Annotated in this window: 76 protein-coding genes, 2 rRNA genes, 1 other RNA gene, 1 riboswitch and 1 other annotated feature (2 of these 81 cut by a window edge); of the genes, 17 read left to right on the top strand and 62 right to left on the bottom strand. The window is 38.9% G+C overall.

The features are described 5' to 3' along the window. From EM4838_RS02575 to EM4838_RS02560, 4 genes are all read right to left on the bottom strand, one after another. Positions 1-886, bottom strand: a 23S ribosomal RNA gene (locus EM4838_RS02575) (it extends 2029 nt beyond the left edge of the window). Positions 887-1116: 230 nt separating this feature from the next. Then, positions 1117-2677, bottom strand: a 16S ribosomal RNA gene (locus EM4838_RS02570). The 16S and 23S rRNA genes sit together here, the layout of an rRNA operon. A gap of 859 nt (positions 2678-3536) precedes the next feature. After that, positions 3537-3899: a hypothetical protein gene (locus EM4838_RS02565; protein ID WP_019724011.1), complete on the bottom strand. Its 363-nt coding sequence runs from the start codon at positions 3897-3899 to the stop codon at positions 3537-3539. Positions 3900-3970: 71 nt separating this feature from the next. Next, positions 3971-4351, bottom strand: coding sequence for a CvfD/Ygs/GSP13 family RNA-binding post-transcriptional regulator (locus EM4838_RS02560; protein ID WP_071868052.1), 381 nt, complete (start codon positions 4349-4351; stop codon positions 3971-3973). Positions 4352-4441: 90 nt separating this feature from the next. On the opposite strand from EM4838_RS02560, the gene EM4838_RS02555 reads away from it, so the two are divergent. Further along, positions 4442-5608 carry a MalY/PatB family protein gene (locus tag EM4838_RS02555; protein WP_071868053.1) on the top strand — a complete coding sequence of 389 codons (1167 nt, stop codon included), beginning with the start codon at positions 4442-4444 and terminating at the stop codon, positions 5606-5608. Between the two features lie 144 nt (positions 5609-5752). Here the strand turns inward: EM4838_RS02555 and EM4838_RS02550 are convergent, their stop codons facing one another. Both EM4838_RS02550 and EM4838_RS02545 read right to left on the bottom strand, forming a co-directional pair. Beyond that, positions 5753-6337, bottom strand: coding sequence for a peptidylprolyl isomerase (locus EM4838_RS02550; RefSeq protein WP_034690848.1), 585 nt, complete (start codon positions 6335-6337; stop codon positions 5753-5755). A gap of 50 nt (positions 6338-6387) precedes the next feature. After that, positions 6388-7500: an SLC13 family permease gene (locus tag EM4838_RS02545; protein ID WP_071868054.1), complete on the bottom strand. Its 1113-nt coding sequence runs from the start codon at positions 7498-7500 to the stop codon at positions 6388-6390. 189 nt (positions 7501-7689) lie between these two features. Here EM4838_RS02545 and EM4838_RS02540 point away from each other — a divergent pair, with 189 nt between their 5' ends. Next, a complete protein-coding gene (locus tag EM4838_RS02540; RefSeq protein WP_071868055.1) occupies positions 7690-8688 on the top strand; it encodes an NAD(P)/FAD-dependent oxidoreductase in 999 nt (332 codons plus the stop codon). Positions 8689-8780: 92 nt separating this feature from the next. Then, positions 8781-9290: a phosphatidylglycerophosphatase A family protein gene (locus tag EM4838_RS02535; RefSeq protein WP_010736099.1), complete on the top strand. Its 510-nt coding sequence runs from the start codon at positions 8781-8783 to the stop codon at positions 9288-9290. 106 nt (positions 9291-9396) lie between these two features. On the opposite strand, the gene EM4838_RS02530 is transcribed toward EM4838_RS02535, so the two are convergent. From EM4838_RS02530 to tadA, 6 genes are all read right to left on the bottom strand, one after another. Next, positions 9397-10044 (bottom strand): TIGR01906 family membrane protein, encoded by a 648-nt coding sequence (locus EM4838_RS02530; protein WP_071868056.1) that lies wholly within the window; start codon positions 10042-10044, stop codon positions 9397-9399. Positions 10045-10048: 4 nt separating this feature from the next. Further along, positions 10049-10813 (bottom strand): TIGR01457 family HAD-type hydrolase, encoded by a 765-nt coding sequence (locus EM4838_RS02525; RefSeq protein ID WP_071868057.1) that lies wholly within the window; start codon positions 10811-10813, stop codon positions 10049-10051. Positions 10814-10817: 4 nt separating this feature from the next. Then, the gene (locus EM4838_RS02520; RefSeq protein ID WP_071868058.1) at positions 10818-11501 is read right to left on the bottom strand and encodes a YutD family protein; all 684 of its coding nucleotides are present in this window, start codon (positions 11499-11501) and stop codon (positions 10818-10820) included. Positions 11502-11512: 11 nt separating this feature from the next. Further along, positions 11513-12919: a bifunctional metallophosphatase/5'-nucleotidase gene (locus EM4838_RS02515; protein WP_071868061.1), complete on the bottom strand. Its 1407-nt coding sequence runs from the start codon at positions 12917-12919 to the stop codon at positions 11513-11515. Between the two features lie 157 nt (positions 12920-13076). Beyond that, positions 13077-13163, bottom strand: an RNA gene (gene ffs / locus EM4838_RS02510) — signal recognition particle sRNA small type. 39 nt (positions 13164-13202) lie between these two features. Next, entirely contained in the window at positions 13203-13697 is a 495-nt protein-coding gene (tadA, locus tag EM4838_RS02505) for a tRNA adenosine(34) deaminase TadA (RefSeq protein ID WP_071868059.1), read from the bottom strand. A 131-nt stretch (positions 13698-13828) separates the two neighbouring features. Here tadA and EM4838_RS02500 point away from each other — a divergent pair, with 131 nt between their 5' ends. After that, a complete protein-coding gene (locus EM4838_RS02500; protein ID WP_071868060.1) occupies positions 13829-14680 on the top strand; it encodes a helix-turn-helix domain-containing protein in 852 nt (283 codons plus the stop codon). A gap of 71 nt (positions 14681-14751) precedes the next feature. Here EM4838_RS02500 and EM4838_RS02495 read toward each other — a convergent pair whose 3' ends face one another. The 4 genes from EM4838_RS02495 to EM4838_RS02480 form a co-directional block, all read right to left on the bottom strand. Next, the gene (locus EM4838_RS02495) at positions 14752-15087 is read right to left on the bottom strand and encodes a hypothetical protein (protein ID WP_019723191.1); all 336 of its coding nucleotides are present in this window, start codon (positions 15085-15087) and stop codon (positions 14752-14754) included. A gap of 350 nt (positions 15088-15437) precedes the next feature. Further along, positions 15438-16586 carry an IS200/IS605 family element RNA-guided endonuclease TnpB gene (gene tnpB / locus EM4838_RS02490; protein ID WP_077152109.1) on the bottom strand — a complete coding sequence of 383 codons (1149 nt, stop codon included), beginning with the start codon at positions 16584-16586 and terminating at the stop codon, positions 15438-15440. 16 nt (positions 16587-16602) lie between these two features. Next, on the bottom strand, positions 16603-17007 hold the full coding sequence (tnpA, locus tag EM4838_RS02485) for an IS200/IS605 family transposase (RefSeq protein WP_019724606.1): 405 nt from the start codon (positions 17005-17007) through the stop codon (positions 16603-16605). A 238-nt stretch (positions 17008-17245) separates the two neighbouring features. Beyond that, on the bottom strand, positions 17246-17791 hold the full coding sequence (locus EM4838_RS02480; protein WP_019723190.1) for a hypothetical protein: 546 nt from the start codon (positions 17789-17791) through the stop codon (positions 17246-17248). 468 nt (positions 17792-18259) lie between these two features. Here EM4838_RS02480 and EM4838_RS02475 point away from each other — a divergent pair, with 468 nt between their 5' ends. Further along, positions 18260-19735, top strand: a complete 1476-nt coding sequence (locus tag EM4838_RS02475; RefSeq protein WP_071866609.1) for a helix-turn-helix domain-containing protein — start codon at positions 18260-18262, stop codon at positions 19733-19735. A gap of 125 nt (positions 19736-19860) precedes the next feature. Here EM4838_RS02475 and EM4838_RS02470 read toward each other — a convergent pair whose 3' ends face one another. The 7 genes from EM4838_RS02470 to EM4838_RS02440 form a co-directional block, all read right to left on the bottom strand. After that, positions 19861-20565 (bottom strand): zinc metallopeptidase, encoded by a 705-nt coding sequence (locus EM4838_RS02470; protein ID WP_071866610.1) that lies wholly within the window; start codon positions 20563-20565, stop codon positions 19861-19863. A gap of 77 nt (positions 20566-20642) precedes the next feature. After that, positions 20643-20975: a zinc ribbon domain-containing protein YjdM gene (locus EM4838_RS02465; protein ID WP_034688843.1), complete on the bottom strand. Its 333-nt coding sequence runs from the start codon at positions 20973-20975 to the stop codon at positions 20643-20645. Between the two features lie 300 nt (positions 20976-21275). Beyond that, a complete protein-coding gene (locus EM4838_RS02460; protein ID WP_071866611.1) occupies positions 21276-22226 on the bottom strand; it encodes a DHH family phosphoesterase in 951 nt (316 codons plus the stop codon). Positions 22227-22241: 15 nt separating this feature from the next. Next, positions 22242-23573: a DRTGG domain-containing protein gene (locus EM4838_RS02455; protein ID WP_071866612.1), complete on the bottom strand. Its 1332-nt coding sequence runs from the start codon at positions 23571-23573 to the stop codon at positions 22242-22244. A gap of 9 nt (positions 23574-23582) precedes the next feature. After that, positions 23583-24263: a metal-dependent hydrolase gene (locus EM4838_RS02450; protein ID WP_071866613.1), complete on the bottom strand. Its 681-nt coding sequence runs from the start codon at positions 24261-24263 to the stop codon at positions 23583-23585. A gap of 435 nt (positions 24264-24698) precedes the next feature. Further along, entirely contained in the window at positions 24699-25049 is a 351-nt protein-coding gene (locus EM4838_RS02445) for a PTS sugar transporter subunit IIB (protein WP_071866691.1), read from the bottom strand. A 114-nt stretch (positions 25050-25163) separates the two neighbouring features. Then, on the bottom strand, positions 25164-26843 hold the full coding sequence (locus tag EM4838_RS02440; RefSeq protein WP_071866614.1) for a ribonuclease J: 1680 nt from the start codon (positions 26841-26843) through the stop codon (positions 25164-25166). Positions 26844-27314: 471 nt separating this feature from the next. On the opposite strand from EM4838_RS02440, the gene EM4838_RS02435 reads away from it, so the two are divergent. Next, positions 27315-28844, top strand: coding sequence for an ABC transporter permease (locus tag EM4838_RS02435; RefSeq protein WP_071866615.1), 1530 nt, complete (start codon positions 27315-27317; stop codon positions 28842-28844). 12 nt (positions 28845-28856) lie between these two features. Beyond that, entirely contained in the window at positions 28857-29522 is a 666-nt protein-coding gene (locus EM4838_RS02430) for an ABC transporter ATP-binding protein (protein ID WP_071866616.1), read from the top strand. A gap of 61 nt (positions 29523-29583) precedes the next feature. Here the strand turns inward: EM4838_RS02430 and EM4838_RS02425 are convergent, their stop codons facing one another. From EM4838_RS02425 to EM4838_RS02370, 12 genes are all read right to left on the bottom strand, one after another. After that, positions 29584-29805, bottom strand: a complete 222-nt coding sequence (locus tag EM4838_RS02425; protein WP_065096154.1) for a CsbD family protein — start codon at positions 29803-29805, stop codon at positions 29584-29586. A gap of 90 nt (positions 29806-29895) precedes the next feature. Continuing rightward, the gene (iadA, locus tag EM4838_RS02420; RefSeq protein ID WP_071866617.1) at positions 29896-31089 is read right to left on the bottom strand and encodes a beta-aspartyl-peptidase; all 1194 of its coding nucleotides are present in this window, start codon (positions 31087-31089) and stop codon (positions 29896-29898) included. Between the two features lie 213 nt (positions 31090-31302). After that, positions 31303-33042: a putative basic amino acid antiporter YfcC gene (gene yfcC, locus EM4838_RS02415; RefSeq protein WP_071866618.1), complete on the bottom strand. Its 1740-nt coding sequence runs from the start codon at positions 33040-33042 to the stop codon at positions 31303-31305. A 522-nt stretch (positions 33043-33564) separates the two neighbouring features. Then, a complete protein-coding gene (locus EM4838_RS02410) occupies positions 33565-34170 on the bottom strand; it encodes an SIS domain-containing protein (RefSeq protein WP_071866619.1) in 606 nt (201 codons plus the stop codon). A gap of 509 nt (positions 34171-34679) precedes the next feature. Continuing rightward, entirely contained in the window at positions 34680-35054 is a 375-nt protein-coding gene (locus EM4838_RS02405; protein WP_071866620.1) for a hypothetical protein, read from the bottom strand. A gap of 63 nt (positions 35055-35117) precedes the next feature. Then, positions 35118-35999, bottom strand: coding sequence for a UTP--glucose-1-phosphate uridylyltransferase GalU (gene galU, locus EM4838_RS02400; RefSeq protein WP_071866621.1), 882 nt, complete (start codon positions 35997-35999; stop codon positions 35118-35120). Between the two features lie 30 nt (positions 36000-36029). Further along, on the bottom strand, positions 36030-37043 hold the full coding sequence (locus EM4838_RS02395; RefSeq protein ID WP_071866622.1) for an NAD(P)H-dependent glycerol-3-phosphate dehydrogenase: 1014 nt from the start codon (positions 37041-37043) through the stop codon (positions 36030-36032). A gap of 543 nt (positions 37044-37586) precedes the next feature. Further along, on the bottom strand, positions 37587-39065 hold the full coding sequence (locus EM4838_RS02390) for a helix-turn-helix domain-containing protein (RefSeq protein WP_071866623.1): 1479 nt from the start codon (positions 39063-39065) through the stop codon (positions 37587-37589). A 163-nt stretch (positions 39066-39228) separates the two neighbouring features. Then, entirely contained in the window at positions 39229-40278 is a 1050-nt protein-coding gene (locus EM4838_RS02385) for a WxLIP family cell surface protein (RefSeq protein ID WP_071866624.1), read from the bottom strand. A 30-nt stretch (positions 40279-40308) separates the two neighbouring features. Then, positions 40309-40938: a WxL domain-containing protein gene (locus tag EM4838_RS02380; RefSeq protein ID WP_071866625.1), complete on the bottom strand. Its 630-nt coding sequence runs from the start codon at positions 40936-40938 to the stop codon at positions 40309-40311. Between the two features lie 262 nt (positions 40939-41200). Next, positions 41201-43240, bottom strand: a complete 2040-nt coding sequence (locus EM4838_RS02375; RefSeq protein ID WP_071866626.1) for a pectate lyase-like adhesive domain-containing protein — start codon at positions 43238-43240, stop codon at positions 41201-41203. A 568-nt stretch (positions 43241-43808) separates the two neighbouring features. After that, positions 43809-45545, bottom strand: a complete 1737-nt coding sequence (locus EM4838_RS02370; RefSeq protein WP_071866627.1) for a fibronectin type III domain-containing protein — start codon at positions 45543-45545, stop codon at positions 43809-43811. Between the two features lie 211 nt (positions 45546-45756). Between EM4838_RS02370 and EM4838_RS02365 the strand changes: the two genes are divergently transcribed. The 4 genes from EM4838_RS02365 to EM4838_RS02350 all read left to right on the top strand — a co-directional run bounded on the left by EM4838_RS02365 (position 45757) and on the right by EM4838_RS02350 (position 51604). After that, positions 45757-46698: a helix-turn-helix domain-containing protein gene (locus tag EM4838_RS02365; RefSeq protein ID WP_071866628.1), complete on the top strand. Its 942-nt coding sequence runs from the start codon at positions 45757-45759 to the stop codon at positions 46696-46698. 373 nt (positions 46699-47071) lie between these two features. Further along, a complete protein-coding gene (locus EM4838_RS02360; RefSeq protein ID WP_071866629.1) occupies positions 47072-47713 on the top strand; it encodes a lytic polysaccharide monooxygenase auxiliary activity family 9 protein in 642 nt (213 codons plus the stop codon). A 398-nt stretch (positions 47714-48111) separates the two neighbouring features. After that, positions 48112-49827: an ABC transporter ATP-binding protein gene (locus tag EM4838_RS02355; RefSeq protein ID WP_071866630.1), complete on the top strand. Its 1716-nt coding sequence runs from the start codon at positions 48112-48114 to the stop codon at positions 49825-49827. 1 nt (position 49828) lies between these two features. Beyond that, the gene (locus EM4838_RS02350; protein WP_071866631.1) at positions 49829-51604 is read left to right on the top strand and encodes an ABC transporter ATP-binding protein; all 1776 of its coding nucleotides are present in this window, start codon (positions 49829-49831) and stop codon (positions 51602-51604) included. 77 nt (positions 51605-51681) lie between these two features. Here EM4838_RS02350 and EM4838_RS02345 read toward each other — a convergent pair whose 3' ends face one another. From EM4838_RS02345 to EM4838_RS02330, 4 genes are all read right to left on the bottom strand, one after another. Further along, entirely contained in the window at positions 51682-52215 is a 534-nt protein-coding gene (locus EM4838_RS02345; protein ID WP_071866632.1) for a folate family ECF transporter S component, read from the bottom strand. 36 nt (positions 52216-52251) lie between these two features. Then, positions 52252-52349: riboswitch (THF riboswitch) on the bottom strand. Positions 52350-52502: 153 nt separating this feature from the next. Continuing rightward, entirely contained in the window at positions 52503-52934 is a 432-nt protein-coding gene (gene mgsA, locus EM4838_RS02340) for a methylglyoxal synthase (RefSeq protein ID WP_071866633.1), read from the bottom strand. A 63-nt stretch (positions 52935-52997) separates the two neighbouring features. Continuing rightward, positions 52998-53324 (bottom strand): type II toxin-antitoxin system PemK/MazF family toxin, encoded by a 327-nt coding sequence (locus EM4838_RS02335; protein ID WP_071866634.1) that lies wholly within the window; start codon positions 53322-53324, stop codon positions 52998-53000. Then, positions 53325-53558 (bottom strand): AbrB/MazE/SpoVT family DNA-binding domain-containing protein, encoded by a 234-nt coding sequence (locus EM4838_RS02330; protein ID WP_066026200.1) that lies wholly within the window; start codon positions 53556-53558, stop codon positions 53325-53327. It lies immediately after the preceding gene. Between the two features lie 567 nt (positions 53559-54125). Between EM4838_RS02330 and EM4838_RS02320 the strand changes: the two genes are divergently transcribed. After that, positions 54126-55235 carry an ABC transporter ATP-binding protein gene (locus EM4838_RS02320; RefSeq protein ID WP_010736134.1) on the top strand — a complete coding sequence of 370 codons (1110 nt, stop codon included), beginning with the start codon at positions 54126-54128 and terminating at the stop codon, positions 55233-55235. A gap of 93 nt (positions 55236-55328) precedes the next feature. On the opposite strand, the gene EM4838_RS02315 is transcribed toward EM4838_RS02320, so the two are convergent. From EM4838_RS02315 to EM4838_RS02295, 5 genes are all read right to left on the bottom strand, one after another. Further along, entirely contained in the window at positions 55329-55955 is a 627-nt protein-coding gene (locus tag EM4838_RS02315; RefSeq protein ID WP_019722490.1) for a hypothetical protein, read from the bottom strand. A gap of 251 nt (positions 55956-56206) precedes the next feature. Beyond that, positions 56207-57091 carry a 16S rRNA (adenine(1518)-N(6)/adenine(1519)-N(6))-dimethyltransferase RsmA gene (gene rsmA, locus EM4838_RS02310; RefSeq protein ID WP_071866635.1) on the bottom strand — a complete coding sequence of 295 codons (885 nt, stop codon included), beginning with the start codon at positions 57089-57091 and terminating at the stop codon, positions 56207-56209. Beyond that, complete coding sequence (gene rnmV, locus EM4838_RS02305) at positions 57084-57653, bottom strand: ribonuclease M5 (RefSeq protein ID WP_071866636.1); 570 nt, start codon at positions 57651-57653, stop codon at positions 57084-57086. Before rnmV ends, rsmA begins: the two co-directional genes overlap by 8 nt. Then, positions 57646-58422 carry a TatD family hydrolase gene (locus EM4838_RS02300; protein WP_071866637.1) on the bottom strand — a complete coding sequence of 259 codons (777 nt, stop codon included), beginning with the start codon at positions 58420-58422 and terminating at the stop codon, positions 57646-57648. Before EM4838_RS02300 ends, rnmV begins: the two co-directional genes overlap by 8 nt. 136 nt (positions 58423-58558) lie before the next feature. After that, complete coding sequence (locus EM4838_RS02295; protein ID WP_071866638.1) at positions 58559-59881, bottom strand: APC family permease; 1323 nt, start codon at positions 59879-59881, stop codon at positions 58559-58561. A 168-nt stretch (positions 59882-60049) separates the two neighbouring features. Between EM4838_RS02295 and EM4838_RS02290 the strand changes: the two genes are divergently transcribed. Beyond that, positions 60050-60643, top strand: coding sequence for a hypothetical protein (locus EM4838_RS02290; protein ID WP_019722494.1), 594 nt, complete (start codon positions 60050-60052; stop codon positions 60641-60643). A gap of 40 nt (positions 60644-60683) precedes the next feature. On the opposite strand, the gene EM4838_RS02285 is transcribed toward EM4838_RS02290, so the two are convergent. Both EM4838_RS02285 and metG read right to left on the bottom strand, forming a co-directional pair. Next, positions 60684-61445, bottom strand: coding sequence for a Fic family protein (locus EM4838_RS02285; RefSeq protein WP_071866639.1), 762 nt, complete (start codon positions 61443-61445; stop codon positions 60684-60686). Positions 61446-61784: 339 nt separating this feature from the next. Further along, a complete protein-coding gene (gene metG, locus EM4838_RS02280; protein WP_010736142.1) occupies positions 61785-63794 on the bottom strand; it encodes a methionine--tRNA ligase in 2010 nt (669 codons plus the stop codon). 277 nt (positions 63795-64071) lie between these two features. Here metG and EM4838_RS17100 point away from each other — a divergent pair, with 277 nt between their 5' ends. Both EM4838_RS17100 and EM4838_RS02270 read left to right on the top strand, forming a co-directional pair. Continuing rightward, entirely contained in the window at positions 64072-64350 is a 279-nt protein-coding gene (locus EM4838_RS17100) for a hypothetical protein (protein WP_010736143.1), read from the top strand. 91 nt (positions 64351-64441) lie between these two features. Further along, complete coding sequence (locus EM4838_RS02270; RefSeq protein ID WP_010736144.1) at positions 64442-65263, top strand: NUDIX domain-containing protein; 822 nt, start codon at positions 64442-64444, stop codon at positions 65261-65263. A 142-nt stretch (positions 65264-65405) separates the two neighbouring features. Here EM4838_RS02270 and EM4838_RS02265 read toward each other — a convergent pair whose 3' ends face one another. From EM4838_RS02265 to opp3b, 5 genes are read right to left on the bottom strand one after another with little or no spacing between them, the layout of a single operon-like run. Beyond that, the gene (locus EM4838_RS02265; protein WP_071866640.1) at positions 65406-66413 is read right to left on the bottom strand and encodes an RNA-guided endonuclease TnpB family protein; all 1008 of its coding nucleotides are present in this window, start codon (positions 66411-66413) and stop codon (positions 65406-65408) included. Between the two features lie 12 nt (positions 66414-66425). Then, on the bottom strand, positions 66426-67379 hold the full coding sequence (locus EM4838_RS02260; RefSeq protein WP_071866641.1) for an ABC transporter ATP-binding protein: 954 nt from the start codon (positions 67377-67379) through the stop codon (positions 66426-66428). Beyond that, on the bottom strand, positions 67354-68436 hold the full coding sequence (locus EM4838_RS02255; protein WP_019722498.1) for an ABC transporter ATP-binding protein: 1083 nt from the start codon (positions 68434-68436) through the stop codon (positions 67354-67356). Before EM4838_RS02255 ends, EM4838_RS02260 begins: the two co-directional genes overlap by 26 nt. Positions 68437-68441: 5 nt before the next feature. After that, entirely contained in the window at positions 68442-69485 is a 1044-nt protein-coding gene (locus EM4838_RS02250) for an ABC transporter permease (RefSeq protein ID WP_019722499.1), read from the bottom strand. Further along, the gene (opp3b, locus tag EM4838_RS02245; RefSeq protein WP_019722500.1) at positions 69486-70427 is read right to left on the bottom strand and encodes an oligopeptide ABC transporter permease; all 942 of its coding nucleotides are present in this window, start codon (positions 70425-70427) and stop codon (positions 69486-69488) included. Positions 70428-70507: 80 nt separating this feature from the next. On the opposite strand from opp3b, the gene EM4838_RS02240 reads away from it, so the two are divergent. After that, complete coding sequence (locus EM4838_RS02240) at positions 70508-70852, top strand: DUF3899 domain-containing protein (protein ID WP_071866642.1); 345 nt, start codon at positions 70508-70510, stop codon at positions 70850-70852. 92 nt (positions 70853-70944) lie between these two features. Here EM4838_RS02240 and EM4838_RS02235 read toward each other — a convergent pair whose 3' ends face one another. The 10 genes from EM4838_RS02235 to EM4838_RS02185 all read right to left on the bottom strand — a co-directional run bounded on the left by EM4838_RS02235 (position 70945) and on the right by EM4838_RS02185 (position 82548). Then, entirely contained in the window at positions 70945-72612 is a 1668-nt protein-coding gene (locus EM4838_RS02235) for a peptide ABC transporter substrate-binding protein (protein WP_010736156.1), read from the bottom strand. Positions 72613-72945: 333 nt separating this feature from the next. Then, complete coding sequence (aac(6'), locus tag EM4838_RS02230) at positions 72946-73488, bottom strand: aminoglycoside N-acetyltransferase AAC(6')-Ii (RefSeq protein WP_071866643.1); 543 nt, start codon at positions 73486-73488, stop codon at positions 72946-72948. Positions 73489-73573: 85 nt separating this feature from the next. Beyond that, positions 73574-74647, bottom strand: coding sequence for a dual-specificity RNA methyltransferase RlmN (gene rlmN, locus EM4838_RS02225; protein WP_010736158.1), 1074 nt, complete (start codon positions 74645-74647; stop codon positions 73574-73576). Positions 74648-74767: 120 nt separating this feature from the next. After that, positions 74768-75181, bottom strand: a complete 414-nt coding sequence (locus EM4838_RS02220; RefSeq protein WP_071866644.1) for a hypothetical protein — start codon at positions 75179-75181, stop codon at positions 74768-74770. Between the two features lie 15 nt (positions 75182-75196). Further along, entirely contained in the window at positions 75197-75607 is a 411-nt protein-coding gene (locus tag EM4838_RS02215) for a ribonuclease G (RefSeq protein ID WP_081367422.1), read from the bottom strand. A 551-nt stretch (positions 75608-76158) separates the two neighbouring features. After that, entirely contained in the window at positions 76159-78597 is a 2439-nt protein-coding gene (locus EM4838_RS02205) for a DNA translocase FtsK (protein WP_071866646.1), read from the bottom strand. 174 nt (positions 78598-78771) lie between these two features. Next, positions 78772-80214 (bottom strand): glycoside hydrolase family 1 protein, encoded by a 1443-nt coding sequence (locus tag EM4838_RS02200; RefSeq protein ID WP_065096128.1) that lies wholly within the window; start codon positions 80212-80214, stop codon positions 78772-78774. Between the two features lie 205 nt (positions 80215-80419). Then, positions 80420-81232: an amino acid ABC transporter substrate-binding protein gene (locus EM4838_RS02195; protein WP_071866647.1), complete on the bottom strand. Its 813-nt coding sequence runs from the start codon at positions 81230-81232 to the stop codon at positions 80420-80422. Between the two features lie 18 nt (positions 81233-81250). Further along, positions 81251-81886 (bottom strand): amino acid ABC transporter ATP-binding protein, encoded by a 636-nt coding sequence (locus tag EM4838_RS02190; RefSeq protein WP_010736165.1) that lies wholly within the window; start codon positions 81884-81886, stop codon positions 81251-81253. 20 nt (positions 81887-81906) lie between these two features. Beyond that, a complete protein-coding gene (locus EM4838_RS02185) occupies positions 81907-82548 on the bottom strand; it encodes an amino acid ABC transporter permease (protein WP_071866648.1) in 642 nt (213 codons plus the stop codon). Positions 82549-82639: 91 nt separating this feature from the next. After that, positions 82640-82870, bottom strand: a binding site (T-box leader). Positions 82871-82962: 92 nt separating this feature from the next. Between EM4838_RS02185 and EM4838_RS02175 the strand changes: the two genes are divergently transcribed. Next, a complete protein-coding gene (locus EM4838_RS02175; RefSeq protein ID WP_071866649.1) occupies positions 82963-83448 on the top strand; it encodes a YbaK/EbsC family protein in 486 nt (161 codons plus the stop codon). 1 nt (position 83449) lies between these two features. Here the strand turns inward: EM4838_RS02175 and EM4838_RS02170 are convergent, their stop codons facing one another. Beyond that, positions 83450-84314, bottom strand: the 3' end of a protein-coding gene (locus tag EM4838_RS02170; protein ID WP_071866650.1) for a DNA topoisomerase III. Its footprint extends 1211 nt past the window's final position; 865 of the gene's 2076 nt are visible here — the last part of the coding sequence; the start codon falls outside the window, past its right edge — the gene reads right to left on this strand; the stop codon is at positions 83450-83452.

Genomic DNA, 84314 nt, shown 5'->3' with positions numbered 1-84314 from the left:
CAATTCCGAGGCTAGCCCTAAAGCTATTTCGGAGAGAACCAGCTATCTCCAAGTTCGTTTGGAATTTCTCCGCTACCCACACCTCATCCCCGCACTTTTCAACGTACGTGGGTTCGGTCCTCCAGTGCGTTTTACCGCACCTTCAACCTGGACATGGGTAGATCACATGGTTTCGGGTCTACGACTACATACTCAAACGCCCTATTCAGACTCGCTTTCGCTACGGCTCCGTCTCTTCAACTTAACCTCGCATGCAATCGTAACTCGCCGGTTCATTCTACAAAAGGCACGCCATCACCCATTAACGGGCTTTGACTTGTTGTAGGCACACGGTTTCAGGTTCTATTTCACTCCCCTTCCGGGGTGCTTTTCACCTTTCCCTCACGGTACTGGTTCACTATCGGTCACTAGGGAGTATTTAGCCTTGGGAGATGGTCCTCCCGGATTCCGACGGAATTCCTCGTGTTCCGCCGTACTCAGGATCCTCCTAGGTGCCTTCCAAATTTCATCTACGGGGCTTTCACCCTCTTTGACTGACTTTTCCAAGTCATTCGACTATCTGAAAGAACTACCATATCGGAGTCCTACAACCCCAATGAGCAAGCTCATTGGTTTGGGCTTTTCCCGTTTCGCTCGCCGCTACTCAGGGAATCGAATTTTCTTTCTCTTCCTGCAGGTACTTAGATGTTTCAGTTCTCTGCGTCTACCTCGTATACGCTATGTATTCACGTATACGTAACATCCTATAAAAGATGCTGGGTTCCCCCATTCGGAAATCTCTGGATCATAGCTTACGTACAGCTCCCCAAAGCATATCGGTGTTAGTCCCGTCCTTCATCGGCTCCTAGTGCCAAGGCATCCACCGTGCGCCCTTATTCACTTAACCTTATCAACCTTACGGTTGGGTTTTGATCTTTCTTCTAGCGATAGAAGTCCAATCAAGAAAAATAAGCAATTGAACTTATTAAAAAACTCATTCAACGCGGTGTTCTCGGTTTGTATTACTTACATTTTTACTTCAATATCCAGTTTTCAATGAACAAAATTTTGAGAGTAGACCTCTCAAAACTGAACAAAGTATCGACAAACGTGTGTAGTCTCCGTAATATTCCTTAGAAAGGAGGTGATCCAGCCGCACCTTCCGATACGGCTACCTTGTTACGACTTCACCCCAATCATCTATCCCACCTTAGGCGGCTGGCTCCAAAAAGGTTACCTCACCGACTTCGGGTGTTACAAACTCTCGTGGTGTGACGGGCGGTGTGTACAAGGCCCGGGAACGTATTCACCGCGGCGTGCTGATCCGCGATTACTAGCGATTCCGGCTTCATGTAGGCGAGTTGCAGCCTACAATCCGAACTGAGAGAAGCTTTAAGAGATTAGCTTAGCCTCGCGACTTCGCGACTCGTTGTACTTCCCATTGTAGCACGTGTGTAGCCCAGGTCATAAGGGGCATGATGATTTGACGTCATCCCCACCTTCCTCCGGTTTGTCACCGGCAGTCTTGCTAGAGTGCCCAACTAAATGATGGCAACTAACAATAAGGGTTGCGCTCGTTGCGGGACTTAACCCAACATCTCACGACACGAGCTGACGACAACCATGCACCACCTGTCACTTTGCCCCCGAAGGGGAAGCTCTATCTCTAGAGTGGTCAAAGGATGTCAAGACCTGGTAAGGTTCTTCGCGTTGCTTCGAATTAAACCACATGCTCCACCGCTTGTGCGGGCCCCCGTCAATTCCTTTGAGTTTCAACCTTGCGGTCGTACTCCCCAGGCGGAGTGCTTAATGCGTTAGCTGCAGCACTGAAGGGCGGAAACCCTCCAACACTTAGCACTCATCGTTTACGGCGTGGACTACCAGGGTATCTAATCCTGTTTGCTCCCCACGCTTTCGAGCCTCAGCGTCAGTTACAGACCAGAGAGCCGCCTTCGCCACTGGTGTTCCTCCATATATCTACGCATTTCACCGCTACACATGGAATTCCACTCTCCTCTTCTGCACTCAAGTCTCCCAGTTTCCAATGACCCTCCCCGGTTGAGCCGGGGGCTTTCACATCAGACTTAAGAAACCGCCTGCGCTCGCTTTACGCCCAATAAATCCGGACAACGCTTGCCACCTACGTATTACCGCGGCTGCTGGCACGTAGTTAGCCGTGGCTTTCTGGTTAGATACCGTCAAGGGGTGAACAGTTACTCTCACCCTTGTTCTTCTCTAACAACAGAGTTTTACGATCCGAAAACCTTCTTCACTCACGCGGCGTTGCTCGGTCAGACTTTCGTCCATTGCCGAAGATTCCCTACTGCTGCCTCCCGTAGGAGTTTGGGCCGTGTCTCAGTCCCAATGTGGCCGATCACCCTCTCAGGTCGGCTATGCATCGTGGCCTTGGTGAGCCGTTACCTCACCAACTAGCTAATGCACCGCGGGTCCATCCATCAGCGGCACCGTAAAGCGCCTTTCAAAACGAAACCATGCGGTTTCGATTGTTATACGGTATTAGCACCTGTTTCCAAGTGTTATCCCCTTCTGATGGGCAGGTTACCCACGTGTTACTCACCCGTTCGCCACTCCTCTTTTCCCGGTGGAGCAAGCTCCGGTGGGAAAAGAGGCGTTCGACTTGCATGTATTAGGCACGCCGCCAGCGTTCGTCCTGAGCCAGGATCAAACTCTCATAATATGCTAGTTCCTCACAGCGAAAGCTGATGTGGAACTGTAGTTCGAAATTTACTTTCGAACATCATAATAGTTCATTTGTTAAGCTCAATTGTTTGCTAGCATATTGCTTGCTTGTTAAAAATGTTTGTTGTCTTGAATTGAATCAAGACGCCCTACACATTTGGTTTGTCTTACTTTGTTCAGTTTTCAAAGGTCTACGTGATAAATGAAACACAACTGTCTCAACTTATCGTTTGTGATTGCCGTAGCAACTTTTATATCTTAGCAAACTCTCGAATGATTGTCAACTATTTTTTAAAAGTTTTTCGAACTCGTTTTTCACGAGGTCGTTTTAGCAACTCACTTATCATAACTCGTTGTTTGTTATTTGTCAACACTTTATTTCGCTTTAAATTCTTACGTATAAGCATTTAATAAGGCGAGGAAATAATTCAACTCCGTTATATTAACATGGTTTTATCTAGTGGTCAATAGTTTTTTCGATGTTTTTCTGAATATTTTCAAAAGAACTTATTTTCGAATCAACGTTGTCTAATTTACCATGCTAACCACCTAGCGTCAATACTTATTTTTAAGTAGAAAAAAGACAAGGTTTCCAATTATTTTACGATCATTCGGATTATCCATGCATTTAATTGTTTATTTTATAAAATAAGTGAAAATTCAATTGAATCCTGAACATTCTCTTCTACTTTCCTTTCAAATAGACAAAAAAAGAAGTTTGAAAGATATTCAAACTTCTCTGAAAGTTTTGCTTGGCTCCAAAAATGATCTCCTATTTTATTCGTCGATTCTCAAGCAGTCAACGATACACCTACGAACGGCATCCATTTCTCTTTGGTAGAGGTACTTGAATCAATTTAAAAAATTGGTACACCATCTACTTCATAAATCCCTAGTACCGTACGCATTTGTCCTGGATCTTCCCAATGATAACCTTCGCCTAACTGTTCTTGTTGATTTTTTTGTTCCGTTTCAAAAACAAAAAGTGGAACATTTTCTTGATTGATATGGGTGTTCGTCAACTCCATCAAGTTGATTTTACTCACATCAATATGAACGATTTCTTTTAAGAAACTAAGTATGTTTGCTAAACCAGTCTTATCATTTGAGTGGTCTGCGCATGCGAACTCTAATTTATTCTCTCTTGAATGAACTAAAAATTTTTTAGATCCATCCTCCAAATGCAACATAATTGTACCAGCGACTCTTTTGTTTGCCAAAATTTCCACCTCGATCAACTTGTTTATGGCTTACAAGAGAATTTTAGCATATTTTCAGAAAAAATACACTTTTATTTCCTTGATTCTTTTTTATCTAATTGGATCAATGCTTCCTTGATCCATATAGGTAACTGTTTTTCAATCGTTGCAAACCCGATTTTTTTATTTTTATTAGTGAAGTATCGTTTTCTTCGGTATGGGATCGATGGTACTTTCTTTTCTAAGGTACGTAACGACAGACTGATTTTATTCGAATACTCATCAATATCAATGATTTGTACAGTCACCGGTTGCCCCACCTTCAATAATGTATGAATACTTTTCGTATAACCAGATTGCACTTCTGATACGTGGATCAACCCTTGTGTCTCTTCATCTAATGAAACGAACGCTCCATATGGTTGTATTCCAGTAATTTTCCCTTTGATTATTTCGCCTATTTTATAAGTCATATACTTCCCTCTCTTCGCATTTATCATTATACTGTAAATATTAAAAAAAAAGAAGTTCTGTTCTTGCATGTAGATATGGAGGTCTTATAGATGGAACAATTTGATGAAATAGTTTCAAGACTAAACACAGATAGCGTAAAATGGGATGCCATCTCACAAACTTATCGTAGGAATGATCTTTTACCTTTATGGGTAGCGGATATGGATTTTCCTGCACCTCATGGAGTAACAACAGCTTTTCAAAACTATCTGCAAAAAGGCATTTTTGGTTATTCAACCGTACCGGACAGTCTCTACCGATCAGTGATCGACTGGGAAGAAAGGCGCCATCATGTGACCCTAACTAAAGACCACATCCTTTTCACTAGTGGGGTCTTAGCTAGTCTCTCATTGGCGATTCAAGCATTTACAGCTCCAGGTGATGCAGTGTTGATTCATGATCCAGTTTATCCGCCATTTGGTGCAATTGTTGAAAGTAATGAGCGTCAATTGATTCGCAGTCCTTTAAATAAAACAGCCGATCATTTTGAAATGGACCTTCAAGATATGGAAGAAAAAATCGTCTCAAACAAGATAAAAGCAATGATTCTATGTAATCCGCATAATCCAGGTGGTCGTGTTTGGACCAAAGAAGAGCTCAAACAGTTAAGTGAACTCTGCTTAACATACGACGTCTTCTTATTTAGTGATGAGATCCATCAAGATATCGTCTTTTCCGGACATGACTTCACCTCGATGCAAACAATTGATCCTGCTCTTTCTCGATTATTGATCACATTCACTTCAGCAACTAAGACATTTAATCTAGCTGCAATAAAAAATTCAATGGTCTTCATTAAAGATCATGATTTAAAAAGTCGCTTTACGAAACAATTAGAAAAAAATCAACATCAAGGAATCAATACTTTCGGACTGCTAGGCACTCAAGCGGCTTACGAAACTGGTGAGGAATGGTTAAATGAGTTATTAGTTTATCTGGAAGAAAATGTCCTAGAAGTCATTACCTTCTTTACTAAGCATCTCCCTGATGTCAAAGTGATGAAACCAGAAGGAACGTACCTTATATGGCTTGATTTTTCTGCCTATACGGACGATGACCGGCTACTTGAAAAGAAGCTGATTGAAAAAGGCAGAGTCGTCTTGAATCCTGGGATCAGTTTTGGACCAAGCGGTCATTGCCATATGCGTTTGAATGTCGCTTGTCCAAGATCAGTATTAAAAGAAGGGCTTTTACGTATCCAACGTGCTTTCAGTTAGAAAATGAAAGAAGTCATTGGACAAAAAATGTTAGTCTTTCCTACTTTGTTACCATCCAAACCAAAAAAGCACCGAACAGCAAAAGTATTTTCTGCTTTTGCTGTTCGGTGCTTTTTAAGAGCTTAGTATGTTTAAAATTTTACTTTATTCAGAAATCTCAATCGTTTCGATCACTACATCATGTACTGGACGATCTTGTGGTCCACGTTGCGCATTTGCGATATCATCGACTGTATCCATTCCTTCAAGTACATGGCCAAACACTGTATGACGGAAATCAAGCCATGGTGTTCCACCATTTTTATACGCTTCAATGATTTCGTTAGGGAATCCTGCTCCTTCTAACTGACTAAGCATGTTTTCTGGCACATTTGTGTTGTTGACGATAAAGAACTGGCTGCCATTTGTATTTGGACCAGAGTTAGCCATTGATAGTGCGCCACGTAGATTGAACAATTCGCGGCTGAACTCATCTTCAAAACTTTCTCCGTAAATGCTTTCGCCTCCCATGCCTGTACCGGTTGGGTCGCCTCCTTGAATCATGAAATCAGGGATCACACGATGAAAAATCACACCATCATAGTACCCTTTTTTTGCTAATTCAACAAAGTTTTGGACTGTTTTAGGTGCTAACTCAGGAAATAGTTTTACTGTAATATCTCCGCGGTTCGTTTTTATAAGAGCTTTAGGCCCCTTTTCATTCATAAGATCAAGTTGTGGAAATGCCATTTTTTCTTCCTCCTAAAAAATTCTGTCTTCTTGTGTAATCATAACATATTCTATTGATATACGGTAAAGATGAGCCACAAGAAAATCAAAAAAACGATGTTGTAGAATGCAAAGACGAATAAATACTTTTTTCTCCATTCCGGATATTGCTTGATGACTAATTTGTAAGAGATCAAACTTGCCATTGAAGCAATCAATGTCCCTAATCCTCCCAAGTTCGTCCCAATGATCAAACCCTTGATATTTTCTGTATAACTTGATAATAGGAGCGCCGCAGGAACATTACTAATCAATTGACTTGCAAAAATGCTTGCACTAACTTCATGATGCGCCACACTTTTTTCAAAAAAGGCTTGGACAACATCTACTTGTTTGATATTCCCGATAAATATAAAAAGAAAAACAAACGTAAATAATAAGGAGTAATCGATTTGTTTAAAGAGGCGACGATTATTGCCTAGGATACTGACACTCACTAAGACCAATACGACATAATGAGGGATGATACCACTTACAGCTAGAAGGCATGTTAAAAATAGACCAAAATAAAAAATGAGTTGTGTTCGCTTTAACATTATCTCTTCTGTATTCGCCAGATCGATGGTATTATTTTTGATTCTTCCATAGATCAACATCACCAATAATATGGCAGCAGCTAGTGTATATGGAAGCATCAACTGTAAAAATTCGAGCAGTTTTAATTGTGACTGTGCGAATAAATAAAGATTTTGTGGATTACCGATCGGAGTGAACATACTTCCTAGATTACCCGCAATCGTCATCAAAGTTATGACGAGAGGAATCAATGTTCGCATGCCGATCCTTTCTACTATCAATAGACCAAATGGTACAAAGATGATCAGTGCCACATCATTCGTAATCAGCATACTACTGATAAACGTGAGAAACACTAAAATCAAAATGATCCCTCTCGTATTTTTTGTCTGGGTGATCAAATAATTGCCTAGATAATCGAAAAACTGTTGTTGCCGTATCCCTTCTACAATCAGCATCAAACAAAAAAGAAGAATCAATGTGTGAAAATCGATATAAGAAAAATAATTGAAGTTTGGCGGGATGATGAACATGGTACCTATTGCTAATAGAAAAGACAGCGTCAATACTCCGTCTTCTTTTGCATTGCTTGTTATTCTTTTAATCATAAAATTCTACCTCTTAGATTCAAACACTTCGTACTAGTAAAATAACTCTTTTTAGTTAATATTGAAAGTAAATAAACTATATGTTAGATCACTCCTTATATTTTAGTAACTGCTCGTTCCATCATTAAACTATTTGAGAAGAATTCTCAATTAAATTCTGTTATAGTGTCACCAAGGGAGGAATTTCAAATGGAAATTTACGATATTACAATTATTGGCGCAGGGCCGGTTGGCATGTTTGCAGCTTTTTATGCTGGTATGCGCCAAGCGAAAACCAATATTATTGATAGTTTGCCTCAACTTGGCGGACAGTTAACTACCTTATACCCTGAAAAATATATTTATGACATTCCTGGTTATCCAGCAATCAAAGCGGTTGATCTTGTTAATAATTTAAAGAAACAATTGACCACTTTTAATCATACATTTCATTTAAATGAAGAAGTTCTCTCACTTTCCAGAGAAGACGAGATCATCGAGATCACTACTACGAAAGGTATCCATTATTCAAAAGCTGTGATTCTGACGCTAGGAAGTGGTTCTTTCCAACCAAGAAAGCTGAATTTAGAACATGCTGACCTATACGAAAACCACGGGTTAGATTATTTCGTGAACGACTTGATGAAATATGCAGGAAAGAAAGTTGCCATTGCTGGCGGTGGGGATTCAGCAATCGACTGGGCACTGATGCTTGAACCTATTGCGAGCGAAGTTTATTTGATTCATCGTCGAGACGCATTTAGGGCTCATGAACATAGCGTAAATCAGTTGAATCAATCCTCTGTAAATGTATTAACGCCTTATTTGATTGAGCGTTTATCTGGTTCAAATGGAGAGTTGTCAGACATTCGTCTAAAAAAAGCTAAGACGGATGAAACGATTGATCTCATGGTTGATTCATTGATCGTCAATTATGGGTTCACTTCTAACTTAGAGCATTTGTCTTCTTGGGGACTTGAAAGTTCCAGAAATGCGATCACCGTCCACTCTGATATGTCAACTTCAATTCCTGGTGTTTATGCTGCTGGCGACATTTGTAGCTATGAAGGAAAAGTGAAATTGATTGCCACGGGATTCGGAGAGGCACCGACTGCTGTCAATAACGCGTTACATTTCATCAATCCAAAAGAACGTACGCAGCCTGGTCATAGTACAAGTCTTTATGATAAAACATTTGGACCAAAATAACTCAGCTGCTTTTTTATAGAAGAAATGATTCTTGCTTTTTGTACGTACTACGTTACCATTATAGATAGAAAGAAGAGACGGAGGAATCAAAAATGGTCATAAAAACAGAAACCTTAGAAGAAAAAGCGCGAGATCTCCTAAAAGAACGTGGGGTAACAATCGAGGATATCGCTGAATTAGTCATGTTTTTACAAAAAGACTATATCTCAGATTTAAGCTTGGAGGATTGTGCGGAAAGTATTAACGCAGTCTTGACAAAGCGTGAAGTCCATAACGCGATCATTACTGGCATCCAATTAGATATCTTGGCAGAACAAAAACAATTGATGAGCCCTCTTCAGCATATCATTGAAGATGATGAAGGATTATACGGAATAGATGAAATTTTAGCCTTGTCGATCGTCAACGTTTATGGAACGATTGGCTTTACCAATTATGGCTATATTGATAAAGTAAAACCTGGGATCTTGAAAAAGTTAAATAGTCACGATGGCAAAAATGTCCATACATTTTTAGATGATATCGTGGGAGCAATTGCCGCTTCTGCCGCAAGCCGTTTAGCCCACCAAGAACCGGAAAAACGGAGCCGTTTGACACAATAATCAAATAAAAATAAAAAATCATCCATAAAAATCGCAAAAGGATTTTTATGGATGATTTTTTGCTATATCCGAAAAAGCAATCAACGCGCTACCCGAAAGTGATTGTTTAATTGTTCCCCTTTTTCAATTCTCTTTTGCCAACAAGAACCATCAAAGCGAAAAATAATTCGATAAGCACAAAAAACAGAATGAAACAATGCATGAAGTATTGCTCAGGTAACACATTGATGATTGGATCAGTCTGAGGATCAAACAGCCAGTCATCATTATTGAAAAATGTTTCGTGAAAAAGAATAAAAAAACGATCAAAGCCAATCAACATGAAAAAGCCAAAAACAAATGGCAAGACCATGCCGATTTGAAAAGGACGGATCAGCCGCCACAAACGTTGGTCTCTTTTCAATTGACGAAGGAACAAACCGCTTGGGATCAATGTTAGTAGCAACACCCCATAATTAAGCATGAATAATAACTTGACTTCATAAAAATGATGTAAGCCACTCGCTGACATTGGAAAGTCAGGAAGTGCCAACACTTGCTCAAAAGGATTATTCAGATACCTCATCAATTGATCATAATTTTGGAGTAATGTTGGTTGATCCACGGTGGTGTAATCCAAGATACCTAGATGTCCGATATCAAATACATAAAGTGGACGAAAATTGATCGTTATTGCAATTGCTAAAGTGAGCAACGTCAGGAACAAACTAACCATCCCCGCATACTCCACCCATTGCCATCGTTTATTTTTCATTGTTTTAGAAACTCCATTCATCTAACGATTGCAAGACGAAGGTTGCTGGTGTTGGTAGTTGTGGGATGTCTTCTTCTTTCGTAAAACCTGACAATACTAGCAAGGTGTCAATGCCATTACGAATCCCTGCTTGGATGTCAGTTTCATAATTGTCCCCTACCATGATGACTTCTTCTTTGTTCAATCCTAAAAGTTCCACTGCTTTATCCATAATGATAGCTTCTGGCTTTCCAATATAGACCGGTGTGGTTTGTGTCGCTGTCTCTACAAAAGAAACAACCGAGCCAGCTCCAGGTAATAATCCTCTTTCTGTAGGGATATTTTTATCAGGATTCGTACCGATAAACGTTGCCCCTTTTTGGATTGCTAAGGTTGCGGTCACCACTTTTTCGTAAGTCAAGTGATTGTCTAGACCTACTACGACGTAATCAGGGTGTTCTTCTTCCCATACAAACCCTGCCTCTAAGATCAAATCTGTCAAGCCAGCTTCACCGATCACATACACTTTATTTCCTTTAGCGTCTGATTTCATGAAATCAATTGTCGCTAGAGATGCTGTATAGATCGTTTCTGGTGAGACATGGATATCAAACTCAGTGGCTAAACGTTGTGCCACTGTTCCCGGTGTTTTTGTCGTATTGTTGGTTACAAATAAAAAGGGCGTCCCATTTTCCTGTAACTGTTCGACGAATCGTTTTCCTGCCGGTATCGGCTCCGTTCCACGATAGATCGTTCCGTCTAAATCGATCAAATAGCCTTTATAATTCATAGGATCATTCTTCCCTTTGTCTAATAGTAAAATTCTTTTTAGAAGTTGATTTTGTTGGGCGTTCTGACGATTTTTCAGTTCCCTTTGGTGTTGCCTTAGTAGTTGCTGGTTTACGATTTTTGATCACAGGTTGTTTGCGTACTGATTCAACGGGCGCTTTTTTTTCATCAATATGCGCTTGATTGTTGCGATTCGGATTTTTTTTCTTTTTGCGTCGTTGGGTGTTTTTTTCTTTTTTTCCACCAATACGTTCAATGACAAAATATGCGCAACCAAAATTACAATATTCGTATAAATAATCTTCTAATGCATCAATTCGCTGATCTGGGTGAGCACGTCGATTCGTGGCATCAAAAAAGCCTTTCAAACGTAGCTGTTCGTAACCCCAGTCACCTACGATGTAATCGTATCTGGAAAGCACTTCGCTATATCTCTCACCAAGCTTCTCAGCATTGAAACCTTCCCGGTAATCCGTTACGATACGATAAGGTCTATCACCAATCAAAAGATTCGTTTCATCTGTCAATGTGACGATTTCTCCCTTGACTTTCTCTGGCTTCGTTTCCTCGATTATTTCTTCTAAAACTGCCGTCACTTCTTCGGTCACCGTTTGTTCTTGTGAGCGATCGACCGTTTCTTGACTCTCTTTTTTGTCACTGTTGTGTTGTTTATTTTGTTTCGTCGACATGCTTTCACCACCTATTTTTCTATTATACCTTCTTTTTCATTGGTTGGGTAGTGAGCATTTAAGTAGTCTCCCACTACTGTGCGAATAAATTCGGGAAATAAAAAATCGACCTGTCCGACAATTTCGATGGTTGGGAAAAAAGGAACAAACATCAGATGGTCCACCGTAGTAACGGTATAATTCTTTTTCTCTTCGATTGGTTGTTTTTGCCACAGAACTTCTCGGTTGACCGCATCATATGTGATCCCATTATAGAAAATCTCACCAAATATCTGACCACGAAATCCCATTCCTTTGATAGGAAAATTCCGTAAGAAGAGTCGACTTTTTTCGATTTCCAACACTAAGCGAATCATATCCGAGCCTTTCAGTGTAACGTTGATCAAATGCATCGGATGAGGTAATGCGCTATGGAGTTGATCTTGATCCACCAGCCCTTTAGGTACGCTATTCAAAAAAAGCCCACTATTTAGAAATGATGCTTCTGTGTTCCCTCTTTCTTTTACCGCTTCTAAAGCGATTTGGATAAAAGAATGTTCATCAAATAAATCAAGTGATAAGTCAAATGGCAGATCTGCCACTTTCTTTTGGGCTAAAAGACGATGTCCTTGTTCAAGATAACCGGCGATTTCTTTCTCATCCTCTACGAATGCAGTCATGGTATCTGTCGGAATCGCTTTGGCGTAGTGTCCGACGATTTTTTTATTTTCCAATGAAAGATGTACTTCCCCTACATATTGCCCAAATTTTCCGGCAGCGGCTAATTGTACCTCATTTACGACTTTCCCATCAATAAAAAGATGATGGGTATGTGATCCTAAAATCACATCGATTGCAGGGATTTCTTTTGCAATCTGTAAATCATCTTGGATCCCTAGATGACTCATTAAAATAAGGACGTCTACCTGGGGACGCAATTGTTCCACTAGTTCGGGCAAAAGGTCATAAGGTTGGCGGATATCCCAACCATTTGGATTATATGTCAAAGGAAATGGCGCAGTAAAAGCAATTAGACCGACTTTTGTTCGTTGCTTTGTTTCGATGATTTTATATGGCTTTGTCCACACTGGTGGTTGCAAAGTATTTTTATCGAATAAGTTGCTCAGTAGCACATCAAAATTCGCGTGATCATATAAATGATTCAACTCATTCTTGGAATTACCTACACCTTCATTATTCCCTATAGTTGCTGCATCATAGCCGATTTGATTCATTAGTTCAACATTGGCATGACCATTCGTTGCTTCTGACAAAGGATGCCAACGATCAACAAAATCCCCAAGATCAACCGTGAGAGTTGTCGTATTATTTTTTTTCTCATTTTCACGTTTTTTTTGCTCAAGGAATCTTCTGATCCGTGGCCAGTTTTCAAGATGAGAATGTAAGTCATTCGTGTGTAAAAGAACGATTTCTTCCACTGTTTGTTCCACCTCACTTTTTTTCATCATACCATAGGGTTTCCCTTTGTTCACATGGAAAGTTTTTGCACAAAAAAAAGGTACTTAGACTTTTTTACAAAATCTAAATACCTTAAACTTGCCTCTAATAAAAAAAGCCCTTTAGGCTTAATAAATCTAATCAATCAGACACATGGCGGCACCTGCTTAGTGCTGCTTCCTTCCGGATCTGACACGCTTCACAAGCCCACCATTGTCCTAGCCTTTCGGCAAGGAATAGTATACCGCATTTTATTATCCTTGGCTAGTCCTTTTTTAATTTCTTTTTCTTTGCTCGCAAATTTCTAAAAAACACAGATAAAAGTTCACCACATTCTTCTTCTAATATCCCGCCTTCCACATCGGCTTGATGGTTGAAACGTTCATCCTCAAGTAAATTCATCAATGTCCCTGCGGTTCCTCCTTTTGGATCATAGGCACCAAAGTAAACTTCTTTTACGCGAGAAAGAATCATGGCACCGCTACACATTGGGCACGGTTCTAACGTGACATATAATTGTGTTTCCTCTAAACGCCAACTTCCGATTGCCTTACATGCTTCTTGGATCGCAATCATCTCAGCATGTGTTGTTGCATTTTGTGTTGTTTCTCTCAAATTGTGTCCACGCCCAATAATCTGTCCTTGGTGAACCACGATGGCACCGATTGGTACTTCTGCTAACGCTTCTGCTTTTTTGGCTTCTTCAATAGCCACACGCATCCATTCTTCTTTTGTTCGCTGTTGTTCTGTTTCTTCCACTTGTACTCCTACCTTTTTTAGATTTACTTATCTTCTCTATCAAACATAGTATAACTGGCTTTTTGGTGAAGTACAAAGAGTTTTTCCTTATCGCCGTGTCCTATGGTAAACTAGTGAATGAGGTGAAGTAAATGAACACAGAAAAGTTACTAGGATTATACCCAAATGCACAAAAAAAGAATACTCCTTCTTCTGATGATCGAATTCTTTCACTAGTCGTAGAAGATTACTTCTTGTGGATCGATAAAAGTTCCTTGTCCGTTCAAGAAGAGAAACTTTTGAAAGCGTTATTTCAGAAAACAAACACCTTAGACAGACATCCTTGGTATCAATATTTATTTGAGGAAAAGGGATATGTATGTGAAGAAAGCTGCCGAATCATTCAGTTACATTTTGAAAAGAGATCCGATTTCTTACAAAAAGAATGGCGAGAAACAATTTCTGGATTATTTCCCGAAGCTCTTGATTTTTTTCTTTACACAGAGACAGATGCGTTGATCATCGAAAGAAAGCATGCCAATTATTTGAATACGGCAGATCTTAAAGGTATCTTTTTATCTCTTGATGTCGATTTTGATATGACGACACAAGCCTTTGTCGGTTCATTCCATTCAGCTGGACAAAATCTAACCGCTATGTTCAATGAAGAACGAAAAATTTTCCTGAATAAACGAACACAAATACAAGTAGCCGACCAAACGACTTCCATACAAGAAATTGCCTTATATTATTATACAAAAGAATTAGTTACATCCAGTCAGCTAACAAATGAATATCAAGAAATAATCCGTAGTTTTAAAATGGAAGACATCATTATCGAACTGTGGAAGAATTTTGGGAATATCAGTTCAGCGGCTAAGCAACTCTTCATGCATCGAAACACTCTCCAATATCGGATCGAAAAGTTTGACGAACAAACAGGCTTCAATTTAAAAAAAGCAGATGACTTACTCTTTTGTTACCTCCTTTTGTTACACATATAAAAAAAGGAACAAGCAGCAATAAACATCGCCTTGCTTGTTCCTTTTTTCGATCAATCCAAAGAGAATCGTTTTTAGATCATTTTCTCAACAAGTGACATCAGACGACCTTTCGCATCTTCTGTCGAGTCTTTGATAGAGTCACCGTAGACAGAAATTTTCTTTTTGCCAGATTTAATCTTTGCTAGCATGCCCATCAATGAATCTAAATCGCTATCTGATAAATGGTCGACGACATCTAATAACTTTTCATTCCCATCAAATTTGTCATACACGAATTTTTTTACTTTTGTTCGGTTACTTAGATGATGGATTTTTTCGATCACTTTGCCAGAAACAACTACAGCTGTTGCCACACTTGCTGCTGCTGCGACACTTAATCCAATCGTTACTTTTGTTGATGTTTTCATAATTATCAGCTCCTTTTTATCTACTACAATCATATCACAGTCAAATAGATAAGCGAACTAATTGCTATGAGCCCTGCCCGATGAATAGCAAAAAAAATTACAAAAAGCACATACTGTCTTGTTTTATTATTTGCTTTTGTACGACGCCTCATTTGGCATTTTCGGTTTCAAGCAACCTTAGTTTGATGCGGTGAACTACTCACCACTTAGCTAAACCTACCGGTTTTTAACGCTTGAAGTGGGAGCTTCTTGGGAATAGAGCATACTTGCAAGCGTATTTCTTTACTCACAGCGGTTTCTCTTATTTACCAAGCTATCCCCATAGTTCCTACGGTTTTTGATGATTGGATCTAAGCTAATCCCATAGAATGTAGTCTTAGACCTTCGGTCAGAATATTGATACTAGCATTGATATCTCGGTCATGATGAACATGACAAACAGGACAAGTCCATTCTCGAATTTCTAGAGATTTCTTGCCGTCTTTGTGTCCACAATTCGAACAGATTTGACTGGATGGGAACCACTTATCCACTTCGATAATTTTTCGACCGTACCAGTCAGCTTTGTATTGTAACCTAGTCACAAAACTAGACCATGAAACATCCGAAATACTTTTTGCTAGTTTATGATTACGCAACATACCTTTTGTATTTAAGTCTTCTATACAGATCATATCGTGATTTTTGATAATCTCTGTGCTCAACTTGTTTAGAAAGTCATTGCGTTGATTCATTACTTTTTCATGTAGTCGTGCTATTTTACGTTTTTGTTTTTGATAATTTCTAGCTTCAAACAGATTGATACCTTTTTGTTTAGCTAATAATGCACGTCTTGACAACTTACGTTGTTCACGTTTTAGTTTTTTTGACATTTTTGACGTGAATTTATTGTTATCAATCTTTTGACCATTAGAAAGGATTGCAAAATCAGTTATACCAAGGTCAATTCCAATAGCGGAATTAGTTTTAGGAAGCTCAGCTATTTCTTCTTTACACAATAAAGAAATATAATATTTACCGCTAGAATGACGTGATATTGTAGCGGATTTGATCAGACCTTTAGGTTGTCTATGGAGCGTAATTTTAACTAACGACTTCAACTTAGGAAGTTTGACAAATTGATTATCAATCAAAGCGATTGTTCCATTTTGATTGTTAGTCGTATAGCTTTGAACTGGATTTTTCTTGCTTTTGAAACGAGGAAATCCGGCGGACTTATCGCGAAAGAAGTTCTTATACGCCTTATCTAGGTTGAGTTGTGCATTTGCTAAAGCAAGACTATCCACTTCTTTCAAGAACGGAAAATCTTGCTTATATTTTGCAGGCGTTGGAAAACTCATTTTTTTAGAGGAATTTTTCCTAGTTTCTTTATAAGCTTTCATTCGGTCATCAAGCATTAGATTGTAGACCTTACGGACACAGCCAAAAGACTTAGCAAAGAAGGTTTCTTGTTCTTCTGTTGGATAGATTCTAAATTTATATGCTTTTAGTCGCTCCATAAAGCTCGCCTGCTTTCTATTTATGATTGTTTCCTTGATTTTGAATATATTTCTTAATCACATCAATTGGTGCTCCACCAGTTGTCAAAAGACAAAAACTTTTTGACCAGAACATTTCTTTCCAAAGAAATTGTTTGATTCTTGGATAATTGCGCTTTATCAAACGTGAACTAGCACTTTTATAGGCATTGATAAATTTTGTCAATTCTGTTTTTGGTTGAGCTTTGAACATAATATGAACGTGGTCTTTATCATGATTCCACTCAACTAAAGTGATATGATACGATTCTGAGATTCTTTCAAAAGTCGCTTTAGCGTAGTTAGATATTTCATTATCAATTACTTGTCTACGATATTTCGTTACTAAAACAAGGTGATAATAAAGAAGAAATACTGAATGGTTATTTGTGTCTAATTCCATGTTGTATCAACTCATTTCTTGTATAGACTGATTTTAACATGAGACAAAATAAAAAAGCAATACGCCTTAGTTGTCGGTCTTCGAGTTACCAACGGTAACCCTCATACCGAACGGCATTCATCACCCACCTATAGAGGATGGGCGACTTCTGCCTAATTCTGTTAAAAAAAGCACCTCCTTTTTGGAGATGCTTCATACGAACAACTAAAGTAAATCATCCATCCAAAGAAATGTAAGGTCAATTAACCGGAACGTATTGGATATTTGTTAGCATTTCAGGCAAATCATCTTCTAATTCTGCTAACTTATTCCAAATCAATGTCATTGTCTCAAAAAATTCCTTTGATGATTTATCTGAATTTAAACTTCCTAATGCGTTCAGCCAAAGAAGTTCTAATAAATACGCTTCTTTGATTCCCGTATGTTCTCTGACAAATTCTGAGAACGTTCGTTTGAACAACGAGGCCATGTCTAATTCGGATTTGATAACTACTCCTCTAATACTCTCATGAATCGAGAAAAACTCCTTCAATAAATGAACGACACTGAAAAAATCGTCAATAACGTATTCAGCTAAATATCGATCAAAACATATCGTGATCTCTTCGATAATTTTTTCTTTTAGTATACGGATTGATTTAAAATGTGCATAGATCGGGTAAGTAGAACAGCCACAAAAAGAAGCTAAACTTCTCGCTGTGATTGTCGATAACCCATTTTCTTCAGCATATACCATACTCTTAAATAGTAAATATTCTTTACTAAAATTCGTCACTCTTCCCACGAAACCATCCATCCTTTCCGATTATCTTATTCATATCCGGCAATGATTCTTTTTTTAATTTCCCATGACGATCCAGCGCATTCGCTAGTAGGAAAAACTTATGTAAACCATGAAGAAACAAGTTTTGATAAAAAAAAACGATAATAACATATTTCGGGGGTTAAAATATGTCTCTTTGTAATAGAAGCTTGATTTATCTAATGCTTCGCCAAAAATAAGATTTAAAAAATAACGATATCCTCAATTAAATAACATTGTATTCCCTTATCCAAGATTATTTAAATGATTCCAACTTGACAAAATAAGCAAAGAAATAAACAATAGAATAGATAACTGATTATCATTTCTTAAAATAACAAGTTATATAATCAAATTCTATTACTATGTGAGAATATCATACATTGAAAACACTTTCCACTCACATTTTATGTCACCACTAGTACACTAATTGTCAGAAAGGAGTCCATCATGTTAATCGATGCAAAAAAGAAAGAGTTATTAGTCCTCTATACGATCGCTCAAAAAAGTCAATGTACGTTAAAAGAACTTGCGGATGAACTGACTATACCTAAACGGACAATCAAAGAATTGATTCGAAAGTTGAATACTACGATTGAACAGCAATTGAGCATTTCTACTTTTATTTTCTCTACACACAAAGGAGAAATAACTATATCCGATGAATACCAAGAAATAAAAATGATGATTTATCACAAGCTCAAACTTTTTTATTTAAGAGAATCCAATCGTTTCAACTACTTATTGCTTATGGTCAATTATCCCAAAGCGTATGTTCCGAAAAAATATTTATTGGAGCAATTATACATATCCCACTCTTACTTAGAAAAATTAACACACCAATTGAATGAAACACTTCAAGATTTTGAAATCGAGATTGTTTCATCTCAGGGCTGTTATTTGTTCAAAGGAAACGAATTATTTATCCGACTCTATTTGTTTTTTATTCTATCTGATGCTTTTCAAGGGTTGGAATGGCCTTTTGACAAATTCAAATTGAGCCAACTAAAAAGAGAGCGGCGATTATCCAAAAAATTGCTCGTTTCAAAGCATTCATTGAAATATCAAGAAAACCTGTATTTGCTGATTGCTATCTTTACGCTTCGTACACAACAATCATCATTGATCACCTCTGAATCTAGTGAGGTCTATGCTATTTTAGAATTGCTACAACAGGTACAAGATGTCTCCGGTAGTTTTAAACATCATTTGTTTCATCTTTTACCTCATGAAATCGCCATTGATGAACTATTGCATTTTAATTTTTTGATTTATTGCTTTTTTCCTAATCTCATTTCAAGCCAGCAGAAGAGTTTGATTGGTTATACTTTGACGAATAAACGTAATCATCTATGTATGAAAATCACCTCACTAACAAAAGAGCTAGCTCAAACCTTTCCAGTGATTGCATCATCTGAAAAAAGGTTTTTCTACAATTACTATCTTATGCTTTCTTTAATTTCTATTTTGATATTGGGAAATACAACTCCTTTTTTCTACTCGTTGCATTTTCCTAAACCAGCACTTGAGATTGATGAATCGAATGAACAAATACAACAAATACAACAAATTATCTCTGAAGTTTTTCATGACCATCCAAAAAAAACATTGATTATTTATTATTTGAGTAGCTTGATCTATAACCTCTTGCAGTCGGAAACAAATGAAAAATTATTGATCTATGTACAAATGAATAAAACGCTGACAGGGAATTATCATATCCAAAATCGATTACGACAAGTATTTGACGAAAAAATGATTCGCTTGACAGAAAATCCAGAACAAGCAGATTTGATCGTCACCGATTGGTTTGATAAATTTCATCAAACGAGTAAAATTTTTTACCTTGATCCTAGTAAAGAAAAAGATTTGTGGGTAGATTTAGTCACAAAAATTCAACAACTCTATGTCAATAAAATGATTTGATTTAAAGAAAAGATAGGAGAAGCAAGCGTGTCTCCGTCTGAACTTTTAAATTAATACTAATTTTTCCAAAATAAAAAGTGAGTGGATCAGTCCAATCGACTGTCCCTCACTTCTATTGGTTTGTTCTAGTCTCGACGGTTGCCGCCAAAAAGCAAAATCAAACGTAGTAATTGTAAGAAAGTAGATAGCGCTGCAGCAACATAGGTCAAAGCCGCCGCAAATAGCACATGTTTCGCCATTGGTACCTCTTCTTCTGTCAGTAAGCCACCTTCACTTAAAATTTGGATCGCTCGTCTTGACGCGTTGAATTCTACTGGTAGCGTAACAAGTTGAAACAATAGTGCCAATGAAAAAGCGAAGATACCAATATTGATCAACGTCGTATTCCAACTAAATAATACACCTACCATGATCAACGGAAACGAAATCATCGAGCCAAAATTTGCGACAGGCACTAATGAAGCTCTGATTTTCAACGGCGCATAACCAACAGCATCTTGCACTGCGTGTCCGCATTCATGGGCAGCTACCCCAATTGCAGCGACTGAGGTAGATTGTGCAGTAGCTTGCGATAAACTCAACATCTTGTTCCCTGAATTATAATTGTCCGTCAAATCACCAGCGATTTGTTGGACGCCAACGTTATTGATTTGCTGACTTTGTAAAATGAACTGGGCGGCTTGTGTACCAGTCACATTATTTTTGCTTCTGATTTTGTCGTATTTACGAAAAGTACTATTGACGTAAGCAGAAGCGATTCCGGAAATAGCTAATCCAGCAATAACTAAAAGAAACGTTGGATCAAAGCCATAAAAACCATATCCATACATAATCGTTTCACCCTTTCCTCATTGCTTTTATTTTACCATTGTTCGAGTAGAATAATTGTGAAAAGAGATTGAATATTTTAATTCTTTTTGACAAATTCTGATTTCAGCTTCATCGGACCAAACCCTTCGATTTTACAATCGATATTGTGGTCTCCTTCAACTAAACGGATATTCTTCACCTTCGTTCCTTGTTTGATAGGTGAGGAAGCTCCTTTTACTTTTAAATCCTTGATAACGGTCACACTGTCGCCATCTGTTAAACGATTGCCGTTTGCATCAAGTACTACTAGGCCTTCTGCTTCTGTTTCTTCTGATGGTGTCCATTCGTTTCCACATTCAGGACAAATCAATAATCCCCGATCTTCATAAGCATATTCTGAACCACATACTGGGCAATTTGGTACTGTCATGTTGTTTCTCCTTTTTGTTCGTTATTGAGCAATATTATAACGGAAAAATAACAGTTTGAAAAGAGCAACTTATTATCAGAGCTCCTAGACTACCTACGCTGATTCAATCTCACTGACCTTGATTGCACATATCCCTGATAAAAAAGACAAGCAACTTCGATGAGTAAAAGGTTAAGGCAGAAGTAACCTGATCTCCGAAGAGGTCACTTCTGCTTAGACCATTTATTCGTGCAAAGGGAATAGATAAAAGAGAAAGTTACGTTTGCTTAAAATTTTCGATTTACTACTTGGAGTACACTTTTAACGTGTATAATTGGTGCAAGCTTCTTGTATTTCCATGTAGATCTCTGCCACTTCTTGCAGGTCTTTTGCATTTGCGCCACTTGCCAAAGGATGGCCGCCACCATGATGTCGTTTGGCGATCTCGTTGATGACTGGTCCTTTTGAACGTAAACGTACACGATAATAGCCCTCTGGTTGCTCGACAAAAATCGCCCAAGCTAACACTTCGTCAATGACACCTGGTAAAGAGACGACAGCTGCTGTCTCTGAATCGACGATGCCATACTTGCCTAACAATGCTTGTGACAATATCACTTTTCCGGCACCTTTTTCGTCAACTTCGATCGTTTGATAGACACAACCGGATAGTTTCGCTACTTTCATGGTGATTTGTTCGATTTCACGATTCAATTTGCTTGCGTCGAAAGAATACTTTCTTAACTCTGCTGCTAGTTCTAATGTGCGTCCTGTTGTTGAAGGATATAAGAACCTTCCAGTATCACCAACGATTCCTGCATACAATAAACGAGCAGAGTCGCTGTTCATTTTCAGCTCATCAGGGAACAGCAAAGCAAACTCAGCGATCATTTCACTACAGCTGCTAGCTTTCGTATCTACCCAAAGTAAATCACCATATGGTTCATCATTCGGATGATGATCGATTTTGATCACTTGATCCCCTAAGGAATAGCGCTTATCATCAATACGTGGCGCATTCGCTGTGTCGGTCACGATGACTAATGCCCCTTGATAAAAGGCATCGTCGATTTCTTGCATTTCTGTTAAATAACGTAAGCCCTCAACGTCTTTTCCAACTTGACGAATTTCTTTTTCTGGAAAACTATTACGTAATAATTCGGCTAATCCCACTTGTGAACCTAAAGCATCTGGATCAGGCCTTTGATGTCGGTGGATCACGATTTTTTGATATTTTTTGATTTCATTCAAAATCTCTTCTTGTATGGTCATTTTCTTTCCTACTCTCTACGAACGTTCCATCACTTGGCAGACGACAATGGCTTTAGCCACGATCGTGTTTTCTATAAATACTTCTACATCAAGTTTAGCGGATCTTCTACCAATTTCTAAAACTCTTGGACGAATGTCTAACTCACTTTCGATCTGGATCAGACGAAGGTAATGTAGATTCATTTGCTCCAACAAGATATTCCTGCGCTGATTCATGATCATTGTTTTTTGAGCAACATCTGAAATGATTTCACTTAACACCCCAAAAGAAATCGTTCCAACACCTGTTACCATTTGTGGCGAAACCTCAAATTTGAACTTAGGCGTCGTCAATCGATTGCCTTCACGATCTGTATCGATCGTTTGGATCGCCCCTGAAATCTGATCAGAAATCGTATCAGCGATTTGCGGTTGACGTTGCACCAATTGCATCGCCTTCATGACATCTTGCCGTGTGATCAATCCTTCTAACGTCAAATCATCGGAAACGACTGGCATGACTTCTAAACCATCCCAAATCATTTGATGTCCGACAGAAGCGACGCTCATCGTTTTCTTGACACTGATGGGATCTTTGGTCATGACCCGATCAATGACTTGTGTCGGTGCTTTACCTACGACATCTTTCGCCGTAATGATCCCCATCAAACGCATGTGATGATTCACCACTGGGAAACGAGAATGTTGGGTTTCTTCTGAAATCCGTTGATAATCAGCCACCGTATCCGACTGTAACAAATAATGTGTTTTTTGGGCAGTCAAATAAATATCACCGACGAGCATGATATCTTTTTTGATCAGTTGGTCACTAAGCGCTCGGTTGATCATCGTCGCTACGGTAAAGGTATCATAGGTCGTACGTAAAATCGGCATAGCTAATTCATCCGCTAATTTGGCAATCTCAGGCGTCGTATCAAAACCACCCGTGATCAACACTGCTGCGCCATCCTCAAGTGCTAATTTTTGCACTTCTGTACGGTTACCAACGATCATCAATGAACCTGGAGTGATATAGCGTTCCATTGCGTGTTCGGTCATCGCACCTATGACAAATTTATTCAAGACTTTATCTAGACCGACTGCTCCGCCTAAAACATCGCCTTCAATGATCCGCACGACTTCGCCAAATGTCAATCGTTCGATATTTTTCTTCAATTTACGTTCGATCCGAATCGTTCCTACTCGTTGGATCGTTGACACTAATCCTACATTTTCAGCGTCTTTAATTGCTCGATAGGCCGTTCCTTCACTGACATTCAATTCTTTGGCAATACTACGGACAGATATTCGATTCCCCACTGGTAGGCTTTCGATATATTCTAAAATCAAATCATGTTTTGTCGCCATCTCTTTCCCCTACACTTCCAGCGTTTCCGAAACGCTCATTATTTTTCCTTCGGTATCTGCTAATAAATCGATGAATACTTGCGGATCTTGTTCAATGACAGGAAAGGTATTGTAATGGATCGGCACGACTTTCTTCGCTTTGATTCGCTTCGCCGCACGAGCCGCATCCTCAGGCCCCATTGTATAATTGTCGCCAATCGGTAAAAAGGCTACATCGATCATAAACTGTTCACCTAAGAGCGCTAAATCGCTAAAATCTGCGGTATCACCCGCATGATAAATCGTCTTCCCGTCTGCTTGGATCAGAATACCACTAGGCTCTCCCATATAACGCGAAACACCATCGATTTCAATACTTGAACTATGCTGTGCATGGACAAATTTGACTGTGCCAAAAGGAAACTCCCTTTTGCCACCGATATTCATCCCAAAAGAGTTCGCTCCTTGCTGCTGTGCATAATCAGCGATTTCGACAATACTGATGATGGTCGCCTTATTGTTCTTCGCAATCGGCAACATGTCTCCAATATGATCAGCATGTCCGTGGGTGATCAATATCCAGTCCGTCTGGACTTCATCCACTTTTAAATCAGTCATAGGATTCCCAGTAATAAATGGATCTATCAGCACTTGTTGGCCATTTTTCATTTCCAGAGAAATACAAGAATGTCCATGATAAGTAATCTTCATCTTTTCACTCCTCAACATTTTAGTCACTGACTCTTTCGTTTTCATTTCGATCATTCACACAATTAGTAGTACAGTATATCCTATTCAATTGTAACAGATAATACAGGTTGTACCAAGTATCAAGTGAGCGTGTACGTACGACTGAATCCCCAGATAAAAGAATGTTTCGTCTATGATTGACAGTTTCTGTTTATTGTTTGATCACTGTGAATAAAACCAGAATGACTACGAATCCGTAATGATGCTCAAAATAAAAAATACCAATAGTAGAAATTAAGGCTCTAGTTTCTACTATTGGTATTTTTATTTAAGTTGAAATGCCTTATACGGCTTATAAGATTGAACAAATCCACAACACTTTTTTAGATAGAGGAGTGATAAAAAATAAAAAAAACGAAGTTTGCTAACTATTTTGAAAATTTCTTCTTTTCCAGTTTAGTGATGGAGAAATTTTTTTAAGATATTCTCAGCATTTAGCAGACCGTAATCTTTCATGTCTATCACTTCAATAACCTTTGTAGGATACTCTTTTATGATAGTTTCTCTCATAGAAGACAGCTCTGGAGATAATAGAATAACATCGGCAGCCTTTGCATACTGATCCAACTTAGAAATGCTATGCATGTCAACATGCACAAGTAAATGTTGTTTTTTTGCGAAGTTGTTCATCTTTGTTACTAACAAATTGCTATAAAGCGTACTATCTGTACTCATTGAAGTTACGCCAAAAATGATGATCTGTTTCTCTTTCATTTGATTATTTCCCAAACCAAGTTCTTTTTCCATTATAGACACTTCCACCTTTCCATCGTATATATTCAATGATCTCGCTCCTATAAAAGAAAAGCTATACCAAACATATCCATCATCTGAACATCTTTTGATACAGCTTTTCATTTTTTATCTTTTGCCGCGACGTTGTGTCGCTTCCATGATGACTGGTAAAATCACTGGACGGCGTTTGGTTTGTTCAAACAAATAGCGACCTAATTGATCACGTATTTCTTGTTTCAGTTTGCTCCATTCGAAATCATCGCTTTCTAAATGTTTCCCTACAATGGTTTCGATCATGTTGCTACTTTCATTGATCAAATCACGACTTGCTTTGACATAAACAAATCCTCGTGAAGTGATTTGCGGTTTTGAGACGATTTTCTTTTCACGACGACTGATTGTCACTACTGCAACAAAAATACCGTCTTCAGATAAGATTTTACGGTCGCGTAAAACAATGTTCCCAATATCACCAACGCCTAGTCCGTCGATCATGACATTTTCAGCACTTATCGTACCTGCCACACTCATCCGCTTGTTTTTATATTCTAAAACATCTCCACGTCCAGTGATATAGATATTTTTGTAGGGGATACCAACTGCATGGGCTAAGTCTGCGTGGGCAGCTAATTCACGGTATTCTCCTTGAACTGGGATGAAATATTTAGGTTTCATGAAATTCAACATCAATTGTAAGTCATTAGGATTTGCATGACCGGAAACCCGCAGGTTGTCAGAGATTTGTTTGACTATTCCACCTGCTCGGTAAATGATATCTTCTGTCTTAGCAACCATCGTTTCCATCGCAATACTTGGTGTCGTTGTGATATAAACAAGATCGCCTTCTTTGATCTTGATATGACGGTGCGCACCATTCGCCATTTTTTGTAAAGACTTGATTGGTTCACCCATACGGCCTGTTTCTAAAATAATCAGTTCTTCAGGCTCATAGTTTTTCATATCTTTTAATGTGACCAATAGGTCCTCACTTGGTAATTGAAGTTTTTCTAAGCGCATAGCTGTTCGGATGATCCGTTCAAAGTCTTGACCAGTCAACACGACCTTACGTCCTGCTTTGGCAGCGGCGTCTAAGATTTGTTGGACACGTTGAAGATTACTTGCAACACAAGCAACGATGATCCGTCCTTCCCAATATTTGATGGTATCAAATACTTCATCAGCGATTTGGAACTCAGAAGCAACAGGGGTCGCGTTTTCTGCATTTGCTGACTCACTCAGTAAAGCTAACACGCCTTCTTTCCCAATCTCTGCTAAACGAGCGTAATCCGTTTGGTACATTGGGATCGCCATTTGGTCAAATTTGAAATCACCCGTATAAACGATATTTCCTTCTTGGGTTTTTAAATTGATCCCAACTGAATCTGGGATCGTATGGGTAGTGCGGAAGAAGCTAACGATCGTTTCACCGAAATCGATCTCTGTATGCTCATCTACCACATGAAAATCCTTGAATCCTTTTGCAGCATCATTGCGATTGACATTCAATTTTACCAATTCGATCGTCAACTCTGTTCCGAACACAGGTACAGAAATCTTTGACAATAAATAAGGCAACGCCCCAATCGCATCTGCGTGACCATGTGTCAGAAAAATACCTGCTACACGATCGACATTATCTTCTAAATACGTAAAATCAGGAATCACAACGTCAATCCCTAATAATTCGTTTTCAGGATACTTCAGACCACAGTCTAAAATAAAAATAGCTTCCCCTACTTCTGCAATGTACAAATTTTTTCCGTTTTCGCGTACACCGCCTAAAGGGATAATCTTAATGGTACTCACAAATTTCACCTCTTCTTATGACATCTTCATTTAACGATGTCGATTCTCTATTTTATTTAAACGATCCATTTTCTGAGTGCCTAGTTTTCGGATGATTTCACTAAGTACTAAAATCCATCTTAATTTTACAGGCGTTTAGGATCTTTTTTTGACACAAAAAAATCGGGATTGCTTCAGTTGCTCGATCAACTGCTCCACATCATTATACAACAAATCAAACAAATCGCTAGCATGTACGATTGTTTCTGTCTCCATGTTTTTCCCAGACCATTTTTTCTTCTTTCATTTTAGAAGATACTTCGTCTATTTTACCATAAATTACTCAATAACTATAGAATGTTTTTCATTTCCTACTCCATTTGACTTGTTTTTAGGCTTCAACTCTCTCTGGTCGTGGTCTCTTTTTAAGGTAGGCTTAAGCTACTCCCTTTATTCTATTTTTTGTACTCATTTCGAAAGGAGATCGAACCAATGAATTTTTTCAAACGAGCATTAAAAAGTACAAAAGTAAAATGGGGGCGTTCTTTACTATTATTAGCAGTTTTTACAGCAATCCTTGTCTTCGTTCTTGCTGGACTAACCATACGTAGTGCGGCTCAACAAGCCGCAGAGCAAGCTCAAAAAGATGTCGGCGCGACCGTCACTTTAAGTGCGAATCGTGAAGCGGCTTTTCAAAAACAAACGGAGGCAACTGATACTGAATCCGGTGGGCGACCAGATCCTGGAAGTTTCTCCCTCACACCTGTTTCAGTCAGCGATGCAGAAAAGATCGCAGCACTAGATAATGTAGCAAGTTTTTCCTTCGAAAGCTCTGCATCAGCTTTAGCCAATAGCGGGATCACTGCCATTTCAAGCTCTGATACCTCAGAAACATCAGAAGAAACTGATACTACGACTGATGCTGCACCAAACGGTGAAAACATGGGTGGAGCTATGGGGGGTGGCAAACCGCAAATGATCCAAGCAGACTTTCAAATCAGCGGGGTATCCGATACAGCCCAAACCAGTAGCTTTACGGATGGCACAGCAAAAATCATCGAAGGAGAAGGAATCACTGATAGCGACAAAGATACGAACAATGTCGTGATGGACTCTACTTTAGCTAGCGCAAATGACTTATCCGTAGGGGATACTTTCGTTATTACTAGCACTGAAGATGAAGAAACAACTTATGAAATGACGATTAAAGGAATCTATGAGTCGAGTGAAACAAGTAGTAGCATGGGAATGAATTTCAATTTCATGAATCCAGCGAACACTTTGTATACTTATTATACGTTTGCTAATACATTGAATGGTTCTTCAGAAGATGACACAATCGACTCTGCGGTTTATACGCTGACCGATCCCAATAAAATGGCAGATTTTATCACTAAAGCAGAAAACCTGATCGATACATCAACGTTCAGTCTTCAATCAAACGATACGATGTTCCAAGCAATGCTTGAACCACTTAACAACGTGGCCAGTTTTTCACAAAATGTCGTTTTACTCGTTGCGGTGGCTGGAATCATTATTTTGACTTTGATCATCATGATCACGATCCGGGAACGCCGCCATGAATTAGGAGTATTGCTTTCATTAGGCGAATCCAGAAGCAAAATCGTCCTTCAATTGTTTACAGAAGTGGCCATATGTATGATCGTCGCGTTAGGTGTGGCTTCATTCAGTGGAAATGTCGTTGCAAATGCTGTCGGTCAACAGTTGCTTGATCAACAAACTGAAACGTCAACCGACTCACCTGCCGAGCAACAAGGAGAGCAGATGCCTGGTGGTGGCAATCGTGGACCTGGTGGTGGCAATCGTGGACCTGGTGGACAACCCGGTGGAACTAGTAATCCATTTACCGTTTCGGAACAAGTAAGCGACCTTGAAATCACCGTTCAACCAGCTCAACTCGGCCTTCTAGCAGCTGTTGCATTCGGGATCAGCTTACTCTCCGTTTTTCTAGCATCCATTGGCATACTACGATTAAATCCACGAAAAATTTTATTAAACTAAAGGAGGAATTAGATGTTACGTACAGAAAACTTGGGCTTCTGGTATCAGAATCCAACAGAAGCACTTTATAAAAACGTGAATTTATCCTTTGAAAAAGGGAAAATGTACGCCATATTAGGGGCAAGTGGTTCAGGAAAAACGACCTTCCTTTCGTTGATCTCAGGACTCGATACACCAAAAGAAGGGACTGTGTATTATGAAGAGCGCGCTTTAGCTAAAATAGGACTACGAAATTATCGTAAAAATGATGTATCCATTATTTTTCAAGCGTACAACTTATTGCCTTACCTTTCCGCTCTTGATAACGTCATTACCGCCATGGAAATTTCAAATACTCCTCAAAAAAATTATCGCCAAGTAGCACTTGATCGCTTGGCACGCGTTGGGATAAATGAAACTCTTGCAAAACAACAAGTCACTAAATTATCTGGGGGACAACAACAACGCGTAGCGATCGTCCGAGCGATTTGTTGCGAACATCAGTTGATCATCGCGGATGAACCAACAGGAAACCTCGATGAAACGACTTCACAAGAAATCGTTCAACTCTTCCAAGAAATCGCCCATGAGCAAGATCGCTGTATCATCATTGTGACACACGAATTAGAAGTGGCTAAAAAATGTGATGAAGTTTTTGAATTAAAAAACAAAACATTCGCGTCCATTGACATTGGATAACCGCTAAAAAAAACGTCCACCTTATTGGTAGGACGCTTTTTTTTTAGAATTTACAAGTAGACTATTTATGGTCTTTTTTTGAAAATTTTTCTTTTACATCTTCAAAGCCTTCTTTGATTTCATCGCCGATATTACGAGCTTTACTCTTGATATCCGCACCTGCAGATTGGGCTTTACCTTTTGTTTCTTTACTTTTATCACCTGTTGCTTTTCCATAGGCTTCTTTGCCTTCACCTGCAACTTTGTCTTTCAAATCTTTAGAGCGTCCTTCTAAATCTGCCATAATATTTCCTCCTCTAAAATTTGTCTTTCTAACCACTTTTAGAGTAACACCAATTATAAAAACAAACAAACAGTATGCTTATCCTAACATTCAGCTCGTTGCAATCATTTGCTCAAATGTTCCCCAAACTTTCACTTGTTTTTCTTGGACCATGATCGTTCCATTAGCAATCACCGTATCAATTTCTAAGGTTTCTTTATCAAGTAAACAAAGATCCGCGTCTTTCCCGACAGCGATTCTTCCCTTTTGGTCCAGTTTCAGGACTCTTGCAGGATTGGACGTCACAGCTCGTAAGGCAATCTCTAAGGGGATGTCTTCTTTTTGAACGGCTTCTTTGATGCCAACCAGTAAGGATTTCGCACTACCGACGCCCATACCGATAAAATGGTTCTCTTGGTCAAAATATGGAAGACTACCTTGTCCATCGGAGGTCAAGGTGAAGTTATCAAGAGAGACTTGTGCTTCCAATAACTGCTTCAATGCTTTACTGAAACGAACTTCACCATCGGTCTTTTCCCAAAAATCAGGATCTTCACTTGCAGTGAAATCGATCGTTCCACCTTTTTTTGCAAATTCGATACATGCAGCTAATAATTCAGTTGTCCGATTCGCATGCGTCGGATAAAACTGAGTAATAGGGATTTCTGTTTCTTCAACCACACGATTCAATAATTCCAATTTTCGACTTCCGCCACCTAAATGGACATTCACTATTCCTGCTTTACCTGATAACATGCCCCCAACACGAGCATCCGCCACTGCCCGAGCAAACTCGTCGAATGTTGGTTGAGAAGAGCGATGATCAGAGACAGCGATTTCTCCGATCCCAATGATCTTATCAATAGTAAGAAAATCTTTGATCAATGAATCAGTCACCGTTTTGACCGGCAACCGATAAGAACCAACATAAACATACGTAGTCAATCCTTCTGCCTCTAGCCCTCTTGCTTTACTGATCAAAGCAGTCATATCTCGACCTTCGCCATCTGTCCCGATACAACCTACGACTGTTGTCACTCCTGCTGTCGTTAGTTGACTAAGTGTGACTTCTGGTGTGCGATTATGATAGCCGCCTTCGCCGCCGCCACCTAAAATATGGAAATGGGCATCAATAAAACCTGGGGTCAAGAGTTTTCCTTCTCCTGAAATTTCTTCCACGATCAATTCTTCGTAACCGCCAGATAGTTGATCTTCCAAGGCAATGATTTTATTTCCTGCCACTAATACATCCTTCTTACCAAGATATTCTGGTGCATAGACATCGATTTGTCGAATGAGTTTCATCCGTGATCCTCCTCTTTATAAAATAGTCTGTATCTTTTCATACACACAAAGGGTTGTTTGAAAAGCAATCTAGCGATCCTACGTCGCTCTTTTGGAAATAAGCGAGAAAGTCCCAAAATATGAAGATACTTTCGGATTTTCTCGCTTATTATCTCAGCGTTACATATGGGTAGCACCGTTTCTTTGATTGCTATCAATCAGTTCTTATTTGTTTTATTGAAGGCCGATCGCGATCGCAATCATAATGAAGATTGTTCCTAAAACAAAGAAGAATCCTTGCATTTTGATTTGGAATCGTGCCCATTTTGCCCATTCGATCCGTGCCACACCTAAGACGCCGATCAAGCTAGCAGAAACTGGCGTGAACGCATCCATGAATCCTGAACCTAATTGATAAGCCAATACGGCAACTTGACGAGAGACACCAACTAAATCAGCTAACGGTGCCATGATTGGCATCGTCAATGCCGCTTGTCCAGAATTTGAAGTGACGACTAGATTGAACAAACTTTGGAACACATACATCGCCCATGCACCAATAACTGCCGGTACACCAGTCAGCGCTGTTCCTATACCATGCAAAATTGTATTAAGCGCAGAAGGTACAGAAGCATCTGATCCACCTAATACAAGCAAGATTCCTTTTGCCATCCCAACAACGATTGCTGTTCCAGCTAGATCTGCTGCCCCAGATTGGAAAGAAGAGGCAATATCATTGACCGTCATACCGTCTAATTTGAATAAAACAGCAATGATCCCTGCGACTAGTCCCATTACAAAAAATTGAGAGGCGATTTCTGGGATATAATAGCCTTTTTGAGTAACTCCCCAAACGATCCAAACTAAAACGATCAACATTTCCGCTAAAATCAATTTATGGCCTAATGTAAATGGTTTTTGTTCATCGGATGTTTTCTTCAAATGGTTACGGAAGTATTCGTCAGATTTATACGTTAATGAACTTTCCGGATTCTTCCGAACTTTTTCTCCATAGATCATTAAGTAACCAGCCGATAACGCAGTCACGACGACCCACATGATCAATCGGAAGGTGGCGCCTGATAAGACTGGAATACCTGCGATCCCTTGAGCAACGGCGACACTGAACGGACTCATCCATGACGTGGCATTCCCGACTTGTGACGCCACATAGGTGACTGTAACGGCGACGATCGAATCATAGCCTAAGGCAATCACAAAAGGTACCATGACCATTGAGAATGGAATGACTTCTTCAGCCATACCGAACGTTGCGCCTCCAAATGAAAAAGCAAAGAATAAGAGCGGTAAAGCTAAACGTTCTAGACCACGTGTCTTATTGATAAAAGCATAAATACCTGCATCAATGGCACCTGTTCGCATGATGATCCCAAATGCCCCACCCACGACTAAAATAAGTGCAGCAATCCCGACTGCTGAACCATATTTATCGCCTGATACTAGACCTTCAAAAACAAAGTTCAAAAAGCCAAACCCACCGAAATCATCGGTTCCCCATAGTTTTGCTGTTTTATGCAATTTCTTTGAGGTATCATAGATGTCTTCACCATATTCATCGTATAAAACATCATCTGTCAGTGAGATTTCATCTAGTTTCTCTTGGGTCAAGTTTTTTTCACCAGCTGCCAAGACTTCTTCTAATCCTTCTTCAGGAACAGCTAGCTTTTCTCTTTCCTTTGGATCATTTTGTAATTCTTCCAGTTGATCAAATACAAAAGACTTATCTAATTCATAAGCATAACGAAACGAATCTTGGCGTAATACTGTTCTGGTACTAGTTTCTCCATTTGCATCTTTGTATTCTATATCTTGCGTACTGAATCTCCCCGCTGGTACGATAAATGTTAATAACCAGGCAAGTACAACTACACCAAAAATAATGACATACGTATGCGGTGTCGTCATTTTGGTAAAGTCTCGTTTTTTCTTTACTGAAGAATTTTTTCTCTTCAAAACTCGTTCTTCCTTTCTTGCTACGTTTTTGTCAATAATGAATAAGCAAATAGATTATACAGTAAAATGTTCTATACCACATGAATAAACAATTAAAAAAATCTATTGATTTTAGTTATCTTCAAGACACATTTTAATAAAAAAGCTGTTCTCAAAGCCATAGCACCTATAAAAATGGATTAAAATTCTTTTTTTATTTTTACAATGTAGCTATTTCCGATCATTTATTTTCATTTCTATTTACGTATAAACAAAGATTTTTTAAGAGATTAACAAATATTTATACATTTCCATCCATACTCCTTTCCTATTTGAACCGATGTTTTTAATTGAATTTCTGCCTCTCTCTTACTCTCTTTTTATTTTCATTAGGTATCTTCATTGCAATATTCATAACAAATGTACTATAATTGGAGTGTAAAGAGTTTTGGGGAAGACTCTTTCATCAACGTGTATAAAGAGACAAGAAAGAATCATCACGATTCTTTCTTGTCTCTTTTTCGGGCTCTTATCCTTCTCTCTTTAGTCATTCTCCAACAAATAATAAACTGAAAAATAAACGATTTGCTGTAATAAAATTAAGGTGGCTAACGAAGCTGTGCCACATATAGCTGGCTCAAACTTAGGAACCGTAAGGACGGCATCGTCTATCGTTGCATAGTTATCTAATACTAGATCTGCATATTCATATAAGCGCAAACCACTACTATGTCTTGACTTGATACTTCGGGATAAATCAAAACCTGTGATTACGATCAATAGGTGACCTTGTTCTTTGACCCATTCCGCCAGTTCAATGATTGCAGGATTTCTCCCTTCATTTGATAAGAGAAGAAAAATATCCTCGGGTTGCGCATTGATTTGTTCAATGATTGCTTGGCCCGTTCCTTCCAGTGACTCATAAATTCCCGCTGCAGGGTGTTCAATCAACTGAGTTGGCAAGATTTTTGGAGATTGTTGCCAAAATTCATAGGCAATACCTTGCAAGGTACGGCTAGCAAAAATATGTAAGCATCCTCCTCGATGAATCTGTGTAGCGATCCAACGTCCCGCTTGTTCCATCAAGGGTTCCTCGATCCTTAATTTTCTTTCAAGTTGTTGACAATAATCAAAATAGGGTAAGCTCATTCTTTTCTCCTCTTCTTCTGCTATTTCAGAATAGAGACAACTATCAAAAAGAAAAATACAAAAAGATGAGACGAAGCAATTGCTCAGTCTCATCTTTACCTTAACCACTTATTCATTACACTCCAGCGAAAGATCTGATGTAGCAGCATCTTGATGTTCTTCGGCTTCAGTGTAAAAGATAGGAACGATGTATCGCTAAAAGCAAGTCTTTCAAACGGATTAAACAAACTGCTTGCTTGAATATACATCTTTTTTGACATAGTAAATAAATCGCCTTGCTTCCTCCGCTTTTTCTATTCATAAGGTAGAAAATCTTCCTTAAATCAGGTACAATAAATGCGGTCGGTGCGCTGCATCGACTATGGCAAAATGATCGGTCAGGGTGTATACGTGTGACTGGTCATTCCTTGATAGTTAGTTGCCGCTAACTATCAAGGAGCCTTTTTTTTAGTTATTTCTATCTGCATCTATTGTAAGGAAAGTGCGAAACAAGTGCAAGTATCAAAATATCAGCGGTCAGACCTTGTCCGTCTTTCTGAGACATCCTTTGAGCGGTTCGGAGAAGCCGCATGTTTGCCTTTTTTGACGACATGAAATTTTTTGAGTAGATACGGGATATAGGCAAAAAGGTACAGCAAAAGAAAAGCTGCCGCAAAAAGAAATGCCTGTTGATCTCCCCACAAAAGAACGATGATCAAACTACCGATCGCCACTGTTGCTAAGTACCAAATAAAAATCAAAAAGGTTTCTTTTATTCTGACCATATAAAACATCGTAAACAAACTAATAAATAATACTGGCAGTAAAAACAGCCAATTATTTCCCTCCATCAACCATTTCAATCCATCAAGAAACGTTTGTGCAATGTTGATTAGAATCCCCATGTAAGCAATACACCTCATTTACTATTCTTTTCTCAAGATTTTATTTCTCTAATTGTTAAGTTTTTAGTCCAGAGAATGACTTAGATCAATGAGGTATTGTTTCAGCTGCTCGCTGATTTCAGGATGACCTAAACCGTATTCGATACTTGTTTTTAGATAACCAAATTTATCACCGACATCATATCTAGAGCCTTTGAATTCTCTCGCATATACGGGTTGCTTTTTATTTAATTCATCAATGGCATCCGTCAATTGAACCTCATTTCCAGCTCCAGGTTTTTGTGTTTCTAATAATTCAAAAATTTCTGGTGTCAATAAGTAGCGTCCAATAATCGCTAAATCACTCGGAGCTTCTTCAGGTGTTGGTTTTTCGACGAATCGTTTCACTTCATACAAGCCTTCAGATTCTTTTGTTTCTGGATCGATGATCCCATATTTTGACGTGTCTTCATGAGGAACTTTCATGACTGCTACAGTCGAACCTTTTGTTTTCTCGTAATCTAAGATCAATTGTTTTGTCAGTGGAATCTCATCTTCCATCAAATCGTCCCCAAGCATAACGATGAATGGTTCATCTCCAATAAAAGTTTTCGCTTGTAATACCGCATGACCTAGTCCTAAAGGATGGGACTGACGGATAAAGTGGAGATTGACATTCGTTGTTTCTTCGACTAATTTTAGCAAGTCGATTTTATTTTTTTCTTGTAGATTCAATTCTAATTCGATATTCGAATCAAAATGGTCTTCAATCGGTCGTTTTTCTTTTCCGGTAACGATCAAAATATCTTCGATCCCCGAAGCTAAAGCTTCCTCTACGATAAATTGGATCGTTGGTTTATCAACGATCGGCAACATTTCTTTTGCCATTGCCTTTGTAGCAGGTAAAAAACGTGTACCTAGACCTGCTGCAGGAATGACTGCTTTTCTTACGATTTTATTCTCCATATGCGTATTTATATACTCCATTCTGTTGATTTACTGAAATTCGTTTTCCATCTTGCCATCACGCAACATGATTTCTTTTGCTGCTTGTTTAATATCTTTCCCTTGATAAAGGACCTGATAGATTGTTTGAGTGATGGGCATCTCTACACCTAGTTGCTCAGCCAGCTCAACCGCCGCTTTTGTTGTCGATACACCCTCCACGATCATCCCCATATTTTCCAGGATTTGATCTAATTTTTGTCCTTCACCCAGCATATGCCCCGCACGCCAATTACGTGAATGAACACTTGTACAAGTGACAATCAAATCACCGACACCACTCAATCCAATAAAGGTCAAAGGATTCGCGCCCATTGCTACACCGAGACGACTGATTTCAGCTAAACCTCTTGTCATGATCGCCGCTTTCGCATTGTCACCAAAACCAAGACCGTGGATCGCGCCGGCACCGATTGCAATGATATTCTTCAATGCTGCTCCTGTTTCCACACCGATCACATCATTATTTGTATAGATTCGGAAATAATCGTTCATAAATAATTCTTGCACATAAGTAGCTGCTTTTTGGTCAATACTTGCAGCAGTGATCGTTGTGATATCGTGGACCGCCACTTCTTCTGCGTGACTAGGGCCTGATAAAACAACGATGGATTGTCGTTTTTCTTCTGGGATTTCTTCGGCAATCACTTCTGATATCCGTTTATGCGTGTCTTGCTCTAATCCTTTACTGGCATGGATGATCACTGGTTTTGTCGTTAAATGTTGTAGCAATTCTTGTGCTACAGCACGGATTGCTTTCGTCGGTACGACAAATAATACTGCATCTACCTCTTTGACAGCTTCAGCCAATTCGGTAAAGCCGATGATCGATTCTGGTAAATGTAATTCAGGTAAATAGTGTTTATTCGTATGATACGTATTGATTTCTGTGATTTGTTCTGGAACATTCCCCCAGATACGGACGTCATGTCCATTTTCTGCTAAGGTTTGAGCTAAAGCAGTTCCCCAAGAACCAGGGCCTAATACTGCAATTTTTTGTTTCATGGAAATTCCTCCAAAATTCATAGTTAATTTCTATTATAGTATACATTAACAAAATACAGGACTTATTTTCATTGTTTTTAGCTTTTGTTTAAAAAGAGCTTGGGATAGAAGTGTTTAGCTGCGAGAAATAAGGCGCTATCCAACAAAATTGTTTTCAAATTTTTTTTGAATAGTGCCTTGTTTCCGAAGTGGTTACTTTTGTTCCCACCGTTTATTCGGTTTTAGGGGGTGCAAGAGGACAAATGTCCTAGAAGCATTTAATTCAGCGATTTATTCCTTGATTTAACTTAAATGGAAATTATAATGTTGCAATACCATACAAGATGTTTTTTTGGTCTATTCCAATGATATAGTCTATTTATCAACAGTCGAACTAAAGGAGGTGCATCTTATGTGGTCAGTTACTCCACCAATGTAAGTGCAAGTTTCAAGAATAAACAAAATCCTCAAGAATAAAAAAACGAAAATCGTCGTTCAACAAGCGATTTTCGTTTTTTTATTTATTTTTCTAAAAAATCAGCTACCTCTGCCCATCTCTTCTATTTATCGTAATTCTTTCTCGATGATTTTTTTATACATAGCGATATCGTAACCAAATAATTCTTTCCTTATGTTAAACAATTCACAAAAATCAAAATTAAAGGATACCCTCATTTTGAAGCAATCAATTTGGGATAGTTTCTCATGGCTGATATTATATAAAATCACATCACGTTTATTATAGTTGCTGGGAATGGTTTCCGGATTGAATTGTTGAATGTCCAGGGTGTTTCCAAATTCTTGTTCTAACATTTCCTGTGCCCATAAGAAGTCCGTACAGACACCTGTCAGTAAAAAGACTCTTTTTTCATTTTTACTCCGATAAGTCAAAAAATAAATTTTTGTTGCTAAATACCGAAAATGATCATCTGAAAATGCTAGGTTCAATCCTGAAAAATCATTCCAGTCCATAAAGATCTGCTTGATTTTCTCAAAGAAAGCTTGAGGAATCTCTGCCATATCTGTCCCTTCCACAACATGTTCTTCAGGAATCAGCTGTTGAAAATTAAAATGACATTTCCGCAAAAACATCAAAGTTAGTACTTCGATGGTTCGTTGATTATTAGAAAAGTTAGGAATATTACGTTCCATCTTGTCGATCAGATACTCATACTTGATCTCTGGGAATTCTTTAGTAAAAGCGATATAGCATTGATAATTCTTTTCATGTGCATTTATTTCATAAAAATTTTGGTTTAAAAAATTGAATACGATCGTACAATAGTTTAAGTTTCGTTCATCTGGGCTTAAAAACATTTGTTTCAAAAAGGCGACAAGACGATCTTCTATCTGATGATAAATAGGTGTGCATTTATACATCTCTAACTTTTTTATATCTAGATTGTCTTTCAACTTCATTTTTCGATCAAACATCAGTTGAAGTAAAATCTGTGCGTATTCTTTTGAGAAATCTGAAAATAAACATTTTTGTTCTTTTTCAATTTGTTGAAACAAATGATTTATTTTGTACTGACTCGTTTTTGACACCTTAACTACTTGAATACCGCTCTTCATTTGAAAAAGTGCAATTAAAAACCGTAAGCGATACTCATCTTCTACCTTCTTATCATTGAGGTCGATGCCATAAGAGGCGACATAGGACATCACCTCTTTTTTTAGTTGATATGCTTTGGAGGAAGAGATATATTCTTGCTTGGCAAAACCTAGGGGATTCGAAAAATCGGTTTTAAAGAAATACATACACGCTTTGATAAATGGTGAATATTGATAGACTTTCTTCATATACGTTCGTTTATTTCTTTTATACTTATTTCTGATCAAATACCCTGTTGGATTTGATTCAATCAACGGATCAGTCTCATCGAATTGTAGATTGATTGCTTTTATGTCTCCTTTTATCGTTGAAACAGAAACATTCAATTGTTGAGACATCTCCAGCGAAGTCAAACTTGATTTTTCCCATAATAGATTAATAATAGTAACTTTTCGAAAAATTTCTTTCTCTAAATATTTTCTAAACACTATTACTCCCCCACCCACCTGTTAAATTAAATGGATAATATCATTAAAAAATCAAGTTGAAGTAAAAGTTTCATAAAATTTAAAAAAATTTATTTTTTTGTAAAAAAAGAGGAAGAACGTGGCATCACTTCTGTTCTCCCCCTTTTACTTATTATAAACTAGCTTAGCTCTTCTCTTGTTCAACCAACTTCCTTTTGATTTTACCTATATAAATACACAGACCTAGAATAATCACTAATAAGACACACCCAGTTATCATCATCCATTTGTACTTTGCAAAAAAACTAGGCTGACTTTTTATCAATATATCTGTTTGGTTTAATTTTTTGCTTATGTTGTTTTTTACTGTGAATTTCCTTGTTAACTTCCAGTGATGTTCCCCTTCATCCGCTTCAAATGTCGCAACATACACTCCCGGTAATAATGCTTTACCGTCTAGTGGTATCCTATAGTTCAATACCGTATTTGGAGCAATCGAGCCTTCCGGCTGGTTTGCTTGATACATAACTTCTTGATCATCTTCTTTCGTAATGATTGCTTTGATGTTGGTTAGCCGGATTAATTTGGGTTTAGGATTTTGGATTTTCTCTGTAAAAACATTTCGCGTATTCACTTGTTCTGCTTGCGCATCTAAAAGTTTTAATGTTGATGGAATTTGCTCCGGATCACTTGATTGCAAAACTAAACCGATTTCTCTCGCAAAATTATTTTGAATATTGCCTTCTTTGTTTGCTTCATTATTCTGAACTACCCGGATCGCTCCAATGGTAATCCCAGATAGATTCTTTTCAGGCATTTTGATTTTCACTTGTAATTCATGCGTTTGCTTTGGAGAAATTTTGATTTTATTTTCTGATATTTTTACTAGATCTTCTATATTGACTTGCGCGTTATTTGCTAAACCCTTGACCGATTTATCATACTCAATGACCCCGATACTGTTCGTATTTCCTTGATATAAAGTTGTGTCTAGCATGATCGTCTGATCCGAGATATTTTCGATTTTAAGATGCAACGTCTGTTCTTGTTTTGGTTCCATTTGTAAATCAAAATAGGAGACCTGTTTATTTATTTGATTGTCCGGCAATTGCGTGGACACCAAAAATGGAATATTCTGAGAAGCTGAGTTTTCATCACTAAACACAGGTACGTCACATAGATGAGACAAAACAAGTAAAAATAAAAACATGGCTATATTTTTTTTGATTTTCACTGGGCAGTTCCTTTCTGTCAAGGGCAGTTCTTACAATGTATCAGAAAACGTCCAAGTCAATTGCGCATGATAGGTATCCGCTTCTTTTTTTGCTGCAGCAGGAATACTTAATTTGTATTGATTGATTGGCAATGTTGAAATTCCTAATCCCTCTCCTGGACTCGCTTTGAATACTTCCACATCCACATCTGGAGTAATCACATAGTCTTGGGTGTTGATTACACCGCCTGTGGGTAGATCACCACCAATGTTTGTCACATTTCCTGTATTGATCGATAATTCTGCCCCTGCTAACTCAGCTTGATTGACTGAGGACGTAAATTGGGCAATTTGTTTTACTTTTAGTTTCCAACCTTTTGTTAGATCACCACGATTATCTGTGACTTGGATATCCGTAGTTGTTGGGTTAGATGCCTGATTACCATCTACTGTAGCGATTTGTTCGATGGATTGATCATATTTGATATTAGCAGTACCAAAATTCAGATTGGTTGGTAACTTGTTGGTTGCTAGGTTCAAATCTTCTCCATTTCCACCAGTTGGTGCTTGTAAAGTCACTGTGCCATCAGTTGTTGTATCGGCACTCACCGATGTTATACCTAAACTTGCTCCTACTAAGATACTCATACCTGCCATGACATATTTTTTTGTGATTACCATTATCTTATGCTCCTTTTCATTGTATAAAATATTTTATAGCTAGCCGACTTTGTTGCCACTTCAATTGTGATCAGTCTGCACGTCGTTCCTTTTCGCTTTCAGAAATGATCCATTGTGAGTTGTCTCTATCAACGATTGGCACAACGTTCTATGAATGAGCGCACAACTTAATCCTGATTCTTTTTTTGATCTCTCGTTTTCTGACTCCTCAGATTGAACACCCTCATGCTATCATTATCCATCGTCCGTTAGAGACTAATGGCTAGGGTGTTTCTGAAAGTGTCCAAGTGATTTTTGCCTGATAAGAATCAGCTATTTTCGGACTGTCACTTGGCAACTCCAACTTAAACTCGGTGAGTGGCAAAACGATCTGTCCCCGACTATTCCCTTTATCCACTCGAAATACTTCTTTTTCTTGCCCAACAGGAATATCAATTGTTTGATTACTTCCAGTACTTATCACTGCTCCCCCACTACTATTAGTTGCTGTCCCTGTTTCAAATTGGATGATTGACCCTGTTAATTGAAAGCCACTACTTATTCCAGTCAAGACATGGTCCTGAGTGACTTTTACTTTATAGCCGTCTCCATTGTTACTTCGTTTGTCAGTGATATCGATTTTCCCTGTGGCATTTGTAGCAATCAATTGATTGGTTGTATATTGGATTGGGACATGGCCAAAATCAAGTATGGACGGATAGATTGATTGATCATTGAAAAGGCTCTCCTCAACCGTCACATTCATACTTTTCGATTTATGCTTATACGTATAGGTGAGAACATACTGTCCTTCTTCTTCTGTCAATTTTTGTGGATCAATATCAATCATATTCGCTCCTTCGATTTTTTGTGCAGTGACACTGACGTTTGTCTCGAAAAACGAAAGAGATGAATTGCTGCTACTATCTGATTCAATGATACAATCTAATCCATCATATTCATTCCATGTATCTTTGGCATAGATCGTAGGCAAGGAATGAAGCTGAATATCAAATACATTGACTGTCGCCACAGACTCCGCATCATCACAAGTAAAAGTAATTTGATAGGTCCCTATTTTCTCTCCATCCGCTTCGCCTTGAATCGTGACATCATTGATTGTTTGTGGCTGTCCTAGCGCATTTGTTGCACTCACAAAGTTATATGGTGGTATCCAAACTTCACCCAATAATAGATCGATATCCTTGGTAATTACTTGTGCTTTACTCGTGAATGGACCACTAGCTATTTTTCTTACATTTTTAGACTGGAAATATTTTGGAAACATGGAATTATTGGACGTCACATTCAAGGTATTTTGAGCAATATCAATCGAAGTTAAATTAAAACTTGTCGTAATTGGTCCGGTATAGCCGATATCGGGAAGTGGGTCTGTGCCATTTAGCTTCCAAGTACCAATCCCACTATTTGAAGCGATCGTGAATGGTGCACTGCTATAATATGAACCTAAAGCACAGCCTTTGGAATTAGCAATCGAAAAATTGCTGGTTGCTGCGATTGACAGAGATTGACCGATTGCAATAGTTGCTGTTGGATTATTTGATTGTGCGCTAAAAGTGGTATGATCTTCTATGTTCAAGACAGTGCTGCTATTATTACCTACTACTGGATAGCTGTTACTCGTATTATTGAATGCTACATTTGCTCCATTTCGTATATTTAATTCTTTTACTTCACACACTTCTTGCGTATCTGATGAGGCTGTAATATTCTCATACAGATTCGCTGTCCCATAAGGCAGATAAATGAATTGTTGTCCAGAAGATGTGACATTTGTATAGTTGATCGTGACTCCTGAGAATTCGGACCAGAAAAACGAATATGGATGTTGATTGATTAGTGTGACATCAGAAATAGAGCAAGTCGTATACGCTAATGCAACGCCAACCAGTTGAAGATTAATATCAATCGTGTGGTTATTGCCATAAATATTTTTTGGCGAATTGATATTAAAAGATGCCGTTAACTTGATATCTCCAGTTAAATAAATGTCTGTAATAGTGGGGTCCAATAAAGCGGTACGAAAATCATTGAAGTTATCCACACTAGCTATGCCTGAAGCTGCTGTAGGGACAGCTAAAACGGATTGGAAATCACTTTGCACAGTACTATTGGATGGTTCACTTATTTCTTCTGAAGAACCCATTTCCTTTGTCGTAGTACTTTCACTCGGCGCATTTTCACTACTCTCAGTTGCCGAATCAGCAGACGCATGATACGGTAGACTGATGGCTACTTTATAAAAAAAGAAAACGATACTTACTATACACATAACTACCTTTATTTTTTTTGCCAGCTTCATCTTTATCATCCTAAAAAACATCCCTTTTTTGTACAACTAGATAATTTGATCCCACCGATAGTATTAGGGTGATCATTCTTCCTTTCATGGTTCCCTGCTCAGGTGGATCATGGCTTTTCCATCAAAAGCTCAGCTTGAAAACAACCATTTACCTTATATTTATTTCTCATATATCAACCTCCTTTACCAAGTAATCACCAATCTATGTCTATATTATGCTTGATAAACTATGGAAAAAAATCCATAGATTTACCCTTCTCAGTGTAAAAATTTAATAAACATTTTATCTGTACGTTATGATTTCAATTCATTCATGTTACTTGATAAAATAAAAAAGGCCTCTTAAAAGAGGACTTGGAATTTTTATAATAGTTGTTATAATATATGTTTTTTCCATGTTCTGTTATACAAACATAAAAAATAATTGAATTTTTATCATGCGTTTGCCCAATTGCTAAGATTCTCGTTAGACATGCACGAAAATCTTAACAATACTGAGCAAATCACTTATTCGTTGATTGATTCAGCATCAACGATTGCTTCATTAATAAAGACGGGTATGGATTGTTTAGCCAATCAATTCCCAAGGTCCCCATTGTTCAGTTCCAGGCTCATTGCCTCGTGTCCACCATTTTGCACGATATGTGTTGCCTTTGTGTGTCACGATATCACCTAGATCATAAATTGTATCTGCATCCCATGCTTCTACTGCTGGTGCATCCGCCGTTGTCACAACTAATGCTTTGCTTTCTTCTGAAATGTTGCCCGCTTCGTCAAATGCTTTCACTGTATAAGAATACTCTGTGTTAGCTGTTAATCCTGCGTCACTGAATGTATTTGTTGCTGTTTCTCCTACTTGCTCACCGTCACGGTAAACATAGTAACCTACTACACCCACGTTGTCTGTTGATTGTGTCCATGATAAAGAGACACTCTTGTCACTAATTGATGAAACCGCAATGTTCAATGGTACTGATGGAGCTTCTAAGTCAGCTGGTGGCTCTTCTAATGTAGAAATCACTAATGCTTTACTTTCTTCTGAAACGTTACCAGCTGCATCGAATGCTTTCACTGTATAAGTGTATTCTGTGCTGGCAGTCAATTTTGTGTCTGTATAAGCATTGTTTGTTGCTCTACCAATTTGTTCGCCATCACGATAAATGTAATAACCTGCTACACCACGATCATCTGTTGAATTTGTCCAAGATAGTGCGACAGTTGAATGTGTTGCTGTTCCTGCTAGATTGGTTGGTTGTGATGGTTTTTCTGTATCAGGTGTTTTTTCTTGGAATAAATCCTGATAAGACTTCGCAAATGATTCATTGTACTCTACTCCAGCAGAGTTTCTTCCTTCATCCCAGTTGATGCTCCAAGTCATCAAACCTTTCAATGGTGTTTGATCTTTTTCCATTTGTTCAAATACGTCATAGACTTTCGATGGCTCTTTTACGAAACCATTTGCTGCTGCATCAATGTTTGCTGGAATACCTAAAGCTAAACGATTCGCTGGAATTTGGATAAAACCACCGCTTCCTTCATTGAAAGCTTTTGAAATCCCATATAAGAATTCAAATTTTTTGCTGTCATTGTTTTGAGCGATCCATTCAGTTCCAACACTGATACCGTCACCTGCTTGGTTGTATAACTGTGGTGCAATAAAATCATATTCTTGTTCTAAAGCAGTAATGTATGGCACATATTTACCTTGTGTTCTTAAGTACGGAAACTCTGGCGCCATGGAGATAATAAAATGTTTTTGCTCTTTCTCAAAATGTGCACGGACGATTTTCAACGCATCTGGGATCACTGTTTTATTGTCGCCTGCATCTACTGCGGTTTGTTCTAAATCAATATCTAAGCCATCAAATCCATAAACTTCAACCAAACGGATGATTTCATCTGCAAAGGCTTGTTCTTCTCCTTTATGTAATTCAATATGTGAGTCTGCACCCCCAAGTGAAATGAGTACCACACGATCTTCAGCATTCAAAGTTGCTACTTTTTGTCTAAATTCAGTATCAGACATATTGTAAGGTTTGAATGTTGGGATACCTTCCCCTTTCATGAATGACACAGCAATCACATTATAAAAAGGATTTACTTTTGCCAAATCAGTATCTGCCGGACGGCCCCCTTGGTAACCAGCACCTTGTTCAGGCACCCAATTATGATAATAACCTACTGAAACTTGGCGATTTGAGATATCTGGCATCGTATCTGCTGCGTCTGCTGCAAACACATCTGTTCCGCCTCCAATCAAACAACCTAAAAGACCAACTGAGAATAATAAACTTTTTTTATTCATTTTTTCCCTCCTAAATTTGTATTACAGACCAGATTAAAACATATCTTATTCTTCAAAATTTTTTTTGTCTGGTATTGCAACAAAATAATTTTCAAACAAAAAAAATCGCACTTTTTTAGCAAAATGGCGCATATATGAAAACATAACATCCACATAACTACATTATGCTATTATAGCCATGTACAAAAAACAGCTTCTGGAGGAAATGAACATGACAGAACATGCTGCTCTAATTCGAAAATTAAGAAAAGATCGTGGATTGACGCAAGAACAATTAACTGTAGGTATCTCCCAAAGAGGAACATTAGCAGCTTTCGAATCACGCGGAACAAAAATTGGTTTTGAACTATTAGTAAATTATCTTGATCGGATGAATATCACACTTGAAGAATATCAATTTTTATTGAATAGTAATTCATTGTCAAATAAACAAAAATTAACGAATTATTTGATTACTTCAAAAACCATTACATCTGCTCAAGAGCAAGAATTGCTTAATGAATTTGAAAAAACAGGAAACATTTATTATCGTTTGATCTATGCCCAAAGAAAATTGATTTCAAATTATCTGTATAGCACATCTTTTACCGCATCAATGAAAGAAGAAATCAGTGTCATTAAGAAGTATCTTGAAAAGATTGATACTTGGGGCCATTTTGAATTGACTATTTTTTCAAATTGTTTGTTTATTTTTGATGATGAATATATTGCCTATTCGTTCCAAAACAGTGTCACAAAGATGAAAGCTTACATAGATAATACCTATTATTCTGAGCTTCTTTCTAATTTTATTTTGAACGGTGTCCGTCTTTCTTTTAACCGTGAATCAATCACATTACGCAAATTATTTCTAGCTCAATTAAAAAAAATCGCTACGACACATAAGCAAACACTCGACCTTGCACATTACAAAGTATTTACTGCTTTAGATAAATTAGCTGATGGACAAAAAACAGCTTTAAAAGAAGTGGAAACGGGTATTGCATTTTTTGAATGGTTAGATCTTTCTACGAGTAAAGACTATATGATCAATCTAAAAGAAAAATTGTGCGCAGAGATATGTGATTTACCGCACAATGAGCACCACACAAAAGTTGTTGTTAAAAGTACGTGCGATCGCCTCTCTTCACAACGCCAAGCGAATACTGCCTAAAAAACCGTGTATCTCCTCATCCCCAAATGAGAAGATGCATGGTTTTTAACTATCTCCCTGTAACGAAGAGTAATGTTGCCTCCTTCATTTATCTGATTCGTTCTCTACATTTACTCCACCACTTCCAATAAATTCTTTCGTTTCTTGTTCTATTCCCGTGCATAAGCGATTTCTTCAGTTGCAGTTGTTTTTACCAGCGACCATTTCCCTATAATCAAAAACACGACTAAATAGAACTATTCCTAAAAAAAAACATTTTCGTGCTGAACGATTTTTTTTTGTTGCAATAACATACATAATTTTCACCTTAATAATATGTCAGTTATGATACCGATTGTAAGTTACATAAAGAAAAATTATTGGAGGAATCATCATGAAAAAAAGTACATTAATTGGTTTAGGATTCATTTTAGCTGGTATTGGGGCAAGCACTCTTACTTCTGTCGATGTTGCTGCTCATGGTTACGTTTCTGAACCAGCAAGTCGTGGATACCAAGGGAGCCTTGACAAAAATACAAACTGGAATGCTGCATTCAAAAAATACGGAGCTGTTATCAATGAGCCACAATCCCTTGAAGCACCAAAAGGCTTTCCAGCTGCTGGACCTGAAGATGGACAAATCGCTTCTGCAAATGGTGCGGTAGGTGATTTCCTATTAGATCAACAATCATCCTCACTGTGGACAAAACAACAATTGACAACCGGTGCAAATGATTTTACTTGGACATTCACTGCCAATCATGCAACAACGAAATGGCATTACTACATGACAAAAGCCGGTTGGGATCAAAATGATGCGTTGACAAGAGACGACTTGGAATTCATTGGTGAAGTAGGCAATGATGGACAACTAGCTTCTACTAATCCAACACATTCGATCAACATTCCCAATGACCGTTTAGGCTATCATGTAATCTTAGCTGTTTGGGATGTCGCTGATACTAAAAATGGGTTCTATAATGTCATCGATGTCGATGTCAAAGGCGAAACAGTTTTAGCTTACTTACAAAAATAAAAAATATTAATGACCGCAAGTCGCGAGGCAGAAATGTTTAGCCTCGAAAAAAAAGCACCATCCACGAGAGTTGTTCATCAATTTTTTGTGGATGGTGCTTTTTTGTAGTTTTTTTTTTGCGATTTATGCGATTTTAGAAGGTGCAAGAGCGGCAATGTACTACGCACTATTGTGTATTTTCTTAAGTTTTACTAAAATGTGCGGATTATGAAAAGGCTTGTTCTCTTTTCATTCTAAATTTCATAAGCTACAATATGAGAGTACCTAGTTATATCATCGTTAGATTTCTCGCTGCAAGATATTTTTGTTGCTTTAAGGATATCTATTTATCATAAATCGGTTTTTTGCCGATAGACGTGCGAACAATATTGGGTAACTTGTTTTTAGGAGGAAATTTTATGATTCAGTTATTGCGCTATGCGAAAGACTATCGAAAACAAATCATCCTAGGTCCTGTATTTAAATTTTTAGAAGCAGTCTTTGAATTGATTTTACCTTTATTGATGGCTTCGCTGATCGATAATGGGCTAAAAATGAACAATCGTGAAGTGATCATCAACATGGGTATCTGGATGATCGTCATGTCGGTGATTGGATTGATCTGTGCCATTATTTGTCAATATTATTCATCCATTGCCTCTCAAGGGTTTGGAACAGAACTTAGAAACCAACTCATCAAAAAAATCAACTCTTTCTCCCATAGTGAATTAAATCATTTTGGGACGGATACATTGATCACGCGCATGACCAATGATATCAATCAGCTACAACTTGCACTCGCAATGGTTATCCGTTTATTGATCCGAGCACCTTTTTTAAGTATTGGATCAGTAGTGATGGCTTTTGTGATCGACTGGCAAGTCGGGCTATTCTTCTTAGCTTTATTACCAATTTTTTCAATCATTTTATACTTTATTATCCGTAAGACGATCCCCCTCTATCAAAAAGTCCAAGAAAAGTTGGATGGTCTAAATGAGACTGTTAGCCAAAATTTAAGCGGGGTTCGTGTGATCCGAGCATTTTCACGTACTAATAAAGAAATCGAAACGTTTGATGAAAACACGGATGTCTTAGCAAAAAATTATTTACGTGTTTCCAATATCTCCGCTTTGCTCTCTCCGGCAACGACATTGATCATGAATGTCGGGATCATTTGTCTATTGACTGTTGGCGGGGTCAAGGTAAATATCGGTTCCTTACAACAAGGACAAGTTTTAGCATTGATCAATTACATGAACCAAATGTTATTAGCCTTGATCGTTGTTTCCAATCTTGTCGTGATCTTTACTCGTGCAGAAGCTTCTGCTCAGCGGGTCAAAGAAGTCTTAGATACCGAAAATACCATTACAGATGCTGAGACTCCTAGTGAACCAGTCATGGATTCTGAAACAATTCTACAATTTAAAGACGTAGATTTTCGTTATACGCCAGAATCTGGTCTGTCATTACAAGGAATCAATTTCACTTTGAAACGCCAAACTGTCTTAGGGATCATTGGTCCGACCGGAAGTGGGAAGACGACATTGACACAATTGATCCCACGTTTTTATGATGTTAGTGAAGGCTCTGTGTTATTTGACGAACAAGATGTTCGTGACTGGTCATTAGATACATTACGAAGTCAGATTTCGCAAGTACCACAAACGGCTGTCTTATTCACCGGTACCATTCGGGAAAATCTTCAGTGGGGAAAACCTGACGCGACAGACGCAGAGTGTTGGGAAGCTTTGGCAATTGCCCAAGCGGAAGATTTTGTTCGCCAATTACCCAAAGGATTAGATACAAGAGTCATGGAGAACGGGAAAAACTTTTCCGGAGGTCAAAAACAACGGTTGACGATTGCTCGTGCATTGATCGCCAAACCTGCCTTATTGATCTTAGATGACTCCTTGAGTGCCCTTGATTATCAAACGGATCTAAACTTGCGCCAAGCACTACAAACTTCCCTTAATACAACGGTCATCATTATTTCTCAACGCATCCGTTCGATTCAACAAGCAGAGCATATCCTCGTCATGGATCAAGGAAAAATCGTGGCCCAGGGTACACATGATACATTGCTTAGTCAATCTTCTGAGTATCGTGAAATCGTGGCATCACAGGAGGAGGAATAAAATGAAAACAAAAAAACTATCGTGGCAAACGCTCAAACGTTTTGTTCCTTATCTGACGGCCCATCCACGTGAAATTTGGTTAGCTGTCTTGTTGGGAATCGTCAATGGTGTTGCTACCGTCGTGATGACCTTACAGATCGGTCAAAGTATCGATCAAATGGTTGGTGTGGGGCAAGTCAACTTTACTCGATTAGTCCAACTTCTGGTGATGTTTGGCGGGATCGTTTTACTTAATGTCATCAGTCAATGGTTGATCCAAGTATTAAGTAACCGATTGGCTTACCTCTCTGTTGCTAATCTACGAAAAGATGCTTTTGCTCGTTTAAATCTTTTACCGTTAAGATACTATGATCAAAATTCACACGGGAATATCGTCAGCCGTTTCACAAATGATATGGACAATATCTCCATTGCGATATCAGCGGCGTTCAATCAATTATTTTCTGGAGTGGCGATCATTATCCTCTCACTGATCTTCATGCTCAGCTTGAGTCCATTATTGACACTTGTCGTCATTTGTTCGACACCAATCATTTTCTTAGTCAGCTGGTTAGTGGCACGCGCTTCTCAAAATGATTTTGATAACCAGCAAAAAATCATTGGGAATATTTCAGGTTTTGTTACAGAACGTATCGGTAATCAAAAAATCATCAAAGCGTTCCAACAAGAAGAAGTCAATCAACAGCAATTCAGTGCCTTGAATGCTGATTTATATGAGAAAGGGCAGCGCGCGCAATTCTCTTCTTCATTAACGAACCCATCTTCTCGTTTTGTCGATCACTTAGCCTATCTCTCCATTGGTTTGATTGGTGGTTTACTTGCCTTACGAAGTGATTCAACGATTACTGTCGGGATCATTTCAAGTTTTACGATCTATTCAAGTCAGTTTTCGAAACCTTTTATTGAATTATCAGGGATCACGACACAGATCCAAACCGCATTTTCTGGTTTAGAACGAGCATTTGAATTGATCGATCAACCGGAAGAAACGCCAGATGAACCTTTTGCGTATCAACTTGATCCTCAAACGATCAAAGGCGAGGTCGCTTTCAAACATGTTTCTTTCTCTTATGAACCACAACAACGGTTGATCGAGAATTTCAGCTTTGTTGCCAAGCCAGGTCAAACAGTGGCAATCGTTGGTAAAACGGGAGCTGGTAAATCCACATTAGTGAATCTATTGATGCGTTTTTATGATGTCAATTCCGGGACGATCACGATCGACGATTATGATATTACCCAAATCGCCCGTGATTCCCTACGCAAGAGCTTTGGCATGGTTTTACAAGATACGTGGTTATTCGACAGTACGTTACGAGAAAATTTACGTTACGGAAAACCAGACGCCAGTGATGAAGAAATCAATGAGGCCCTAAAATCAGCCTATATGTATGAATTTGTCCAACGCTTGCCACAAAAACTAGATACACGCATTGGTGGACAGGGATTAAAAATCTCCGATGGGCAACGTCAATTACTGACGATTGCTCGTACGATGATCAGTAATCCACCTATGTTGATACTTGATGAAGCAACAAGTTCAGTGGATACATTGACAGAAAAGAAAATCCAAAATGCCTTCCTAAAAATGATGGAAGGAAAAACTAGTTTTGTGATTGCCCATCGCTTGTCCACGATCAAAAATGCCGATCAGATCCTCGTTATGGATCAAGGGGCAATCGTTGAAATGGGGACACATGATGAATTATTGAAAATCGAAGATGGTAACTATCGTCAACTTTATCAAGCGCAATTTACTGGATCGGTTGAAAAATAGTGAACATCGAATCAGATGATTTTTCTGATCTATGCAAAAAACAAGCAGTCTTCTGGGATGGGAAGACTGCTTGTTTTTTATTTTGTATGCGTCGTTAAACTCCGCAAAATTCTTTTATATGGCATGGCGCGCCCAATCACGTAGATCATCGTCGATTGGATCGGCAACCAGATAATGGCTTTTAATAAACGTGGTCCCCAGAATACCCAGTTCATCGGTACTTGATACATGATGACCAACCATAATGGTGTCAGAATCAAGCTAACGAACACTGTCACACTGAGCGTGGCTAAGATTGCATTTTTCCAAGTGATCTCTTTGCGATAGAAAAAGAACCCATAAATCGCTCCTTCAATAAAAGCATTCAACGTGAAGCCGATGAAAAAGACAGATTTAGGAAATAATGCCATACCCACAATATCAGCTAACACAGAACCGATCCCTGTCCAAAATGGGCCAAATAAAATACCCATAATTACTTGGGGAATGAACGTTACACTGATTTTGAGTAATGGTGTTTCAAATGAAACTAAGCGAGACAACGTGACCATCAATGCGATCAGCAGTCCCATGATCGTAATCATACGAGCATCTAAACGATTTTTCTTCATTTCTAGCATCTCCTTTAAGAGCTGCTACATGTTTCATGCAGCGAATGCGAAAATAAAACCGCGAACTTACGTCCTTCGTCCTAGAGGCAACATCCCATCCTCTAAGCACTTAACGCTTTATTTTCTACTCTGTTAATAGTGGGAACTTATCCCAGACAAACTATAGCATAGAAAAGGAAGAACTGTAAATAAAAAAGCTAATATTCTACGCGAAAACGATTGCTTAGTTCGTGATGTAACAGACATTCGCCTTGATCAACTGTCTCTATCTTCATAAAACCCGAATTTTAGATCTTATTAGGAAAAGGGATCTTACTTCCTTCTTCATGAATGACTTGTCGAAATTCCAAAAATCCGGCTTCAAGCCCACGTAACAAAACTTCTGCTGTCCCAATATTTGTTGCTAAAGGAATATCATACACATCAGCCAAGCGGATCAACGCAGTGACATCAGGTTCATGAGGTTGAGCTGCTAAAGGATCACGAAGGAAAATCACTAGATCCAATTCATCTTCTGAGATCATCGCGCCAATTTGTTGGTCGCCGCCTAAAGGTCCTGAATTGAACCGATGGACCGATAATCCTGTGGCTTCTGCAATCCGCTGACCAGTTGTCCCTGTCGCGAATAGTTCATGTTGTTCAAGTATGATTTTATAAGCTGTTGTAAATTTGATCATCAACTCTTTTTTACGATCATGTGCAATCAATGCTATTTTCATCTGTCATCGCTCCTTTTTTACCAGTGTAACAAATTTCTTTGTGGTTTGATATTTTACAACTCCCTATACAAACATATCAAGGACTTCTAGTACATCCACCCATGTTAGAATATCACATTGTTCAATTTTTATTATGTTTCTAGCGGTGTAGTCAATTGAACGCAACTGATGTGTAACAACTTGTCCAGAAATGATTTGTGGTTCTTTGATCTTAATATATGTATCAAATTTTCTTTCAGTTGATGTGATTGGGCAAATCAAACAAAAACCAGTGTATTGGTTGAAGTTATTCTTACTTACTACCAAACCTGGTCTTCGCTTCTTTATTTCCTTTCCTCTAGCTGGATCAAAATCCAGCCATACAATATCTTTTTGCTTTGGATAATCCATTTATAGTTCCTCCCCCTCAAGGTTCATCTCATCCCACTCTTTATCTTCTTGGGTGATTGAATCTCTAAAGCCTGCCCATGCCTCTGGAGTCTTGAAAATATCTTCTTTTTTGGGCTTTAATACATATGTTTCACCTATTTTAATAATCGTATATATTTTTCCAACTTCTGGAGAAATATCTTTGGGAAAAATCGCTCCTACAGAATTTCCAATCTTTCTAATAGTCGTTTCCATTATTATCATCTCCCAGCTTATGTTAAATTGAGTTTAACTTAATTTAACATGAAAATCAAATTTTGTTTTCTTGGTTGCCTCCTTTTTTATATCTCTTAATATCTACAAAGTATTATACGCTCTAAGATAGTGAATACACGGTAAATCTTTGATAACTCGAGCAGTAAAAACAAAAAAATAAATTGCCATATTGCTGGAGTTTGCTCTCATTATTGAAGGATCTGCTTCATGAACATCATTTATTCTATTTTGTAGGTGATGAGGTTGTTTCAGAAGTGTTCAGCTCCGAGAAATAAGCCGAGAAACCCGAAAATTGTTTTTCAAATTTTTGGGTTTCTCGGCTTATTTCCGAAGGAGTTACTTCTGGAACACCGTTTATTCGCTTTTAAGGATAGAAACAAAAATGAATTTTATTTTTGTCTCACTTTCCACGCACTTTCCAATTATTTTGTACACATTGACGAAAGATGCCACGAATTCTTGTTCATTGTGACATTGAATATAGATAGCGCTTTCAACTATACTAAACACATCAAATAAAAGAAAAAAGAAAGCGTGGTTTGTACGATGGTAGAAATGGCTCTGAAAAATGTATACAAGAAATATGACAATGCAGAAAACTATTCTGTTACTGACTTTAACTTGGCAATCAAAGATCGCGAATTTATCGTATTCGTTGGTCCTTCCGGTTGTGGGAAATCAACAACTCTACGAATGATCGCTGGTCTTGAAGATATTTCCGAAGGAGAATTGAATATCGGCGGTAAAGTAATGAACGATGTTGCTCCTAAAGACCGTGATATCGCGATGGTATTCCAAAACTATGCCTTATACCCTCACATGACGGTATTTGACAATATGGCGTTTGGTTTGAAATTGCGTAAATACGATAAAGCAGACATCCAACAACGTGTGGAAAATGCTGCGGAGATCCTTGGTTTGACTGAATACTTAAAACGTAAACCTGCTGCTCTTTCAGGAGGTCAACGTCAGCGTGTCGCTTTAGGTCGTGCCATCGTACGTGATGCGAAAGTCTTCTTAATGGATGAGCCATTGTCAAACTTGGATGCCAAACTACGTGTAGCCATGCGTGCCGAAATCGCGAAGTTGCATCAACGCTTAGAAACAACAACCATTTACGTTACCCATGACCAAACAGAAGCGATGACGATGGCAGACCGCATCGTCATCATGAAAGATGGATTTATCCAACAAATCGGTTCACCGAAAGAAGTTTATGACACACCAGTCAACATGTTCGTTGCTGGTTTCATTGGTTCACCTGCCATGAACTTTTTCAATGTAAAATTAAGCCAAGGCGTTATCTCAGATGGTCATGGACTAAAATTGAGAATCCCTGAAGGTAAAAATAAAGTGCTAGTTGAAAAAGGTTATGAAGGCAAAGAACTTGTCTTTGGTATCCGTCCAGAAGATATCCATAGTGAACAAGTTGTCTTGGATGCCTCACCAGAAACTGTTGTCAATTCAGAAGTCGTTGTATCTGAATTACTTGGTGCAGAAACCATGCTTTATACTCGCACTGGAACAACTGAGTTCATTTCAAAAGTTGACGCGCGTGACTTCCATAAACCAGGAGAAATGATCGACCTTGCCTTCAATATCAACAAAGGCCATTTCTTTGATAAAGATACAGAAGATGTCATCACGATCCCATAAACGAAACAGAACTTGATAACCAAAAAAAGACCCATCGATCGTTCGATCTTGGGTCTTTTTTTGGTTATTTTTCAGTCTTTATCTGTGGCATTGCTAAACGACTTTTTTAATCGTTCCTTGTACGATCTCTTTCTTTTGCTGTTTCTTGGCAGCAGTGAAAACTGGCACATCAAAGAATTTACTCAATGTTCCGGCAATGAAGTAAGCGATATTGTAATCCACCAAACTATGGATCAAGCCACCGATCCCCATCAAGATGAATACGGTATAGAAGTAGCCTTCTGCATAGTATGTTTCCGGCATATTCCCAATGAAGAAGAATACACTCACCACTAGCATTTCGATGATCGAGTGGATCACGCCGATCAATAAGTTAAACCCTTGAAAACGCCAGTTCATTAATGTGAATTGCCCGTCTTTTAAGACGATCCCTGGTTTTTTTTGTAAATACCATGCACCGATTAGAGCAAATACCAAATGAGACAATGCACGAAGCGCAATAATCACAGGTGTCGTCAAGAAGAAACCAAATGTTGTACCTAGCGCCACTGCAACAGCTACACCGGGTGAAAAAAACATTGCGATAAATAATGGCACATGTGAAGCTAGTGTAAATGAAGCAGGCGGAATTACGATCTTAGGCATGATCATCGGAATAAGAACGCCCATCCCGATCAATAAAGCGGAAATTGTCAATTTTCTTACAGAATTTGTTTTCATTTTTTTACTCCCTTGATGTGTCTTGACACATTTATTTTGACCTATTGTACCGCTAACTTTCTAATGTGTCAAGACACATAAAGAGAAACAGGACATCTGAAATGCCACCCTCTCTAAAATCGAATAATTTGATCTTGGACCATATGTCCTAAAATAGTCAGGCACCACTTGAAGAATACCCAAAATGGTTTTCTCAAGTGATGCCTTCATGCTTAGAGCGAAAAGACTTTTTCAGCCTTCTATTCCTCATTTTATTTTTTTAGATGTTCCATGGCATTGCTCAAAGCAGCAAATTCTCCTAAAGAAAGTGTTTCTCCTCGTCTTTTCGGATCGATTCCTGCCTCCGTTAGACTTTCAGTTAACCAACTTTTTGTTTCTTCGTCTTTCCCATAGGCATGTTGCAAGTTATTCCATAAAGTTTTTCTACGCTGTTGAAACGCAGCCTTTGTCAGACGGAAAAAGGCTTTTTCGTCCGTTACGGAAACTGCTGGTGTTGCGCGTCTTGTCAATTTCAAGATGGCTGAATCCACGTTTGGTTGTGGTACAAATACTGTTTTTGGCACAATAAACGCCAAACTTGCTTCCATATAATATTGCACAGCAATCGATAAAGAGCCATATGCTTTTGTTCCGGGTTTAGCTGAAATACGATCAGCTACTTCTTTTTGCATCATCACGATCATTTCGTCAACCACTACGTCTGATTCAAGAAAGTGCATCATGATTGGTGTCGTAATATAATAAGGCAAATTAGCCACCACTTTCAATGGTAACTGCTCGTTGAATTGAGTATTGACTGCCTCTGCCAAATCAGTTTTCAAAATATCTTGGTGGATGACTGTTACATTCGAATATGGTGAAAGGGTATCTGCCAAGACAGGAATCAATCGATCGTCGATTTCAAATGCGACTACTTGTTTGGCATGACGCGCGATTTGCTCTGTTAATGCACCAATTCCTGGTCCTACTTCAATGACATTAGTCTGCTGATCGATTTGACCAGTTTCAATGATTTTCCGAAGGATATTCGGCTCTGTCAAAAAGTTTTGTCCTAAGCTCTTTTTAAAGGAGAAGCCGTGCTTCAATAAAATTTCTTTTGTTCTAGTGGGTGTTGCAATATCCCGATATTCACTCATAATGATCCTCCACTTTTTTCATTGCCTGCTTAAACTCAGCTAACGTAATTCGGAACATGTTCAACCGTTTTTCCAATTGTTTTCCGTTTGTATAGCCAATGCGTAATTCATCGCCTAGCATCTCACGCTTTTCTTTTGCTTGTGGTCCGGCAATCAATCCATACGCAACAAGCATTTGTCTAGTGATCTCTGGTACTTGGGTCTCATCATCGACTGGCGTAACGACCTTTTTCAACGCTTCTAATATCGCTTCGTCACTCGCATGTTCGACTCCTAAGCTTCCCTTTTTTTTCGGTACGGCTTGGTTCCTTGGCAAAAATGCATGTTTTGCTTGTGGTACCACTTCCATGATTGTTTTACGAATCTTCTCACCTGAGAAATCTGGGTCCGTAAAAATAATGATTCCCCTAGTTTCCTGTGCATGTTCGATCTGCATCAAGATTTCTTCATTGATCGCTGAACCAATCGTTTCTATCGTGTCGGCTTCAACCACTTCTTGTAGCCTTCTCGTATCGTCTTTCCCTTCGACAACAATGATTTCTTGGATCTTTAACTTAGTCATGCTCTGATAATCCAAATAAACGATGGGCATTTTTCCATGTTTGTGCCGCTACTTCTTCCATTGGCAGTTGACGAAGTTCAGCGATCTTTTCGACTGTGTAACGAGTATACCCTGGTTCATTTCTTTTTCCTCGATAGGGCATTGGCGCTAAATATGGAGCATCTGTTTCCACTAATAGACGATCTAATGGAACGTTTGTCGCTGCTTCTTGCACATCTAACGCCTTTTTGAAAGTGACGACACCACTGAAAGAAATGTGCATCCCTAAATCAAGGAAACGTTGTGCCCATTCATAATCACCACTAAAGCTGTGCATGATCCCACCAATGTCGCGAATGTCCTCTTCTTTTAAAACCTTATAAGTATCTTCCAATGCTTCTCTCGTATGGATACTAATTGGTAAGTTCATCTCTTTTGCGATGGCGATCTGTCTTCTAAAAATTTTATCTTGGACTTCTTTTGGATCTTCCATCCAATAATAATCCAGTCCGATTTCCCCTAAAGCAACCACTTTTGGTAAAGTCAATTGTTCTTGAAGTTTATTTTCGATTTCTTTCGTATAGCTACCAGCTTCGGTAGGATGCCAACCAATGATGCTATAAATGTTTGGGTAATCTTGACTAAGCATCAAGGACTTTTCGATCGTCGGTGTATCAAAGCCTACGACGGCCATTTTAGTCACACCTAGTTCTTCTGCACGCTGGATCGTTTCAGGAATGTCATCATTGAATTGTTCCGCGTTCAAATGAGTATGAGAATCAAATATCATCTTTATCTCTCCTTTTCATTCATTACTTTAGCATATAAGCAGGCGTTAAAGAAGTCTCAAAGACTAAAAAACATGAGATATCGTACAAAGAAAGACAAGAAATGACTTGATTCACTTCTTGTCTTTTCATTATAAGTTAGTTACTTTCAGTTTGTCTTTTTTTGTAGTAGAACACAGGTATACCTAACAATGTGACTAAGATTCCGATCAATGCCAAATTCGTTTGTGTGATCAGTGTCATCCCTAAAATAAAGATGGCTCCTAAAATCGCAATGATCGGTATCACAGGATACAATGGTACTTTATATGGACGAGGCATCTCTGGTGCTTTCTTTCTTAAAATAAATACGCCAATAAAAATCAATAAGCTAAATAGCCACATGACAAAAATCAACATATCCGTCAGAAAATCAAACGACCCTAAACTCATCATGATACAGGCGATCGCTAATTGGAACAACGCAGGGACATAAGGGACGGTAAAGTTTTTTGAAAGCTTTGTCAACTGTTTGCTGAACGGTAATTCATTTTCTAATGCCATGGCATATGGCACACGAATCCCAGTCAACGTATAACCATTCAATGCGCCGTAGACAGAGATCAAAATACCGATCGTAACGATTTTCCCTCCTAGTTCACCGAAGATGACTGCTGACGCATCAGATGAAGCATTCAAGTTCCCAGCAATTTGATCAATCGGTAATGTTTTTAAAAAGACGAAGTTGATCAATAGATAAACGAATGTCACAAAACTCAATCCTAAAATAATCGCTTTTGGTAGATCCTTTTCTGGACGTTTCATTTCTCCAGCCATGGCTCCGACACCTAACCAGCCATCGTAAGCGAAAAGCGTCGCCAACAAAGCACCACTAAGTCCTTCTGCCCATGAAACACCTTGTCCGGCTTCTACTGGAAATAATTGAACAGTACCCTGTCCTGGTGTCAGAAGCCCCCAAATAATGATCACTGCAATTGGGATCAACTTGACTACCAATGTAATCGATTGAACGTACGCACCAACTTTGGTCCCTAACAGATTCAATCCAGTGATAGAAAGTGCTGTAATAATAGCAATCACTAATAAATAATCAGGAGATAGCTGTAAGAGATTGATCAGCTGTGTTGCAAAGATGATCGATAATGCCGCAATGTTGGCTGGAAAGTAAATCAAACTTTGTGCCCAGCCTAACAAAAAACTTGGTAACTTACCGTAAGCTGCTTCAATATACTTGACCGCTCCACCTGTTTCAGGAATGGCAGTGGCTAATTCAGCGACTGTTAGCCCCGCACAGATCGTTAAGAATCCCCCTAACAACCACGCGAGTAACGTCAAACTTGTTGATTGTGTACTTGCCACTACCGCTGCTGTTTTAAAAAAGACGCCGGCGCCGATCACAGTTCCCATTACTGTGGATAATGCACCAAACAAATTGATCTCGCGTTTTAATTTCCCCTTCATCCTCTTCCTCATTTCGTATTTCTTTTTTAGTTTTTTCAGTATACCCGAGAACTTTTCATTTTACCATTCTTTTCAGAAATTTGTAGTGAAAATATCCCTCTAAAGACGGATGTATTCTTGTCTTACTTCTTATAGAATGAAGCTACTTGAAATGTCAGGAGGTACCCTATGGATTTTCAATCGATCGATCCAAAACTAGCATCTTATCTAAAAGATAAAGGTACTACTTTCTTTCCACAAAAAGAACAAAAACAATCCAAGCTACATTGGTTATTGTTGATTTTATTTGGCTGGCTAACAATTGCGACATTGACACAGCAATTGCTATTGATGGCTGGTTTTCTTCTCATTGCCGCCTTGATCAAAGGGCCTGGGATGTTGTTGTGGGGAATCGTCTATTCCTTTCTCGTCGGCTTGTTTCCGCCCATTGCTTTTTTACTATCGATCATCTTTTTACTATTGAATGTTCAAACGATCGTCAAAAATTGGCGCGTCACGATGGTCGGGATTTTTTTCTACGGCTATCCTTTAGCTATGAACGCCTTGCGCCACTTGACTGATTGGGATACAAGATGGTTCTTTGCGATCAGCTTGCTCCTAGGGCTGGTGATCCTTCACTCGCTATTGACCAAGATTTATGCACGTTACGGCAATAGCCGCCTGATTGCTTGGTATATTCTATGTATTCCATTTTCAATCGTCGCAGCATTATTGCCAACGAAAGTCAAACAACGGCTAAAACTAAAAAAAGTCGGACGATGATTATCATCGCTCGACTTTTTTATTTATCTATAAAGCTATTTTATTGATGAACCGATCCTGTGAATTTCATTTTTTTTAAAAACTGTTCATACATATCTTGACTCATACCTAAAGTATCAAGTAAATAACCATTCTCGGTTCCCCAATTACTTAAACCTCTGTAGTAGAACTCACGATGGACATCTTTGATCACGAAAGGCATGATATTGTGCCTCAAGCATTCTTTGAACATAATCAAACGTCCCGTACGTCCGTTGCCATCTGCAAATGGGTGGATGCGTTCATATTTCACATGAAAATCTGCAATTTCAACTAAGCTTTGTTTTTTTGAGTTCTCATAGTGAGCAAGTAATTCCGTCATTTTTTCAGTTACTTCCTCGGGTGCTGTGGTTTCAACCTCATCATAACCAAAACCAATCATATTTTGAACAAGTTTAAATTCTCCGACAGGTGTTAGCGGATTGTTTTCATCAGTTGTTCCTCGTTTCAAAATTCGATGTAGTTCTTTGATAAAATCATTCGATAACGGTTCTTCGATATGATCGATCACGTAATCGAAACCTTTGAAATGATTTTCTGTTTCTTTGATATCATCTAGTTTCGTTGCCTCGCCACTTTCAGCAGGAGGGAGAATATTATTTTCAAATATTAAGGCGGTTTGCTTCTCAGAAATTCTCGACCCTTCTATTCGATTGGAGTTATACGCCATTTCTACTTGCGTCAAATGGTAAATTCCGCCATGCAGATTTGCTTTTTTTTCCAGTACAAATCGGGTAACTAAATCTAACTCAGCCACATTCATCTTTCGTCTCCTTCCAATAGATAGCATAGTTATCCTATTTCTTATCAAGCGCTAGCTAAGCCAATGACCTGCTCATTCGGCTTGGATCGTTTACTTACTCACTTTTCTTTCTTATTGTAACATGAATGAATGGTTTAATACTGCAGTTCCAAAAAATTTGTCACTCAATCAAAGTTATAAAAAAGCCGAGGAGATTCGTCCTTTCGTACCCCCTAAAAACAAATAAACGGTGTTCGCACAACCTCGTTAGTTTTATTTTTATAGATCCACGAAAAGTAAGCCTATCAAAAAAGAACTATTCTAAGCTTATTTGCTTAGAATAGTTCTTACAGTCATTGATTAGCCAACTTCAGAACCGTTTGGCATACCTTTTGGTGCTTCGATCACTTGTAGTGAACCATCAGCTGCTTCTGCTGAAAGGATCATTCCTTGACTGATCAGCCCGCGCATTTTGCGTGGTTTCAAGTTAGCAACGATCACTAATTTTTTGCCGATCAATTCACTTGGATCAGGATAAAATTCGGCAATACCAGACAAGATTTGACGGTCTTGGTCATCTCCTGCATCTAGACGGAATTGCAATAATTTATCTGCCCCTTCGACTTTTTGGCAATTGATGACTTCTGCTACTTTTAATTCGACTTTTTCAAATACATCGAACTTGATTTGTTTTTCTTTGGTCGAAACAAGCTCTGTTTCTTCTGGGTCCCATTTGACAGAGTCCTCATTTGTTTGAGTACCTTCTGACATTTTTGCTTGGATATACGCAATTTCTTCTTCCAGCTCTAGGCGTGGGAAAATCGGTGTACCTTTTGCAACGACTTTTGTCCCAGATGGGAATTCACCGAAGTGTAATCCTTCAAGGTTCATCGTCTCGGCATCCAACCCTAATTGATTGAAGATTTTAGTTGGTGTTTCTGTCATGATCGGTTGCAAGAGGATCGCAGTGATACGTAGCGATTCAGCTAAGTGGATCATCACGCTCTCTAACTCTTTTTTCTTCTCTTCGTCTTTTGCTAAGACCCAAGGTTCTGTTTCATCGATATATTTGTTGGCACGAGAAATCAATACCCAGATTTCAGCTAATGCAGTGTTGAATTCCATTTTTTCCATTGCATCATGATAACGACCTACCACATTCGCAGCCGTTGTTGATAACTCACTGTCAAACGGTGTCACTAATGACGCATAGTCAGGAACCATGCCATCACAATATTTATTGATCATTGCAATCGTTCGATTCAAGAGATTCCCTAAGTCGTTCGCCAAATCGTAGTTCACACGTGACACAAAGTCTTCTGGTGTAAATACGCCATCTGAACCAAATGGTACTGCACGCAATAAGTAATAACGCAAAGCATCTAAGCCATAGCGTTCAACAAGCATTTCTGGATAAACGACATTACCTTTCGATTTAGACATCTTGCCGTCTTTCATCAATAACCAGCCATGTCCAAAGACTTTCTTCGGCAATGGGATATCTAATGCCATCAACATGATCGGCCAATAGATCGTATGGAACCGAACGATTTCTTTTCCAACCATATGGACATCTGCAGGCCAATATTTCTGGAATAATTGATCGTCCTCTGAACCGTAACCCAGTGCGGTGATGTAGTTCGACAACGCATCGATCCAGACATACACTACATGTTTCGGATCATTTTTGACATTGATTCCCCAGCTGAACGTCGTCCGTGAAACTGCTAGATCTTCTAAACCAGGTTTGATGAAGTTATTGATCATCTCATTTTTACGTGATTCAGGTTGGATAAACTCTGGGTGTTCTTCGTAGTATTCCAACAAGCGATCTGCATACTTACTCATACGGAAGAAATAAGACTCTTCCTTGACTAGCTCAACTTCATGACCACTTGGCGCTTTCCCGCCGATCACTTTGCCGTCTTCATCTTTGTATACTTCTGCAAGTTGAGTTTCTGTAAAGAATTCCTCATCTGAGACAGAATACCAACCTTCATATTCACCTAAGTAAATATCGCCTTGTTCAAGCAAACGATCAAAGATTTTTTGAACTGCTGCTTTATGATAATCATCAGTTGTGCGAATGAATTTATCGTAGCTGATATCTAATGTTTTCCACAGTTTTTTGACATCTGCAGCCATTTTGTCTACATATTCCTGTGGCTCTACGCCTAATTCTTCTGCTTTTTTCTCGATTTTCTGTCCGTGTTCATCTACCCCAGTTAGATAAAACACATCAAAGCCCATCAAACGTTTATAACGTGCAACAGCATCACATGCAATCGTTGTATAAGAATTGCCAATGTGCAGTTTGCCACTTGGATAATAGATGGGCGTAGTGATATAAAAAGTTTCCTTTTCTGCCATGGGGTACTTCCTCCTTTATCGCATGGTGCGAATTCGTTTCCTTGCTAGTATACCATAAAATGAATACGCTGTTAGCTTTTTTTGATAACTCCCGAAATGTAAAGATGTCCTTTCCCTTCAAGAAAACATTTATAAAGAACCTACGTTATCGTGATGATCCACTTCATTCTCTACCCACACTCTCACTCCTTGTTCTTCAGGATCATCTACTCTCTCATTTTTACTTTACAAACATGCTATAATAAGCAATATCATATAAGAAAAGGTTTTGAGACTAATGACAAAAAAACACAAACGAATGATTATCAGCATTGCTTTACTTTCTCTCATCCATTTATTATTTAGTTTTTACTATTTACATCTGTATGGTTATTTCAATTTGCATGGACAATTAAATACGTTTCTTTTGCTCACTTTGATCCTTCGAGTGATCCTAGCAGGGTATATCGTCCTCTGTGGCTTTTTCGCGATTCGAGAAGAAAAACAGAAGCTTCTCCCTTTTTATTTGCTTTTCTTCCTATTTAATCTACTCTTACCGTTTCTTTTTCAACTCTGAGTTCGATTTATTTGTCTAGAAATCTTTGGTTTTCAGGAAGATTCTGCTACAATAAAGTAAAAAGTACCTTAACATCACAGGAGGTGAGAAAGTGGAACATTTTCATTCAAAAGAAGAAGAAAAAACATATTATGAACAAGAGGCCTCTGAAACTGATTTCTTATCTTGGTACCAAGACCAAGAACGTCCTGAATATGAAAAACCTTCCTTGACAGTCGATATCGTTTTACTCTGCTACAACAAAGAAGAAGATCAATTAAAAGTTTTACTTATCCAACGTAAAAGCCATCCTTACCGAAATTCTTGGGCACTTCCCGGAGGATTCGTCCAAAAAAACGAATCCACAGGTGCCAGCGTCTTGCGAGAAACAAAAGAAGAAACAGGCGTCATCATATCCGAAGAAAACATTGAACAACTGCATACCTTCAGTACACCGAATCGTGATCCTCGTGGCTGGGTCGTGACAGTCAGCTATCTCGCCTTTATCGGTGAAGAACCTTTGATCGCTGGAGATGATGCCAAAGAAGTGCAGTGGTTTTCACTTGAACGCAATGCAAACAAACTGCATCTATCGAGTGGGGATGTAGCAATCACTCTGGACTTGACGACGAGCGAGTCTTCTGGCAAAGACACATTAGCCTTTGACCATAGCGAGATCATTGTCAAAGCCTTCAACCGTGTCGTCAATAAAATGGAACATGAACCGCAAGTGCTTCAAGTTCTAGGAAAAGACTTCACGATCACTGAAGCACGCAAAGTATTCGCTAAATTCTTAGGGATCGATTTTAAAATGATCGATCATTCCAATTTCAAAAAAGCCATGTTACAATACTTCGATGAAATCGGTGAACGTCCTGTCGGTATCGGACGCCCCTCAAAGATCTATCAATTAAAACCTGGACATACAGAATAAAAAGAGGTGAAGGGCATGAATGCTCTTCTCCTCTTTTTTGGTTTGTCATAATTAGTGAGCTTCTCTGAAAGAAATTCCTAGAAACAAAAACAATAGATGTTTTTTATTAGCAAGGCGAACCCTGGCGCCCCTACCAGTTTTTTTATTCAAAAAGGACTTGCTTCCCGATTTCAACTAATTCCAGACTCTTTTTGTTTGTGGAAGGATTTGTTTGTTCTTTCATATCGATCAATACTAACTTTTTGCTATACCATTGCGATTTATATTGGAGCTTTGCTAATAGCTTGTGCCAGTCTTGGATAGAAAAATCACCTTCCGGACAATCTGCTGAAATCGATTCGACAAACAAATAATCATAATGACGGATCACCGTTCCTGAAATTTGTTCCAAATAGTCTTCTCGTTGAAATTTTTGTTTTAAATAAAGGTCTTTGATTTTCCTTTTTTGCTTTTGATAATTTTTTACTCTTTCAACGTGTGTTCGTCGATGCTGTGCTGATCGCCCTTTGATCACAAGCTTTCTCTTTGCCCGCAGGAGCTGTTGATCCACTTGTTTGAATTTAGGGATCGTGATGTCAAGCGGTGTGGACATCTCCACTAGACGATCTGGATCATAGGCTATCCCGATCCATTTGTTTGACGCTCTCATCGTCTTTTGGGGAACTTCACAGAGCAAGGAGACATAAAAGATCTCGTTGTATCGAGAAGAGATCGTCGCTGAACGAATCGTTCCTTCAATCGGACGATGTGCATGGATGCGAATTTTCTCTTTTAGCTTTGGCAATTTGAGGTATGTTTCTTCTAAATAGATTGTTCCTTTTTGATTATTCGTCGTATACGACTGCCAAATACTTTTTTTATTTTTTAGTTTGGGGAAGCTTGCGCGTCCTTTAAAATAATTACGAAATGCACGATCCAAGTTTAATTGGGCATTCGCTAAGGCTAAACTATCGACTTCCTTTAAAAACGGATATTGCTTTTTTAAAGAAGCTGGTGTCAGCGTATAATCGATCTCTTGTGTTTCTAAATAATACGCCTGTCTGGCTTTTAATAAATGATTGTAAGTGAAACGCACACAACCAAATGTTTGGATCAACCACTGTTTTTGTGAATCAGTGGGATAGATTCGAAATTTAAAGGCTTTTAGCATCGGCTTCTCCCCCTAGTTTGCGACTAGCAAGGCTTCTTTCTGCCGTTTTAATTTTTTCGCATAATAAGCAACTTCTTGTTCTGTTGCATATACAAAATGTTCAGGAGCAATTTCGCGTAACGTACGGATTTGTCCATCGTCTGGTTCAGGTTGATACTTGATCCGGCGACGTTGGCGTTCATGATCAGGGTCAGGCAATGGGATCGCTGATAGTAAGCTTTCCGTATATGGATGCACTCCATGATTATAGATTTCTTCACTGGTTCCCATCTCAAGCAACAAGCCATTGTGCATCACACCAATACGGTCACTGATATGTTTCACCATGGATAGATCGTGCGCGATAAACAAGTAAGTCAATCCTTGCTCTTTTTGTAAATCTTGTAAAAGATTGACCACTTGGGCTTGGATCGATACGTCTAAGGCAGAGATTGGTTCATCACAAATGATAAACTTCGGATTGACTGCTAATGCTCGTGCAATCCCGATCCGTTGGCGTTGTCCCCCTGAAAATTCATGAGGATAGCGTGTGCCATGGCTGGGATTTAAGCCAACTGTTTTTAGTAACTCGTTGACTTTTTCTGCACGTTCTTCGGGTGATTTAGCTAGTCCGTTGACATCGATTCCTTCTGCAATGATATCTCGTACTTTCATTCTGGGATTTAATGAAGCATATGGATCTTGGAAAATCATTTGGACTTCATGACGAAACTTCGTCATGGCTTCTTTTCCTTTTAATTTCGTCACATCTTGCCCATCAAATAAAATCTCGCCACCCGTTGGTTCATTCAAACGGATGATCGTTCGGCCTGTGGTTGACTTTCCACTACCAGATTCGCCAACTAAGCCGAATGTTTCTCCTTCATAGATGTGAAAACTGATATCATTCACCGCATGGACTTCATTTTTCTTTCCTACATTAAAATACTGTTTTAAGCCTTTAACCTCGAGCAGTTTTTTGTTCATTGTTCAATCCCCCTTGGCCATGTGCTTTTTGCTTTTCTTGAAAAATCGCCCAGCGCCGTTGAATCTCTTCTGGCGGTGTCACTTTTGGCGCTTGTGGGGCTAATAGCCAAGTAGCTGCTTGGTGTGTTGGTGATAGTTCGAAAAACGGTGGTGCTTGTTCCGCATCGATTTTCAATGCAAATTCATTTCGTGGATAGAAGGCATCTCCTTTTGGCGGATTCAATAAATCCGGTGGAGAACCTGGGATTGCATATAAGCGGTCATTGCCACTTTCCAATGTAGGCATAGAGCCAAGTAAGCCCCACGTATACGGATGCTGTGGATTGTAGAAAATCTCTTCAGATGTCCCCACTTCAATGATTTTTCCACCGTACATCACTGCTACTCGATCAGCAACATTCGCTACGACACCAAGATCATGGGTGATAAAAATGATCGACGTGTCGATTTTTGATTGGATTTTTTTCAACAACTCTAAAATCTGTGCTTGGATCGTCACATCTAAGGCTGTCGTTGGTTCATCTGCAATCAAGATTTCTGGGTAACATATCAACGCGATCGCGATCACGATCCGTTGCCGTTGTCCCCCTGAAAATTGATGAGGATAGCTATGGATGCGTTTCTCAGCCTCCGGGATCCCTACAAGATTCAATAATTCTAAAGCGGCTTTTTGCCCCTCTTTTTTCGATACTTTATTATGCTTACGTAAAGATTCTGCTACTTGTTTACCAATCGTCATCGTTGGATCTAATGAAGTCATCGGATCTTGGAAGATCATCGCAATTTCTTTCCCACGAATCTTTTGCATTTCTTTTTCTGTTTTATCAACAATGTTTTGTCCTTTGAATAAGATCTCACCAGAATCGATCGATGCGTTACTCGATAGTAAACGCATGATACTTCTAGTCGTTACAGATTTCCCACTACCGGATTCGCCAACGATTGCCAATGTTTCACCTTTGTTCAAATGAAAATCGACGCCTCGGATTGCTTGGACTTTTCCAGCATAGGTATCAAAGGAGATTTGTAAGTTCTTTACTTCAAGAATTTTCGTCATCGTACTCACTCTTTCATTTTAGGATCAAAGGCATCACGTAAGCCATCTGCTAATAAGTTGAAACCAATCATGATCACCGATAAAGTTGCTGCCGGAATCCATAATAGGTACGGCAAGTATAAGAATGTTTTGTATCCATCACTCAACATCGTTCCCAGTGAAGCAGAAGGTGGTGTCAAGCCTAGGCCGATGAAACTTAAGAAAGCTTCGAAGAAAATCGCTGATGGGATACTGAACATCATTTGGATGATGATCACACTCGAAATGTTTGGCAAGATATGCTTGAAGGCGATCTTCCATTTGGATTCACCTAATGTCATTCCTGCTAACACATACTCTTGGTCTTTTAATTTCAATGTTTGCGCCCTGACGATCCGAGCCATCGGAATCCAGTTCGTGATCGCCATCGCTGCCACGATCGAGAAGATCCCTGGTTCAAAGACGACCAACATCAAAATCATCACGACTAAGTTAGGAATACCAGATAAGACCTCTAAGAAACGTTGCATCGCATTGTCCACACGACCACCTAATAAACCAGAGATCAAACCATAGGCAACACCGATCGTTACATCTAGTAACGCAGCGATGAAGGCAATCAGTAGAGAGATACGTGTTCCCATGAACAAACGACTTAACACATCACGACCTAGACCATCTGTTCCTAAAAAGTAGTTCACATCTGCAGGAACATTGGCTTGCGCATATTTATCGACTAACTCACCAGCAACCATTGCTTTTCCGTTTAGTCCGTCGATATTGATACCAGGAATACGTGGTGGTAAGTTGATGTAATCGACATTTTGAGCGGTTGGATCATGGGGTGAAACGAAAATCGTGATGATCGAGATAAAGATGATCACGATCAGTAATCCCATGGAAATAACTGCCGCTTTGTTTTTCTTCAATCGACGCCAAGAATCCTGGATAAAATTCAGTGAAGGAGCTTCGATTTTTTCACGTTCTTCTTCTGTGTTTTTTTGTAACGGTAAAAATTCATCTGCAGGAATTTCTGCAATTGTTTCGTAGCGTTTTGGTATCAGTTCCATCTAGCTTCGACTCCCTTCAGAAACTCGGATTCTCGGATCAACTAGTCCGTACAATAGATCCACGACTAAAATAACTAAGATTAACATAAATGAATACAAAATCGTAACAGCCATGATCGTTGGATAGTCATTTGTTGTGATCGACTTAACGAATTGCTCACCGATCCCCGGAATAGCAAAGATATTTTCAACAACTAATGAACCGGTCATCAAAGCCACTGCTAATGGGCCTAACAAGGTCATCAACGGGATCAAACTATTACGTAGACCATGTTTAAAGGCAATTTCCCAACGACTCAAACCTTTTGCTCGAGCCAATTCGACATAATCACTATGCAAGACTTCGACCATTTCTGTTCGGATGAATCTGGCAGAGTCAGCTAATGGCGACATGGCTAGTGCAATCGTTGGTAAGATCGTATACATGAACCCATCCCATTTTGCGATCGGCAATACACGAAATTGGATGGCAAAAATGTATTGTAACAATACAGCAAAAACAAAGTTAGGGATAGAACGTCCTAAGATCGCGACTAATGTAGAAGACGTATCGACCCATGTATTTTGTTTCATTGCTGAGATTGTTCCTAGGATCGTTCCAAAGAAAGTTCCGAAAATGATTGCTTGTAGACCAAGCTGTAATGAAGGTCCTACTCGTCCTGCTAATAAGTTAGCAACTGGTTGGTTTTTGAATTGGAAAGAGATACCAAAATCTCCTTGGATCAAATTAGAAAGATAGATCCCATATTGAACGATGACTGGTTTATCCAAACCAACTTGTTTGTTCAACATCTCAATTGTTTCAGGACTTAAACGTTCCTGGTTTGTGTAAGGTGTACCAGGCAATAATTGCATCAAAAAGAATGTGATGGTTGCAATCAACCATAGTGTGATCACCATAAAGAAGACGCGTTTTAATACATATTTTATATAACTATTCACGAATGTTTCCCCCTAGCTTTTGACTTCTGATCAATGTTTCGCTACATTATTTAATGAACCAATGATAAAGGAGCAAAATAATGAAAAAAAAATATCGTCCTTATTTGTTTGCCGGTTTAGTGATCGTCCTCGTGTTACTTAAAAATGTTTTGACTGATCAGTTGACCCTTCTTCAATTATCCAATGATTTATTTTTATGTGCGTTGCCGTTTTTGATTATCGGCGGATTTTTATGGGTGTTCTCCTCAGGTTTCTTTGATCACTTTCAACGTTCGTTTCACTTAGCACGAACAAGAAACCGGAAGGAAAAACCAGAATTTACTTCCCTATCTTCGGTCAGCTACGGTATGTATACCTTTTGGCTGATCATCGCTGGAATTTTGCTTGTGTTTTCGATTGTCTTTGCGCTCATCTCACTTGTCTAAATGAACGGCCAAAAGAATAACTAGGATCAGAAAATTGAGAGGTCTGGGATTTGTCAAACATCCCAGACGCTCTTTTTTCTTTTTAGGACAGATTATTCTTCAATATATGTCCATTTGTAATCCCATGATGCGCCAGCAGCATGATGAACGATACCTTTGACTTTTGGATTAACTAAATGACCTTCAGCTTTTTGATAAACTGGAGCGACACCCATATCTTCAGCGATGATTTTATTCGCTTCTTGTAAGTCAGCCCAACGCGCTTGTTCGTCGCCAGCATCTTTAGAAGCAGATGCTTCAACAGCTTTGTCATAGTCTGCATTTGACCATTGACCACGGTTGTAAGAATTGCCTGTTACAAATAAGTCAGTAAAGCTACTTGGGTCAGCATAGTCTGCGCCCCAACCACCTAATACTGTATCAAAATCACCAGATGATGAACGATCCAAACGAACTGAGAATGGTACTGGTGTAGGTTTTACTTTCACACCGTCAAGGTTTTCTTGGATAGAGTTTTGGATATATTCGATCACTTTTTTCGTTGAGTCATCATCTGATGCCATCAATTCAAATTCTAATGAGTCGATTCCTAATTCACTCTTCGCTTTTTCCCAATATTCTTTTGCTTTGTCTTGATCATATGATACTAATTCGCCGGCTTCTGCTGCGAAATCTTCATTTGTTTCAGGGTTCTTAGTCATGTCTGCAGGAATCAAACCTGTTGAAACAACTGAACCATCACCCATAACTTGTTTCACTAATGCTTCACGATTGATTGAATAAGAAATGGCTTTTCTTAAGTTCACATTTTTGAATGGTGAATCATCTTCTCTTTGATTGAACTCGATATAACTTGTACGTGCTTCTTTGACTGACGTATAAGCTGGATCATTCGCATTTTGTTGTGCTAACTCGCCTGATAAGATGACATCATCTGCTTGTCCATCTTTGAATAGATTCAATGCAGTAGAAGATTCTTTTACGACACTGACTTTGATTTCTGATAATTTAACTGCATCTTTATCCCAGTACTCTTCGTTTTTCTTGTACGTCCATTCAGTATCAGTACCTGGTCCATCAAAATCAGCTAAAGTAAATGGTCCATTGTATACTGCGTTGTCACTTGATGATGCGTACGCATCTCCATGTTCTTCAACCACTGCTTGACTTTGTGGGAAGAATGAAGGGAAAGCAAGTAAGTATTGGAAGTATGGTGTTTGTTTGGCTAATTTGATTTCCAATTCATAATCACCAACTGCTTTGATGCCTAATTCTGATTTGTCTTTGTCGCCTGCTGTGATTGCTTCAGCATTTTCAACTGGTGCAAAAAGATACGCATATTCTGATGCCGTCGCTGGATCTACCGTACGTTGCCAACCGTAAACATAATCAGCTGCTGTGACAGGCTCCCCATTTGACCATTTTGCGTCTTCACGCAATTTGACTTTATAAGTCAATCCATCTTCACTAACTTCAGCCAATTCACTCGCACCGGCTGGTTGAGGTTTACTATCTTCATCTAAACGATAGATTCCTTCATACACATTATTTAGTGCAGTAAAACTGATTGTATCTGTTGCAACCGATAAGTCGGCCGACGGCATTTCTTGAGGTACTACTAAGTTGAAGACGCCTCCTCCATCTGCTGATCCACTGCTTGAAGAACCACTACCACTTGTATCTGCACTGCTGCCACCATAACAACCAGCAAGTACAAGCCCACATAAGGCCACAACACCAAAAGTTAAATTCTTTTTCATCTTCCGTACCCCTTTATCGAAATTTTCAGAATAATTAGTATTTTCTGAGTTGTTTATGAGTTTAATGAATAATTATTAAAATTGCAACAGTTTTTTTCGCTTTTTCTAAAAAATAATGACTTTTCCATGAACGTTTTATTATTTTTTTCTGAAAAAATGAGATAAATCAAGGATTTTTATCTAATCCTCTTTCGAATAAAATAATCATAAAAAAATGGTCGTTATAGGAACGTTCGATATGAATGTTCGGTTTTTGCCACAAAAAAGAGCCTCCACACTAGGGGAGGCTCGCATGTTTTATTCGATTTAAAAAAAATCATTTTGGTGCTTCATTCATTGGTTTATTTCTCCAAGTCGTTTTGCCAGGATGATATCTGGTTGATTGATCCCATTTGCATCAGGAATCGCTCCAACGACTTGATAGCCCATTTTTTCATAAAATGTATAAGGATGCTTGTTGAAGGTTTCGATTGATTTCAGTTTATCTAACGGATGATCAAAAAGATCCGTATGACTAAGACTTGTGTCTCCATCCGTATCATCTGTTCCTAAATAAACCATCACACCACCTTTAGAGGCGATTTCTTTCTCAACATAATCAACTAAGCGGCTACCGATATACTGCTTTCGATAAGAAGTTTCTACTACTAGAGGGTGAATTTCCCAACCAGTCATTCCATACTGCGGAATCGCACCGATAAAACCAACCAAACGATCTTGTTCAACCGCTGAGACGGCGATTCGATCCGTCGCTAGTAGTTGCTCGACTTCTTTCATTGGTTGTTCACCGTAATCCTTCGGCCAAGTCAAACGCAAAAGGTCAGCTAACTGATCCTTCAATCCGATATTTCTACGATCAAATTCACTGATGATCATCCTATTCCCCTCCATTCCAATTTCAGCCTATTCTATCAGCCAAACGAGAAAAAGAGAAGGAAAGAAAACTTAACTTTAAGAATATTTATTTTGCTACAGTTTTTTCTTTTTTCATTTGTTTGCTACGCAATTGCCCACAAGCTGCATCAATATCTGTCCCATGCTCTTTGCGAATCACACAATTGATGCCGTTCTTTTTCAACACATCATAAAATTTCAATACATCCGCTTTTGGACTTCTTGAATATTGATCATGTTCACTTACTGGGTTGTAAGGAATCAAATTGACATAAGTTAATTTTTTCTTGTCTTTCAACAGATCAGCCAGTTGTTGCGCGTGTTCTGGACGATCATTTACTTGATTCAGCATGATGTATTCAAACGTGATCCGGCGATTGGTTTTCTCCAAGTACTCATCCACTGCTTCCATCAATTTTTCAATTGGGAAACGGCGATTGATACGCATCATAGACGTACGGACTTCATTATTTGGTGCATGTAATGATATCGCTAAGTTGACTTGTAATCCATTTTCAGCGAATTCTTTGATTTTGTTTGCCAACCCACTGGTTGACACCGTGATGTGACGAGCACCGATTGCTAAACCTTTGGCATCATTGATGATATGCAAGAAATCCATCACATTGTCGTAATTGTCGAACGGTTCACCGATCCCCATCACCACGACATGGGATACTCGTTCCCCCAGTTGACGTTCATCAAAGTAATGTTGGACCATCATGATCTGCGCTACGATCTCACCGGCTGTTAAGTCTCGGTTTTTCGTTAATAAACCACTGGCACAAAAAGTACAGCCAATGTTACATCCGACTTGTGTAGTTACACACACAGATAAGCCATATTCTTGTCTCATCAACACCGTTTCGATCATATTTTTATCTGGCAACTCAAACAAGTATTTGACTGTCCCATCACTTGCCTCTTGCACGATCACTTGTTTCAATGGATTGATCTCAAAGTTTTCTGATAGTTTTTCAATTAAACTTTTTGAAAGATTTGTCATTTCTTCAAAGCTTGTGACGCGCTTTTGATAGAGCCATTCCCATACTTGTGAGGCACGGAATTTCTTTTCACCATGTTCTAAAAACCAAGCAGTCAATTCTTTATTTGTTAAGCCATAAATGGATTGTTTTTCCACGATTATTCCCTCTTTTTTTCAAAGTATCGCTACATACTATAACTGATTCCCTATATTAATGCAATAGTTCACAAAAGAAACTAAATAATCGTTAAAAACTTGTACTAAATCTTATTTAGGTCATGCATGAGTATCATGCAACTCATCGTATTCTTCTACTGATTTTTCTGGATCTAAAATCATCCATTTAATAAAGATAAGCCCTAAAATCAACAAGGTTGCTGGAATGATCAAGAAAAAACTGAATAGACGTGGGGAACCATAACCAATAGCAGAAATGATCAACCCGACTGTTTTTTTAGAATCTACTGCTTTTGAAAGCAATAAATATAAGGTTAAAGTGAAGCCGATCACGCAAATCATACTTAGGATCGACCAAAAAATAATTCCATAAAAATTCCCCCATAGACGTGTCACATAGACGAGAGGAACCAGACCTGACTGCTCTGCTACTCGGTTAAAGAAACCAAAAAGATAAATCACTGTTTGAACGATATTCAATATAAAAATAGTTTTGATCATTTTTTGATGCATCTTGTTTTCTCCTTTCTAGTAGTAATAACCATCATAAATGTAAGGATCATAGTTATAAGAATCCCGGATAAAAGAATCACGAATATACCATAAGCTAGAAAGAATGAATACGACGAAAACAAGATATAAAAGGATGATCAAAATTTGAATAATAAACATCGCTATGCCAGCTCGACTCCAAGTTTTTTGGACTTGTTTGAATGTTTCAACATCCGTATAGTTTCCATCTCTCCATGCCCACTCATTGCCTTTAAATCCGCAAATAAACACCCAAACAAGATTGAATAGTGGAATCAAACACAGTAATGGAAGATACGTTTTGTTCCCGATTCCCCAAATGATATTTAGAGAGAATGCTCCCCAGTTCCATTTTTTGATTTCTTGCGGTACTTCCTGATTGCCCCTTTGAAACTCAGAATTTGCCAAGCCGACTTGGGGTTCATCAAGCGTTGCTTTTTGTGTTTGGCTCGTTGATTGTATTGGTTCTTTGATCGGTTCTTTGATCGGTTCTTCGATTGGTTCTTCGACTAGTTCTTTCACTGGTTCTTCGTTCGGCTCGCTGATTGGTTCTTCGACTAGTTCTTTCACTGGTTCTTCGTTCGGTTCGCTGATTGGATCTTCGACTAGTTCTTTCACTGGTTCTTCGTTCGGTTCGCTGATTGGTTCTTCCTGTAGCGTATTTACAGGTTTTTCGGGCACTTCATTCATTGTTTCTGTCAATTGTTCGTTCGTCATTTTTTCGGAAGCTTCATTTGATACTTGTTCAACCTTTTTGGTTTTCTCATCGTTCATTCAGTGAATCTCCTTTCATCTAAAAAACTATTGTGACTTTAAGCTTATCATTTTTTTAACATGAATAATTTTATAAAAATCGTTTTGTTACTGCCTGTTTTTTTCCATGAAAGATATTTTTTTGGACTAAACGCAAAATAAAAGCAAAAAATCCATTCGATAAGAACAGATTTCTTGCTTTCATTTTATATTTCCTGATTTTCAGATAATGGTTGCTCCATTGACTCTTCCACTTGCTCAATAAAAACTTTTCGAGGCTTACTGCCTTCTGAAGGGCCTACGACGCCGTGGGCCTCTAATTCATCGACTAAACGAGCTGCCCGATTGTAGCCGATTCTAAAACGACGTTGCAACAGAGAAATACTAGCGGTTTGCATTTCGATAACTAATGCTTTTGCCTCTTCAAATAGTTCATCTTGTGGTTGTTCAGCTGAACCAGCTGATTCAACTTCATCCGTTGGCATCATTTTTTCTTCGTAATTGGCTTCTTGTTGATCGGTGACAAAGTTAACCACACGTTCCACTTCATGGTCTGAAATGAAGGCGCCTTGAACACGGATCGGTTTGTTCTCACCCATTGGTAAGAAGAGCATGTCCCCTCGTCCTAAGAGCTTTTCCGCCCCATTAGAATCAATGATCGTTCGTGAGTCTGTTCCGCTGGAAACAGCAAACGCCATTCGTGAAGGCACATTGGCTTTGATGATCCCGGTGATAACATCCACACTTGGGCGTTGTGTCGCTAAGATCATATGGATACCTGCGGCACGAGCCATTTGCGCTAAACGGATGATTGCATCTTCGACTTCGTTGCTTGCAACCATCATTAGATCCGCCAATTCATCAACAATGACGACGATAAATGGTAAGGTCGGATGTTTGGTTCCATTTTCCAGATTTTTTTGTTGGACAAATTCATTGTACCCAGAGATATTTCTCACACCAGTTGCAGCAAACTTCTCATAACGTTCTTCCATTTCCTGAACGACTTTTTGCAACGCTTGTGCTGCTTTTCTAGGATTGGTCACAACGGGTGTCAATAAATGCGGAATACCATTATACATATTCAACTCAACCATTTTCGGGTCGATCATCATTAGTTTGACTTCATGAGGTTTTGCTCGCATCAAAATACTTGTAATGATCCCATTTATGGCTACAGACTTCCCACTACCAGTCGAACCAGCAACCAGCAAGTGAGGCATTTTCGATAGATCAGCCGTTTGGACACGACCCGAAACATCTCGTCCTAGAGGGACTTCCAATAGCTTGTCTGGATGATCCGGTTGGGCTTCGATGATCTCTCTAAACGAAACCATACTGATCTTGCTGTTCGGCACTTCGATCCCGATCAATGATTTCCCAGGGATCGGTGCTTCCATACGAACATCTTTTGCGGCTAAAGCTAAGGCAATATCATCCGTTAAACTAACGATTTTACTTACTTTTACTCCAACAGCTGGTTGGATCTCAAACTTCGTCACAGATGGTCCTAAACTCGCTTTGACGACTTTCGCATCGACACCAAAACTTTGGAAAGTTTGTTCTAACACGCCAATGTTCTTTTCGATTTTCTTGTACTCATCACTTTGATCCACGGTTTGCGCAGAGTCTAATAAATCGATTGAAGGTAGTTCGTATGCTTGATTTTCTTCTTCTGCTTCGATCTCAAATTCTAATGCAGTGCCATCATCTTCAAATAACTCATCTTCGGACGACTCTTGTGCTTGGGTCATTTCATCCTGTTTAGGAGGTTCCATAACAGGAGGTTGGACATTTCCTTGGAAACTGTCAATCGGCACAAAACTCAATTGTTCAGGTTCACTTTCTTCATAAATAGGAGAAGTTTCCTTTTGGACTTGATTCTTTTGACGAGTGGCTCGCTTTTGTTCCATTTCCGCAGCTTCAGCTTCGGCTGCTTCTTTCGCAGCAAGACGTTTCGCTTCCTTCGCTTCTGCTCGTTGCTTTTGCCGCTCTTCTTTCGCAGCTTGTTTACGTGCCTGCTTTTCTGGATCGCCTTCTAACAGTTCTTGGAATCTATCTCCCATCACTTGTAAGGCATTCAATAATTGATGACTCTCAACATTACTAAATAATACTGCTCCGCCAAGAATCAATAAAACAGCTACGAAATAACTTCCCGGTTGAGCAATCAAAAAGAATGTCAGATTATAAATAAATGCGCCTAACATACCGCCACCGACATTCGTGGTGATTTGGCTTTGACGAATATCTGCCGATAGTAGATCCCAAGTCGTTCCAATGATATTGGGTTCTCCGCTGTCCAATTTTCCAAAAAGATTGGCATGTAAAAAGAGTAAGATACCTAAATAAAACAGACCGACTCCCAGCCAACGACGACTCTTACCCATCGTGAATTCTCTATTTTTGACCATGATCCAAAATCCTAAAACTGCTAATAATACACAGAGGATCTGATACGTATTTCCAGCGACTATGCGAAAGCCATTCGCCACTAAAATGCCTAAAAAGCCTAATTTCAAAAAGCCAAAGACGGCAAATAGTATAAAAGCAAAGCCAACACCGATCGCAATCATTTGCTCCTGCTGCTGTTTCTGTTTTTTTGTTTTTCTTTTCTTTTTAGCAGGACGTTTTTTCTTTGCCATGATTTATCCCTCTTTTCATCAAGTTCCATTATACAAAAAAAAGCAAGCGAACAAAAGTTTTGTTTGCTCGATTGCTGATTTTCTTTCATGATAAAAAAGAAGAGCAGGACTAAAGTCCTCTCTTCTTCTTCCATTATTCATCTTTTTATTGAGGGAATGGACAAAAGATACCCTCTACTCACCTATATTTGCGCCATTCTCACGAATCACTTGTTGGTACCAGTAATAGCTATCTTTTTTGTAGCGATCAAGTGACCCTTCTTGTGTTTCATCCTGATCTACATAAACGAAGCCATAGCGCTTTTGGTAGCCATTTAACCAGCTCAGCAAATCTGTGTATGACCATGTGCAATAGCCCAAGACTTCTGCACCATCTGAAATAGCTTCTTTGATGGCTTTGACATGACTCTCCAAGTAGTTGATACGGTAGTCATCGTGGATCTTTTTATCCTCTGTCAATTTGTCATATTCACCTAAACCATTTTCCGTGATCAACACAGGGATACGATAGCGACTCGTGATTCGTCGCAAAGCAATACGTAAACCTTCTGGATCGATTTCCCAATCCCAATTTGTACGTTCGACAAATGGGTTTTCTACTTTTTTGTACATGCCAGGCACGCCGGTTTCTTCTGATGAGCCTTTTTTACCTGTAGTATTCATCTTACCAGCGCCGACACCATCTAATGGATTAAAGGCGTTCGTTGCTGTTTGGTAGTAGTTGATGCCTAAAAAGTCAGGTTTCGCAGAGGCTAATAGCTCCTCATCACCTTCTTCGATCGTTGGCGCCCACCCTTGTTCTTCCAAGAATTTCATCGCAGCGATTGGATATTTGCCCCACATATAAACATCCATCCAATAATGTGCCATCAAATCTTCCGCATTTTCAGCAGCCAAAATGTTCTTTGGATCACTGTCAATCGGATAGTTTGGCGTATACGCAAAACTTGGTCCGATTTTCCCAGGCATATCCATTTCATGGAACGCATTGATCACTGCTGCATTAGCTAAGTTGGCAATATGGTTTACTTGATACATTCGTTTTGGATCAGTCACTCCTGGAGGATGTACCGCTAATAAATAACCGAGTGAAGTGAAAATATTTTGCTCGTTCAAACTCACCCAATAGTGGACTTTGCCACGAAATGCTTCGAATAAGGTTTTTGCATAGTTCGTAAAATCTTCGATGATCTGACGAGATTCCCACCCTTGGTATTCATCTTGCAACGCTTGTGGCAGATCCCAATGATACAATGTCAACATTGGTTCAATGTCGTGTTTGATCAATTCATCGATCAAATCCATATAGAAAGCTAAGCCTTCTTGATTGATCTCGCCGCGGCCATTTGGAAAAATACGTGTCCAAGCCACAGAGAAGCGATACGTTTTCAAACCTTGTTCTTTCATTAAGGCAATATCTTCTTTATAACGATGATAATGATCAACAGCTAGGTCGCCATTTGTTCCTTTAAATGTCTTACCTGGAATACGAACAAAGCGATCCCAAACGGACTCACCTTTTCCGCCTTCTTGCCATGCACCTTCTACTTGATAGGCAGCTGAAGCAGATCCCCAAAGAAAATCATCAGGAAATGCTGTTAATTTTTGGTGTTCCATGAACATCTTCCTTTCCTAGTTCAATCTTTACCTCTTTAGAATAACACGAAACCCTTTTCATTACCAAGTAGATTTTTGACATTTATAAACAAAAGTCTAGTCATTTTAAGAATAAGTCCAAAACAAACAAAAATAGTGGAGCAGCAGATGCTGTTCCACTATTTTGACTTCCCCTATGATTCGATCCTTCCTGTCATCCTGTCACCTATTCTGGTGTGACATCTTCACCAAACCACTTCTCTGAGATCTTTTTAAATTTTCCGTTTTCAACCAATTCGGCTATGCCATCATTGACTTTTTCCACAAGTATTTCGTCATTTTTTCGCGCACCGACAGCAAAATCTTCTCCATCAAAGTCCCCTTTGATCACATTGAAATTATCTAATTCGTCTCGTATGTTCAAAAAATACTCGGCATAGACTTTGTCGATCAACACACCATCTGTACGGCCACTTTTCAAATCGATCAATGCTTCATTAAAGCTGGCGTACAAAACTGCATCTTGATTTTTCACATAGTCTTTGAGTATTTCTGGATGTCTGACAAACATATCATAACCAGAAGAACCGTTTTGTGCGCCTAAGATTTTGTCTTGCATTTGTTCAAAGCTTGTAATGCCAGAAGTTTTTGGCGTGATCAACACTTGATCATTTTTCATATACGGTTTTGTAAACAAGACCTTTTCTTCACGTTCCGGTGTTTTTGAATACCCGTTCCAGATCAAATCGATCGTTCCATTGTTCAACTCAAATTCTTTCATCGACCAATCGATCGGTTGGAACTCAACGGTGATGCCATATTCATCAAAGACAGCTTTCGCTAACTCAATATCAAATCCTGTCAGTTTGCCATCTTTATCACGAAAACCCATTGGTACAAAGCTGTCGTCTAGCCCTACGATAATCTTTTTTTCTTGATTGATTCTTGACCAGCTTTCTGTCGCTGTCCGCTCATTCGTGCAGCCAGTTAAAAAGAAAAAAACAATCAAAGATAAAATCAAAAAGCTGAATTTTTTCATTTTCTCCCCACCGCTTTCCTACTTACTTGGCATAACTTTGATCAATTGATCCCCAACGTTTTCAGCAAAGACTAAATCGTGGGTCACGATGATTTGGGTCACGCCTTCTTCTTTTAATGAAAGAATCAACTTCTCTACTTGTTGGCGTAACTCTGGATCTAATGCACTCGTCGGTTCATCATAAGCTAACACTCGTGGGTTCATCGCTAACGCACGAGCAATGGCCACACGTTGTTTTTGTCCTCCAGATAATTGATAAGGATAATTTCCTAATAAATCACGAATCCCTAATGAGTCCGCTAATTCCTCCGCCTTTTTCGTGTATTCTTCTTTACTTTGTTTCAACACCATTTTAGGCGCTAAAGTAATATTGTCAAAAATACTCAAGTGTGGGAAAAGCTGGAAATCTTGAAACACGACGCCTACCACTTGTTCTTCTGTTTTCAATTCAAAAGGGTCAAATTTCGTGCCATCTAGGTAAAACTCACCACTGTCAGCTTTTTCTAAACCGGCTAAAATCCGTAACATCGTTGTTTTACCGCCTCCTGACGGTCCGCCGATCGCTAATGTTTGTCCTTCCGGTATTACTAAATCAAAATCTTTGATCACTTGTTTGTCACCAAATGATTTACTAATCTTTTTTAATTCAATCATCGCTGTTCCCTCCTCGTTTCTTAGCGGTAATAATTTAATTTTTCTTCAATTTGCTTCAACACGATCGTCAGCACTCCTGTTAGTGCGAGATAGATCAGTGCCACGCCAAGCAATGGAAGTAAACTTGCATCTCTCTCCATCGCGATCTTACCCGCTCGCATCACATCACCTAAACCTAAGATGTAGATCAACGAAGAATCTTTCACTAGATTGATGACTTCATTTCCGACAGAAGGTAACACGATTTTTGTTACTTGCGGAATAATGATTCTTGTCACTGTTTGGAAAGGACTCAACTGTAAGACTTGAGCTGCTTCATACTGCCCTTTAGGGATCGACTGGATACCACCGCGGAAAATCTCAGCAAAATAGGCAGCATAATTTAAAATGAATGCGATCAAAGCAGCTTCGAAGCGATCAAACACGATCCCGATCGTTGGCAAGCCGTAGAACACGAAAATCAATTGTAATAATAGCGGTGTTCCTCGCATGATCCAGACATACGTTTGTAGGAAATAACGGATCGGTTTAAAATGTAACGACAACCCTAAGGCTAAAATAATGCCTAATGGCAAAGAACCAATCAAGGTAAAGGCAAATAATTTCAAGGTTGTCAGCGCCCCTACTAACAACTGTGGCATCACTTCTAATAAATCATTCATTTTCTTTTCCTCCTCTTTTCTTTAAAGGGGTACATTGTTAGCTGTCCCTTCCAACCACATGAAAAACAAAAAAAGTCCCTTGATCCGAAGACCAAAGGACGCAAAATACGTGGTTCCACCTTTTTTTATTAGTTTCTCGCAAAACTAACCTTATCTGGTCGTCTAACAACGACCGCAGCTATAACGGGCTTCCCGGATTTTCTTACTGGCTGTTCAGAAAATCGACTCCAAGATGTGTTTCACAATCAGTTATTGCCTCTTCTCACCAACCAGAGACTCTCTTCAAACACTTAATTGCTACTCTTCTTTTCGATGTCTTTTATTTAACTTAATGAGTAATTTACCTGATTCATTTTTATTTGTCAATCTTTTTTGTGCTAAAATAAATAAAAAATGAATGGAGGATTGTTTTTTATGTGTCATGCCACGAAACAAGAGGCCTATGAATTGCTTGATCTATTGGCAATCAATTACCAAGAAGTGAATCATCCAGCCATTACTTCTGTCAAAAATCTATCTTTTACTTTACCAGGTCCACAAGTCAAAAATCTTTTGGTCAAATCAAAGAAAGGCAAACAAATTTATTTTGTCGTCTTACCTGATGAAAAACAAGCCGACTTGAAATTATTGGCAGAACAGTTGAATGAAAAACGATTATCGTTTGTGTCAGAAGAACAAGTCAAACAGTTGTTGCGTGTTCCGCCCGGCACCGTCAATCCATTTGCCTTAGTCAACGATTTAGAAAACGAGATCCAGGTAGTAATTGACTCCTCGATCGATCGCAAAGATACCGTCGGCTTTCATCCAAATAGCAACACCAGCACCATCATATTTCCCTTTGCAGATTTTGAACGACTACTCGCTCATGTGGATCATCTGCCAAGGTATGAAGTCTTGTAACTCAATTATCCTTCATCGCAGCTTTTAAGGCTGCTGCTAATGGGCTTTCTTCCGGTTCTTCTGCTTGAGAATATTTCTTCATCAAACGACGTTCTTCATGTTTTGTCATTTTTTTCTTCTGCTCTTTTTTCCCTAGCATTTTCTCTGTCGTCCCGTCAAATTTACAACGGAAGTAAGCCCCATTCTTGCCTTCAATGATCTCCATTTTTCGGTGACATTGTGGGCAACGATGGTTAGAGACTTTCGGATCTTTCCGACGACGATAGCTACAATCTTGATTCGTACACACATAGATTTTGCCATCTTTTGTGTTCTTCTCACGGAGATTCGAGCCACAATCCGGACATTTCTTTTGGGTAATCGAAAAATCTTGGTATTCTTGCTTACTCGTTTTGATTTCTTGAACAAGTCGCTTCGTTTCTTTTTCGATGGATTGTAAAAAGACGTTGGCTTGTTTTTTTCCAAGCGCGATCGCTTCTAGATCTCTTTCCCAACTTTCAGTCAAATCTGGTGTCACAAGCGATGGATTGACCAGTTCTAACAACTGCTTGCCCTTCGGTGAGACTTGTAAGCCTTGCGGTGTCCGTTCCATTAATTCGGATTTGATCAATTTTTCAATGATCTCCGCACGAGTCGCGGGCGTGCCTAAACTGTGTTTTTCCATTAAGCCTAGCAGACTTGCTTCCGTCAAAGGTTTCGGCGGTGCTGACAATTCTTTTTTGATCGTAAAATCAGGTTGGATACGCATGTCTTTTTTCCAGTCAAACGAATCCACATGACTTTCAGCAGAGGTTTTCCAACCAGCTTCCAACACCCGGTTTTGGCGGAAAACAAATTGTTCGTTCCCAAATACGACAGTGATTTTC

The organism is Enterococcus mundtii, assembly GCF_002813755.1.
Lineage (GTDB): Bacteria > Bacillota > Bacilli > Lactobacillales > Enterococcaceae > Enterococcus_B > Enterococcus_B mundtii.
This window is presented reverse-complemented; position numbering and strand designations above follow the sequence as displayed.

Coding starts and splice junctions, on each gene's coding strand:
- EM4838_RS02560 (WP_071868052.1), bottom strand. CDS start 4,351: ATGACTTATAAAATAGGCGAAATAATCAAAGGGAAAATTACTGGAATA.
- EM4838_RS02555 (WP_071868053.1), top strand. CDS start 4,442: ATGGAACAATTTGATGAAATAGTTTCAAGACTAAACACAGATAGCGTA.
- EM4838_RS02550 (WP_034690848.1), bottom strand. CDS start 6,337: ATGGCATTTCCACAACTTGATCTTATGAATGAAAAGGGGCCTAAAGCT.
- EM4838_RS02545 (WP_071868054.1), bottom strand. CDS start 7,500: ATGATTAAAAGAATAACAAGCAATGCAAAAGAAGACGGAGTATTGACG.
- EM4838_RS02540 (WP_071868055.1), top strand. CDS start 7,690: ATGGAAATTTACGATATTACAATTATTGGCGCAGGGCCGGTTGGCATG.
- EM4838_RS02535 (WP_010736099.1), top strand. CDS start 8,781: ATGGTCATAAAAACAGAAACCTTAGAAGAAAAAGCGCGAGATCTCCTA.
- EM4838_RS02530 (WP_071868056.1), bottom strand. CDS start 10,044: ATGAAAAATAAACGATGGCAATGGGTGGAGTATGCGGGGATGGTTAGT.
- EM4838_RS02525 (WP_071868057.1), bottom strand. CDS start 10,813: ATGAATTATAAAGGCTATTTGATCGATTTAGACGGAACGATCTATCGT.
- EM4838_RS02520 (WP_071868058.1), bottom strand. CDS start 11,501: ATGTCGACGAAACAAAATAAACAACACAACAGTGACAAAAAAGAGAGT.
- EM4838_RS02500 (WP_071868060.1), top strand. CDS start 13,829: ATGAACACAGAAAAGTTACTAGGATTATACCCAAATGCACAAAAAAAG.
- EM4838_RS02495 (WP_019723191.1), bottom strand. CDS start 15,087: ATGAAAACATCAACAAAAGTAACGATTGGATTAAGTGTCGCAGCAGCA.
- tnpB (WP_077152109.1), bottom strand. CDS start 16,586: ATGGAGCGACTAAAAGCATATAAATTTAGAATCTATCCAACAGAAGAA.
- tnpA (WP_019724606.1), bottom strand. CDS start 17,007: ATGGAATTAGACACAAATAACCATTCAGTATTTCTTCTTTATTATCAC.
- EM4838_RS02475 (WP_071866609.1), top strand. CDS start 18,260: ATGTTAATCGATGCAAAAAAGAAAGAGTTATTAGTCCTCTATACGATC.
- EM4838_RS02470 (WP_071866610.1), bottom strand. CDS start 20,565: ATGTATGGATATGGTTTTTATGGCTTTGATCCAACGTTTCTTTTAGTT.
- EM4838_RS02465 (WP_034688843.1), bottom strand. CDS start 20,975: ATGACAGTACCAAATTGCCCAGTATGTGGTTCAGAATATGCTTATGAA.
- EM4838_RS02460 (WP_071866611.1), bottom strand. CDS start 22,226: ATGACCATACAAGAAGAGATTTTGAATGAAATCAAAAAATATCAAAAA.
- EM4838_RS02455 (WP_071866612.1), bottom strand. CDS start 23,573: ATGGCGACAAAACATGATTTGATTTTAGAATATATCGAAAGCCTACCA.
- EM4838_RS02450 (WP_071866613.1), bottom strand. CDS start 24,263: ATGAAGATTACTTATCATGGACATTCTTGTATTTCTCTGGAAATGAAA.
- EM4838_RS02445 (WP_071866691.1), bottom strand. CDS start 25,049: ATGGAAAAAGAACTTGGTTTGGGAAATAATCAAATGAAAGAGAAACAG.
- EM4838_RS02435 (WP_071866615.1), top strand. CDS start 27,315: ATGAATTTTTTCAAACGAGCATTAAAAAGTACAAAAGTAAAATGGGGG.
- EM4838_RS02430 (WP_071866616.1), top strand. CDS start 28,857: ATGTTACGTACAGAAAACTTGGGCTTCTGGTATCAGAATCCAACAGAA.
- EM4838_RS02425 (WP_065096154.1), bottom strand. CDS start 29,805: ATGGCAGATTTAGAAGGACGCTCTAAAGATTTGAAAGACAAAGTTGCA.
- iadA (WP_071866617.1), bottom strand. CDS start 31,089: ATGAAACTCATTCGACAAATCGATGTCTATGCACCAGAATATCTTGGT.
- EM4838_RS02410 (WP_071866619.1), bottom strand. CDS start 34,170: ATGAGCTTACCCTATTTTGATTATTGTCAACAACTTGAAAGAAAATTA.
- EM4838_RS02405 (WP_071866620.1), bottom strand. CDS start 35,054: ATGGGGATTCTAATCAACATTGCACAAACGTTTCTTGATGGATTGAAA.
- galU (WP_071866621.1), bottom strand. CDS start 35,999: ATGGAGAATAAAATCGTAAGAAAAGCAGTCATTCCTGCAGCAGGTCTA.
- EM4838_RS02395 (WP_071866622.1), bottom strand. CDS start 37,043: ATGAAACAAAAAATTGCAGTATTAGGCCCTGGTTCTTGGGGAACTGCT.
- EM4838_RS02380 (WP_071866625.1), bottom strand. CDS start 40,938: ATGGTAATCACAAAAAAATATGTCATGGCAGGTATGAGTATCTTAGTA.
- EM4838_RS02375 (WP_071866626.1), bottom strand. CDS start 43,240: ATGAAGCTGGCAAAAAAAATAAAGGTAGTTATGTGTATAGTAAGTATC.
- EM4838_RS02370 (WP_071866627.1), bottom strand. CDS start 45,545: ATGAATAAAAAAAGTTTATTATTCTCAGTTGGTCTTTTAGGTTGTTTG.
- EM4838_RS02365 (WP_071866628.1), top strand. CDS start 45,757: ATGACAGAACATGCTGCTCTAATTCGAAAATTAAGAAAAGATCGTGGA.
- EM4838_RS02360 (WP_071866629.1), top strand. CDS start 47,072: ATGAAAAAAAGTACATTAATTGGTTTAGGATTCATTTTAGCTGGTATT.
- EM4838_RS02355 (WP_071866630.1), top strand. CDS start 48,112: ATGATTCAGTTATTGCGCTATGCGAAAGACTATCGAAAACAAATCATC.
- EM4838_RS02350 (WP_071866631.1), top strand. CDS start 49,829: ATGAAAACAAAAAAACTATCGTGGCAAACGCTCAAACGTTTTGTTCCT.
- EM4838_RS02345 (WP_071866632.1), bottom strand. CDS start 52,215: ATGAAGAAAAATCGTTTAGATGCTCGTATGATTACGATCATGGGACTG.
- mgsA (WP_071866633.1), bottom strand. CDS start 52,934: ATGAAAATAGCATTGATTGCACATGATCGTAAAAAAGAGTTGATGATC.
- EM4838_RS02335 (WP_071866634.1), bottom strand. CDS start 53,324: ATGGATTATCCAAAGCAAAAAGATATTGTATGGCTGGATTTTGATCCA.
- EM4838_RS02330 (WP_066026200.1), bottom strand. CDS start 53,558: ATGGAAACGACTATTAGAAAGATTGGAAATTCTGTAGGAGCGATTTTT.
- EM4838_RS02320 (WP_010736134.1), top strand. CDS start 54,126: ATGGTAGAAATGGCTCTGAAAAATGTATACAAGAAATATGACAATGCA.
- EM4838_RS02315 (WP_019722490.1), bottom strand. CDS start 55,955: ATGAAAACAAATTCTGTAAGAAAATTGACAATTTCCGCTTTATTGATC.
- rsmA (WP_071866635.1), bottom strand. CDS start 57,091: ATGAGTGAATATCGGGATATTGCAACACCCACTAGAACAAAAGAAATT.
- rnmV (WP_071866636.1), bottom strand. CDS start 57,653: ATGACTAAGTTAAAGATCCAAGAAATCATTGTTGTCGAAGGGAAAGAC.
- EM4838_RS02300 (WP_071866637.1), bottom strand. CDS start 58,422: ATGATATTTGATTCTCATACTCATTTGAACGCGGAACAATTCAATGAT.
- EM4838_RS02295 (WP_071866638.1), bottom strand. CDS start 59,881: ATGAAGGGGAAATTAAAACGCGAGATCAATTTGTTTGGTGCATTATCC.
- EM4838_RS02290 (WP_019722494.1), top strand. CDS start 60,050: ATGGATTTTCAATCGATCGATCCAAAACTAGCATCTTATCTAAAAGAT.
- EM4838_RS02285 (WP_071866639.1), bottom strand. CDS start 61,445: ATGAATGTGGCTGAGTTAGATTTAGTTACCCGATTTGTACTGGAAAAA.
- metG (WP_010736142.1), bottom strand. CDS start 63,794: ATGGCAGAAAAGGAAACTTTTTATATCACTACGCCCATCTATTATCCA.
- EM4838_RS17100 (WP_010736143.1), top strand. CDS start 64,072: ATGACAAAAAAACACAAACGAATGATTATCAGCATTGCTTTACTTTCT.
- EM4838_RS02265 (WP_071866640.1), bottom strand. CDS start 66,413: ATGCTAAAAGCCTTTAAATTTCGAATCTATCCCACTGATTCACAAAAA.
- EM4838_RS02260 (WP_071866641.1), bottom strand. CDS start 67,379: ATGAACAAAAAACTGCTCGAGGTTAAAGGCTTAAAACAGTATTTTAAT.
- EM4838_RS02255 (WP_019722498.1), bottom strand. CDS start 68,436: ATGACGAAAATTCTTGAAGTAAAGAACTTACAAATCTCCTTTGATACC.
- EM4838_RS02250 (WP_019722499.1), bottom strand. CDS start 69,485: ATGGAACTGATACCAAAACGCTACGAAACAATTGCAGAAATTCCTGCA.
- EM4838_RS02240 (WP_071866642.1), top strand. CDS start 70,508: ATGAAAAAAAAATATCGTCCTTATTTGTTTGCCGGTTTAGTGATCGTC.
- EM4838_RS02235 (WP_010736156.1), bottom strand. CDS start 72,612: ATGAAAAAGAATTTAACTTTTGGTGTTGTGGCCTTATGTGGGCTTGTA.
- EM4838_RS02220 (WP_071866644.1), bottom strand. CDS start 75,181: ATGCATCAAAAAATGATCAAAACTATTTTTATATTGAATATCGTTCAA.
- EM4838_RS02205 (WP_071866646.1), bottom strand. CDS start 78,597: ATGGCAAAGAAAAAACGTCCTGCTAAAAAGAAAAGAAAAACAAAAAAA.
- EM4838_RS02200 (WP_065096128.1), bottom strand. CDS start 80,214: ATGGAACACCAAAAATTAACAGCATTTCCTGATGATTTTCTTTGGGGA.
- EM4838_RS02195 (WP_071866647.1), bottom strand. CDS start 81,232: ATGAAAAAATTCAGCTTTTTGATTTTATCTTTGATTGTTTTTTTCTTT.
- EM4838_RS02190 (WP_010736165.1), bottom strand. CDS start 81,886: ATGATTGAATTAAAAAAGATTAGTAAATCATTTGGTGACAAACAAGTG.
- EM4838_RS02185 (WP_071866648.1), bottom strand. CDS start 82,548: ATGAATGATTTATTAGAAGTGATGCCACAGTTGTTAGTAGGGGCGCTG.
- EM4838_RS02175 (WP_071866649.1), top strand. CDS start 82,963: ATGTGTCATGCCACGAAACAAGAGGCCTATGAATTGCTTGATCTATTG.